Source organism: Fibrobacter sp. UWCM (assembly GCF_900129735.1).
GTDB lineage: Bacteria > Fibrobacterota > Fibrobacteria > Fibrobacterales > Fibrobacteraceae > Fibrobacter.
Window position 1 is genome coordinate 115,344 of the sequence record NZ_FQWR01000005.1, and the last position, 82,158, is coordinate 197,501.

63 protein-coding genes and 1 pseudogene (1 of these 64 cut by a window edge) are annotated in these 82,158 nt (G+C 55.7%); 50 read left to right on the plus strand and 14 right to left on the minus strand.

All coding sequences use genetic code 11. The features are described 5' to 3' along the window. Together BUB22_RS05025 and BUB22_RS05035 are read left to right on the plus strand one after the other, a co-directional pair. Positions 1 to 1,305, plus strand: the 3' portion of a protein-coding gene (locus tag BUB22_RS05025) for a rhamnogalacturonan lyase family protein (RefSeq protein ID WP_083535396.1). Its footprint begins 1,605 nt before the window's first position; 1,305 of the gene's 2,910 nt are visible here — the last part of the coding sequence; its start codon lies off the left edge, out of view; its stop codon occupies positions 1,303 to 1,305. A 151-nt stretch (positions 1,306 to 1,456) separates the two neighbouring features. Next, positions 1,457 to 4,678 carry a T9SS type A sorting domain-containing protein gene (locus tag BUB22_RS05035; RefSeq protein ID WP_175547241.1) on the plus strand — a complete coding sequence of 1,074 codons (3,222 nt, stop codon included), beginning with the start codon at positions 1,457 to 1,459 and terminating at the stop codon, positions 4,676 to 4,678. 159 nt (positions 4,679 to 4,837) lie between these two features. On the opposite strand, the gene BUB22_RS05045 is transcribed toward BUB22_RS05035, so the two are convergent. Both BUB22_RS05045 and BUB22_RS05050 read right to left on the minus strand, forming a co-directional pair. Next, positions 4,838 to 5,638 carry a nucleotidyl transferase AbiEii/AbiGii toxin family protein gene (locus BUB22_RS05045; protein WP_073114181.1) on the minus strand — a complete coding sequence of 267 codons (801 nt, stop codon included), beginning with the start codon at positions 5,636 to 5,638 and terminating at the stop codon, positions 4,838 to 4,840. After that, positions 5,638 to 6,177: a type IV toxin-antitoxin system AbiEi family antitoxin domain-containing protein gene (locus BUB22_RS05050; protein WP_073114182.1), complete on the minus strand. Its 540-nt coding sequence runs from the start codon at positions 6,175 to 6,177 to the stop codon at positions 5,638 to 5,640. The genes BUB22_RS05045 and BUB22_RS05050 overlap by 1 nt, the downstream gene beginning before the upstream one ends. 613 nt (positions 6,178 to 6,790) lie before the next feature. Here BUB22_RS05050 and BUB22_RS05060 point away from each other — a divergent pair. Then, positions 6,791 to 10,012: a type ISP restriction/modification enzyme gene (locus BUB22_RS05060; protein WP_073114184.1), complete on the plus strand. Its 3,222-nt coding sequence runs from the start codon at positions 6,791 to 6,793 to the stop codon at positions 10,010 to 10,012. A 35-nt stretch (positions 10,013 to 10,047) separates the two neighbouring features. Here the strand turns inward: BUB22_RS05060 and BUB22_RS05065 are convergent, their stop codons facing one another. After that, positions 10,048 to 11,100 (minus strand): hypothetical protein, encoded by a 1,053-nt coding sequence (locus tag BUB22_RS05065; RefSeq protein WP_073114185.1) that lies wholly within the window; start codon positions 11,098 to 11,100, stop codon positions 10,048 to 10,050. 271 nt (positions 11,101 to 11,371) lie between these two features. On the opposite strand from BUB22_RS05065, the gene BUB22_RS05070 reads away from it, so the two are divergent. The 14 genes from BUB22_RS05070 (at position 11,372) to BUB22_RS05140 (ending at position 32,498) form a co-directional block, all read left to right on the plus strand. Continuing rightward, positions 11,372 to 13,066, plus strand: a complete 1,695-nt coding sequence (locus tag BUB22_RS05070; RefSeq protein ID WP_254794644.1) for an Ig-like domain-containing protein — start codon at positions 11,372 to 11,374, stop codon at positions 13,064 to 13,066. A 222-nt stretch (positions 13,067 to 13,288) separates the two neighbouring features. Continuing rightward, positions 13,289 to 14,593 (plus strand): adenylosuccinate synthase, encoded by a 1,305-nt coding sequence (locus BUB22_RS05080; protein WP_073114188.1) that lies wholly within the window; start codon positions 13,289 to 13,291, stop codon positions 14,591 to 14,593. Positions 14,594 to 14,614: 21 nt separating this feature from the next. Continuing rightward, a complete protein-coding gene (locus tag BUB22_RS05085; RefSeq protein WP_254794645.1) occupies positions 14,615 to 15,328 on the plus strand; it encodes a Crp/Fnr family transcriptional regulator in 714 nt (237 codons plus the stop codon). 52 nt (positions 15,329 to 15,380) lie between these two features. Next, on the plus strand, positions 15,381 to 16,154 hold the full coding sequence (locus BUB22_RS05090) for a PASTA domain-containing protein (protein ID WP_083535397.1): 774 nt from the start codon (positions 15,381 to 15,383) through the stop codon (positions 16,152 to 16,154). 3 nt (positions 16,155 to 16,157) lie between these two features. After that, a complete protein-coding gene (locus BUB22_RS05095; RefSeq protein ID WP_073114190.1) occupies positions 16,158 to 18,116 on the plus strand; it encodes a tetratricopeptide repeat protein in 1,959 nt (652 codons plus the stop codon). A gap of 5 nt (positions 18,117 to 18,121) precedes the next feature. Further along, positions 18,122 to 18,985, plus strand: a complete 864-nt coding sequence (locus BUB22_RS05100; RefSeq protein ID WP_073114191.1) for a hypothetical protein — start codon at positions 18,122 to 18,124, stop codon at positions 18,983 to 18,985. Positions 18,986 to 19,051: 66 nt separating this feature from the next. Next, positions 19,052 to 22,474, plus strand: coding sequence for a hypothetical protein (locus BUB22_RS05105; protein ID WP_254794646.1), 3,423 nt, complete (start codon positions 19,052 to 19,054; stop codon positions 22,472 to 22,474). After that, a complete protein-coding gene (locus BUB22_RS05110; protein WP_073114193.1) occupies positions 22,471 to 23,382 on the plus strand; it encodes a formylglycine-generating enzyme family protein in 912 nt (303 codons plus the stop codon). Before BUB22_RS05105 ends, BUB22_RS05110 begins: the two co-directional genes overlap by 4 nt. 19 nt (positions 23,383 to 23,401) lie before the next feature. Then, on the plus strand, positions 23,402 to 23,848 hold the full coding sequence (locus BUB22_RS05115) for a copper resistance protein NlpE N-terminal domain-containing protein (RefSeq protein WP_072807740.1): 447 nt from the start codon (positions 23,402 to 23,404) through the stop codon (positions 23,846 to 23,848). Next, positions 23,845 to 24,615, plus strand: coding sequence for a LytR/AlgR family response regulator transcription factor (locus BUB22_RS05120; protein WP_072807741.1), 771 nt, complete (start codon positions 23,845 to 23,847; stop codon positions 24,613 to 24,615). The genes BUB22_RS05115 and BUB22_RS05120 overlap by 4 nt, the downstream gene beginning before the upstream one ends. 6 nt (positions 24,616 to 24,621) lie before the next feature. Then, positions 24,622 to 26,013, plus strand: coding sequence for a signal peptidase I (gene lepB, locus BUB22_RS05125; protein ID WP_073114194.1), 1,392 nt, complete (start codon positions 24,622 to 24,624; stop codon positions 26,011 to 26,013). Positions 26,014 to 26,023: 10 nt separating this feature from the next. Continuing rightward, a complete protein-coding gene (locus tag BUB22_RS05130; protein WP_073114195.1) occupies positions 26,024 to 27,808 on the plus strand; it encodes an Ig-like domain-containing domain in 1,785 nt (594 codons plus the stop codon). Positions 27,809 to 27,823: 15 nt separating this feature from the next. Beyond that, positions 27,824 to 30,544, plus strand: a complete 2,721-nt coding sequence (locus BUB22_RS05135; protein ID WP_254794647.1) for a helicase C-terminal domain-containing protein — start codon at positions 27,824 to 27,826, stop codon at positions 30,542 to 30,544. A 70-nt stretch (positions 30,545 to 30,614) separates the two neighbouring features. Beyond that, on the plus strand, positions 30,615 to 32,498 hold the full coding sequence (locus BUB22_RS05140; protein WP_254794648.1) for a hypothetical protein: 1,884 nt from the start codon (positions 30,615 to 30,617) through the stop codon (positions 32,496 to 32,498). A gap of 165 nt (positions 32,499 to 32,663) precedes the next feature. On the opposite strand, the gene BUB22_RS05145 is transcribed toward BUB22_RS05140, so the two are convergent. Beyond that, positions 32,664 to 33,194: a c-type cytochrome gene (locus BUB22_RS05145; protein ID WP_073114196.1), complete on the minus strand. Its 531-nt coding sequence runs from the start codon at positions 33,192 to 33,194 to the stop codon at positions 32,664 to 32,666. A 131-nt stretch (positions 33,195 to 33,325) separates the two neighbouring features. Here BUB22_RS05145 and BUB22_RS05150 point away from each other — a divergent pair, with 131 nt between their 5' ends. The 11 genes from BUB22_RS05150 (at position 33,326) to BUB22_RS05200 (ending at position 45,662) form a co-directional block, all read left to right on the plus strand. Further along, entirely contained in the window at positions 33,326 to 34,390 is a 1,065-nt protein-coding gene (locus BUB22_RS05150) for an SGNH/GDSL hydrolase family protein (RefSeq protein ID WP_083535399.1), read from the plus strand. A 66-nt stretch (positions 34,391 to 34,456) separates the two neighbouring features. After that, positions 34,457 to 35,788: a GGDEF domain-containing protein gene (locus tag BUB22_RS05155; RefSeq protein ID WP_072807746.1), complete on the plus strand. Its 1,332-nt coding sequence runs from the start codon at positions 34,457 to 34,459 to the stop codon at positions 35,786 to 35,788. Positions 35,789 to 35,791: 3 nt separating this feature from the next. Beyond that, the gene (locus BUB22_RS05160; RefSeq protein WP_072807747.1) at positions 35,792 to 36,169 is read left to right on the plus strand and encodes a hypothetical protein; all 378 of its coding nucleotides are present in this window, start codon (positions 35,792 to 35,794) and stop codon (positions 36,167 to 36,169) included. 102 nt (positions 36,170 to 36,271) lie between these two features. Next, positions 36,272 to 37,108 carry a TIGR02147 family protein gene (locus tag BUB22_RS05165; RefSeq protein ID WP_072807748.1) on the plus strand — a complete coding sequence of 279 codons (837 nt, stop codon included), beginning with the start codon at positions 36,272 to 36,274 and terminating at the stop codon, positions 37,106 to 37,108. Beyond that, positions 37,105 to 38,751, plus strand: coding sequence for a carboxypeptidase-like regulatory domain-containing protein (locus tag BUB22_RS05170; protein WP_073114198.1), 1,647 nt, complete (start codon positions 37,105 to 37,107; stop codon positions 38,749 to 38,751). Before BUB22_RS05165 ends, BUB22_RS05170 begins: the two co-directional genes overlap by 4 nt. Positions 38,752 to 38,956: 205 nt before the next feature. Then, positions 38,957 to 39,703, plus strand: a complete 747-nt coding sequence (locus tag BUB22_RS05175) for a hypothetical protein (RefSeq protein ID WP_073114199.1) — start codon at positions 38,957 to 38,959, stop codon at positions 39,701 to 39,703. An 80-nt stretch (positions 39,704 to 39,783) separates the two neighbouring features. Continuing rightward, positions 39,784 to 40,671, plus strand: coding sequence for a polyprenyl synthetase family protein (locus BUB22_RS05180; RefSeq protein ID WP_073114200.1), 888 nt, complete (start codon positions 39,784 to 39,786; stop codon positions 40,669 to 40,671). After that, the gene (gene dxs / locus BUB22_RS05185; protein WP_073114201.1) at positions 40,671 to 42,539 is read left to right on the plus strand and encodes a 1-deoxy-D-xylulose-5-phosphate synthase; all 1,869 of its coding nucleotides are present in this window, start codon (positions 40,671 to 40,673) and stop codon (positions 42,537 to 42,539) included. Before BUB22_RS05180 ends, dxs begins: the two co-directional genes overlap by 1 nt. Then, positions 42,536 to 43,804: a TrmH family RNA methyltransferase gene (locus tag BUB22_RS05190; protein WP_073114202.1), complete on the plus strand. Its 1,269-nt coding sequence runs from the start codon at positions 42,536 to 42,538 to the stop codon at positions 43,802 to 43,804. Before dxs ends, BUB22_RS05190 begins: the two co-directional genes overlap by 4 nt. Then, positions 43,804 to 44,700: an orotidine-5'-phosphate decarboxylase gene (pyrF, locus tag BUB22_RS05195; protein ID WP_072807754.1), complete on the plus strand. Its 897-nt coding sequence runs from the start codon at positions 43,804 to 43,806 to the stop codon at positions 44,698 to 44,700. The genes BUB22_RS05190 and pyrF overlap by 1 nt, the downstream gene beginning before the upstream one ends. Before the next feature lie 86 nt (positions 44,701 to 44,786). Continuing rightward, positions 44,787 to 45,662: a hypothetical protein gene (locus BUB22_RS05200; protein WP_073114203.1), complete on the plus strand. Its 876-nt coding sequence runs from the start codon at positions 44,787 to 44,789 to the stop codon at positions 45,660 to 45,662. Between the two features lie 3 nt (positions 45,663 to 45,665). Here BUB22_RS05200 and BUB22_RS05205 read toward each other — a convergent pair whose 3' ends face one another. The 3 genes from BUB22_RS05205 to BUB22_RS05220 form a co-directional block, all read right to left on the minus strand. Continuing rightward, on the minus strand, positions 45,666 to 48,509 hold the full coding sequence (locus tag BUB22_RS05205) for a T9SS type A sorting domain-containing protein (protein WP_073114204.1): 2,844 nt from the start codon (positions 48,507 to 48,509) through the stop codon (positions 45,666 to 45,668). A 290-nt stretch (positions 48,510 to 48,799) separates the two neighbouring features. Next, positions 48,800 to 49,570, minus strand: coding sequence for a hypothetical protein (locus BUB22_RS05215; RefSeq protein WP_139258729.1), 771 nt, complete (start codon positions 49,568 to 49,570; stop codon positions 48,800 to 48,802). Next, positions 49,564 to 50,571: an MlaD family protein gene (locus BUB22_RS05220; RefSeq protein WP_073114206.1), complete on the minus strand. Its 1,008-nt coding sequence runs from the start codon at positions 50,569 to 50,571 to the stop codon at positions 49,564 to 49,566. Before BUB22_RS05220 ends, BUB22_RS05215 begins: the two co-directional genes overlap by 7 nt. Positions 50,572 to 50,652: 81 nt before the next feature. Here BUB22_RS05220 and BUB22_RS05225 point away from each other — a divergent pair, with 81 nt between their 5' ends. The 8 genes from BUB22_RS05225 (at position 50,653) to BUB22_RS05260 (ending at position 59,230) form a co-directional block, all read left to right on the plus strand. Next, positions 50,653 to 51,888 carry a M18 family aminopeptidase gene (locus tag BUB22_RS05225; protein WP_073114207.1) on the plus strand — a complete coding sequence of 412 codons (1,236 nt, stop codon included), beginning with the start codon at positions 50,653 to 50,655 and terminating at the stop codon, positions 51,886 to 51,888. A 50-nt stretch (positions 51,889 to 51,938) separates the two neighbouring features. Continuing rightward, entirely contained in the window at positions 51,939 to 53,720 is a 1,782-nt protein-coding gene (locus BUB22_RS05230; RefSeq protein WP_083535403.1) for an NPCBM/NEW2 domain-containing protein, read from the plus strand. Between the two features lies 1 nt (position 53,721). After that, a complete protein-coding gene (locus BUB22_RS05235) occupies positions 53,722 to 55,260 on the plus strand; it encodes an ArnT family glycosyltransferase (protein WP_073114208.1) in 1,539 nt (512 codons plus the stop codon). A 15-nt stretch (positions 55,261 to 55,275) separates the two neighbouring features. Further along, on the plus strand, positions 55,276 to 55,680 hold the full coding sequence (locus tag BUB22_RS05240; protein WP_139258731.1) for a hypothetical protein: 405 nt from the start codon (positions 55,276 to 55,278) through the stop codon (positions 55,678 to 55,680). 6 nt (positions 55,681 to 55,686) lie between these two features. Next, positions 55,687 to 57,057, plus strand: a complete 1,371-nt coding sequence (locus BUB22_RS05245; protein WP_073114210.1) for a PA14 domain-containing protein — start codon at positions 55,687 to 55,689, stop codon at positions 57,055 to 57,057. Positions 57,058 to 57,165: 108 nt separating this feature from the next. Next, positions 57,166 to 57,903, plus strand: a complete 738-nt coding sequence (locus BUB22_RS05250; RefSeq protein ID WP_073114211.1) for a tetratricopeptide repeat protein — start codon at positions 57,166 to 57,168, stop codon at positions 57,901 to 57,903. A 131-nt stretch (positions 57,904 to 58,034) separates the two neighbouring features. After that, positions 58,035 to 58,682, plus strand: coding sequence for a hypothetical protein (locus BUB22_RS16635; protein WP_175547242.1), 648 nt, complete (start codon positions 58,035 to 58,037; stop codon positions 58,680 to 58,682). 83 nt (positions 58,683 to 58,765) lie between these two features. Beyond that, a complete protein-coding gene (locus BUB22_RS05260; RefSeq protein WP_254794649.1) occupies positions 58,766 to 59,230 on the plus strand; it encodes an expansin family protein in 465 nt (154 codons plus the stop codon). 1 nt (position 59,231) lies between these two features. Here BUB22_RS05260 and BUB22_RS05265 read toward each other — a convergent pair whose 3' ends face one another. After that, complete coding sequence (locus tag BUB22_RS05265) at positions 59,232 to 61,484, minus strand: YgiQ family radical SAM protein (RefSeq protein ID WP_083535400.1); 2,253 nt, start codon at positions 61,482 to 61,484, stop codon at positions 59,232 to 59,234. 179 nt (positions 61,485 to 61,663) lie between these two features. On the opposite strand from BUB22_RS05265, the gene BUB22_RS05270 reads away from it, so the two are divergent. Genes BUB22_RS05270 through BUB22_RS05280 form a run of 3 tightly spaced genes read left to right on the plus strand, consistent with a single transcriptional unit; the run spans position 61,664 to position 64,376 of the window. Further along, a complete protein-coding gene (locus BUB22_RS05270; RefSeq protein ID WP_073114213.1) occupies positions 61,664 to 62,503 on the plus strand; it encodes a TIGR02147 family protein in 840 nt (279 codons plus the stop codon). Continuing rightward, positions 62,487 to 63,578 (plus strand): hypothetical protein, encoded by a 1,092-nt coding sequence (locus tag BUB22_RS05275; protein WP_139258735.1) that lies wholly within the window; start codon positions 62,487 to 62,489, stop codon positions 63,576 to 63,578. Before BUB22_RS05270 ends, BUB22_RS05275 begins: the two co-directional genes overlap by 17 nt. 42 nt (positions 63,579 to 63,620) lie before the next feature. Next, on the plus strand, positions 63,621 to 64,376 hold the full coding sequence (locus BUB22_RS05280) for a porin family protein (RefSeq protein ID WP_073114215.1): 756 nt from the start codon (positions 63,621 to 63,623) through the stop codon (positions 64,374 to 64,376). Here BUB22_RS05280 and BUB22_RS05285 read toward each other — a convergent pair. The 3 genes from BUB22_RS05285 to BUB22_RS05295 all read right to left on the minus strand — a co-directional run bounded on the left by BUB22_RS05285 (position 64,373) and on the right by BUB22_RS05295 (position 67,190). Continuing rightward, positions 64,373 to 65,032 (minus strand): epoxyqueuosine reductase QueH, encoded by a 660-nt coding sequence (locus BUB22_RS05285; protein WP_073114216.1) that lies wholly within the window; start codon positions 65,030 to 65,032, stop codon positions 64,373 to 64,375. The two genes, BUB22_RS05280 and BUB22_RS05285, sit on opposite strands and share 4 nt — an antisense overlap. Positions 65,033 to 65,070: 38 nt before the next feature. Then, complete coding sequence (locus BUB22_RS05290; protein WP_073114217.1) at positions 65,071 to 65,460, minus strand: hypothetical protein; 390 nt, start codon at positions 65,458 to 65,460, stop codon at positions 65,071 to 65,073. A 227-nt stretch (positions 65,461 to 65,687) separates the two neighbouring features. Then, the gene (locus tag BUB22_RS05295) at positions 65,688 to 67,190 is read right to left on the minus strand and encodes a hypothetical protein (RefSeq protein WP_073114218.1); all 1,503 of its coding nucleotides are present in this window, start codon (positions 67,188 to 67,190) and stop codon (positions 65,688 to 65,690) included. Positions 67,191 to 67,276: 86 nt separating this feature from the next. Between BUB22_RS05295 and rsmG the strand changes: the two genes are divergently transcribed. Further along, positions 67,277 to 68,062 (plus strand): 16S rRNA (guanine(527)-N(7))-methyltransferase RsmG, encoded by a 786-nt coding sequence (rsmG, locus tag BUB22_RS05300; protein WP_083535401.1) that lies wholly within the window; start codon positions 67,277 to 67,279, stop codon positions 68,060 to 68,062. A 50-nt stretch (positions 68,063 to 68,112) separates the two neighbouring features. Here the strand turns inward: rsmG and BUB22_RS05305 are convergent, their stop codons facing one another. Beyond that, on the minus strand, positions 68,113 to 69,507 hold the full coding sequence (locus BUB22_RS05305; RefSeq protein WP_073114219.1) for an endo-1,4-beta-xylanase: 1,395 nt from the start codon (positions 69,505 to 69,507) through the stop codon (positions 68,113 to 68,115). A 115-nt stretch (positions 69,508 to 69,622) separates the two neighbouring features. Continuing rightward, positions 69,623 to 70,822, minus strand: a complete 1,200-nt coding sequence (locus BUB22_RS05310; protein ID WP_073114220.1) for a GSCFA domain-containing protein — start codon at positions 70,820 to 70,822, stop codon at positions 69,623 to 69,625. Positions 70,823 to 71,031: 209 nt separating this feature from the next. Between BUB22_RS05310 and BUB22_RS05315 the strand changes: the two genes are divergently transcribed. The 10 genes from BUB22_RS05315 (at position 71,032) to BUB22_RS17065 (ending at position 81,888) form a co-directional block, all read left to right on the plus strand. Beyond that, entirely contained in the window at positions 71,032 to 71,868 is an 837-nt protein-coding gene (locus BUB22_RS05315; RefSeq protein WP_073114221.1) for a TIGR02147 family protein, read from the plus strand. Between the two features lie 9 nt (positions 71,869 to 71,877). Next, entirely contained in the window at positions 71,878 to 73,728 is a 1,851-nt protein-coding gene (locus BUB22_RS05320) for an FISUMP domain-containing protein (protein ID WP_073114222.1), read from the plus strand. 242 nt (positions 73,729 to 73,970) lie between these two features. Beyond that, positions 73,971 to 74,804, plus strand: coding sequence for a TIGR02147 family protein (locus BUB22_RS05325; protein ID WP_073114223.1), 834 nt, complete (start codon positions 73,971 to 73,973; stop codon positions 74,802 to 74,804). A gap of 9 nt (positions 74,805 to 74,813) precedes the next feature. Next, positions 74,814 to 76,694, plus strand: coding sequence for an FISUMP domain-containing protein (locus BUB22_RS05330; RefSeq protein WP_073114224.1), 1,881 nt, complete (start codon positions 74,814 to 74,816; stop codon positions 76,692 to 76,694). A gap of 315 nt (positions 76,695 to 77,009) precedes the next feature. Next, the gene (locus BUB22_RS05335; protein WP_175547243.1) at positions 77,010 to 79,178 is read left to right on the plus strand and encodes a glycoside hydrolase family 9 protein; all 2,169 of its coding nucleotides are present in this window, start codon (positions 77,010 to 77,012) and stop codon (positions 79,176 to 79,178) included. Between the two features lie 60 nt (positions 79,179 to 79,238). Next, the gene (locus BUB22_RS05340) at positions 79,239 to 79,994 is read left to right on the plus strand and encodes a phosphoglycerol geranylgeranyltransferase (RefSeq protein ID WP_073114226.1); all 756 of its coding nucleotides are present in this window, start codon (positions 79,239 to 79,241) and stop codon (positions 79,992 to 79,994) included. Between the two features lie 250 nt (positions 79,995 to 80,244). Further along, positions 80,245 to 80,790 carry a hypothetical protein gene (locus BUB22_RS05345; RefSeq protein ID WP_073114227.1) on the plus strand — a complete coding sequence of 182 codons (546 nt, stop codon included), beginning with the start codon at positions 80,245 to 80,247 and terminating at the stop codon, positions 80,788 to 80,790. Then, positions 80,787 to 81,119 carry a hypothetical protein gene (locus BUB22_RS05350; RefSeq protein ID WP_073114228.1) on the plus strand — a complete coding sequence of 111 codons (333 nt, stop codon included), beginning with the start codon at positions 80,787 to 80,789 and terminating at the stop codon, positions 81,117 to 81,119. The genes BUB22_RS05345 and BUB22_RS05350 overlap by 4 nt, the downstream gene beginning before the upstream one ends. A gap of 59 nt (positions 81,120 to 81,178) precedes the next feature. Beyond that, entirely contained in the window at positions 81,179 to 81,376 is a 198-nt protein-coding gene (locus BUB22_RS17060; RefSeq protein WP_073114229.1) for a right-handed parallel beta-helix repeat-containing protein, read from the plus strand. Beyond that, positions 81,373 to 81,888 carry a right-handed parallel beta-helix repeat-containing protein gene (locus BUB22_RS17065; RefSeq protein WP_073114230.1) on the plus strand — a complete coding sequence of 172 codons (516 nt, stop codon included), beginning with the start codon at positions 81,373 to 81,375 and terminating at the stop codon, positions 81,886 to 81,888. The genes BUB22_RS17060 and BUB22_RS17065 overlap by 4 nt, the downstream gene beginning before the upstream one ends. A gap of 12 nt (positions 81,889 to 81,900) precedes the next feature. Here the strand turns inward: BUB22_RS17065 and BUB22_RS05365 are convergent. After that, a pseudogene (locus BUB22_RS05365) lies at positions 81,901 to 82,158 on the minus strand (hypothetical protein); the annotation flags it as partial.

An 82,158-nucleotide genomic window follows, 5' to 3' on the forward strand; every position in this document is an offset into this window, starting at 1 on the left:
GTCATCTTGCACGATGGAGCCTCCAAGCTTTACATTTACACGACGACCACGCCTACCGAACATCGCATGTACACGCTTGCGCACGACCCGGTTTATCGCAATGGCATGAGCTGGCAGAATACCGCCTACAACCAGCCGCCGCATCTGGGTTTTTGGCTGCATGGCAACAAGGGCAAGTTCCCGAAGCCGGACATCGTGCTGATAGGCGACAACACGCCGAAGGCGGCCGCGATAGTCAAGCAGGGCGCAGGTAGTTCGAGCCAGGTGATTGTGAAGGGTGATTCGATTGTCCCGTTCACCTTCGCGATCCAGCATGCGGATGGGGCGAATGTTGACGGGCTCCCGGCAGGCGTGACGGCCGTGTGGAATGCGACGACATCATCGCTCTATTTTAGCGGGACTCCCGTTGTCGAGGGCGAGTTTACCTATACGATTACGACGAAAGGCGGGAATGCTGACTTTGGCGAAGCGACTCGCAACGGAAAATTCACCATCCTGAGTGTCGTGGAATCGGGACCTGCTCCTCTTATGGTTCGGAGCGATATTGAGGCGGCGGTACCGACCGATGCAAAGGGAGCCTTTGCTGACAACCACGAGAATTTCCGCGGCACGGGATTCTACGATTTCGAAAACAGTCTCGATAGCTACGGCATTTACCACCTGGTTTCGCCGAAGGAATACAAGAATGCAACAATGGTGCTGCGCTACGCCCACGGCAAAACGGATACGCGTCGCATTATGGTGAAGATGAATGAAGACCTGGTCGGTTCGCTGACGTTCAAACCCACTGCCGATTGGGATACCTGGGATAGCGTCTCGGTGGGTGTTTCGCTCCAGAAGGGGTTGAATGTGCTTTATCTGAAATCGCTGGAAGAGGCGGGTGCACCGAACATCGATCAGATCGGTTTTGATGTCGAAGGCGTGGTGCTTTTCGAGGATTCAGCGCAACTCTCGGCGATAGACACCTTGAGCGCTGAAGTCGCGGGAGATTCTTCGGGAACGACGGGACTTACCCGTGGCGATTACACCGCAGAAGACGACTTTGCAGGTAACATTCGCATTGCTGCCGGAATACACCTGAATCTTGCAGATGGTACGCTGATTGCCCGCGAATCGGGGTATGCCCAGGTGGATTTCTTTGACATGACTGGCCACCAGGTGGCGCGCCTTGCAAGAAATGTTCCGGCAGGAGCGTCTGACTTGTCCCGCGAAATCAGGGCTCTCCCCGAGGGCGTCTACATGGTCCGTGTCAAGTTCAAAGGTCGCACGATGCAGAATGCGGTGCAGGTAAGAGTAGAACGGTAGTTTCCTAACTAAACGATACGTCCCGGCGGAAGCCGGGGCGTTTTTTTTGCACCGCAGATGCCCGCCGTAGTCCGCGGACAACTGGAAATTTCTTTTACCCTACCCCCGGAGCAAATTCGAGGGTATTTTTGTGGGCAGAAAGGAGTTATGTATGGGATGTTTGAACTCTATTCGCGTATTGGGCCTCTCGGCGGCGCTTGCCTTTGCCGCATCGCCCGTCATCAAGGTCGATTTTGACATGAGCGGCCGCAATTCGAGCGAGGTTACGGAACCGAATTACGTGCCCTGGGTGGTTTCGGGTGTCGCTTCGAAAGATACGACGCTTTCGGGCGTGAAGGTGAATGTCGCCGGAAGCGCGAATCTCAAGGCCAACTGGTACAAGGCCGGGGTGCAGTCCCCGAGCTATGCGCGCCTTGTGTGCGACGGCGTGATGGTCGAAGGCGGCGGGGCGATTACGCTCACCTTCTCGAATCTTGCGGCAGGGACGCACAGCCTCCTTTTGTACCTGAACAATGTCGATGGGACGGCGGTAAGCAACAGCATCGATGTCTATGTGAACAACTCGAAGCAGGCGTCGGTCAAGCCTACGAATCGTGCGCTCTCGACAGGCGAGGCGGCGATTGCCTACGTGACTTTTAATGTAAGCGGTACGGGTGCCTCGACCGCGATAAAGTTGAATACGGGTACGGTTACCCTGAACGGCTTTGAACTGAACGTGCCCAATGCGGCGGCACAGGCGACAGGGCCTTCGCCTGCAGATCTGGATTATCACGCGCCGCACGACAATGGCGCTCTCACACTTTCGTGGACGGCGGCGAAGTCGGCCGTAAAGCATCGCGTCTATTTCGGGACGGATTCGGCGGCTGTGCTTGCGGCAACGCCCTCGAGCACTGCGGTTTACAAGGGTGAACAATCCGGTAGTTCGTATAAGGTGAGCGGTACGACTCCGCTCCAGACCTATTACTGGCGCGTGGATGAAGTTGATGCGAACGGAACGGTCACGGCAGGGAATATCTGGTCGTTCAAGCCGGGCCGCGTCGCGTTCGAGGGTGCCGAAGGTTATGGCCGCAACGCCCTGGGTGGCCGCGGCGGCAAGGTGGTGTACGTGACGAACCTGAACGATGACGGTGCGGGTTCCCTGCGCGAGGCGTGCACGGCAGAAATTGGCCCACGTACCATCGTGTTCAAGGTGTCAGGAATGATCCAGCTGAAATCGCGCCTGGTCTGCAATCAGGATTACGTGACGATTGCGGGGCAGACGGCTCCCGGCAAGGGTATTACCATCAAGAGCGCCCCCATCGGGTTCACGGGCAAGGACATGGTTATCCGTTTCATGCGCGTGCGCTTGGGCTACGGCGCCACCTACGACGGTATGGGGCTCACCGGTGGCGACCACAGCATATTGGACCATGCGAGTATCAGCTGGACGATTGACGAAGCCTTCAGTAGCCGAGGCGGCAAGAACCTTACGCTGCAGCGCACGTTGATTTCGGAGGCGCTGAACATTGCGGACCACCAGAATTACCCCGTCGGGACGGGACACGGGTATGCGGCGACTATCGGCGGCGATATCGGCAGTTTCCACCACAACCTGCTTGCGCATAATGCGGGCCGCAACTGGAGCCTGGGCGGTGGCCTCGACGGGAACGGCTACTACGCGGGTCGCCTCGACATATTCAACAACGTTGTCTATAACTGGGTGAGCCGCGTGACCGATGGCGGTGCGCACGAGGTGAACTTCGTGGGCAATTACTACAAGGAGGGCGCCGCCACCACCTTGCACGGCTATACTTTGCGCGCACAGTTCGAAGGTACGGGCAAGGGCTCGCAGGCGTATTACTACCACAACAACGTTCTCGAGGCTGTGGGTGGCAAGTTCACCTGCGATGGCACCAACGACAATTGCGGTCGCGAGTATTCGCTTTCCGGCGGGCAGGTGCTGGATTGGGAACCCTGGAACAGCAAGCCTTTCTTTGCCTCGTATGCGACTATCCAGAGCGCGAAGGCCGCCTACAAGGATGTGCTGAGCGATGTGGGCCAGCGCATGCCGGTACTTGACAATCACGATACCCGCGTGATAAACGAGACCAAGAACGGAACCTACAGCATGAAGGGTTCCGTGGGCGGCATGGCGGGCATTCCCGACCGCGAAACCGACGTGAAGGATACGGCGAATATCAAGGGCTGGGAACCGTATCCGAGCACAAGCTGGGCAAACGATTACGACTCCGATCTCGATGGTCTCCCGGACTGGTGGGAAAATATGTACGGTTACAATCCGAAATCCAAGAGCGGCGACTTCAGCGATGCGAACAAGGACCGCTTGGGTGACGGCTGGACGGAACTGGAACGCTACCTGGAATGGATGGCTCGCGCCCATTACACCTTCGCGAAGGGTGAAACGCAGACGATTGACCTTGCTCAATTTACCAAGGGCTACGACAACGGAACCTATACCGTCTCTGCCCCCACTGGCGTGACCGCCACCGTGAGCGGTTCCAAGATGACTGTGAAACTCGCTGATAATTTTGGCGGCGTGGGCTACGTGAAGTTTACGCTCAAGGATAACGCAGGCGATACCTTCAGTCGCTACATCGGCGTGACGCAACTGCTAGCTGCAAGTGCTACTACTCCCACAAGTTCTTCTTCCTCCGTGTCCGACACACCGGCGTCTAGTAGTTCTGCGACTCCGACTTCATCTGCCGTAGAAAGTGCCGGCGGTGTTTACCAAGCCGAAGACGGAACGTTTGCAAATGATGCCGCTTTCGAAGACCGCAACACGGGCTTTGCCGGCACAGGCTATGTGAACTTCGCTGCAACTGCGGGCAGTTCCACGACAATCCCGGTGAATGTGAAGACCGCTGGCGAATACAAGGTGACACTCACTTACGCCTTGGGCAAGGATGAAACTCGCAAACTCAATATCAAGGCGGGCGAGGGAGAGGCCGTTCAGGCCGAATTCGCTTCGACGGGAACTTGGACCGACTGGAAAACGGTTGATGTCGTACTAAACCTTGCCGCCGGTGTGAATGAAATCGAAATCGCAACCATTGACGGCGATGGCCCGAACCTGGACCAGATACAGCTTACACTCAAGGAATCGACAACATTGGCCGCGTCTATTGCCTCCATAAAATTCCACGCCACAGTTGCAAACAACATTGTATTTATGGTCGGTCTTCCACTGAATGCGAAAATCACTGTAACTGATCTCAGTGGCAAGAACCAGATGATGCAAAAATCAGTAGTGACCGCAAACGGCTCCGCATCGGTAAGCCTGCAAGACTTTGGCTGCGGAATCTATCTAGTAAATGTCCGCGGCGTCGGTAATGGCGTTAAACTCAACAAGACCATCAAGGTCATGCGCAAGTAAACCGTAAAAGAATACATCATGCACCCTCAAGGCCTAGGCTCAAGCGAGTCTAGGCTTTTTTATTTCAAAAGTTTGTTCTTTCCGATGGTGAACGAATGGCTATCAGCTTCTTTTAAAAAGGGGTCGAATTCAACCCCTTTGAAGTCGGGATTGTTGCGACTAAAGCAATTTGAGAAAGTTCTCGATACTCTTTGTAATGGTCGAAACATTTTCGCCGGTCCAATTCTTGTCGCTAGCGGAGAGCCTTTCGATGTACAGTTTATCGGAAAAAATATCTCGCACTCGCTTTACCACATCATTGACGTTATGCTCTCTCATTTGCTTATCGCCAAAGATGTACAAATCTAGGCAAACATGCAGTTTTTTATGGTCAACATGTTTGCTAAGATAGTAGATGTCGAAAAGATCCTTGTAGCGGGTCGATAAAGCCCCGAATTTCAGTAACGACCGTAATTTTTCGACCAGCATCTGTTCGTTGGAATTGACCAGCAGACTGACACTCCCGTTGTCAAAGGAAATGTCAAAATAATATTCCTCCTGACTTACATCTAACTTGGTATGCACGCCCAGGTCTATTTTGCTTTCTAGTTCGTAACCGCTAGAATCTTGAATTTTTATGCGGATTCGCCTACCTTTGTATTCCTGTTGCTTCAGTTCTTCGATATCCCCAAACCTTTCGATGCGGATTCCGTCTAGACAATTCATCTTTGCTACAAAGTCATCAATAGAGGCATCTGATAAGGGATAGCGTAGAAAATCTATATCCAAGTCTTGGGTTGCACGGCGGATGTTTCCCGTCTTGCTTCTCATGACCACACCGCCCTTGACAGTGATGTTGTGATGCAGAGGTCCCATGGAAATGGCTTTTAAAACAATGTCTTGGCAGACTTTCGCGGGGGCAGTGTTTTCGTTATACCCTTTCTCAATTTCTACATCAACCATGCTTTTGAGGCTAAGCATTATAGCACCTCCGCTTCCAGCACCTTTCTAATCATATCCGCTTTCGGCATTTGCGGCAAGTAATCCTGCACGAACTGCATGTCCAGTTCGTCAACTATCTTTCTATAGTTTAGGATGATTTCTTTATAGTAGTCGAAGGGCAAGTTTGACTTGTTGCGGATCAGTTCGAGCAGCATGCGTTCCCTGTTATACATTGAAACGGTTGCGCCGTTGACTGATTCTTGTACAGCTCCAAGAAACAGGATATCGCTATTCTCGAACTTCAGCACAACACGGTTGTCGGAAATTTTTGCTCCCCGCTCGGTTGCCAGGTAATATTTCTCGGGAATGGTATCGGTCAAACCGTAATGATAAAAAGCGGTATTCATCGTAAAAACCGCCTTAGGATATTTTGCGGAGATTAGCGAAGTTTCGGAAACATCCTTGCTATCGGAATAGAATCCTTTTGCGATGCGGAACAAACGGCCTTCGGCAATGGCCTTTTTTATCAAGTATTTTGAGCCGAACGTTTCAATGCATTGGGCGAGCGTCTGAAGCATATTTTTCCTAAATTCTGTAAAATGTGATTTTTTACAGAATTATAGCAAAAATATACGTTATTTCGACGAAAATTCAAGGTGGTAAGCCTACTTTCACTCATATAATCTCCTTTGACAGACAAGCAGAAACTGCCAAGTAATGAACATTTGTTCACTATAAATATAGTTTCTCAAGGGGAGGATGTCAAGAGATTTTCGGAGAATTTCGCAAATTTCTTTCATCCCGATTTTTTCTGTCATCACCGCGTAGGCGGGCGGACAGCACTTAACAACTTGTTGTTTAGTGCGCATGGCCACCAAGGTGGGGATTTCCCTCTCGCATATTTACTTATATTATCGCTTACATAGCCCCGTACCGAATGGTTCGGAGCGACCGGAAATTTTGAGATTCGTCTCTTATTCTCACTTCTGAAACCTAGACAACTTCAATTGACAGAGAATAAGGCGAACGCTCACGTCCCGATTGGGGCGTGGGTCGTTTGTGCTTATCATGTCAAAAGGCTTATGTCTAGGGCCTCAGAAGTTGGTGAGCACGCAAGAACGACTCCACGCCTTTTTTATTTGTGGAAATTGCAGCGCATTAAGGAACGGTTCTCGCAACGCTGGAGCCGCCATGACCGATTTGGACAAGAGCAAGATTCAAACCGTCGCACAGTACATCGACGAGGTTTCCAAGCAATTTTCTACAGGCAAGGCGACCGAACACAGCTACCGACCGGCACTTGCGAAACTGCTTGGCGACTTGCTCCCCAAATTCACCATCACGAACGAGCCCAGCCGAATCCAGTGCGGAGCGCCGGACTACATTATCGCGAAAGGGAAAGGCGCAACTTCAATTCCGGTTGCGTTTGTAGAGGCAAAGGACATTGGTGATAGCGACCTGGATGGAAACCGTCAGCACAAGGAACAATTCAACCGTTACAAGAACTCCCTAGACCATATCCTTTTCACGGATTATCTTGATTTTCATTCTTATGAAAGCGGGCTGCCGACTCAAAACATCCGCATTGCAGAAATCAAAGGGAACAAGATTGCGCTAATAGACGATAATGTTCCAATGTTTTTGGAAATGGTAGCGCACATTGCGGAATCAACACCGCAGAAGATTACAAGTTCTACAAAGCTGGCGCAGATGATGGCTGCCAAGGCGCGCCTCCTAGCCGAGGTGATTGAAAAGACTCTTGAAACCGATAGTGAAAAGACGAGTGAACTGGCGGGACAATGGAAATCTTTCCAGAAGGTGCTGATTCACGATTTGACGGAACGGCAATTTGCCGATATTTACGCACAGACAATCTGCTATGGAATGTTTGCGGCAAGACTCCACGACGACACTCCCGACACGTTCAGTCGAGAAGAAGCGGCGACACTCATTCCCAAGACAAATCCGTTCTTGCGCAAGGTTTTCCAGAATGTCGCCGCATTCGATGTAGATACAAGCATTGCATGGATTGTAGATGACCTGGCAGAAACATTCCGGGTGACGGACATGCCGAAGGTCATGAAGAATTTTGGAAAGGCTACGGGTCAAGCCGATCCGATGATTCACTTCTACGAAGATTTTCTACGCTATTACGACCCCAAGCAGAAAAAGGCGTGTGGCGTTTATTACACGCCCGAACCCGTTGTACACTTTATCGTCAATGCCGTTGATGAAATTCTGAAATCCCGATTCAATTTGAGTGATGGTCTTGCCGACACGAGCAAGGTGACGATTCGCCAAACTTCAAACCTGTATACGGACAATCGCACCAAAGACCACAAGAGATACGAAACGCGAGAATACCATAAAGTTCAAATTCTTGACCCGGCTACTGGAACGGGAACATTCCTTGCCGAAGTGGTCCGCAAGATATATTCCGGCATGGAAAATCAGAAAGGGGCTTGGCAGAACTATGTGGAAGAACACCTGCTTCCGCGCCTGAACGGTTTTGAATTCATGATGGCGCCATACGCCGTTGCGCATTTGAAATTGGACATGGTGCTGGCGCAGACGGGTTACAAGGCGAAACAGGATAAGCGACTTCGCATATTCCTTACCAATTCCCTCGAAGAATGTGACCATGACACGGGAACATTGTTTGCACAATGGCTTGCACAAGAAGCGAACGAGGCAAATCTTGTCAAACGCGATACACCCGTTATGGTGATGATTGGCAACCCGCCGTATAGTGTAAGCAGTAGTAATAAAAGCGCTTGGATCCAGGAATTATCGGAAACCTATAAGAAAAATTTAAACGAGAAAAATATCCAGCCGCTTTCGGATGATTACATTAAATTCATTCGATTAGGCCACTACTATGTAGAAAAGAATGGCGAGGGAATTCTGGCGTATATTTCGAATAATAGTTTTATAGATGGAATTATTCATCGGCAAATGAGAAAAGCACTGCTGGAAACTTTTGATGAAATCTACATTCTTGATTTGCATGGCGACACTCGTAAAAAGGAAACTGCATTTGATGGCGATAAAGATGAGAATGTCTTTGACATCATGCAAGGCGTAAGCATTAACATTTTTATTAAGAAAAAACAGAGTGTCATCCTGAGCGAAGCCCGTAAGGGCGAAGTCGAAGGATCTTTAGCCCGCGTTTACCATTATGAACTCTTCGGCAAACGCTTTGAAAAATACGCATTTTTAGCAAAGACTTCTTTTAGCGATGTGCCCTGGAAAGAATTGTGTCCGCAAAGGCCTCAGTTCTTTTTTGTTCCAAAGGATTTTTCAATACAAGAAGAATACGAAAAAGGCTTCAAGATTGACGAACTAATGAAAATGAATACAAGTGGGGTTCAATCAGGAAGGGATCTTTTATTTATAGATGAGAACCATTATGATTTAGAAGCAAGAATAGAAAAATTGTTGCAAAAGAAATATGATAGTAATTTTTCAAAATGTTACAATGTTGAAGATTCAAGCGGTTATCCGTTACTAAAAAGAATTGCAGAGTCACAATTTAATCCATCTAAAATACAGAAATATCTATACCGACCTTTTGATCCTAAGATTATTTATTATGACGAGAAATTAATAAAAAGAGCGTTTTTTAAAGTCCATAATAATCTAATTGAAAAAAAAGAGAATTTTGCTTTAATTGCATCGCGACAATGCATAGATAATTGGAAATATGTTTTTTGCACGAACAATGTTTGCGATATGAATTTGATTGCTAGTGCAGGGAAATTAGGTGGTGGAAACGTTTTCCCTCTCTACCTTTACCCTACTGAAGGTGAAGAAAAACTCGGCGAAACACGCAAGCCCAATCTAGACGAAAAAATCTGGCACAAGATCGACGCATGCCTAGATTCTTCGACTCCGTTCCCTTCGGCAAGCTCAGGGAACTACGCTCAGAATGACAATTCGCATATTACAACTCCTGAACAGATTTTTGATTACATCTACGGCGTTCTCCATACACCGTCTTATCGTGAAAAATACAAGGAATTCTTGAAAATTGATTTCCCGCGTATTCCTTATCCCGAAAACAAGGAAGAATTCGGACGCATCGTTTCCATCGGCAACAAGCTCCGCAAATTGCACCTGATGGAAGAAATTCCACCGCAGGCAACATCTTTCGACATCGAAGGCGACAATGCCGTGAGCGAAATTCGTTTTGAAAAGGAAAAGGTCTACATCAACAAGACGCAGTATTTTGCGAATGTTCCTGAACTAGCTTGGAACTTCTACATCGGCGGTTATCAACCCGCCCAAAAGTGGCTTAAGGACCGCAAAAATCGCACCCTTACCTACGACGACATCTCGCACTACCGCAAAATCATCGCCATCCTTATCGAAACTCACAAGCTGATGCAGACTCTTGATGAAATTGCGGGATAAATTCGTCTTATCAAAAAAAGGATGCGGTTCCTTTTCTATTCGCCGTAACTGTACGGGGCGCGCACGGTGATGACCAGGCTGTCGGTCTTGAACGAGCCCTGGTTCCCGAGACGGAACGTTGCTTGCCATATGTTCAAGAAACTAGCGTCGCGGTAGGCTTTGTCGGCTTCGTAGTTGTTCTTGATGCGCGAAGTCGAGAACATGTCGGCGATGGCGACGTCTTGGGGCAGGCCAGTCGCCGTGAAGTGCAGGCAGCCTATGTCCTTCTGCTCCCATCTTCTAGGGAGGATGTAGAGCGTGTCCCCGTTGCATTTCTCGGGCGATTCGGCCATGCGGAAAGAACAGTTGTTGTTCTTGAGGGCCTCGCGCCGGGTAGAATCGTCCATCCAATCGGGGCACGAGACGCATTTGTAGGCTGTGTCGAGATCGTAGTCGTATTCGTAGTCTGCGATAGAACATTTCTCGATGGTCTCGAACTCGGTGCCACTTGGCAGTTGCGACCTGTCGAAGTTCGTGTCGAGCGTGTAGCCCTCTAGCGTGTCAAGCCCCTCGGGGAACGAGAAGTAGGTCGTATCGTGGTCGCCGGCAGAAACCTTATGGTATATATTTGCGTACAAATTAAGGTCTATGTCAAACTTTTTCTCTTCGCCTTTTATGTCGACGAGGGCGAATCGTAAGTGGTTGTCGCTATCGGGGGCAAAGTTTATGCCGTAATTGTAATGCCTGTTGTAGTAATCAAAAGGCGGCATGTTTCTAATAGAATCGCTGTCACCCACCTTGATTTTCGTGACGCATGCGGGGTGTACCGAATCCGCGCTCTCGTTCTCGAGCAGCTTGCAATCGAGCGTTTCCAGGTACACGTTTGTGATGGAGTCTGTTGCGGTGAACGAAATCTGGAGTGTCGTTGGACGGTGCAACATTTCTGCTGCGGGGAGGCAGGTATGGTTATCGCAGTAGTCGTAGACCGGGTCCATTCCCAAAATGCGACCTTCGTCGTCTACGAGGATGAGGTTCCCGTTGGCGTCACAGGCCCCGAGGATGGTAGCGACGATTGCGGTCGCTGAAAATATGGCGATTTTCTTGTGCATATCGGAAAAATAACAAAATAGGGGCTGCACAGATCGCTGTTTCGCAAATAGCCTGACAAGGTGCAAGAATGCAGAGATGGAATGGTTTCCGGGTATGCTGCCGTAGTCCGTAGACAACGTTAATGCGCTTTCGTAGGCCCGTTTCAGGAACTTTTAGTATATATTTATGTACGGCGGATTCCGGTGGTTCGGAATCCTGCCTAGAAAAGGTATGGGAAATATGGGCTTTGGTTTGCATAAGGGATTGCCGGTTTCGGCGCTTTGCCTAACAGTGTTTGGTTTTATCGGGGCGGGTGCCGAGCCGCTGGCTTTTCCGGAGGCGCTTGGTTTTGGTGCGCAGGTCACGGGTGGTCGTGGCGGCAGCGTTTATCACGTGACGAACCTGAACGATGACGGTGCGGGTTCCTTCCGCGATGCGGTGAGCCAGGGCAACCGTATTGTGGTCTTTGACGTGGGTGGCATCATCAACATCAAGACGGCAGTTTCTATCAAGAGCAACATTACCATCGCGGGGCAGACGGCTCCGGGCGAGGGAATTGCCATTCACGGCGGCAAGCTCAGTACCGGCAAGCAGAGCAATATCATCATCCGCTACCTGCGAATCCGTCCGGGCGAAAATACCGCGTCCGAGAAGGATGACGCACTCAACCTTTACGATTCCAAGAACGTAATCGTGGACCACTGCTCGGTGGAACTTGCGCCATGGAACAACTTCGGCGGTTCTTCGGACAATGCAAGTTACCGCGTCACGGGCATTACGGTGCAGAACTCGCTGATTGCAAACCCTATCGGGCAGCAGTTCGGTGCGCATATCGAATCGGTGGATGGCACTTGGGCTTGGTACTACAACGCCTTCGTGAACACGCACAACCGAAACCCGCTTGACAAGATTAACGACGTGTTCGTGAACAACATCCTCTACAACTTCGAGGCGGGCTACACGACGCACACTAGCACGCACTTCAATCACGATATCGTGAACAATTACTTTGTCTATGGCCCGAAGGGGAGTAACCCGTGGTTCCAGGTAGACAAGAACCAGAGTATCTACGCGAGCGGCAACATGATCGACACGGACCGCGACGGAAAACTGAACGGCGGGCCTTCGAGTATTTACTACTATCAGGGCGTGGGTGAGGAACTTGCGAAACCCTGGAGCGAACTTACGACATCGGGCCCGATGCTCAGTGCAGCAAGTGCGTGGCGCTACGTGACGTCGCAGAGCGGCGTGCTTCCGTACGACGACATCGATTCGCTGGTGTGGTACCAGGTGAATACGCTTGGAACGGCCGGTGCGCTCGTGAAGAGCGTGGGCGCGATGGGGCTCAAGACCAATAACGGCTGGGGAGAGGTGATTGCGGGGAAGGCCGCGACCGATTCCGACAAGGATGGCATGCCGGATTACTTCGAAGAGGCTCTTGGTTATGACAAGTCAAAAGATGACGCCATGACCAAGGAAAGCGATGGCTACGTGCGTATCGAGAAGTATATCAACTGGCTGGGCGCCATGCATGCGACGGCTGCGGGCGGGAAGTCCCTCGATTTTGATCTGCGCACGATTACGCGCGGGTTCAAGGATGTATCGCCGACCTACAGCGTCTCTGCTGCGGAGAACGGAAGTGTGGAACTTGCGGGTGACGGCTATACGGCAAGGTTTGCGCCCAAGGCGAATTTCAGCGGGCTTGCTTCGTTCAAGTACACCGTGAAGGGCAACGACAATACCGAATATACGGGCCGCGTCGAGGTGCTTGTGGAAAAATCTGCCGGCGCAGATACTTCGACTGTGCAGCCGCAGGACTCGTCATCTGTTGTCGCGGGCGATTCAACGGCGACGGATTCGACAACCGTGATACGGGATATCCGTCGTGCACGCCCTGCCGACATGCGCGGGGCTACGCATAAGGAATACCGCGACCTGAAGGGACGTCGCTTCGACAGGCAGATCCCTTACAGGGTAATGTTTTAGAAATTCGCTTTTTCTGCCAGATTTGGCGCACGCTGGGCAAAAATCACGCTTTTTTGCGTTGCTGGCGGATTGCCCGGCCCGCGATAACGGCCACTTTTTTATCTTTTGGGCGAAAAAGGGCGCAGGGAAATCCCCCGCGTTGCAATTTCGCGTTTTAAACAAGCAATCGACCCGCGGGCTGCCCGCCAAGGCTTTGCTCCGGGTCACAAAAACGAAGGATATATGGCAAATCGTGTTGTAATCGGCTCCCAGTGGGGCGATGAAGGTAAGGCGAAGGTTGTTGATTTCTTGACGCTCGATGCGGATATCATCGTGCGCTTCCAGGGCGGCGCGAATGCGGGCCACACCGTCGAGGTGGGCGACCAGAAGTTCGTGTTCCACCTGATTCCCTCGGGCATCATGCACCAGGACAAGATTTGCGTCATCGGTAACGGTGTCGTGCTCGACCCCATCCAGACGCTCGCCGAGATTGCCGACCTCCACACGAAGGGAATCAACCCGGAAGGCCGCCTGTTCATTGCGAATAACGCCCACGTGGTGCTCCCGTACCATTCCACGCTCGACAAGGCGAAGGAAAAGAAGGCGGGCAAGGCTGCCATCGGCACGACGGGCCGCGGCATTGGCCCCTGCTACAGCGACAAGGTGAACCGCATCGGCGTCCGCGTGGGTGACCTCATGGACGAACGCGAACTGCGCCCCCGCGTCGAGGCGATGGCGAAGGTCCACAACGAAGAATTTACCGTGATGTACGACGTCCCGGCGATTGACCCCGAAGTGGTCATCAAGGACTACCTCGAACTCGGCCAGAAGATCAAGCCGTTCGTGACCGACGTGAGCGAGATGCTCTACAAGGCCGTGAAGGCCGGCAAGCGCCTTGTGTTCGAAGGTGCCCAGGGCACCATCCTCGACGTGGACCAGGGTACCTACCCGTTCGTGACCTCCAGCAATACGGTCGCGGGTTACGCGAGCTGCGGCGCGGGCGTCGGACCTACGGCCCTGGACGAAGTCTGGGGCGTGGTGAAGGCGTACACGACCCGCGTGGGTAACGGCCCCTTCCCGACGGAACTTCTGGACGAGACGGGTGACACGCTCCGCAAGATCGGTAACGAATATGGCGCCACCACGGGCCGCAACCGCCGTTGCGGCTGGTTCGACGCCCCGGTCGTCCGCAAGGCGGCCGTCGTGAACGGCCTCACGCACCTCGCCATCACCAAGCTCGACGTGCTCGACACCTTCGACACGGTGAAAATCTGCACCCACTACGAATGCGACGGCGAAAAGCTCGACTTTATCCCGAACCAGCTCTCGAAGGTGGGCCGCTGCACTCCGGTGTACGAGGAAATGCCCGGCTGGAAGTGCGACACGACCAAGTGCCGCAGTTACGACGAGCTCCCGGAGAACGCAAAAAAATATTTGCAGAAAATGGCTGAACTTGTTGACGTAAAAATTGGTATGATATCTATTGGCGCTAAGCGCGACCAGAGTATCGTAATCGATAAGGGCCTCGCGAAGGGGTTGGGTCTGTAACTAGAAACAGGAGAATCGCACATGGTGGACTCTACAATTCTTGGACTGCTGAAGGGTGTTGAACTCTTCTCGGAGTTGAGCGAAGAACAGATCGGGATGCTTGCCAATCTGGTGGTGTCCCAGAACTTCAACCGCGACGAGACGGTTGTGCTTGAGGGCGACGATTCGGTGCAGGCGCTCTACCTCATCGCGTCGGGCTCGGTGCAGGTCTACATGACCGGCGTCGATGGTCGCGAAACGATCCTCAGCTTCCTTGAACGCGGTGACTTCTTCGGCGAAATGTCGCTCATCGACGGCGAACCGAGGTCTGCCTCGGTGCGCACCGTGACCGACGCGCAGTTGCTCATCATCCACCGTGAATCCTTCCTGCAACTCATCCGCCAGTCCCCCGAGATTGCGATGGGCCTCCTGAGCGAACTCAGCAAGCGCCTCCGCAAGGCGAACCGCCAGATCGGGTCGCTCTCCACGATGTCTGTTAGCGGGCGCGTGGCCGGCACTCTCCTGAACCTCATGGAAGAACGCGGCGTGCGCATCCACACCGACAACGGCAACATGGTGACGGTCATCCACAACCGCCCGACCCAGCAGCAGCTGGCCGACATGTCGGGTACTACCCGCGAGACCGTGAGCCGCATCTGCTCCCTGTTGGTGAAGACGAACGCGATTGCCATGACCGGCAAGGACATCGTCATCTTCGACGAAAGCGCCTTGCAGGAAAAGGCTACGAAGGGCTAGTGGTTGGCGGCGCGTTGCGGCCGCCTATTGACCTGTGACTAATGACCGCTGTATGAATAAACTAAAATCCATTATAAACAAGTTGTTGACCTGGTTCAAGACGTCGCCTATCGTGAAGGCGGTAATAGTCTGGATTGTGGGCCTGGTTGTGCTCGCCTTTGTTGTCGACAAGATTGCGTTGCCTATATTCTCCGGGCATTTCGCAAAGACGGGCATTGTGCCGAACCTGGAAGGGCTTGAGGCTTCTGCAGTGGAAAAGGCGCTCGATTCCGCCGGATTCAAGTACGAATGGCTCGAGGAGGGCCGCTACAGCGCACAGGTGCCTGCGGGCATGGTGCTCGTGCAGATGCCTGCCGCGGGCCGTACCGCAAAGCTCGGCCGCACGGTAAAGCTCACCAGGAGCCTTGGCGTGCGCGAGGTGGAAATCCCTGACCTGCGCGGCAAGAGCCAGAAACAGGCCGAAATCTCGCTTACCCGTGCCGGCCTCGTGCAGGGCGAAATCGTGAAGGGCGCCCATGCGAGTATCCCCCGCGGGGTAGTTATCCGCACGGAACCGATGGCGGGTAACAAGGTCCGTATGGGCGATACGGTGAAGGTCGTTATTTCTGCGGGTGTAACCACCGGCAAGGTGATGCTTCCTTCGTTCGAAGGCGAAATAATGGATAACGTTTACCCGAAACTCGAAAAGCTCGGGTTCCGCGTGGGCAAGATCAAGCGCGTGAAGGGCGAAAACGGCGAAATGTCGGGCACGGTTCTCGAGACCGCTCCGAAGGAAGGCGACTACCTGAAGCCCGACACGAAAATCGATTTCGTCATTGTGGACTAAACTATGAATTTTTTTGCCAAGCTGCTTGCCGTACTTGCTTGTACTGCGTTCGCCCTTGTGGCGTGCAGCTCGGCTCCCGTGAAAAAAACGGATAGTGATGCTCCGGCGACTCCGGCGGTCGCGGCGCCTGCTGCGGATGCCCCGCAGGAATACAAGGGCAATCTCGATACGGCGCATGCCGCGTTTATTGCCGCGATGGACATGGAACTCCGTGGGCTTGACCGCGAGTCCGATTCGCTGTGGATTCTTGCGTGGCAGTACGACCCCCAGAACCGCTACCTTGCCTTCAAGGTGGCTCAGAAACTGCTTACACACGGCGCGGATTCGCTTGCGGTCGGCATTGCGGTAAAGGCGAATTCCCTGAAGGGGAAGGTGACTGCATCGCAGCTCGAGACGATGGCGCGCGTGTACCTGGTGGCAGGCATTGCCGATTCCGCCCGCAAGTACTTTGTGGCCGCCCTCGATTCCTCGAAGAACCAGGACATGAAGCTGCTGTACGACTACAGCCTCTTTTTGGAAGCGGTGCAGGACAAGGAAGAACTGGTTCGCGTGTACGACCGGCTGCTCCCGCAGGCGAACTACATCCAGTCGCTTTTCAACAGGCAGGTAAAGCTGCTCGCCGAACTGGGGCGGGATTCCGCTGTCGTGGAACTCTTCATGAACGCGTACGACGCTACGGGCGACAGGGAATACCTGGCGAAGGGCATGCATGCGCTGGTGCTGCAGAAGCGTTTTGTCGAGGCGCGCGCGATTGCCGATACCATTACGGGTTCGACCGAATCCGATGCGATGATGATCGAGCTTGCTCTCCTCACTTTTGTCGATGGTCCGCGTGAACCTGTACTCAAGTTCCTCAAGAAGAAGTATTACGACGATGGCGTTCGCGTGCCGGAACTCATTTACCACCTCGGGCTCAACGAGTACATGCTGCACGAGACTGACAGCGCGAAGGTCCATTTGGACAGTGTTCACCTGAAGCTGGTGCGCGACCCTTCTTACGGGGCGCAGGCTTGCAGGACCCTTTCGGCAATCGCTTTTAGTCGCGGGCAGAACAAGGAAGGCGTGCGTTATGCGGAGCAGGCGGATTCCCTGCTGCAGGGCGAAGGGAAGGTGTTCCTTGCGCTTGCGCTCGGGACGGCGAAGGAATACGACAAGGCGTATGCGCTGCTGGACTCGATGCTCGGCGTGTGGAGCAAGTGGACCCCGCTCGAGGCGGTCGTGGATTCCGCGCAACTGAACAAGCTGATGGCCGCCGCGAAGGTAAAGTACCGCAGGTTCCAGAGAGCATATGCCGACGTGCTTATGTTGCAGGCCCGCGACCTCGAAGGCAAGACCGTGTTTACGGATTTCTTCAAAAATCTCAGTCCCCTTGCGGGCAAGCCGAAGGAATCCCTGAAGGATTCCCTGAACCGTGCCGCTGCACGCGAGGCGCGCACGAAGGCGCATCTCTTCTGGGAAAGTATTCTGGCCGAGGAACCCGACGATGCCGCGCTCCGTTTTACGATGGCCCGCAACCTCGAACGTCTCGGCCGCATAGACGAGATGTTTGCGATGTTCGAAGCGATTCTCAAGTCGCCTCAGCTGCAAAAGCTCGACTACCCCGAGGTGGCAAACTACTACGGCTATACGCTCATTAACTTGAACCGCAACAAGGCCGAGGTGGAATACGGCTATTCGCTCGTACTCAAGGCGCTCGACGCGATAAAGGGCGACAAGCCCGATGCGATTATAGATTCCAAGGCCTGGGGGCTCTACCGCTTGGGCCGCTTCCAGGAAGCGCTCGAGGTGATTTTGCAGGTCAATCCCGAAAAGTTCAAGGACGATGACGAGTACTTGGAACATTTGGCCGCGATACAGGATGCCGCAGGCAAGAAGACCGAGGCGGCGGAAACATACCGCAGGCTTTTGAAGCTCAGGCCCAGACACCCGGCGGCGCTCGAATTCCTGAAGGGCAAGAAGTAATATTCATGTGTTCGTTTGTCTTAAATCGCACTGCTTTCGTGAACCGCATTGCGCTCGCTGTGCTTTGTGCCGTGACCGTGTGGATTGCGGGGTGTGCGTCGTCGAAACCCGCAGTGGAACCGACTGCGGCGAAGTGCGTGGCCGGCGCAACAGATGCCGGCGCAACAGATGGCGCGGCAAGTGCGGCAAGTGCGGCAAATGCAGGTGTGGCATGTGCGCCCGAAGCGCCGAAGCCTGATAGCCTCCGCGCGAAGATGGCGATTACCCTCGTGGACCAGAACGGCAAGGAACAGAACCTGGACGCGGTACTGTTCTCGGTACCCGGGAAGCGCTACCGCATGGAACTCACGGGCCCGATGGGGATAGGCGTCGCCTCGCTCCTGTGGCAGGAGGAAGGCTGGACCATGACCTTCCCGACGGAGAAACTCTACATGAAGGGCGCGGGCTACATGGTGGGGCTATTCGGTGAACCCTCTATCCCGACGGTGAATATCCACCAGGTGGCCTCGCTGTTCAAGGGAACGCTCCTGCCCGAGGGCTACGAGGAGGTTGAACCGCCTGGCGACTCCACGCGGGTGGAGGGCGTTACCTATGCCCGCGAGAAGACGGGGCGCTCGTTTACGTTCGCGAAGGAAGGCCAGCATGTGGTGTGGCTCTCGCGTATGGGCGGTGACGGCAAGTCTGAAACCATCCGCTATTTTGACTTCAGGGAGTTCGAGGGCGTGGAGATGCCCGAAAGAATCGTGTTCGAGCGCGGCGGCGCGAAGTATCTCGAAATCCGCGTGAAGAAGGTGGCCCGCGGGAAATCGTTTAGCCCCGGGACCTGGCGCCTTACCGTTCCCAGGAGTTACAAGGCCGTCGGGGAATAATTTTTCAGGCCCTATTTTTTGTAAATTGTAACCATGAAGTTTAATGCGACCCTATTTGCATTGTTTTTGGGTGTACTCGCTTTTGCGCCGAACTCGTTCGCCGTAGATACTCTTGAAGTGTTTGCGCTGCGTATCCAGTTCCAGGAAGAGAAGAACGACAACTCGCTTACGACGGGCACGGGCGTTTTCGATTCCGACAAGAAGGAGAAGGACGCCTACAGCCTCGACCCTCCGGGCCGCAGGGGTACGGCATCGTACTGGCTCAAGCATTTTGAATTTGCGAACAACTACTTCAATGCGGTGAGCGGCGGGAACCTGGTGGTAAAGGCCCGCGTGTTCCCTGACCCCTCCACGGGTTCTACCGTCTATACGCTGGCCAAGCCGATTATCGACTACAACCGCACGAGCAAGAAGAAGGGCGAAAAGACTGCCGAGTACGACGAGGCCCGCAGTCGCGACTACCTCACGTTCATTTACGACGCCATTGCCGCTGCCGCCGCAGATTCCTCGGAGGCGGGGCCGTTCCGCATTCCGGTTTCGGAGAACCCGAACGTGAAGCGTGCCTACATGATTATACATGCGGGCGCGAGCCGCCTGGTGGATGGCGGGAGCATGGGCACGAAGGGTGCGGACACTCCGGGCGACTTTATGGACATCTACATTGCCGGCGACGACTGGCAATACCTGCTGGCTGATTCCGCGAAGAGCAAGGCCGCAGAACCGATTATCGGGCTTACGAGCGTCGGCGATACCGCGACGATGGGCATCCGCATTCCGGGCGGGAAGGTCGATACGCTCCGTTCGGTGATGGTGCTGAGCGAAACCGCCTCGCAGGATGGCCTCAACTGGGGCGTGAACGGGATTCTGGTGAACCAGCTTGCGCGCGAGATCGGACTCCCGAACACCTATGACGTGGTGAAGGGGATAAGCCGCCTCGGCTATTACGACGTGATGGACTTTGCGGGTTACAACGCGGGCAACGGATTCATGCCCTCGATGCCTGCCGCGTGGGAACGCGCCTACATGGGCTGGTCGCAGGTAAAGGAAGTTCGCCCTGTTGCGGGTAAGCCCGTGACGGTGGATATCTCTGCCGCGGGTACGGGCAAGGGGACTGAAATCGTGAAGGTCCCGCTCTCTGCTAGCGAATACCTGCTTATCGAAAATCGCCAGCGCAGCTGGAGCGATGACGGTACGGTGAACGTGATTCTCGGGACGACGGATGACGATGTGGATACCACCTGGCGCACGGTGCCGGTGGATAGCCTGAGCCTCGTGTTCGAGGACAGCGTGTGCGTGAAGAACAAGGACGGCGCCTGCGTGGATGGCAAGTTCACCGTAAACAAGAAGAAGGCGAAGGGCCTTATCGTTGGCCTGAGCAGCTACGATGCGGGGCTGCCGGCGAGCGGCATCGTGGTGTGGCGCGTGAATGACTGGTACCTGCGCGAGACCTTGCAGTACGGCATCGCGAACTTCTGGGGCGGCGACACCCTGCGCGACCACCAGTTCGGAATCGCGATGGTGGAATCCGACGGCGTTCTCTCTATCGGGAAGACATTCAAGAACGCGCTAGGCGAGGATACATACGACTACGGAAGCGGTACGGACCTGTTGCCGCACCTGCGCTACTCCGAAAAGAAGAAATTCGATACGGTGAAGGCGATTGGGCCCTCGGGCTACGCGAACACGATGACCACCATGGGTGGCTATACCGGCGTGAAGATTACGGTGAACGTGCCGAAGGATGCCCGCGAGGAAAAGACCGCGAACGCCTTCATGGGCGACAGCGTGGTGAACTTTGCCGCACAGACAATCAGCGTGACGATAAGCATTGACGACGGGAGTATCGAGGGCGGTAAGTTCCCGCGCGAGATTGGCCTGAATTCGGCGGTGCGCGGCGCGGTGTTCGTGGATGATCCTGAAAATGAGGGCGAGAAGATTCTCGTGGTGGGTGCGGAAGACGGTACGCTGCAGGCGTTCAATGCGATGGGCGATACGCTGTTCGTTGCCGATACCGCGATTGTGCAGAAGTCGCTTGCCCGCAATGGCGCCGAGCGAGAAGTGCCGCTGTACCGCGTGGGTGCAAGCTTTGGCCCGCTGGTGGGCATAGCGAGCGATGGCAAGGATGTTTACAGTCTGCATAAGGAGCACTTCGTGAGAACATCTTTCAAGGGTGGGCTCCCGACCGTCGATGCACAAAGGATGACGGGTACGGTTGCCGGCCCGGTTATTGTGGATGACCGCATTTGGGTACTTCGTGAGGACGCTGTCGATCATGCGGTGCTGTCGGATGGAGAACTCAAATGGCAAGACGCTGCCCCTGCCTGGAAGGAACCTGGATTTGTTTCGGAAGACATGGCGTATTGCCCGCACAAGGATGGCGTGGATTTCCTTGTGGTTGCCGGCTCGGGTGGAGAAATTCTCCGTGTTGCTGTACCCACGGGCATGGCAATGAGCAGGTCCGAAATCGTCTCGAAGCAGAAGGGAGAAACCTTCCGTGTTGCTTGTGCGGACATTGATAGGGATGGTGAGAATGAACCTGTAATTGTGGGCAGCCGCGGGACCGTAGCCGCCTTCAAGATGGAAGACAGAATCAAGACTCTCTGGACCAAGACGTACAAGCGTGGAGCCGCCGGTACGAGCGGCCTGAAGGACGAGACTTCCGGTATTGCGCTGGGTGATATCAACGGCGACGGCTACCCCGAAATCGTGTTCCTGGGCGACAACCTCGTGTATGCGCTCGACCGCTCGGGTCTCCCGATTGCTGGTTTCCCGGTGAAGATATCCCGCGGTACCCCGGTTACGGGATTCATGAGCGACCCGCTCCTTGTGGATGTTACCGGCGACGACATTCCCGAGATTCTTGTCCCGAGCAGCGACGGCCTCGTGTACGCCTATACGGGCAAGGGCACGGAAGTGAAGGACCAGTTCCCGCTTGCCGCAGGAAGTTTTGAATACCAGGATACGCTTGGGACAATCTACCCGATGAGCATATTTGTCGCGGATGCGGTTCCGGGAAAGAAGTCCGCGGGGCCTGAACTTTACGCATTGCACCGCAACAGCCTCTCCGCTTTCCGCCTGCGCAAGGCGAACGGGGCGGCTGCGGAATCGCCTGCGGCATGGGCTCTCCCCGCGGGTGGCAACGAGCGCACGGGTTACTTTGATGCCAGCAGGCTCGGCGACGTGGAGAAGGAATCCGAGAAGGACGAAATAAGCGAGTTCTTCGTATTCCCGAACCCGGTACGCGGAGGTGTCGCGAAGGCGCGTTTCGAGATTGGCGCGCAGGCGAAGGAAGCTACTCTCGAGTTCTACGACATCACGGGCCTTTGCGTGTTCAAGCAGAAGATGGATGAACCTGCGCAGGGCCGCAACCAGTTCGAAAATCTCGACCTGAAGAAGCTCGGTTCCGCCGTCTATACGGTGAAACTCAAGGTGAAGTTCAAGAGCGGGAAGACGAAGCAGAAACTCTACCGCGTGGGTGTAATCAAATGACCTGCGGAAATTTATACAAACTAACGCTTGCAGGCGTGGCTATCTCGTTCCTGCTCACGTTCTCCGCCTGCACGGCAAGCGGCGAACCCGAAGAGATTGCCCCGACGGCCCCGAAGTCCGATTCGGGAACGGCGAGTTCTTCTTCTGGCGCTGAGTCTTCCAGTAGTGAATCCGGGAATGGCGGGGAACGCGATTCTTCTATCTACAATCTTTTGCGTTGGGTTGAATTCCAGGGCGGGAAGGCGAAGGTCAATTCTGTCGAGTTCTCTTTCAGTGCGTATTCCGTTTCGGCGACGGAAGTGACGCAGGCGGCATATGCGGAGGCGATGGGCGGCATGCCTGACCAGCCAAAGGATGCCCCCGAGAACCCCGTGGTGAATGTTTCCTGGTTCGATGCGGTACTCTTTTGCAATGAACTTTCCAAGAGCATGGGGCTCGATACGGCCTACGTCTATTCTTCCGTGGGCGACAAGAACTACCTGCAGGCTCTCGAAATCGATTACGGGGTGGAATCGTTCCGCCTTGCCACAGAAATCGAGTGGGAAATCGCTGCGCATGGCGGTACGAACACGATGTTCTACTGGGGTACGGACAAGGCGTCGGACTACGTGTATTACGGACAAACTTCTGGCCCCACGAGGGTAGGGAGCTATCCGCCGAATCCCTACGGCCTGTACGACATGGCGGGTAACGTCGCCGAATGGGTAAACGACTGGTACGGCGCATTCCCGACGAAGGCCATGGACAATTACACGGGTGCCACTTCGGGTACGGCCCGCGTGGTGCGCGGTGGCGGCTGGAGCGACCCCATCAAGGGCTGCGCTCCGGATGTCCGCGAAAAGAAGGACCCGCTCTATACGGCTCCGACGCTTGGGTTCCGCGTGGTTTATTCCCGCGGACTGCTCTAATTTTGTTAGATTATAGCCCATGAAAAGGATTGTGCTTGCGACCCTTTGTATGGGTCTATTTTTGGCTGGTTGCTCCAAGGAAGAACCGGCTCCGCTCCCCGAATTGCCGAAGGTGGAAATCCCAGAGACTCTCGTGGGCCTCTATTCGGGCAGGCTCCCCTGTGAAAACTGCAAGGCCCGCGGCGTTCGCATGGAACTTGCCGAAGACAGCACGCTGCTCTTTGTGCAGACTCTTATGACCGATACGGTGAAGGTCGATTCGCTCAGGGGCAAGTACTCGTTTGGCGACGGGAAGGTTTCCGTGGTGCTCGATGACGGGCTTCGCCTGAACTTTGCGGTCGACAAGTATGGTGCGCTCTCGATGCTTACCGGTGCCGGTACAGTCTACCTCGACGAGAACGGCATGAAGGCCGACCTTATAAAGATTATTACTGCACCCAAGAAAAAGGAAGGAGAAGTAAAATGAAGGCAAGGACGCTGATTGTTGACGATGAACCGCTCGCCCGCGTGCGCATGCGTTCGCTCCTGGAAAAGTATTCCGAGGACCTCGAGATTATCGACGAGGCCGGTTCGGGCGCCCAGGCGATTTCGAAGATAAACGAGCTCACTCCGGACGTGGTGTTTCTCGATATCCAGATGCCCGACATGGATGCCTTCGAGGTGCTGAAGAACGTGGACGAGGACGTGATGCCGCTCATCGTGTTCACTACCGCGTACGAGAACTTTGCACTCCGCGCCTACGAGGAGAATACGGTGGATTACCTGCTGAAGCCGGTAGATCCCGAACGCCTCGAGGCGACGATGGAAAAGTTGCGCAAGCGCCTGCCCGATATCGAGGCGACGAACCAGATGCCCGCGGATTTCTCGTGGGAAAAGTTCCGCTCCCTCATGGCGATGGGCGACCAGTACCTGCAGCGCATCCAGGTGAAGATCGGTGACCGTATCTTGCTCGTGAACGTGGACGAGATTATCCGCTTCCACAGCGAGGAGAAGTATACGACCGTCTATACGCCGACGAACCAGTACATCATAGACACTCCGCTCGTGGATCTCGAGAAGAAGCTCGACCCGCGCCAGTTTGTGCGTGTGCACCGTGCACATCTCGTAGCCATCGACTACATCGCCGAAATCCGCAAGTCGGACATGAGCCGCCTGAATGTGGTGCTGCGCGACAAGGACCGCACGCAGATTCTGGTGAGCCGCAACTTCGTGAAGTCCGTACGCAATCTCTAGTGAATTATGGAACAGAATCCGAATAAGTTCTCGATAAAGAAATTCCTGAAGTCGCTCGCGCGCGAGATAATCGTGCCCATCGTGCTTGCGCTCGTGGTAATCCAGTACGTGATTCAGGCATTCCAGATCCCGAGCGGGTCCATGGAAGACACCTTGCATACCGGCGACTTTCTGCTGGGGCTCAAGTTTACCTACGGTTCCCCGATTCCGTTTACCAACAAGCACTTTCCCGGGTATGCCGAACCCAAGCCCGGCGACGTGGTGATTTTCCGTTACCCGGGGGAGCCGGAATACCCCGACAACAATCCCGCGCGCTACACGCACCTGTTCAACGCGCTGATGTTCGGGAACTTCTACTGGGACCACGAACCCGAGGCGGGGCAGCCGCACCTGGTACACTTCGCGGACGGCCCGAAGGACTACATCAAGCGTTGCGTCGCCGTGCATGGCGATACCGTTGCCGTACACGAGGGAAGGCTCTACATCAACGGAGTCAAGCAGGATACGATTCCCGGACGCGGCAAGTGGACCGAGACGTACCGCAGCAAGTCCCCGCGTGACGAGCGCGAGACCTTCGTGATTCCGAGTGTGGGTGACGAGTTCGTGCTGGATTCGCTCCCGCTCGAGAAACTCTGGTGGATGCGTTCCATAATCCTGCAGGAAAATCCGGATAGCCACGTGGAACTGGAACTTACGCTGTTGAAGGACGGTGTGGAGGACAACAACTTCGAGTTTACCGACTTCAAGGTGCCGGTGGAAAATGACCGCGGCATGCTCTTGAATGCGATGTTCACGCGCAACAGGACCGTAATCCAGCACAGGCTTACGCAGGGCGATACGGTGAGCGGCGCGATGAGTTTCTCGTATTTCCGCGAGCTGGCCCGCATCGGCTTTTTGCCGCTGTTCGACCCGCACGCGAAGGGCGGGTTTACGCGCCAGGTGAGCTATGTGGGGCTGGAAGGCTCGATACTGCGTGACCTCGAGGGCAATGTCGCGATGTACAGTTCCCCTGCGGTTGTTGTTGCGGATTCCGCTGTGGCACAGGACAGCGCCGGCAGGGATACGCTTGCTTCTGACAGTGTGTTTGCGGAACCGAATACGCTCCCGCGTCTCAAGATTCGCCGCAAGCTCACGATTGACGGGAAGGAGATTGACCGCTATACGGTGAAGACTCCGCTGTTCTTTATGATGGGCGACAACCGCGACAATTCCGCCGATAGCCGTTACTGGGGCTTTGTGAACCTGAGGAATATCCGCGCGAAGGCTTCCGTCATCTACTTCTCCTTCGAGAACGACGACCAGGCGTTCAGCCTGGGGAATCCGTTCACCTGGTGGCGCATTCCCTTCCGTATCCGCTGGTCCCGCATTGGCAAGGTAATCCCGCTTATCGAGCGTTAAGGTATACCCGATGAAGAAGAGCCGCCCCGCATACGTCTACGCCTTTGCACTGGTGCTTGCATGCATCGGCTTTTGGGCGTGCGCGACGCAGGTGGCGCCGGGCGGCGGGCCCGAAGACAAGTTGCCTCCCCGCATTGCGGCGGTGTACCCGGCCCCGAATACGACGAACCATCCCGAAGAACTCTACGTGAAGCTGGAATTCGACGAGTGGGTGAACGCGTCTATCCCGCGCAGCGCCGTATCGATTTCTCCGCCTATCGAGGGAAAGATGAAGTTCGAGGTGAGCGGGAAGACGGTGGTGCTCACTTCGCGTGCCACGCTCGATACGGGAACTACGTACACGGTTACGTTCGCGAGCGGCATCAAGGACCTGCACGGCAACGCGCTTGCAAAGCCGTTCAACGTGGTGTTCTCTACGGGCGACCATATCGACTCGCTCACGCTTTCGGGCCGCGTGCTGGTGAACGATTCCATGACGCGCAAGAAGACTTACCCGAGCATAGGGCTGTTCTTGATGGGCGCGGAACGCGAGGGCCGCAGGTACCTGGAAAAGTACCGCGATACGGCGACGAAGGTGCTCGATACGCTCCCGCTGCTCACGAAGGAGCCCCCGCTGTTCATGACGCGCGCGGATAGCGTGGGCAGCTTTACGCTTACGGGGCTCAAGCCGGGCCGTTACCGCGTGGTGGCGTTCGTGGACGTGAACGGTAACCAGAAAATCGAGCCTGCGCAGGAACTCGCGGGCGTGTGGGTGAAGGACCTCGAACTGACCGAGGAAACGAAGGATACGCTCTGGGTGGCGCTTGCCGACCAGGATACGTCCCTCCTGGAACTGGAATCGGTGAGCCAGCCTTTTGCGCATGTGCTCGAGGCGAACTTCTCGAGGCCGGTGTTCTTTGATTCCGCGTTCGCCGATACCGCGAACTGCACGCTTACTTACCCCGACGGCAGTACGGTGCACCCGAGGTACGTGTATATGGGGGCCTCGAGCAACAAGCCTCAGTTCTACTTCGATTCTATCCCCGCTCCCGAGCTTACGTACAAGTTTGCCTGTAAGTACGCGAAGGATTCCCTTTCCCGTATGCTCGATACCTTGCGTGACGAGGTGGAATGGAACTGGGTGGAGAAGGCGAGCGATACGCTTGACCCTGCAATCTCGAAGACCCAGCTGTATTCGATGACAAAGTCCGCCTTCCCGGGTGATACGCTCGTGGTGGCCTACAACAAGCCGCTCGATTCGCTCAAGGAAACGTTCCATGTGGCGATAAACAAGGATACGGTGAAGGTTGACATGAAACGCCTCGATGCCATCCGGTTCATGGCGGTGCCTGCCGAGCCCTGGCCGACCGATGCCGCAGTGGATTTCTTGATGGGTTACATGGACACGACGCTCGCGAAGGCGGATAGCAACGGCGTGCGCGATACGGTTATAGAACTCAAGTACAAGAAGTTGGTGCGCTTTGAAACCGTTCCGAAGATCAAGCTTGCGTCGCTCAAGGGCACGCTCAAGAATGCGAACCCGGGCGTGACGGTGCGACTCGCCTCTGTCGATACCAAGAAGTATTTCTACACGAAGTGCGACCACGGCGGAAAATTCGCGTTCGACAACCTGATGGAAGGCAAGTACTTTATTGACTACTACTATGCGGAAGAGGGCAGGCTTACGCCCGATGGCGGCTCCCTTTCTCCGTTCCGTTACGGAAAGCCCTGGCGTGCGCCTACCGATACGGTGCATGTGGCGAACGGCGAGAACGATATTGCAAAACTTTTGCCGGACATGCCGGCGCTTCCCTGATTTTGTGAGGCTTAGATGATGGAAAAGATTCCTGCGTTTGTTGCGGTTGACCTGGAAACCACCGGTCTTGAATTCGAGAAGGACGAAATTATCGAGGTGGCGCTTGTCCGCTTCGAGAACGGCGCTCCTGTCGAGAACGTGGATTACCTGGTGCGTCCTTCGTCTGCAAAACTGCGCCCGTTCATCGAGAGCCTCACGGGAATTTCGAACGCGGATGTCGCCGGTGCCGAGGAATTTGCGGGCATCGCCGGAAAGGTTTCCGCCTTCATTGGCGACATGCCGCTCGTGGCGCACAACGCGGCGTTCGATTCCCGTTTTTTGAAGAGTGCGATGGAAAAGGTGGGTATCCCGCTGGATAATCCCGTGTGGGATTCGCTTACCTTGTCTAGAATTGCCTACCAGGATGTTCCCAACCACAGGCTCGATACGCTCACGCAGGTGCTGAACATCGAGCGCAGCCGCGCCCACCGGGCGCTCCCCGATGCGGATGCGTGCGGCAAGCTGTTCGTGATGGCGTACGAGAAAATTTGCGCTCTCGACCCGTGGCTCGTGGGCGCCCTTACCCGCATTGCGGCGCATACCGACTGGGAAAAACTTTTCGGCACGGCTCCCGAGGGTGAACTTGCCGAACCCGCACTTGCACTGCGCGCAGGCGATGCCCCCGCGGGTGCTGTCGTCGCCTCGAAGGCTCCGCGCGTGGACGCCTTCTTCAAGGAGGGCGGGCTCCTCTCGAAGACGGTGGAAAACTTCAAGGCCCGTCCCAACCAGCAGGAATTCGCCTCGTGCGTGGAACGCAACCTGTACAAGGGCGGCATCTGCGTGCTCGAGGCGCCGACGGGTTCGGGCAAGTCGCTTGCATACCTTGTGGCGGCGGCGAACAAGGCTGTCGCGGGTGAACGCGTGGTGCTGAGCACCGCGACGCATGCCCTGCAGGAACAGCTCATCGGGCACGATATCCCGCAGATTGCCCCGCTGTACGATGGCAAGCTGAAGGCGTGCGTGCTCAAGGGCCGCGACAACTACCTGTGCGTGCGCAAGCTGATGGAAATTTTGAACGCCCCCTCGACACTCCTTTCGGCGGAAGAACGCGATTCCTTCATGGCGCTCCTCCCGTGGGCGGTAACTACCGGTAAGGGCGATATCGGGGAATGCAACTCGTTCAGCTGTGCGCGCAATCGCGTGCTGTGGTCCAAGCTTGCGAGCACGGCCGCGTCGTGCCTGGGCGAAAAGTGCAAGTACCATGCGGTATGCCCCGCCCTCAGGGCGAAGCGCGAGGCGGTGGCCTCGAACCTGCTGCTGGTGAACCACTCGCTGTTCCTTGCCGACCTCGCTCTCGATTTTGCGCTGCTCCCCGCGTACGAACACGTGGTATTCGACGAGGCACACCGCCTGCCCGAACTCAGCAACCAGAGCTTTGGCCGTCACGTGTCGTTTTTCCGGTTCAGGAACGTGGCGAAGACGCTTGTGCCCCCGAAGGGCGTGCCCGGCGGGCTCCTTGCCGAAATCGAGAAGCGCATCCCTGCCGAGAACAATGCGGCGCATGCCGAATGCACGCAACTCGCCGCCGATATCGGCGAAGCCGAAAAGGCGCTCCACCGCTTCTTCATGAAGATTGGCAAGAAGCTTTCGAAGCAGAAGGTGGGGAAGGGCGAACTTATCTACAGGAACGGTATCGCGGCGGATTTCGAGGCCGACCCGAAGAACGTGCTCGACCAGTTCGAACTCGCGAAGTCCCGCGCGAATTCCCTCGCGGAAATGCTTGCGGGTGTCGCCGGCCTGGATGGCCTCCTGAGAGATTTCTCGGGCCGCATGGAAGAACTCTCGCGGTTCGCTTCCGATTTCGAGTTCCTCGTGAAGGCGGGTCGCGATGGCTGGGTGTTCTACATGGAAGAACCCTTCAACCCGCACACCATCAAGATTCACGCCGTACCGCTCCGTTCCGGCGATATCTGGAAAGAGAAATTCTACCCGTGGGTAAAGTCCGCGACGTTTACCTCGGCGACGCTTGCCGTGCAGGGTGACCTCTCGTACTACGCCGGGCGCATGGGCATGTCGGAACTCGAGACGAAGCGCCCGTTCCTCAAGGCGTTCGGCGAGGTGTTCGCAAGCGACGAACGCCGCACCGTGCAGGTGGCGCGCTACCTGCCGAAGCCCTCGACCCCCGAATTCGGCGACGCGCTGAACGAGACGCTCGTGCAGGTGCTCCCCGATGTGGAAGAGAACACGATGGTGCTGTTCACGAGCATCTCCGCGATGATGAAGGCGCAGGCGGCGCTCGCTCCCGTGTTTGCCGCGAAGGGCAAGCTCTTGCTGTGCCAGCATGTGGACGGCGCGCTCGACGGCCTCATTGCGATGTTCCGCAAGTCGCGCGGCGCGTGCCTTCTCGGGTGCCAGAGCCTGTGGGAAGGTGTCGACTTCCCGGGCGATGCGCTCAAGTTGCTCGTCGTGACGAAACTCCCGTTCCCGAACCCCTCCGACCCGCTGGTGGCGGGCATTTCTGCCGACTTGAAGGCGAAGGGCGAGAACGTGTTCAAGAGTTACTACATACCCGAGGCGTACATGGAACTGCGTCAGGGACTGGGCAGGCTCCTGCGCACGGAAAACGATAGTGGCAAGGTGCTCATTCTCGACAACCGCGTGGTGACCGAGGCGTACGGCAAGACGTTCGCACGTATATGGAACATGAAGCACGTTACTGCGAACACTGTCGACGACGTGAAGAGGTTTGTTTCTTGACACTTCTCCCGCGTTCGTTTAGACACCCCGGATAAAATTTTTCTAAATTTGCGTCCCCATTGAAGGATGCATGATGTTTGATTTGAAGAGCTTTTTTGACGGCATGTCGAAGCCGCTGCTTCGCGATGTCCACGCTAGGGCCTACGGCAAGAAGGGCCTGTTGAATAATGCACTTATCCAGTCTGAAGTCCTGACCTATTTTTCGGATAGGGACCGTGTTGCCAAACTTTTTGCGCATATGGAACCGTGGCAGAAACGCTGCCTGAACCTTGTGTATCATAGCGCCTCGCGCGGGCTCACCTACAACGAGCTCCGCCTTACCGTACCCGTGGCGAAGAACAAGGAACTTCGCACGTTCCTCTTGCAGATGTGCCGCGAGTTCCTGCTGTGGAGGTCGCAGGCCTCGGGCGTTGCCGTGTACCACGGCTTTACCGATTTTGCGCACAGTTTCGAGATTGAACTGCAGGGCGCTCCCGAATCTTCGAAGCCCTACCAGGAATACGGTAGCCTGCTGGCATGGCATATCTGCCTCGTGCTTTCGCTTGCCAAGCGCGGCGAACTGCGCGTGAACACGAACGGCACGCTGAACCGCCGCAGCTACCAGATGTGCATCGACGCTTTTACCGCCTCGGGGAAGGTTTCCGCGAAGGCGAGCGAGAACGAGCTCACCCTCATTTTCAGTTTCCTCACGCAGAGGGAATGGCTCGAACAGGAAAATTCGTTCCTGTACCCGTCGGAGGCCGCATACGAGTTCCTGCGCACGAGCGGTTTCCGCCTGCACCAGTATGTGCTTACGTGGTGGCTCGAGGTGCGTTTCCGTAACGATGCACTCCACCTGAAGCGCCTGCTGCGCTGCGTTGCCGAACCGCGCTGCGTGTGCGATGCGGCGTACCTGTTCTGGGTCATGGATCCTTCCTGCCGCATTCTCGAGTCGAACAGGCACCTCGCCTGGGAATACCTCCCGCGCCCCATGCGCGAACTCTGGCTCATCGGTCTCCTGAAGTTCCAGTTCGAGTCGGGCAAGGTGTCCGCGATTGCCGTGAGCGAAGTCGGAAGGGAATGGATGGCAAGCTCGGTGCTCCCGCAGAACGAAGGGCAGGTGTCGATGCTCCCGAACTTCGACCTGGTGGTCAGCGCCTCCATGTCGCCGCAGTTGCTGTTTACGGTGGCATGCCTCGCGAAGGTCAAGAACGACGAGGCCTTCCTCTGCTTCAACTTCGAGAAGGAAACCTACATCGCGGGCCTCAAGAGCGACATTCCCGAATCGGACATGGAACAGCTTATCGCCTGGATCAAGCCGCCCGAGAACGTGCTCTCTACCTTCCGCGAGTGGAACGCCTCCTTCTACGGGGCGAAGGTGCGCACGGTGCGCCTCCTCAAGATAGATGACCTCAAGATATTGGGCGAGCTCACGCGCTTCCCGCAGTTCATGGAATGCGTCGAGGAGTATATCCCGGGTTACGGGTTCGTGCTCGACCAGAAGAAGGAACCCGCCGCGCTCAATATCCTAGAAAGTTTCGGGTACTGCCCGTTTGCCGACCGCTCCGCGAAGAAGCGCGACCACGCCCCGACCGACGAGTGGCGCAAGGAATTTGCGATTGCGTGGCCCGCCGAGGGCAACGTGGACTACGAGCTCAAGGACGACGTGGACGAGGCGACGGTGCAGTCGGCCCTCGATTCCACGAAGTACGGCTCCGTTTACCAGAAGCTCGATTCGTTCGACCTGGTGAAGGTGTTACGTTATGCGAAACTCACGGGCACCTACCTCGCGGCGAAGGTCAAGGACCCCGCGAAGCGTGCCGACAAGGTTCGCGAGCTGGTGTTCACCGTGCATGCGCTGCACCTCGCGAAGGCCCCCCTCAACGTGGAAATCCAGGAGAAGGGCGCCGAGGCGGGCATGCCGCTGCAGCTTTCGTTTATCCAAGAAATCAAGGTGATGCAAAAAATTGCGTAATGAGACCGTTCGCGCCTTGCTCAAGTATTAAATTACTCCGGCAGGCGCTCACTCCCACCTAAAGGTGGCCATGTACACTAAGCGCTAAAGCGCAAGTGTCCAAAGGTCGCCTACGACGGTTCGTTAATGCAAGCCGCCTTCTGCTCACGGGAGGCCGTTCGCGCTTTAGGGGAGTGTCTGCGCGTAGCCCGCGATGTCCTTCATCTCGTCGAGCGTAATCTCGTCGTAGTAGGCTTCCATGTTGCGGTCTTCGTCGCCGAAGTTCATCTGGTACCAGAACGTGGGCATGTCCTCGCGTGCGCGCTGCCCTATGTAGATGGGCCTGCCGGAAGGGTTCACGTTTACGCGCATGCCGTCTTCGCCGTGGCAGGGCCTGCAGTTCTGGTAAAAGAGTTTTGCGCCGCGCTTGAGGTTCGCTCCCTTTATCTTGCCGTTCTTGTCGAGCAGCTTGTACACGAGGTAGGCCATGCGCTTGTCCTCGCGGGTGAGCGTGTCTCCCGGCGAACCGGGCTCCGGCGCGTTTACTGCCTGCGTGGCATCTTTAGCGGCGTCTTGTGCCTGCGATTTTGTCGGCGTGGCGTCTTGCGTAGGGCGCGCTACCGGCGCGACTCCCGGGGTATCCCCGGCAGTAACCGCAGCCGCCCCGTAGAGGGCGGCGAGGGTCCCCGCGATAAACGTCACCTTGCGCATCTGCATGCTGAGAATATAAAAAACACGCGGTCCGCGCAGTTTGTATCCTTGCAAAGTGCGGTTCGTATCCTTGCAAAGTGCGGCTCGTAAACCCGCGAGCCTGCTTGCCCGTAAAAGAACTTTCTACTTTATCCCGTATGAATACAAATATGTTCTTGTCGGTCGCCTTCGTGCTCGCCGCCACCGTATATGGAGGTGCTTCCATGCCCATCGATAAAGAGTCCCTCGCCCTGAACGGCCGCTGGTCCGTGCAGGATTCCTGCCTGTGTGCAAGCGCCCCTGCGGTATCGATTTCCTTCAACGCCAAGACGACGGAGGTCACGTTCGACATAGAGGGCGAGGCGCGTTTCCTTTTCGAGATAGACGGCAAGCCGCAGAAGTATGTCACGGTTACCGACCGCAAGAAGCAGAAGTTTTCCACCCCGAAGGATGGCAAGCCGCATACCTACCGCCTTGTCAAGGTGAGCGAGTCCAACCCGGGCAAGTTCTGCATTCACGGTATCGACCTCGGGAAGAAGGGCTCCTTTGCCGAGAAGCCGAAGGCGTCTAGCCGCCGCATCGAGTTTATCGGGGATTCCTTCACGGTCGGGTACGGCGTGGAAGGCAAGGGTCCGGAAGACGGCACTCCCTTCGAGAAGACGAACGCTTCGAAGAGCTATGCCTTTATCCTGTCCGAAAGCCTCAGGGCGGATTACCATGTGAATGCCGTGAGCGGTCGCGGGCTCGTGCGCAACTACGCGAACATCGTCCCGGAATGGACGCTTGAAACTTTGTACGATTACACGATGATGGGCGTGCCCGAGCAGGACGCGAATACCGAGCGCTGGGATTTCGAGAGGTTCCATCCGCAGGTCGTGGTCGTGTTCGTGGGTATAAACGACTTCCAGGGCGAGCCCCCGTATGCGGACGTGGGCAAGTTCAAGCAGGCGTACGTGAAACTCCTGGATAGGCTCCGTGCGCTCCACCCCGGCGTGAAGTTCCTGCTCGTCGCGACGAAGACGTGGCCGAACGATGACCTGGGCGGCGTGGTCGAGGGTATCTACAATGACCAGGTCGCGGCGGGGAAGACCGACATTCTGTATAAGTTTGTTTACACTGAGAACACCGCCCTGCACGGGCATCCGAGCGAAAACTCGCAGAAGGAACTCGCGAACACGCTGCGCCCCCTCGTTGCACGCCTGGGTGGGTGGCTTTCTCGCTAAAGTCTGTGCATTTTTTCACATAATATTTTATCTTTATTCCTAAGGGTTATAGGAAGGAAGAAATTTATGTCCAGGATTATGGAAAAGATATACGCTCTCTTCAGGATGAATATCCTGATCTTCGTGTTGCTGGCGGCAACGGTTATAGCCCTTTTTGCCTACCAGAACGGTCTCGACGATATCGTGTTCCTGAACCTTTCCGACTATCCCTACGTGATAGCCGAGACGGACAGTGCCGACGGTGGCTCCTCGGCGGTGGCGATTTCGCGCACGGATTCCTCCATCATCGTGGACTACGAACTGAAGGAAGGCTATGCCTACCCGTATGCGGGCGTGAAGATTCTGCTTGGCGACGGCAAGACCAAGGGCCGTGACTTCTCCAAGTTCGATAGCATCTTCGTGTGGGTCAAGCCCCGCGGCGAAGGTACGGTGCGTATCTACTTCCGCGGCTACGATGCGGATTTTTACCGAGAAGGCGACGAGGGCTCGCTCAAGTTCAACGAAGTCGAGTTCTTCCCGCTCGAAGAGACTTACCCGGCTGTGTTCGTGCCGCAGGAATTCCGCGTGGCCTCCTGGTGGGTCGCCCAGAACGAGATTAACGTGCACAAGGCGCGCGTAGACCTCTCGAACATCCCGCTCATTGAGATCCAAACGGGCACGAATGCTCCGCTCGGTTACGGCACGCTCGAAATCCGCGGGTTCTGCTTCAAGGGCAAGAAGATTTCGAAGGTGGACCTCGTGACCATCCTGGTGGCGCTCTGGTTCGTGACCTTCCTCATCATCCTCGTCATCCGCTTCTTTGACTACAACCGCGAACGCGCGGCCAACCGCAAGAAGCAGGAAGAACTCGAGAAGTACCTGGCCGCCCTCGAGATTGAGAAGAGCGAGTACGAGAAGTCCAGCCGTACCGACCCGCTCACGGGTTGCCTCAACCGCGCCGGCTTCGGTAGCGTGCTCTTGCGCGAACAGGAAAACCTGACCAAGAATGGCAGTCCGGTCTCGTTCGTGCTCCTGGACATCGACCATTTCAAGGAAGTGAACGACACTTACGGCCACAACGTGGGCGACGAGGTGCTCGTGAACCTCACCAAGCTTATCCAGGGCAAGATCCGCAACAGCGACAGCCTGGTGCGCTGGGGTGGCGAAGAATTCGTCATCTTGTGCGGCGAGACGCCCATCCAGAATGCGCAGTTCCTGGCCGAGAAGCTCCGCGTGGCTATCGAGAACACGCAGCTCATTAGCCAGCAGCGCATTACCTGCTCGTTCGGCATTTCCGAGATGATTGCGGGCGAAGACCCGAAGCGCCTGTTCGAACGTGCGGACAAGGCCCTGTACGCCTCGAAGGAAGGCGGCCGCAACCGCGTGACGAGTGCGACCTACCGGCGCCAGGCCCGCTAGCCTATGCCCCGCATAGCGACATTCCCGTTAGTCCTTGCGCTTGCCGCCCTGTTGCTCGCTTCGTGCGCGCACAAGGAGCCGGAGGTGGATTTCAAGCCCATCCAGCTCAACTGGCATGCCCTTTCGGAGGCCGCGGAGGCCCACCCCGAGAAGGATGCCTGCGTGATATCCGTCACATCGCTCCTGATGCGCGAGAAGGCCGTCCGGGAGTCGAAGTTCGAGTCCCTCGACTACGATGTCGTGTTCGATATCAAGGGCGAAAACCTCGAATTTAAGGGAATTTGCGCGAATTCCGGGGCGGAAGTTGCCACCGAGTGCAGGTTTACTGCCGTTTGCTCCGGTGCCGAAAAAGTCGTTGTAAATTTTCACAACGGAGACTAGTCGCGGCTACTACCTTTCGGGCCGCGATAGTTTTATTTTTAAGGTATTGGCAGACATTGCCTTACCTATTGTATTGTGGGATGTAACGACAAGGATAATTCTGTGAAACCGATTTTCGAATATACAGACTACCGTGAATGGATCCGCGACGCGTTTGATGACTTCAAACAGCGCAAGACCGTTATATCCTGGCGCTACATGGCAATGAAGCTCGGGGCCGACCCGGGCAACCTCCTCCGCGTATCGCAGGGGAAGATCCACCTGACACTCTCGCTCGTGAAGCCGATGGCCGAGTTCTTCGAGCTCGACGAGAAGGAGACTGCCTACTGGACGGAACTCGTGTGTTTTGGGCGCGCGAAGACCGATGCGGAGGCCTTGAACCATTACGAGAAGATGCAGATTCTGAAGGGAATCCCCCTGAAGAGGCTCGCGAAGAAGGAGCTCGAGTTCTACCGTCACTGGTACTGCAATTCTATCCGCTCGATTATCGGCATTTGCCGGTTCAAGGACGACTACGAGGGGCTTGCGGAGTGCTGTACGCCCCCGATTACGGTGGAAGAGGCCAAGAGCGCCGTAAAACTTTTGTATGATTTAAACATGATCTCGAAGGATAGGGACGGCTACTGGAAGGTGAACGACACCTTCGTGAGCACCGGTGGAAACTGGCGCTCCGAGGCCGTGCGTACGTTCCAGAAGGAAACTATCCGCCTCGCGGGCGAATCGCTCGAGCGCCACGCGCCGCCGCTGCGCGACATCAGCACGGTGACCATGACGTTCAACATGGACGATATTGCGCTCATCCGCGAAAAGATCAAGGAATTCCGTAGCGAACTGTTGCGCCTGTCGCAGGAAGGCGATGGCGACGATACGGTGTTCCAGCTGAATGTGCAGTTGTTCCCGATAGGGTTTGCGAAGAAATTGCAGGAGAAGGAAAAATGAAAAAGTTGCTTCTTCTAGTACCGGTTGCGCTTGCTACTTGGTTCTGCTCTTCTGCAACTGACGATATTGCGAAGGGCCCTGGCAGCGAGACCACTAACGGACTTGCGCTCGTTGACGGCAAGCCCGCATCCTACGCGTCTGTCGCATTGCGTAAGGTGGACTTCAAGGCGGCCCAGGCCGTGGAAGAAAATGCGCTTGTCGTGGCCGATGCGTATGCCGACGAGAATGGCCTGTTTGACGTGAAGGTACCGGCCGATGGCAAGTACCGCCTGACCGTGGTTCACGATGGTGTCGCGTTCTCGAAGATTGTTTCTCGTAGCGACTTCGGCGAAAATGGCGCCGTGAACGATACCGTGAACCTGGTGGCGACAGCCCTGATGGCGGGTGTCGTGGATGTGCCCGAGGGCAGTTCCAACGTGTGGGTTGGCGTGCACGGTACCGACGTGCTCGTGAAGAGCGATTCAAATGGCTGGTTCGCACTTCCGTCGCTCCCGGCGAACGATTCTCTGCGCCTGTATTTCGTGGACGGCGACTACAAGGAATCCCTGGGTGAAGAATCCCTGTACCTGAAACCCCGCGAATCCGTGCTGAAGGACTACCGCGCCCCGAACCCTGACGAAGGGAAAATCGTGGTGCTCCAGAAGAATGGTTCCCCTGCCGCATACGCGACGGTCGCCCTCCGTGCTGCCGACGCGAAGGCCGAGAAGTTTGCAGTCCAGAATGCGATGGTGGATTCCGATGTCCGCACCGATGCGAACGGCAGGTTTACCATGGAATGGCCCGAGAAGGGGGAATACCGCCTGACGGTCGTTTCTGACGGGTTTGCGTTCTCGAAGGTGTTCGATGCGGAAGACCTGCCGGATCTCGATACCATATGGATTTCGGCGACCGCGTCTGTTTCGAGTAAAGTAACGCTCCGCACGGTGGATGAGTTCCTCTGGGTGGGTGTCTACGGGCTCGATGTGCTTGTGAAGACGAACGACGTGGGCGCCTACGTGCTTCCGAGCGTGCCTGCGGGCGATTCGCTCCCGATATACTTCGTGACTGCCGACAGCCTGAACAGCCTCTATGCGGAATGGAACACCGTGGCGGAATCCAACAGCACGCAGTTCCTGAACCCGGTGAAGGTGTTGCAGGATTTCGAGAATGGTGGCGAAGGCTGGTACCTGAATACGGATAGCCTCAAGAAGGGTACCGAAATCAAGCCTGCGAACAGCGTGAAGGAAGGAATCGTGTACGATTCGACCCGCAAGTCGAAGGTGTTCCACGGCACGTACAAGCTCGCCAACGACGATTACGCCTGGGCGCTTGTGGGTACCGCGTTTGAGCACAACATGAAGTTCTCCGAAATCGATTCCGTGGTGTTCTACGCGAAGGGCAACGGCAACATAAGGCTTTCGCTCGAGAACTACATCGACCAGAGCAAGAACCTGAAGGCCGCCACCGAATGGATCCCGCTTTCCAAGGACTGGCAGCGCATCAGCGTGAACCCGGCGGAACTCTGCGTGGGTGCCGCGACGACGGAATCTTGCTTCACCTCGTGGAGCGGAGTCAAGAGCTGGGTCAAGCAGTTCCACATCTTTGTGCAGGACGGCTCCGAGTTCTACATCGACGACGTGATCCTCTACGGCGCACTGTTCTAATACTCAATTGTCATTGCGGGCCTCGTAGAGGCGCGGCAACCGCGAACCTGTATTGTCATCCCCGCGCAGGCGGGGATCTTTTTTATAACCATTTCAAGCCCTTTACCATTGTTTTTATGCCATTTTTAGGCTGTCTTTTAGGAAAAATGTTCCACACTTAGCTCAGAAGAGCCAAAAAGGAGTATATTTAATTAAAGGAGGCCCTATGAAAAAGATAACACTCATTCTTGCATCATTCCCTCTACTGCTGTGCTGTGCCTGCTCTGACGATTCGTCGAATGGTGCGACTGCGGAGATGGAAAATAGTGACAAGGCTTCCGCCTTGTCTACCAAAAGAGGGGCAAATGATTCCCTTGATTCTGCGGTGTTTTATGGAATAGTTCCTGTCGATACGGCGAAAAAATGCAACCCTCCTGCATCGACAGAATTGACGGACGATTACAATTGTATTGAGCCGTTGTCAAAGACGGAATATATTTTTAGGACAGAAGCTACGCCTCTGTACACGCCCTCGGTGGGCGAGAAGGTTCTTGGCTATATTAGTGCCTTCTATGAAGAAAACGGAATCCAGTATTCAGGGCGTGACGGTACGGGCGCCTACGGCGTTTATTATCGCTTGTTAGAAAAGGATGCGCAAAGGTATGTGGTGTGGCTTTGGAGCAATACGATGTACCAGGCGGAAGAAGCGTGCGTAAAGGATTTGATGTTCTTCCAGGAAAAATGTTCGCAAAACGTGGGCGAATTTGCAGATTATATCAAGGATGATTGTGCCGCAAAAACCCTGTCGCTGTCGTGTGTGATGCCCACGAATTCTGAACTAGGCGATAAGGACGTTCTTGATTCTATTGCCGCTGATTTGGATTCTTTTGTGCTTGAAAATTGGTCCACTCCGGTCAAGTCAAGGTTTGATGGGGATGAGTCTGCCGAAAGTGCTAGTTCGGCGTCACCGTAAATTGAAAATAATCATCTTTTTCCCATTATTCAAAGGCCCGCCCTGTTGTTTGGCGGGCCTTTTTTAAGTATCTTTGGGCTATGGAAAATCTTGAAAAGGAATCTGCCGTCGCGCAGGAATATCTCGCACGCGTTGCGAAAGAAGCGGAAGCGAAGTTTGATGAGCATCTTCCGCCCGAAAATGAGACTCCGTGCCGTTTGCACGAGGCTATGCGCTATTCGATGTTTGCTGGCGGCAAGCGCCTGCGCCCCGCCCTGGTCAAGGCGACCTTCGACATGTTCGGTGGCAAGGGCGACAAGGTGTGGCTCGCGACATCTGCACTCGAGATGCTCCACACGTTCAGTCTTATCCACGACGACCTCCCTTGCATTGATAACGACGATTACCGCCGTGGCAAGCTTACGAACCACAAGAAGTTTGGCGAATCGACTGCCGTGATGGCGGGCGATGCCCTCTGCGTACTCGCCTTTGAACTGATGGGCCGTGCGGGCGATGCCCGTGCAATCGAGGTGCTGGCCCACCTGCTGGGTACCTACGGCATGATCGGTGGCGAGATGACCGATATCGAGTGCGAGGGCAAGACGGTTGACCTCGAGACGGTCGACTACATCCACTACCACAAGACGGCGGCCCTCATCGAGGCGGCTCTCCAGGTGGGCGCGATGCTCGCCGGTGCCGACGACAAGTCCATTACAGCCATCCGCAACTACGGGCGTTCCATCGGGCTTGCGTTCCAGATTGTGGACGACATCCTGGATATTGTCTCCACGACGGAGGAACTGGGCAAGGACGCCGGTTCCGATATCGAGAAGGGCAAGGCGACTTACCCCTCCATCGTCGGGCTCGAGAAATCCCGCGAACGCGCCCACGAACTCTACGAGGAATCGCTCAAGGCGCTTGAAGGCCTCGAGGGCGATACCTCCATCCTCCGCTCTATTGCCGCATTCATCATTACCCGGGTCAAGTAATGGAACTTAAGGACGTAAAGTCTCCCCAGGACATTAAGCACTGTTCCGTCGAGGAACTGAACTGCCTTGCGAAGCAGGTGCGCGATACGATTATCGGGCAGGTTTCCAAGCACGGCGGTCACCTGGCTTCGAGCCTGGGGGTGGTGGAACTCACGCTTGCGCTGCACTACGTGTTCAACGCTCCCGAAGACAAGATTGTCTGGGACGTGGGTCACCAGGCGTACGTGCACAAGCTATTGACGGGCCGTTACGACCGGTTCGAGACGCTCCGCCAGCAGGGCGGCATCTCGGGCTTTTTGAAGCGTAACGAGAGCGAGTACGACTGCTTTGGCGCGGGTCATGCGACTACGTCCATCTCTGCGGCTCTCGGCTTTGCAGTAGCGCGTAACCACTTTAACCGCAAGAACAACGTGGTGGCTGTCATCGGTGACGGTTCCATGACCGGCGGTATGGCTTTCGAGGCCCTGAACAACGCGGGCATCTCGAAGCAGAACATGACTATCATCCTGAACGACAACAGGATGAGCATCGCCCCGAACGTGGGCGGGTTCAGCAAGTACCTGAATCGCGTAATTTCGGACCCGGTCTACAACAAGATGCGTTCGGACCTGGACCGCCTGATGAAACGTGTGCCCGGTATTCTCGGTCGCCGTTTCCGCGACCTCTTCTTGCAGGTGGAATCTGCCGCGAAGAATGCGGTGAAGCCGGGCGCCTTCTTTGAGGACCTGGGCATCCGCTACTTCGGCCCCATCGACGGTCACGACATCAACGAGCTTATCATGATTCTCGAGCGAGTGAAGTCGCAGCCCGGCCCGTGCATTGTGCATGTGCTTACCGAGAAGGGCCGCGGTCTCGATGCCGCCGAGAAGAACCCGACCAAGTTCCACGGTACGGGGCCGTTCGACCCCGAGAGCGGGCTTCCGCTTTCTCCGGGCAGCCCGAACCCCTCGCTCACGAGCGTGTTCGGCAAGACGCTCCTGGAACTTGCGAAGAAGGACAACCGCATCATGGGCATTACTGCCGCGATGCCTACGGGCTGCGGCATGGACATTGTCGCGAAGGAACTGCCCGACCGCGTGATAGACGTGGGCATTGCGGAAGAGCATGCGGTGACGTTTGCCGCGGGCCTTGCCTGCGATGGCGTCGTGCCCGTGGTTGCAATCTACTCGAGCTTCATGCAGCGCGCCTACGACCAGATTATGCACGATATCGCGCTCCAGAACCTGCATGTGGTGCTGGTGCTCGACCGCGCTGGCCTTGTGGGTGCCGACGGCCCTACGCACCATGGTGCATACGACCTTTCGTTCCTGCGCACCGTGCCCGGGCTTACGCTCATGGCGCCCAGTAACGAGAACGAACTTAGGGATATGATAACTGCCTCCATCGACATGGAAGGCCCTGTCGCTATCCGCTATCCCCGCGGGACGGCTCTTGCCGAAACGCTCAATCCCCCTGCAGGCCCCTTCGACGCGAAACTCCCGAAGGTGCTTGAACAGGGCAAGGATATCCTGCTCCTCGGGGCAGGCTTCATGACACACGAACTCAAGAAGACTGCGAAGGTCCTTAAAGAAAACGGCTACAATCCCACGCTTGTGGATGCACGAATCATAAAGCCGCTCGATACGGAAACCTACCGCAGCCTGTTCGAAACCCACAAGGTCATTGTCACTCTGGAAGACAATACCCTTATCGGCGGATATGGTTCCGCCGTGATGGAACTCATGGCCGATCTCGGAATTACGGACAAGAAGTTGTTCCGCTTCGGGCTGCCGGACCGTTTTGTGGAACAGGGCGAAATCCAGAACCTGTACAAACTCTTGAAAATTGACGGTGAATCCGTCGCCAAGCAATTGATGGAAAGACTATGAGCGAAGAAAACAAGCGCACAGTGAGATCGACTCTTACCCGCAAGTTCGGGGTGAGCGAGAAGAAGGACGAACGCCGCCCGCGCAAGGACGACGGTGAAGGCAAGAAGTTCGGTGACCGTCCTACCTTTGGTGGCCGTAGCGATGGTGAACGCGCCGGGTTCCGTTCGGACCGCCCGCGTGGCCTGCGTGAAGACGGCAGCAAGCGCGAGGAATTTGGCAGGCGTGGCGAAGGCGATGGACGCTTTGACCGTGAACGCCGCCCGCGCCGCTTTGGCGACCGCCCCTTCGGCCGTCGCGAAGGTGGACGTTTCGGGGACCGTTTTGGCAAGCGTGGCGACCGCCCGTTCCGCAGTTTTGACGGTGCGGAGAACGCTCCGGTTTACCGCCAGCGCCCCGAGCAGAAAGAGGCCGTTGTTGACGAGAATATCGACGAGGCCGCACTCGAAGCCCGCGCCGCCCAGGCAGAAACAGCTCCGGAAAGCGCCGGCAACCCGCCCTGGTTCCGCAAGCTCCTCGCCATCACGACCGAGAAGGGCCGTGAACGCGAAGGCCGATTCCTGGGCGAAGGCGTGCACGTTGTAGACGAACTTGTCACCAAGCACAGGGAAATCGTCATTGCCATCTACGTGGCCGAGGACTTCGAGAACGAAGCCCTCATCGAGAAGATTAACGATGCCGACATTACCATCCACGTGCTGGAAGCCGACAAGATGAAGCAGATTTCCTCCACGGTCACAACGCAGGGAATCATTGCGCATTGCCGCATCGCGAACACGAAGCCCGTTTACGAGGCGAGCCGCAGCGTGATTACGCTCGTGGATGCAGTGCAGGATCCGGGTAACCTCGGTACGCTCTTCCGCACGAGCCTCGGGTTCGGTTCCGACGGCATGGTGCTTGGCCGCGGTACGGTGAGCCCGTTCAACCCGAAGGTGGTGCGCGGTTCCTCGGGAACGTTCCTGCGCGTGCCCTTCGAGTTCGATATCGACCTCATCGACCATATCAACTTCCTGCGCAGCAAGGGCTACACGATTATCGCGACCGATCTGCATGCAAAGCAGACGCTCCGCGATATTCCCGCACGCAAGCTCCGCAAGATGGCATTCCTCGTGGGTAACGAGGGCGCGGGCACCAACCCGTACTTCATCGAGATTGCCGACGAGACGGTGAAGATCCCGATGAGCAGCGAGCTCGAATCCCTCAACGTTTCCGTGGCTCACGGCATCCTCAGTTACGAGGCCGCCCAGATCCAGGAGGAACTCAAGTAATGGCGAATTTCCATACACGTCTCGAGCAGCGCATTGCGCAGTGCGGCAACCCGGTGTGCCTCGGCATGGACCCGGTGCTCAAGCTTATCGACCCGTGCTGCCCGCAGGGTAGTGCCGAAGAGAAAATCAAGCGCTTCTATTCCGAAATTCTGGAAGAGGCGCTCCGGCGTGGCGTTACGCCCGCGGTGGTGAAGCCGAACAGCGCTTACTACGAATGCGTGAGCGTGCAGGCGATGCTTGTGCTGCAGCAGTTGATTGCCGACTACAGGAGTGCGGGCATTCCCGTGGTTCTCGACGCGAAGCGCGGCGATATCGGCAAGTCTAGTGCGGCATACGCGAACGCGGCCTACGATGTGTATGGTGCAGACGCGGTTACGGTTTCGCCCTGGATGGGGTCCGATTCCGTTGGCCCGTTCATTCGCGAGAATTCCGAGAACGGTGCGTACGTGCTGCTCCGTACGAGCAACAAGGGTGCGCACGATTTCCAGGACATGACCGTTGTCCGTAGCGATGACCCGCGCGACAATGCGCAGGCGTTCTACTCCGTTGCCGACAAGATTATGGAATGGGACGGCAGTCTCGGTTACCTGGGTGCGGTCGTGGGCGCGACTCACCCCGAGGAACTCGAGCAGATTACCGCCTACACGGTCGCGAAGAAGCACGAAATTCCGTTCCTGATTCCGGGCGTGTCTATCCCCGGTGTCCCCGGTGGGCAGGGTGGCGATGCGAAGACGGTACTTACCGCAATCGCGAACGGTGGCGGCAAGCGCAAGTTCCACGTGCTCAACAGTTCCAGCGGTCTCAACTTTGCATGGCAGCGTAGCGGCAAGCCCGAAAACTTCGCGGTCGACTGCATCGATGCACTCGAAAAACTCGCTGAGGCCTGCAATTTTTAGAATGTGTAATGTGGAATGAGGGATGTGTAATGATTGATTTTCCATTTCACACTTCACATTTCACATTGTTTTATCTCTGAGTATTTATGCGGTTCCTTGTTCCCATAGTTCTTGCGGTTGCGCTTATTGCGGTGGCCTTCAATTTTGCGAAGCCGCTCCCCGATAAGTTTACCGAGGATTCCTTCTTGCCGAAGGCGTCTTCGGTGAAGTATCTCGCGGCCGGGAATGATGCCTCCTTTGCGGGGCTCCTGTGGATCAAGGGACTCACCTCGCTGGGCGAGAGCTTCCTTTCGGGCAAGGAGTACAACCACCTGAGCCATGTGGCGAACCTCTGCACCGAACTCGATAGCCTGTTCTACACGCCTTATTACTTTGTCGGTAGCATTACCCCGATAGATACGCAGGACACTACGGACTTTATCGTGATGCGCCGTGCCCTCAGGAATTTCCCGGACCACTGGCGCCTTGCCGTTGGGTTTGCGCTCCGCCTGTCGAAGGGGCCGTACCCCGACCCGCATGCCGCTGCCGACGTGATGCGCCCGTACTTCGACAGTCCCGATACGACGATCCCGCAGCACATTCGCCTGATGTACCGCACGTTCGAGCTTGACGCCGAACAGACGGAGACTGCGCTCGAGATGATCATGAACGACGTGATGCAGCCCCGCTTCAAAAAGTTCCGCGAAAGCTTCTACAACAAGACGTTCCGCGTGCTGGGCTACAGGGGCATTGGTTCCAAGGCGGGTTCCGATTCTACGGTGTACAACGACGTGAAGAACACCATCGATGCTTTTGCCGATGGCAAGGTTCATCCGCGCTATGCATTCGCGCACCTGCTCTCGCTGAAGAAGGTCGAGAAGAAGGAAGAGGAAACTGCCGCAGTAGAACCCGCCGCAGAAAATGCAAAAGAAAAACCCGTGGACGGTGCCACGGGTAATGCAGCGGAAACTCCTGCCAATTAATCCTTATCGTGTTATTGCAATGCGGGTGCTGAACAGCATCTTGCCGTTGCTTGTCGCCCTCACGTAGTATGTGCCCTTCGATTTCGCGAGGCTCCTTACGGGTACGCTGCCCGACTTTGCGAAGGTTTTGTCGTACACGTTTTTCCCGCGCATGTCGAATACGGTCAGGCGCATGCTTGCGTTGCTCAGCACGAATTCCAGGTTGCCGTTCCTGTAGTTCACGCTCCCGAATCCTTCGGGCTTTGCCTTCCGGGCAATCGCTGTCGTTCCGCCGGATTCGCTCGAGCCCATGTTCCAGTCGCTCGGGACGCGTGCCGCGATTCCCCTGCCCGCCGTGCTCATGTAGACGACTCCGTAGGTATTCATGTCGCCCATCACGAACTCGCCGTTCGCAAGCCCGCCGTATTCGTGCCCGTCGTCGTTCACGCGGGTCCATGTCTTGCCTGCATCGTCGCTCCCGAACACGCCTACGGTTTCACCCACCTTGCCGAACGCATAGATCGCGGGGTAGCCGCCTGCTGCCTTAGGCTTCCCGTAGCCTACGGCCTCGCAGTAGCCTATGCCCTCTGCGGGTGTCCAGCTCTTGCCGCCGTCGGTGGAGTGGAGCAGCTTGCCTGTCACGGGGTCGCCGGTCTCGTTCCTTTCGGCGATAGGGAGCCAGAGGTCGCCTTCGTATCCCGGGATGGCGCGGAACTTCTTGTTGTTGCTCTTGCCGGGTTCGCTCACCTTCGTGAAAGTGCCGCCCTTGTCTTCGCTCCTGAAGAATTCTCCCGTTGTTCGGTTGTATGCATAGAACACGCTTGCGTTTTCGGGGTCGCCCACGACGAATGACGCGTTGTCGATTCCCGATACGGTTTCCCATCCGGAATTTACCTGGCGGAAAACGGTGGTGGTTCCGTTACCCGGTACCCAGACGATGGTGCTCCCGTCGGTAGAAATTGCGACCGTGCCTTCCTTGTAGTTCTTGTCGAGGCTCCCGTAGGTGGCCACGCTCCAGGTGCGCCCGGAATCCTTCGAGACCTGCACCGGGTCGATGGGCACGTCGTTGTACTGCCCTTCGTAGGCGCGGGTGGCGCTCACCTTCACGAGCGTTCCCGATTTCGGGGCGTAGGCGAGTGCCCACGTGGAACCGAGGGAGGTGTTGGTGCCCGAGACGGAGGTGAGGTGCCTGTGGGCGGGAAACTTCGAGATGTCCTCGTGCCTGAATCCGTCATAGTCGGCGATGACGGAAACTAGCGGGCCTCCGGGAATGCTTACCACCTCGTAGGGGACGGTCTCCTCGATGCCGTGTGCGTTGAAGTGCCATACCTGGCCCTGGACCGCCTCGTCGCTCGAATAGTAGTAGTTTGTCGTGGAATCGAACGTTCCCGCAGGTATCACCTCGTAGTCGTCCATGTTGTCGCAGCGGAAGATGCCGTTGCCGGAACTCACGAATACGCGCTTGGGGTTGAACGGGTCGATTGCCGCGCTGCCCGACCAGTGGATGGAACCTCCCTGCATCCAGCCGATTCCGTTCTCGTCCATCTGCTTGACGGTGGGGTAGTAGCCGCCTTCCATCCAGTAGTACTTGAAGCTTGCGACCCATGTCTTGCCGCCGTCCGTAGTGCGGAAGATGTTGGAACCCCACTGGTCGCTCCACTTGCCGTCTTCGCCGTCGGTGGCGATGTACCAGAATTGCGGGCCGCGGTAGCCTTCTGTGGTGACGACCATCTCGTTCGGGTCTTCCGGATTGATGGATATGCCGCCGTAGGGTGCAATGTAGGTGTAGTTTTCCATGTCGGCGTAGTCGGCGTTGTCGTATTCCGATGCGCCCGTGTTGCCGTCGTCGATGTAGTCTTCCGGCGATACGTCGGTCCAGGTGAGCGTCGCGATATCGCACTGCAGTACCGCACCGCGGCCGAACCCGTCGTATATCATGCCCCAGCCTTCGTCCCAGCCCATGGAATGCGGGCCCGCGCCGTCGGCGAACGTGACGGTGAGCGTGCCGCCGTCCTTCGAGACTACCGCGCGCTGCGGCATCAGGCGGACTTTCGCGCCACCCGCGGTTGTGCGGAGCGCGTCGGGAATCGGGAGCGGTTTCCATGTCTTGCCCGCGTCTGTTGAGGTGAACACGTTCTCGAACGTGGATTTTGCCGTGCTCCCTTCGCGCAGGAATCCGGCGTAGAGCGTGCTGGAACTGCCCGGCGCGAACTGCACGAAGCTGAACCCGGAGCCGTTCCAGGTGGTGTCGCTCCCGGCGGCCGCGGTCCAGGAATCCACGTGGCTCCAGGTGGAACCGTTGTCGCTTGATTTCCAGAGTCCGGACCTTCTCGAACCGTAGAACATGATGTCAGTATTGTTCAGGTCGATGGCGAGCGCTTCGCCGTTCCCGCGGCCCATGCCGTTGCCGTGAACGCCGAAATCCATCACCACGCCGCCCTTCGCGCCCGTGGAATCCCAGGTGTAGTGCACTTCCCAGCTCTTGCCGTAGTCCGTAGAACGCAGGAGGGCGCTGCGGGCGTTGCTGAAGTAGCTCGTGCCCGCCATCATGTACACCTTGCCTTCGTCCTTCGGGTCAACCGCGATGGCCTCGATCCCGAGCAGGCCGAGTTCGCTCACGTCGACCCAGTCCATCATGGATTCCCAGCGCTTGGTTTCCTCGTTCCAGCGGTATGCGCCGCCCACGTCGGTGCGCGCGTAGAACACGTTCTTTTCGACGGGCGAGGCGATAACGGCGCTAACGAACCCGCCGCCGCCCATGCTCACGTTGCTCCAGCTGAAATCGCCCTCGCCGGTCGCTGCGTGGACAGCAAGAAATGCACCCGCGATGGCGAGAAATGCGCCTGCGGGCCTGAAAAAGTTACCCATAATCACCTCACATAAACGGGACGGAAAGCCCTGTAGTGAGGAATATATATTATGTCTCCTGGAACTGTATCGCCCGCGCACCCCTGCACGAAAAAGCCGTTGTGCAGTTTTCTACGATACTAAACATCCCGAAATAAACATCTTGCAACCCGCGATAAACATCCCGCGCCCCGCAATAAACGTCTTGCGCCCCGTGATAAACATCCCGCGCCCCGCAATAAACGTCTTGAAACCCGAATAACTAATGACCAATGACCAATAACCAATGACCAACGACCAATGACTAAAAATCATTCCCCGCAGCGCTTCGCGTTGTTCGGGAGCCCCATCAGTTCGAACGCGTTCTTGCAGCGGAGTTTCAGGTCGGCCGCTTCGTCTGCCGGAGTGCTCTTGAGCTGCGAACGGAGATAGAGGATTGTCGCCGTCATGTACGGCACGTTACCTTGTATGGACTTCTTCTCGGCTTCACGGTAAAGCGAATCCGCTTCGCCCCTGCCCGAGACGTCTGCCATACGGGCTGCGGTATAGGCATAAAAACCGCCCTTCTTGTCCGAGCGCTTCCCGACCATCTTCAGCGATTCGTCGGCATCGTCGGTCCTGCGTTTTGCCGCCTGGGCGATCGCGCATTCCGAGAAGAATGCCGCCTGCAACGGCTTGTCTGCCTTCTTAATGGAATCGGCATCCGCCGAGGCGCACATCTTGGCGGTCTCGTCGAACTTTTCCTGCGCGTTTGCAAGCGCGGCCTTGCCCTGGAGGAGCATCAGGTTGGTGTTCTTGTCGAGAATTTCCTCGCGGACCTGTGCGAGCAGCGAGTCGGCGAACGCGAAGTCCAGACTCATGGTGCGTATCTGTGCCATCGCCATGAGCACGCGTGCCTCGGAACGCAGGTCCGATTCCTTGCGGCTAGCAAGCAGCGCGCGTTCCAGCTGGCCGTAACTCTTCGCAATCTTGCCCGCGTCGAGCGAACGCTGGGCGCGGTACGAAAGCACACCCGATTCCGATGCGCTTGCGATGGTTGCGAGCGAGAGAAGTACCGCCATGCCGAACTTGCGCATTACCATAGCGTCTCCACCATGAAGGGCACGGAATCCTTGCTAGGCATGGACCTGCGGATAATCCACATGTTCGAGATGCCGGTCATCAGGTCGTCGGCGTTCTGCAAAGTCTGTTCGGTCGATTCCATGAAGTCCGAAAGTCCGGAGGTCACCTGGCCCACTTCCTTCAGGAGTCCGTCGACCTTGCCCATTGTCCCGTCGATCTTGCCCATCATGCCTTCTACGTTGCCCATCAGGTTGTCGACCTTGCCGGGCAGCGGCTTGAGTTCGGTCATCATGCCGGAAACATCGTCCGTGATGCCGTCGACCTTGTGCAACAGGCCGGGCACGCTGCTGTGGAGCGTGTCGAGGAGGTTGGATGTCTTGAACAGGGCGCTCTTGCCTGCGAGTGTAATGTCGTTGAGTCGGCGCAACTGCGTGTTCAGGTTGTCGTACAGTGCGCGCGATCCGAACAGGGCGCCTACTGTCGTTCCCGTATCCATCGCCATGGCGACAAGCGTATCGGCTGCGTCGATAAGCAGGTTCACGCGCCCGAGCAGCTCGTTGGCCGTTTCAAGCACGGTCTCGATATCTTGTGCCCTTCCCGGAGGCAGGAAGTCGCCGTCCTCGAGGATGCGGCCCACGCCCTTGCGGGCTTCGATGGTCACCACGCGGGCCGAAATCAGGTTCTGGTCGCGGATGGCGTAAACTGTCGCGCTGTCGGTAATCCAGCTCTGGAACTGCTTGCGGAGGGTGAACTCCATGTACACGCCGTTGTCCTTGATTTCCATGTCCGTAATTTGGCCAACGTCGACACCGCTAATCTGGACGCGGGTACCGGGCCTGAGGCCGAGCGCCTTTTCAAAAGTACTGTGCAGGTGGTATTCCTCCACGCCGATCATGCCACTCGTGAACAGCTTGGTGTAGAGGACTAGTGCAAAAACCATGATAGCGACCGTAAAGAATACGCCTACCAGGAGGCCGGAAACCTCCATCCAGTTGATTTGCTTTACGGGTTTGAATTTCATGTCGATAAATATATAAATATTCGTTTATTGTGTATACGGTAAAATTTTTGTTTTGTATTTTGAGGAAAAAAAGAGGATTTTATGGATTTTTTTGAATTCTTGGACAATTCGGTCACCCCTTCGCATACGGTCGCGGGTCTGGTTTCCGCCTTTCGGGCGGCCGGGTTCCGCCTCTACGAACCCATGATGCCGGCAAGGATTGAACCCGGCAAGGGCTACTGCATTGTGCGGGATTCGTCCCTGATTGCCGTCCGTGTCCCCAAGAGCGTGAGCCAGTTCCCCGGGTTCCGCATTGCGCTTGCCCATACGGATTTCCCGACCCTGAAGATTACGCCCCATCCCGACCGGGTTTCCTGTGGCGTGCAGGCGCTCCACCCCGAAATATACGGCAGCCCGATTTTCACGAGCTGGCTGGACCGCGACCTGGGATACGCGGGCGTTCTCGCCTATGCGGAAGGCGGCGAGGTGCGACTCAAGACTTTCCGTGGCGACAAGCTGTTCCGCATACCGCAGTTGGCAGTCCACCTGAACCGTGGCGTGAACCAGGACGGCCTGAAGGTCAATCCCCAGACGGACCTTGATGCCCTGTGGAGCGTGGTTACGGGCGAAAAGTTCGAGGACACCCTGCGGGCGGAAATCCCGGAAGGCGCGAAGTTGCTCGATTTTGACGTGCAGCTGTTCGATGCGCAGAAGGCGGCCCGTGGCGGGTTCCACGACGAGTGGATTTATTCGGGAAGGCTCGACAACCTCTCGAGCTGCCACGCGATTGCCGAGGCGTTTATCGCTTCGGAACCGCTCGAAAACGACTTTGCCGTTGCCTGCTTCTTCAATAACGAGGAAGTCGGTTCCACGACCCGCGAAGGTGCGGGCGGGAACTTCCTGAAGAGCGTGCTGGATTCTATCGTCCCGAACCTTGATGCAGCCTTGGCGTCTAGCCTTGCGCTTTCCATCGACATGGCGCATGCGGTGCACCCGAACTTCCCGCAGAAGCACGAGCAGAACCATGCCCCGATTCTGGGTGGCGGAATCGTATTGAAGACAAATTCGCAAAAGCGCTACGCGAGCGACGTGTATTCCAATGCGCGTCTCAAACTGCTTTGCGAACAAGCGAACATCAACTGCCAGACCTTCGTGATGCGTAACGACATGCCCTGCGGCTCCACTGTCGGGCCTACGGTATCTGCGGCTCTCGGAATTCCGACGGTCGATATCGGCGAGCCCATGCTCAGCATGCACAGCATCCGCGAGATGACTGCGGCGAAGGACCATGCCGATATGATCAGTCTTCTGAAGGAGTTCTACCGCGAAAAAGCTTGAAGTCTTCCTGATTATATTACATTTACTCCAAGGAGTTGATGTACGTATTTATGAAGGGTTTCATTAAATTTTTAAGGTCTATCGAGGTTCCGCAGGCGAGGTGGAACCGGGCTACGCTGGCCTTCTTGATATGGGGAAGCCTTTGCCTTTTGGCAAACCTGTTCTGCACGAACGCGAACGCCTTTGGCGGCGATCAGGGCTACTGGGCGGACTGGGTCAAGAAACTTGCCGAAGGCGGCTTCGAGAGGTTCAACGGCAACTATCCGCCGCTCTACGTTTTTTGGCTGTGGGTCGTGTCGAAGGTCTACGTGCTTTTCGACATTCCTATCGACAAGACGTTCATGCTCAAGTTCCTGTGCCTGTGGCCGGTATACTTTGCGCACCTTGCCCTTGTGGATATAGCAAGCAGGCTTGTCTCGAAAATAAAGCTTGAACCCGCGAAGGCGAATCTCGTGCTGGCGTTCGTGGCGCTCAACCCGGCGCTGTTGCTCGACGGCCCCATCTGGGGGCAGGTCGACATGTTCCCGTGCATATTCGGCATTGCCGCGCTCTACTGCGTCAATTTCAGGAGCAAGATGAAGTATGCGGCTCTGTTCTTTGCGCTTGCGCTCCTCGCGAAGTTCCAGATGATTCTCCTGCTGCCTATCTTCGGTGGCATATTCATCCGCAAGTACAAGATTTCTTGGCGCGGGCTCCCGGCGATGGCGGTTGCAATCGTGCTCGTGCTGTTGCCGTTCTTCATTGCGGGCAACCTTTCGGGCATGCTCTCGCGCGCATACGTGAACACCACGAGCCAGTACCCGTATGCGACATACAATGCGGCGAACCTCTGGATGCTTACGGTAGGGAACCTGAGCGCCGATGCGACGCCGTTCTTCAACCTGCCCAAGGAGGGAATCTGGTCCCTGCTTTCGCCGGCGTGGATAGGCAAGATTCTGTTCGTGATTGTCTCGCTTTATATTCTCAAGTGCTCGCTGTTCGCGCGGAACCTGCGCACGACTTTCAAGCTTGCGACCTTCAGCTCGTTCGCTTTCTTCTTGCTGTTGCCCGGCATGCATGAACGCTACCTGATATACGCGATTCCGTTTGCGTGCATGTGGCTCGTGCTCGACCTGCGCAAGTCCTGGTTCTGGGTTGCCTGCATTACGCTCCTTTGCGCGATGAACATCGAGATGGTCAACGGGCTCAAGGGCGGCGATCTCTGGCCCTGGATTTCTGCGTTTGGCGTGATTGTCTTTGCCGTCGCCTCGGTGCACGCGCTGTTCCCGAAGTTCTTCCCGCTGCTCGCGTATGCGATAAGCCGGCTGTCGCTCCCGCGGTTTACGCCCTACGTGGTTCTCGCGCTCATCCTTGTCGTGGAACTTTCCTGCGAGGTGCGCGAATCCCGGCCCATCGAGGTGGAACTCCTGCCCAACCAGATGTATCTCACCGACTTGAAGATAGACCACTACACGCAGGAATACGGCTCGCCCCGCATCAACCGGAGCGTGGAAGGCAAGACCCTGATGGTGAAGAACCGCCAGTTTGAACACGGTATCGGCTCGCACGCATCGTCGAGCTTGCACTTCACGTTGCCCGCAAATGCGGAATATCTGGATTTCTATGTGGGCGTGGACGATGAAGTGTCCGGCGGCGGCTCGGTAAGGTTTATCGTGAAGTCGGACGAGGGCGAACTCTGGTCCAGCGGGCTTGTTCGCGGGAACAACGCCCCGGTGCCGGGCCGCGCGAAGGTTGCGGGCCTCGACCACATCGTGCTCGTTATCGATGCGGATGGCGACAACGCCTACGATCACGCGGATTGGCTCAGCCTGATTTTGACATTGAAGAAGTAGCATGGTTCGCGTCGACAAGATTCGTGTCTGTTTCTGGCTAATCCTTGCCCTTGGCATCTTCGCGCGGGTATTCCTGTTCGGCGACGTTCCGGGCGATATTAACCAGGACGAGGCCTTTGCGGGCTACAACGCCTTCACGCTCATGCACAGCGCGGCGGATTCCTACGGGTACCGCCTGCCGGTGTACCTCACGGCGTGGGGCTCCGGCATGAACGCACTCGAATCGTACCTGATGATTCCCTTTGTCGCTATCTTCGGGCTCAAGGTGTGGGTAATTCGCCTCCCGATGCTCATCGTGGGCATACTCTCGCTTGTCGCCGTCTATCACCTGGTAAGGCGCTTTTCTTCGGGCAAGCTCGCGCTGGCCGCCATGTTCCTTGTGGCGATTTCGCCCTGGCACATCATGCTTTCGCGCTGGGCGCTGGAATCGAATCTCGCCCCCGGGTTTGTACTGTTCGGGATTCTCTTCTTCGTGAAGGGTCTCGAGAAGCCCAAGCTATTGGTGGCATCGGCGCTGTGCTTCGGGCTTTCGCTCTATGCGTACGCGACGGTATGGTCGGTGGTGCCGTTTATCGTTATTGCGTGTGTGGCCTACGCGCTCTGGGCACGCTCGCTCCGGCATACGCGCTACGTGTGGATTTCGCTCGGCGTGCTGGTGGCGCTTGCCTGCCCGCTGGTGCTTTTCCTGCTCGTGAACAAGGGCGTGATTCCTGAAATTAAACTGCCCTTCCTCAGCATCCCGAAGCTTGTGTACTTCCGCGACAGCGAGATTTCCTTTGCCCATATTCCGCGCAATCTTGCAAACCTGGCGAACATTCTCGTAAAGCAGAATGATTACCTCCCATGGAATTCCTTCGGGCGTCACGGGCTCTACTACCCGGCGACGCTCGCGTTCTTCCTCGTGGGCTTTTGCGTGTTTGTCTGGAACGCTATCCAGGATATTCGCAGGCGCAGGCTCGGGCTTTCTACGTTCGTGCTGGTGTGGCTTTTTGCGGGCCTTGCCATCGGGGCGCTCATCCAGGTGAACGTGAACCGCGTGAATCTCCTCTTTTTGCCGCTCCTTATCGTTTCGGCGTTCGGGATTGTTTTTGCGTTCGAGCGTATCCACGTGCGTGCACTTGTGGTTCCGCTGTTCGCCTACCTCATTTGCTTCGCCACCTTCGAGAAGGAATACTTTACCACCTACCGCGACCGTATCGGAAACTACTTCTGCGAGGGCATCGAAGATGCGATGAACCTTGTACTCTCGAAATCGGCCGGCAAGAGCGTTGTCGTGGACCCAGACGTGAGTTACCCGCGCGTGCTTTTCTACGGAAAGGTTCCGCTTGATTCGTACCTCTCGACGGTCAAGTACACGAATTTCCCGAGCGCGTTCTTGTACGTGCGCTCGTTTGACAAGTATATCTTTACCGACAGGATAATTCCCGAGCATAGGCAGGATTTTGTTTACCTGCTCGAAAACAGCGGGGCGCGCATGAAGACCCTGCAGGATTTGGGCTACAACGTGGAATGCTTCGGGAAGTATGTCGTGGGTTACTAAAAAAAGGAGGATAAAATGAATGGGTTACGGATTCGTTTGATTTGCCTGCTGGTAGGGTTTCTCCTGTCGGTATGCTGCAATGCGGATGTCATGATTGTCGTTGAGGAAAAACTCTACGAGGATTCGCAGGTAAAGGACGCTGTCGCGCTCTACGCGAAGGATATCGGGGACGCGCGAGGCGTGAAAGTTGCGATAAAGACCTTCGCTTCGCCGAAGAACGGCGGGACTGCGGAGGCGCTCAAGGAACTCCTGGTGAAAAACCGCGAGGGCTTGCAGGGCGCGATATTCGTGGGCGATCTGCCGCGTGCCCTGTTCGAGTTCCCGCAGTGGAACATCGACGGTTTCAGGTACCAGCGCTGGGCCTCGGATTTCTATTTCATGGATATGGACGGCGTGTGGCTCGATACGGCATCGGGCTAGTTCGGCATGACCGATGGCAAGATTACGGAAGAGGTTGTCCTTAAGCCGGCATTCAGTATTGGTTCGGCTTCGCCTCTTCCGGGAACCGTCCCTGTGGATAGTTTCTCTATCCGGTATGAGGGCTTTATCAAGCCGCCCCAGACAGGGCTTTGCTCGCTTGAGGTGATTAGCGATAACGGGCGCAGGGTGTTCATTGGCGATACGCTGGTGGTGGATGCCTGGCTTCCCGATTGGAGTAGATCCTACTATGGTGCTGTAAACCTGGTCAAGGATAGTTTGTACGCATTTAGGTTGGAGTACGAGGAAGAATATGGCAGTGCTAACTTGTCCCTGTACTGGAAATGGGAAAGCGGCTCATGGGAAGAAGTTCCCAAGGACGTTTGGTTTCACGGTAATCCCGTAGAATCCGGGCTACTGGCGACTTTCTATGGAAACATTGGCCTGAAGGATTCTGTCGAGCATCCGGGTGAACCTACGGGCTGGAAGAGTGGTGCCGGCAACGGTGTCTACGATGCGCATTATTCTACAAGGCGCGATTCTGTTTCGGATTCCCTTGAAATCTGGGTTTCGCGCATAGACCCCAATACGGCAGGCCTGCTCGGAAGCCCGAAGGATCTGCTGCTGAAGTGGTTCGATAAGGTGCACGCTAGTTACGGGAAGAAAACATTCTCGAACAAGGCGGCGTATTTCATGGTGCCGGGGACGGACCTGACGGTGGAATCCAACTACAAGTTTGTGCGCGGCCTCTCCGCCCTCTATGGCGAAAGCGCGGTGGATATCATCGAGTCGGATTCGCTCAGGTATGTGCAGAGCATCGCGCAGGATTACGACTGGTCTATCTATGTGGGCCATAGCAACCATCTGGGGCTGGGCCTCGGGTTCAATGCACGCGATGTGCGCTACCCGATGGATGTGGGACCGAGAATCTTCCACTTCGCGTCGTGTGGCCCCCTGCTTGCCTATGACGATGTCTATGGCAATACGTACAGCGTTTCTGTCGCATCTGCGCACCTGTTCGGAACGCGCGGCGGCGGCCTCGTGAGTGTCGGTTCCACCAAGACGAGTGGCGATAACCAGCTGGACGACCTGATGTACGAATATGCTGCCGAAGGGGTGTGGATTGGCGAGGCGTTCCGTCGCTGGCTTAACGAACGTATCAAGCGCAACAGGTACTGGCCGCGCGAAAACATATACGACTGGTTCTATGGCGAATCGATGGTTGGCGACCCGATGCAGGTCTTTGGAACGCATGCGACGGATGCGCTCCCCCGCAAGAAGGCATGGCGTGCTCCGCTCAAGAAACACCGTTCCTACGACGCCTCGGGAAGGCTTGTCCAGGGCCGTTTCCTCGAATACAAGGTGCGGTTCTTCCGGTAACGATGCGAACCACCCTCCGGGGTGGTTTTTGCATGCCCAGTTTTGTATATTATAGTCGATTCCGGAGCGACCGCAGGGAGCGATAGAATCTATAGAAGAGATTAGTATATGCGTTTATTTGTGTTGTTCGTATGCTTGCTGTCGGTAGCGCTTTTTGCGCGGCCAATAAACGACGGCAATAAACTGTTCAAGAACGGCGACTATGCCGGCGCCCTTGAAAAATATATGAAGGCCCGCGAGGCCGAACCCGCGAACCCGCTTTTGTTCTACAATATCGGAACGTGCCAGTACAGGCTCGGCAATTACGAAGAGGCCAAGAAGGAACTCGAGAGCGCCATGCGCATGCCGGATAAAAAGATGGCCGCGAAGGCGGCGTACAACCTCGCGAACACGCATTTCCGCATGGGCGAGAAGGCCGCCGAAGGCAGCGAACGCATTGCGGCCTGGCGCGAATCCGTCGCCTACCTCAAGAAGGCAATCGACCTCGACAACAATTTCGAGAACGCGAAGAAGAACGTGGAAATTGTCCAGCGCAAGCTGAAGGAAGAACTCGACAAGCAGAAAGAGAACAAGGACCAGAATCAGGACCAGAACAACGACCAGAAACAGCCGCCGCTTTCCGACAAGGCGAAGGAAGTCCTGGCGCGCGCATTGCAACTTTGCAAGGACGGCAAGTACGCCGAGGCGAAGGAGATGCTTGAGAACCTGATTGCCGAGGACGAGACTGCGGGCCAGCTGAGCGGCCACGTGCAGCGCATTGACGACGTCATCGAAATCAAGGCCGGCCGCAAGCCCAAGGCGAAGATTGACGCGAGCAACACCGACAACGACCTGGAGGTGATCTGATGCGTTTGATTAGAAGAGAGACCAGTGTCATCCTGAGCTATACGAAACTAAGAACTTTAGTTCTCAAGTTGAGTTATGCCCTTTGGGTAGGAGCCGATAGGCGGAGTCGAAGGATCTCCATTGCATTGTACTTGGTATTGATTTTTGCTGCCGCAGCCTTTGCCGCCCCGAAGTCGGCGAGCGCCTACTACAGCGATGCGGCCTTCCAGTACATCGAAAACCGCCTGCCTTCTGCCGAAATCACCTGCAACGAGGGCCTGCAATACTACCCGAACGACCAGAAGTTGCAAATGCTCCTTGACCGCATCAAGGAAGCCAAGGACGAGCAGAAGAACGAGAACAAGAAGAACGACAAGAACCAGGATAACAACCAGGACCAGAATCAGGATCAGAACCAAGATCAGAATCAGGATCAGAATAAGGATCAGCAGAACCAGGACCAGAACGGCGATGGCAATTCCAGCGGGTCCGAGAGTTCTTCGAGCCAGGGCGATGACCAAAACCAGAATCAGAATGGCGGTGGCCAGTCCAGCAGCAGCCAGGGCGGTGAAAGTTCCGACAGCAATGGCGGGCAACAGCCTGAACAGCAACCCGAGCAGCCGCAGGAAAATTCCAGCGACAGCCAGGGTGGCGAGGAGCCTCAGGAACAGCCCGTGCAGATGGGCGAGATGAGCCCCGAAGAGGCGGCACAGCTCCTGAAGGACTTTGACGAACAGAACGGCGAACGCAAACCCTGGAAACCTATCCGCGGCCAGGCTAGACCGGCGAAGGATTGGTAAGGTCAACCGAAATCAACCTCAGTATGTCATCCCCGACCTGGTCGGGGATCTTTTTATATTGTTCTGTATGAGATTCCGTTCACTTGTTTTTTTGTGTGCGCATTACGGACCGCTGTCCCGACGCAAATTGTGGTGTAGACTTGGGTGGTGCCCCTGCGGCCGATATCATGGGCAATCGCGTGGGCCGCTACTACGGTGAATGGGAATTCGTGAGCTGCGAAGGCGTCGATGGCGTCTGGGGCGATTCGACATCGATTTGGGTCAAGGAAGGCGCGAGCGAATTCTGGAGCATTATCCAGGTGCGCAACCCGAAGGACATGGTCAAGGGTGTCGCCATTTACGGTATAGATACCCGCGACTTCTACGAGCTCGAGATGGTCGTGGGTACCGAGAACTTCTGGACGGTACCGAAGAACGTTCTGCAGACCGACAACCGCTACCGTGTGGTGGTGAAGTACCGCACCGGTACCGACGACGAATGGAAAATAAAGGGCTCCGACCTCGCTGTTCCCGAGGCCAACCTGTACCTATACGAACATAGGGAATAGTTTATCGCCCGCGACGGCGAGAACTGAATTGCACGGGGGAGTCGTTTCGCCTCTTGTCTCCGGAGGGGCGGTTGTTTCCTCCGTTTCCGCGCGGGTTGTTGCCGCGGTTCCTGCCAAAGTCGCGATTGTCTCGGTTATCGCGGTTGCTGTGGAATTCGCGGCGGCCTTCTTCGCGATGCTCGTTTCGATTTTCGCGACGGTCTTCGCGGCGCATCTCGTTGCCCGAAAAACCCTTGCCCGCGTTTCCGCTGTTCGCGTTCCCGAACTGCGCGGCGCGCCTTTCCCTGCGGGCGGAATTTTCCCAGCGGCCCTTCTCGCCTGACTTTTTCGGCACGATTGTGGTGGAGCGCGCTTCCCGCTTTTGCAGTTCGCGTTCGCGGTATTCCGCATTGCTTTCGCGTTCCTTGCTCGGGAAAAACTCCTTGCCTTCTGCCTTCGCGCTGCGGCTCAATAGCAGTCGCCCGATCTTCCCGAGTTTTAAACGCTCCAGCGTCGCGCGGATTTGCGGGCGGTTCTCCGGAATGTACCAGAAGAAGAACTGTCTCTGGCTCTTCTTCTGCTCGGGTGTCTTTGCCACATAAAGCGGCTTGCCATCGGGCGTCATCTCGGAATAGAACATCTCTGTCGCGATTGTCATCGGCGTGGGGGTAAAGTCCTGCACCTGTTCCAGCTGGAATCCGAGCTGCTTTGTCTCGAGGGCGAGTTCCGCCATGTCGGCCTCGGTACATCCGGGGTGACTGCTGATAAAGTAAGGTATAATCTGCTGGCGCTTGCCGATGCGCTTGCATTCGTCGTCGAAGAATTCCTTGAACTTGTGGAACAGCGTAAAGCTTGGCTTGCGCATAAGCTTCAGCACTTCGTCGCTCGTGTGTTCCGGTGCCACCTTCAGGCGTCCGCTCACGTGGTAGTCAATGAGCTCGCGGGCGTATTCCTCGTGGTCGCGGCGCAGTTCTTCGTCATCCGTTTCTTGCAACAGCATGTCGTAACGCACGCCGCTCCCGATAAACAGGTGCTTTACCTTCGGGTGGTTGCGCACTTCGCGGTAAAGGCTCAGAATCTCGGCATGGTGCGTGTCCATGTTGTCGCAAATCTTGGGCGTGAGGCAACTCGGTCGTGCGCATTTCTGGCATCGGCTCTGGTCGCGTCCGCGCATGTTGTACATGTTCGCGCTCGGGCCGCCCAAATCGGTGATGGTGCCTGCAAAGCCGTCCATATTCGTAATCAAATCCACTTCGCGCAGAATGCTTTCGCGGCTACGGCTCGCGATGAACTTTCCCTGGTGCGCGTTGATGGCGCAAAAACTGCAACCGCCAAAGCATCCGCGGTGCGTGTTGATGCTGAACTTTATCATGTCGAATGCGGGCACGTTGCCGCGCTTCTTGTAACGCGGGTGCGGTTCGCGCGCGTACGGGTATTCAAAGCTCTCGTCTAACTCGCCGTATTCGAGCGGCGGGTATGCGGGGTTTATTACCACAGTCTGTTCCGCGACATCCTGCAATATGCGGCGCTGGAACCACTTGTTGCATTCGATATCCACCTTGCGGCAGTTCTCTATCTGGTTCCGCTTGCTCTCGAGGCATTCCTCGTAGCTGGCGAGCCGCAGGTCTTCCCACTGGTTGCTCTTCGGCACATTTCCTTTGGGCGCCAAGTATGCGGTTTGCGGTATGGAATGCAGGCTCGAGAACGGCACGCCTTTTTTCAAGAGTCGCACCATCTCCTTCAGTGGCTTTTCGCCCATGCCGTAAACGAGAAGGTCCGCCTGCGTATCGAACAGGATGCTCGGTTTGAGCCTGTCGCTCCAGTAGTCGTAATGCGTCACGCGGCGCAGGCTCGATTCCAGCCCGCCAATCATCAGCGGCACGTCGGGGTAGAGCTGCTTTAAAATCTTTGCGTAGGTGTACGTCGCGTAATCCGGGCGGAAACCCGCCTTGTTGCCCGGCGTGAAAGCGTCGTCGCTCCTCAGGCGTTTTGCGGCAGTATAGTGATTCACCATGCTGTCCATGCCGCTGCTGATTGCGAAGAACATTCGCGGGCGCCCGAGTTTCTTGAAATCGCGCAGGTCATCGCGCCAGTTGGGCTGCGGCAAAATTGCAACGCGCAAGCCCTCGTGCTCGAAAAGCCTTGCCACCACGGCATGCCCGAAGCACGGGTGGTCCACGTAGGCATCTGCGCTGATGATAATCACGTCCACGTAATCCCAGCCGAGTTCGTCTAGGTCTTCCTTGCAGATGGGGAGGAATCGCGGATCGTACATGGGGCAAAAGATAGTTAATCTTGCGCCGTGGGCAAGGGCGTTACCCCCCCCCCCCATATGAAACACTGCGTTTCATAAAACTGTAAAATAACCAAAAATCAAACAAAAAATATGCTAATTTCTTGAAAAATTCATTGATTTTGTTTCATCAATAGGGTAGATTTGTAACAGGGTAAGCCATGAGACCGATAACAGAGTATTCAGACTACCGTAAGTATATGCGGGATTATTACGAGGAACGCAAGAAGGGTTCCTATTTCTCGTGGCGCGAGTTCGCGAAACTTGCGGGGTTCACGTCGTCGGGGTACCTCAAGCTGGTGTGCGACGGCAAGACTCGTCTGAGCCGCGGAGGGGCGGCGAAGGTTGCCGGTGCCATGGGCCTTACCGGGTTCGGTGCGCAGTATTTCTGCCTGCTGGTGGAATACTGCGATGCTCCGGACGCAAACGTTCGTCTCGAGATTTTCTCCCGGATGCGCGCCCTGATGGAGGAGAACGGGGTCCGCATCCTGGGAGCCGAGGCGTTCGACTACTTCAAGTCGTGGATAAACCCGGTGGTGCGCGAGCTGGCGCCTATCATGCCGGGCGCGAAGCCTTCCGAAATTGCAAAGATGTGCGTGCCCGAGGTGACTGCGGGCGATGTGCGCAATGCGCTTACGCTCATGGTGCAGGCGGGCCTTTTGCAGTTGAGGCCGGACGGCTCTTACGTACAGACTAACAAGGGGCTTTCGGGCGACCCCGCGCTTGTCGCGGGAGCGATGCACGCCATGCAGAAACAGTTGACGCTGCTTGCCGCCGATGCACTCGATGGCGTCGCCCGTGAAGACCGCAACATTTCTGGCCTTACCTTCGGTGTGGACGAGAAGACTCTGTGGCACCTTTCCGAGGAACTGGACCTTTTTCGCCAGAAAGTCAAGGATATTCCTTCTAAAGTTGAAAACTATGACCGCGTATATAGATTAAATTTGCATTTATTCCCGCTGAGCAAGGCAAAGGAAGGCAAAGATGAAAATCAGGGCTAGTTTTGTACAAAGTATCGTTACGCCGTGTGTGGCCTTGCTCGCTTTGCTTTCGGGCTGTGCCGGCTTTACCGAGGACGTGGCCGGGAATGCGATGGCAGACTCCGAAAACGCTGCACCCGATGCTGGAACGAAGGATGGTAATGGCTTGCCGGATATAAGTGCACCGCAGGGTACATCTGACCCTGTCGAACCAACTCCGACTGAGACTGTCAATTATGAGGTTGACAAAAGTGTCGCTGCAAGGTTCGAGTCGGCGAAAATTCGGAGCACGGGCAAGCTCTTGCGGAGTGCTGTCGGTGACTCGATAACCATCGTTCTCGAAATAAACGGCGGTTGCGTCAAGGAAGGCGAATCTTTCGCATACGACCAGAACTTCTTCTTCGCGGATTCGAATACTTTCGCCTACAGTTTCCGTGGCGATACGCTATTGCTCTCGAAAATCTCTGAACCCGACCCGTATGAAGCGGACCAGCAGAAATACGAGGAATCGTTTATCTTCGTGGGCGGTACGTCGGGCAAGCTTGATGGAATCTGGAAACATTCGCAGTGCCGCTATCGCGAAGACAAGATGTACTGCATGAATGACGGTTACGATCAGTATTTCAAGTTCGATGGCGATAAGGTGGAATACCGCATTACGGACCGCGAAGGTTACGACTACATGCAGACGGTATTCGTGGACCAGCTGTTCGATTTCCTCGGCAGCGGAGGTTCCATTCAGCTTGAAACTCCCTACTACTATTCAAGCACGGAATTCGGGCAGGAACGCTCCGGCATCGTCATTCTGGAAAAGACGAATACTTCGGTGAAGTTTACCCAGGCGGAAAGGACGTTCGACCTGAGCGTGGATTACGCCCGCTATAAAGACAGCCTGCACGTTACGCTCAAGTCGGGCGACGTGAGCTGTGTGGGAACAGTGCGCGAAATGGAAGATGTCGTGACCGAGATGTGCGTGACCGACAATGCGGATTACCTGCACAAGTCAAGTTCGGGCGCGTTCACGTACAGGCGGATGAATTCCCGCGAATTCGAAGCCTGCATCGATGGCATTCTCGGGCGCGAGCAGAACGATTGACGCACTGCGCGCTAGGCGCAAAGGAAACTGTTAGGAGAAATTATGGTCTGGAGAAAAATTGCAGGAGGCGTGGTGGCGTTGGCCCTTTGCCTGCCTCTGCTCGTACATGCTGCCGGAAAGCCGGATGGCAAATTGTTCGGAGTTCGCCTGGGAGCGCAGATTGCGAATCTCATTACCGATGCGCATTGGGGGCCGTATCCCGATATCTCGGGACCGGGCGGAGTGCTTTCGGTTGATTTCTCGCATGGGTTTACGGATAACTTTTACCTGCATACGGCACTTGGGCTGGATTTTCGTGCATACTATACGCATGTCGAGATGGGCATCGCCTGCGATGGTGATTGCGGCGGGGCGTGGGACGGCGACGAAATATATTCATACCTCTACCTGGAGGTCCCCGTCATGGCGCAGTGGCGCACGTCGGTACTGTTTTTTGAGGCGGGGCCGGTTGTAGACGTGATGTTGCTCTCCGACAAGGAGTATGTTATACCCGAGAGGTATCGCGGCCAGAGCGACGGTTGTTACGATGATAAGCGCTTCGGTGCGGGTGTCGTCGCGGGAGTCGGACACGTATTCGATTTCGGGCTTTCGATAGATGCGCGCGTGCTGTTCCAGTTCACGGATGTAGTTGATGGCGGCAAAAAATGCCTCACGTCGCATTCCGAGGAAGTTGAGATGCGCTTTGACCCCGAGACGGAAGAGACAACAACTAGGGTTCTCTGGGAATCCGACGAGTACATGGGCGGTAGCTACTACAAGCTGCTGAAATACCAGATTGGTATTGGCTACTGGTTCTAGGGTGTAGCGCCTTCGCTTTTCTTGGCTTCGCGCTCTTCAGCTTCGTGTTTTGAATACGCACACCCGCAGTAGTTTTGACGGTAGAGGTTGTATTCGGCAGAGAGCTCGATGGAACGCTTGTTGCCGCCCTTGCGCTTGAAGTCGCTGGGAAGCGCCTTGACGCCGTAGATTTCGCCCTGTTCCTTGGCGACCACGTTCAGTACCTGCTCGTCCTTCTTGGGGCTGATGGTGAGCGTGGTGGTAAAATAGTCGAATCCCATTTCCTTCGCGAGCCTTGCCGTTTCGCCGAGACGCAGCTCAAAACACTTGCGGCAACGCTTGCCGCCTTCCTTCTCGTCTTCGAGCCCGCGAGCAATCTCGTAGAATTTCTTGGGGTTGTACTCCCCCTCGATAAATTCCACCGGATACTTTGTCTTGAATGTGGAAACGAACCGCTTGATTTCGGCGACGCGGTGGGCGTATTCTTCGGCGGGGGCGATATTCGGGTTGTAGTAGAAAATCGTTATCTTGAAGAACTGCGAGAGGTACTCGATGCAGTAGGTACTGCAGGGTCCGCAGCAGGCGTGCATCAGGAGCGTGGGCACGTTGCCCTTGCGCTGGTTCCACCGGATGATGTAACTCAGATCTCGCTGGTAGTTGTGATACGCTTCAGGCATTCTGCAAACCTTAGATTCTTTCGTCTATCGTCTTTCGTCTAAAAATCGAGTGTGCCGAACGCGGTTATCCAGAAGCAGATGGTTGCCCCGATGGCAAAGAGCCCCATGACGGTCTTTTCCTTGTGGCTCGTGCTGAAGAGCACCGTGGCGGTATAGAACGTGAGGTAGACCGCAAAGAAGAACGCGAGGATGCGCATAATCTCGAACGGGAAAAGCATCGGGAGAACTTTGCCCGCGCTGAGCAGCGTGTACATCGCGATTAGCTGCATGCAGATGGGGATGATGAACGCCTTGCGCACTTCCTTGGGCACCACCCTGTTGCGGCCGTTCATGGCGTACATGCCGAGCGGGGCACCGAACGCGAGAGCGATATTCAGTGCGATGGACGGCAGAAAGAGAACTGCCCCGATGACGGTCGCGATAATCATGCCGTAAAGATAAAAAAAGGACCCCTTCAGGTAAAGGAGGTAACCTAAAGGGGTCAGGGAGTGTTTGGGTATCTATAAGATACCTAATTGCAGGGGGGATTTACCAAAAAATCGGAGCATTCTTGTTTACACACGTGAACATGGGAAATGGTGAAAAATGCCTTTTTTGATCGAAAATCGCCATTTTTAGGTGTGTACAGGGCGGTTACGGGCTGGTTGCGGCGTGTCTAGAAAAGAATTTTTGAAGAAATTTGGGCGTGGGCGGGCCGGATTTTGGCCCCGTCGCTTTTCTTGAAGGTGGCGATGAGCGAGAACTCCAGGAAGTCGCAGGTGAGGCGCGTCTCGCTCCGGATTTGGAGGTTTTCGCGGGGGCTTGCGTCGGGTGCGACGAGGGTGACCTTGAACATGTCCTCGCGGCCGCCGGATTTTTTCTCGGAAACGGATGCGCCGATTTCGATTCGGGGCCTGCTCCAGGAATTTCCTGTGCGGTCGTGCTGCGTGTGTGCACTGCCCGTAAGCATTGCCGAGAGCGTGCTGAATTCGCGGGTTGTGCCCGCGGTTCCCTGGAAAATAGTTTGTCTGCAATTTTCGGAGGCCTCGACGCATGTGAACTTTGCGCCCATGCGGAGTGCGGGCGGCCCGCCGGAAATATCGAGTGCGAGCCTCCCCGAAACGCTGTCGGAGTGGAGCGGCGAGAGTATGCGGGCGCTTGCCGATACCCGCGTGTCGAAAAAGTCCTTTGCGCGGTACGTGATGTTCTGTGTGGTCCAGAACCTGCGCTTCGCGATGCTCGGGCTGAGCCTTGCCGGCGGGGGGAGGGAATCGCCGTGTATGTAGCCGGTCGTTCGCCACGAGAAGGCGGAGGAATCCCTGCCGTGCAGGCGGAAGTGTATGAGCGGGGTACGCTCCCCGAATTGCTGCCAGTATGCGACTTGCCCGAAGGGGAAGGCGGCCTGCGCCATGAAGGAATACGTGTCGGCGGTTTTCCACAGCGATGCGCCTGCCGTGAAAACCTTGCCACGGTTGTAGCTGGCGTGCGCCCGCAATGTCCCGGAGGTGTCGATGAGCCCGGCGAGCCCGAGTGCACCGAAGGAATATGCGAGTGCGGTTCCCCAGAGAGTGTCGACGGGAATGGTGCTCTTGAGTTCGCGTGTGGAAATCTGCCCGAAGTGCGCCTCGCCCCGCTTGCCCTTGTACGTGAGCAGTTCCTGCGTGCCGAGCCGGAGCGTTGCCCTGTGGAAAATGAACAGCAGTTCCTCGCGATGCGCCGTAACGTGGCCCGCGGAATCGTACCGCACTTTTGCTGCGAGGTGCCCGCTGTAGTGACGGGAAGGCTTTTTGACCCGCGACTTGCCCGCGGTTTTATTGCCCGCGCGCTTCTTGCCTGCGGGCGTATCGCCTGCGGTCCTGTTGCCTGCGAACTCGTCGTCTGCGAAAACTGCCTGCTCCTCCGTTCCGCAGGGTTCGTTCGCGTAGATTTCTGCAAGTGCGCACACCTCCTCCATCTTGCCCTCGTCGATAAGCGAGAGCATCTCGTTTGCCTCCTCCGCTTCGATGGTGCCGTCGTCCCACCACTCGAATACCTGCGCTTCCGTGACATCCGCCGCCTGCGCCTCCGCGATTTCCGCGGAATGTATCGCGAGCGGGGCGAGCAACGTTCCGGTTAGCGCTGTGGCAAGCGTGAAAAGTATGCTTATCGCGGAATTTGGCCAAATTTTTCCCGTATTCATAGAAATCCTCTACCCATATAAACGGTTTCGCGCAAAAAATGAGCCAAATCGCCACTTTTTTTCTAGGAGGTTTTTAAATTTGGGCTATGGCAAGCGATTCCTGGCATAAGAGCCCCAAGAAATGGTCCGGTCGTACTCCCGCCCGCGCGGGCAGTACCGCCGGCCGCGATTTCGTGCCGCACCTCAAGGCTCCGCGCACCGAATTCCCGCTGTTTAACGGGAAGCGTGTAAAGCCCTCGATTGAGGGGCTCGACAAGCTGTTGCATTACTACGGTGTGGAACTCGAACCGGCGACGCTCACACAGTTCTGGGAATTCCACCAGTTGCTGCGCGCGAACAACGAAGATCAGGACTTGACGCGCCTTAACGCATTCGAGACGATGGTGGAACGCCATTACGCCGACTGCACCCTCATCAACGCATACGTTCCCGAATGGCCCGCCCGCATGATCGATGTCGGGAGCGGTGCCGGATTCCCTGGAATTCCGCTCAAGCTCGTGAACCCGCATATCCGTCTCACGCTCTGCGAGCCGCGTCCGAACCGCATCAACTTCCTCAACATGGTCATCGAGAAGATGGGCCTGAAGGGTATCGACGTGTTCGGCCACAAGGTGACGAGCCGGAGCATGACCCTCCCGGTCGACGGAGTCATCAGCCGCGCATTCGAATGGATGGAAAAGACCCTCCCGCGCCTCGCGAATTCCCTCAAGGTAGGGGGCCGCGTGTACTTCATGAAAGGTCCGGGCGTTGCCGACGAGCTGAAGGTCTTCCACCCCGAAGACTTTGGGTACAAACTAATCGCGAAGCATTTCTACACCATTCCGAATAGCACGCAAGACCGCGCGCTCGTTATCCTCGAACGTGTAGAATAAAAATTGCCACCCATTTCTGGGTGGCATGTCAATTTACTTTATGTGTAACGCTACTTTATGACGATTTTCTGCACGAGATTCGCTGACCCGCTGCGCACGCGAACCATGTAGAGCCCGTCCGCAATGCCGTTCAGTTCAACGGAGCCCTTCTCGCACTTGGTGCTGAACACTGGGCGTCCCTGCATATCGAACAGTTCAACATTTGCGGACTGCGTGCCTGCGATAAACAGCGTGCGGCCTGCAGCGTGCATGGTGACGCTGCCCGGGCCTGCAGTTTGCCGAATCACTATGGTGCTGTCCAGACCAGTCGAGTCGGTGACGGTCGTGTCGTTTGCGGTCGTGTCCGCAGCGACGGTATCCTGCGGTGGCTCGAAGTTTTGGAGCCTCACCAAAATGCTATCGAATGCCGGTTTCGGTTTCAGGTTATCGTCGTAGATAAGGCCCTTCTGCCTGTTGAGCCCTCCAAGCCAGCTCCATTTATCGGATACGCCCCAGATCAGGTACGTGTCCGCATTCGGTTCTTCGAGGATAATGTCCAGGTATTCACGGAAGGTCTTTCCCTGGCGTTCGAGATCGCTCTTGCTCACGTTGATGCCGCTCTTGAATCCGATATCGAGCTCGGTGATTTTCAGCTTGATGTTGAGCTTTGCAAGTTCCCTGGCAAGCGAACGGAGGCTGTCCGGCGAACCGATAAAGTGCTTGTCGGTGGTGGTGTCCTCGACGTGCGTCTGTGAACCCACGCAATGGATAGGAATGCCGTTTGCGACCCAGCGCTTCACCTGTTCCAGCAAGAATCCTGCCTTGGCTTTCGGGTTGACTCCCTGTTCGAGGTTGTAGTCGTTGTAGCAGAGTTCCGCATCTGGGTCGGCGGCGTGTGCCCACACGAAGGCGGAGTCGATGAACTCGGGGCCGATACCCTGGTACCATACGGAGTAACCGCGCCACTGGGGTTCGTTGTTGCTGATAGCTTCGTTTACCACATCCCATTCGTCCACCTGGCCTTTCCAGTGGCCGACCACGTTGTCGATGTGGTTCTTGAGAACGGAGAGCAGTTTTTTCTTGTCGTTCTTGTAGTTGTTTACCCAGTTCGGGACCTGGCTATGCCAAGCCAAAGCGTGGCCACGGACGCGCATGCCGTTCTGCTTTGCGTACCTGACCATCTTGTCGCCGTTGTTGTAGTTGAACCTGTTTTCGCTAGGTTCGGTCGCGTCGAACTTCATCTCGTTTTCGGCAACGACGATGTTGAACTGCGTCTTGTGAACTTGTTCGTACTGCGAGGGAAGGCCGCCGCCAAACCACTGCGAGTTCAAGATGGCACCGATGTAGATGCCGTTCTTTTCTGCGTATGATCTGAGGGTTTCGTCTGCGGCGAAGGTACTTACGAATCCTGCGCCAATCAGGGCTACGCTGAGCACAAGCCCAGACACGGGAAAAAGGTTTCTCATTGTTACTCCTTGTTTTTCCCTAATACCTATGCACCCATATATAAAATAAACAAAAAACGGGTAGGTAGGTGTAAATTAACCGAAACAAGAAGTTCCGATTTTTTTAGGAGTGACTTTACGGATTTCCTGAAATTTTACTGAATTTCGTGATTTCTTCGCTTAGGTCGAGCCCCGAGATGGAGGATTCCAGAGACTTTGCCTGGGCAAGAATTTTCCCGGCGAAGGCGTGCGTGGCGGGCGATTCCGGGTCGGCAATCCTGTGATTCGCGCCCTTCATGAACTTTTCCACCTGGACGATCTCTGCGCGGGTCTTTTCGCTGCAGTAGGTTTCGGTCATGCGCTCGAAGATGTACTCTTCTGCGGTTTGGGACAAGTGAATCATATCGTCGGCATAGAAGCGATAGTCGCGCAGTTCGTCCATCACGATTTCGTAACTCGGGAAGTAGCTGACCGGCAAGGTCCCTGAGCTAGCCGAAGGGGCTGTGGTGACTTTGTTTATTACGTTATTTACAGCGAGTTGCAACGTCGCCTTCGAAAGCGTGTTGTTGTGTGCGCCGTCGCCCATGTGCCGCAGTGGCGACACGGTGAAAACGATATGGAACTTCCTGTCGTCATCGCGAACACCAGTGCTAGCGCCATCGCGAATAGTGATGTTTGCTTCGTCATCGCGAGCCGCAGGCGTGGCGATCCAGTCTTGATTCTTGATACGGCAAATGCTTTCGACGATCTCCCGAAGCGCCTGTGCCGCCTCATCTACGGTAATCATCCTGCGTTCAAAAAGTGCGGGGTCTTGCCGGTGGCAGTTCGCAACCGCGCGGCCGTGCGCATCCCCGTTGCCCGCCATGGCGGAAGCGTCCTTGAGGTAGTACACGAACGCAGTCCCGAGCGTGATGAACACGATATCGGCCTGCTGCAGGAATTCCCGCGTGCGTTTTGCGGCCTCGTTCAGTTTTTTGATGCATTCCTCGCGCGTCGCACCCGAGAGCGAACCGTGCGCATCCCAGCTGTACCAGGGCCCGCGGGCATCTTGATTCCCTCTGGCGTCCTGTTTCCCGCTAACATCCTGAAGCCCGCGGGCATCTTGAAAAACGTCGCTCTCCCCGAAAACTTTCCCGTCGGCAATCGCCCTAATCTGCCTTGCGATAGATACCGGGTTGTACACCGTCCCGAACGGGTTCGCGAGCACGCCAAACTTGCGTGCAGCAAACTGTGCCGATATGTTGTCTGCAAAGCACGACCCGAAAAACGCGATGCGGCTCGTGTAATCGATGCGAATGCTCGATGCGGGAATGTCGATTTTGGTGAAAAGTTCCATGCCGTAAATATAGGTAAAGGCGGACTCCTTGAAAATAAGCGCGGCTTTGCATTATAGAAAAATGCAAATTTTTTATGAATTTTTAAATTACTGTCGAAATTTAAGTAAAAACGCAATTTTTGTATTGCAAAATAAGTTGACTTTTGCGAAATAAGAGGTATATTTGGTAACGTGAAGCCCTCGGAAGCGGGGCTTTGTCAGGAGGAAAAATGAAAGATATCTTTGAATATACGGGCTACCGCCAGTACATCGCGGATTTTTACGCCGAAAGGAAGGTAAAGTCTGCGTTTACCTGGCGGGAGTTTGCAAGGATGGCGGGGTTCTCCTCGTCGGTCCATTTGAAGTATGTGAGCGAGGGGCGTTTTAACCTTGGCGAAGATGCCGTCGAGCGTGTGGCAAAGGCCATGGGGTTAAGCGGGAACCGGTTGGAATATTTCCGCGCGATGGTGGAGTTCGACCATGCCGTTACGGACAACATAAAGAAGGAAATCTTTGACAGGATGCTCTCCATTGCAAAGCAGAGCAATGCCAAGGTTATCGAGGGCGATGCGTTCCGTTATTTCGACAGCTGGAAAAATCCGGTGCTTCGCGAACTTGCTCCCGCCATGCCGGGCGCAAAGCCCTTGGCGCTGGCAAAAGCGTGCCGCCCGAAGGTCACTGCCGCTGAAGTCAGTGAATCGTTGAACTTTCTTGTCAAGGCGAATCTGCTCTTGAAAGATGCTAATGGCAACTACGTGCAGACCGACAAGTTCGTGACGACCGGCCCGATGGAGGCTGCACCCGTCGCCATTCGCGGGCTTCACCGCCAGATGGGTGAAATCGCGCTCGATGCAATCGAGGGCGTTCCACAAAACGAACGCCACTTTTCGGGCGTGACGCTGGGTATTACGCGCAACGCCTACGACAAGATTGTCGCGGAACTGGATGCGTGCCGCAGGAAGATTATCGAAATTGCCACCGCGGAAGACGAGACGGACGAAGTGTACCGCCTGAATCTCCAGTTTTTCCCGATGACGAACAAACAGAGCTTAAATAAAAAAGGTTAGGAGGAAACCATGAGTTACTTAAAAATGAGCAGTAAAATTTTCTGCACACTGGCGATGCCGTTCGCCATGATGTTCGCGGCATTCCAGGCAAGTGTACTTGTCGCGTGCTCCGACGACAAGTCTGTTGCGGGTGGCGCTTCCGAAGAGACGAGGATTATTGCCGGCCTTGAGAATATCTCGATTCATGGGCGTGCCCGCATGGTGGTGCCTTGGAAAAACGACGATAAGATCAAGCATATTGACGTGGTCGGACTCGAGGCGGGTACGAACGTTTCTCTTTATGAGTTGGATGCGAAAACATTTGCGAAGACGGGTGTCGTGTATGCGGGAGTCGTCGGCGATAGCGGAAATTTTGCCTTTGAAAAAGTGACGTTGAAAAGTCCTTACGTCCTCATCGAAGCGGAACGCCTGCCTCCTCAGAACGCCTATGTTTATAGCGTGTTTACGGATGTCCGCGATACGGGTGAAATCAGCATGGATGTGATGACTCGTCTGGAGGCCTTGCGTGCAGTTCGTCTTGCGGAGTCGGGAGAGTCGTATGCGGAGGCGAAAGAGCGGGCGAAAGCAGAAGTCCTTGAAGCATTCGGCATATATGACGCGCCCGATGGTATCGGCGAAGCTGACGAAGTGGAGTACACGGCAATTATATCTGCCATCTCAAGCACGCTGCCCACGAGCACCTCTAGCATATACCCCATTTCTTTACCTCTTGAAAATCGGACCATTAACAAGTTGTTCGCCTTCACTGCAGAAAAGGGATACTTCCTGGGTACGGATTCTCTGCTGGACAAGAGCTTTGTCGATATAGTCCTTTCAAATTTCGAAGGCTTGAAAAGGGCGTTTAGTGTTCCTTTTGAAGCGTACCATAAACTGGGAGACGCCTGGACCCGTGACTATCAGATAAATGAACTCATGCTCAAGTACTATGCAGGAATGTTGTCTGTTGCATATAACGTGGAGCGCTGTACCCAGGATAAAGAGGGGAAGGTCTCCAATATACAGGTAAGCGATTATTACGAAACGCGGGTGACTGCTGTTCGCCTGGTCTGCCACTCCGGAAATTGGCATCTGTCGGTGCCCGAGGTAGAGCACACGATGGGTACGATGACCGATGCTCGTGACGGAAGAGAATACAAGACGGTGACGATTGACGTTGGTGGAACTCCGCAGACCTGGATGGCGGAAAACCTGAGGTATGAATTGCAGGAAGGTGCGTCGTGCGACGAAGAGTGGGGTTTTGTTGATGGCTGCTATTATTCGCAACTTGCGGCGATGAATCTCGATAGTTCTTACCTTGTGTTTGATTATCCGTACGAATCCCTGGAAGCCTGCAAGGCGTATTGGGAAAGCGAGAATAGCGTTCCTTATGGCGGTATCGATGCTTTTTGCGAAGAATCGATGGATGCCGGGACTCATTCAAAACTAGACTATGAAAAAATTGATGTGAGCGATTCTGCGAAATACCAGGGCGTGTGTCCCGATGGGTGGCGGCTCCCCAGGCCTCAGGAATGGATTGACCTGTTGTCGGCGGTTCAGGCGTATTCCGGCGAGGACGAAAAACCGGAAACTCTCAACCTCTTTGACCTTTCTCCGTTAGGCAATCCTGCGGGATTCGGGTTGCATGCGCACTATTCGATAATGTGGTTGGGCCAGACTCCGGATTTTGTCCCAGACCCGTCATCGGGACTGCTGACAGTCGATGGTGCAGTGCTTGCGACGGCTCCTGCCAAAGTCATGTTGAAGGACGATTTCGGCTATGACATGTTTATGGCGATAGCAAATCAAGTTTGGATTGGCTTCACCAAAATGGATTTTTCTGAAAGCTTTACACGAATTGCGGTCCGCTGCGTCAAGAACTAATATGTCGCACTTCTGTTAGGAGGGAAAGCAGGAGGAGAAAGGGGAAGGAGGAAAGAGGAGGAGAACAGGAAGGCAGGCGAAAGCCCGCCTTCTTTTATATTCTGAATTTATCGTGTAAATATGGCGATTTTTAAAATAAATAGAAAAAACCGCAAAATTTAAGCAAAAATTTTAATTTTTTATTGTAAAACTATTGACTTTTGAAAAAAATGGAGTTATATTTGTTCTTGTTAGGAGGAAAAATGAAGGATATACTTGAATACACAGACTACCGCCAGTATATCGCGGACTATTATGCCGAGAGAAAGGCAAAATCCGCGTTCACCTGGCCGGAATTTGCGAATGCGGCGGGGTTCACTTCGCCGGTCTACCTGAAGTACGTAAGCGAGGGGCGTTACAACCTGAGTGGCGAGGCGGCAGTTCGCGTTGCGCAGGCAATGAAACTTGCGGGTTTCGAACAGGAGTATTTCTGCGAAATGGTCAAGTTCGACCATGCGAAGAAGGATGCCGAGAAGAAGGCGGCGTTCAGCAGGATGCTTGCGATTGCCGATGCGCACAAGGCGAAGGTCCTGGAGGGGGACTCCTTCCGGTTCTTCAGTGACTGGAAAAATCCGGTGATTCGCGAACTTGCTCCCGCCATGCCGGGCGCAAAACCGCTCGCGCTTGCGCATGCTTGCCGCCCGAAGGTGAGTGCCGCCGAGGTGAGCGAGGCGCTCAAGTTCCTCGTGAATGCGGACTTGCTCAAGAAAGACGAAGACGGCAATTACCAGCAGACGGAAAAATCGGTGACGACCGGCCCGATGAATGCGACTCCGGTCGCGGTGCGTGGGCTTCACCGCCAGATGGGCGAAATCGCTCTCGAAACAATTGAGGGCGTGCCGCAGGATGAAAGGAATTTTTCGGGCCTTACGCTCGGTGTCACGCGCGATGCCTACGAGGAGATTGTGCGGGAGATTGCTGAGTTCCGCAAGCGCGTCATTGCGATTGCTACACGGGAAGATAAAACGGATGAAGTCTATCGCATGAACATTCAGTTCTTCCCGATGACGAACAAGAATACAAATAAGAAGGGTTAGGAGGATATCATGAAGTACCTTGAAATGAGCAGGAAGTTTATCTGCAGTGTGGCGATGCCGCTCGCCCTGATGTTCGCGGCGTGTTCTGACGACAAGTCTGTTGCGGGCGGTTCTGCCGAAGAGACGGGCGTGTATGCAGACCTTGAAAATATTACGGTTGCCGGTCGCGCCTTGAACCTGTACGTGACAGCACGGGAGGTTGGTTCGGGCGACGAGAAGACGGTTGCGGTTGTCTCGGGGTCTGCCTATGCCGATGGTGCCCAGGTAAAGATTTTCGGAGTCGATACCGCGACGTTCGAGATTTCCGAAGAACCGTTTATCCAGGCAATATCGGATAGGGATGGAAATTTTGAGGTGAAGGATGTTTCTCCTAACAGTCCGTACGCCGTTGTCGAGGTTTCCGGAAAGATAGCTTTCGCTGCGAAGAACCCGTATGCCAGAAGGGACGGTTCCGATATCCCCGCGGACTCGATGGCGACTTATAGGGCTGCTGTAGACTTGCGAGAAACAAAAGATGTGAAGGTCAATATCCTTACGACTCTTGCGTCGGCTCGTACCTTGGCTCTTGCAAAATCGGGTCTTCCCTTTGCGGAGGCGAAGGCCATGGCCGAAAAGGATGTGCTGCTTGCGCTCGGGATACGCGATTCCCTGGATGCGTTTGACAAGGTGTCCTATTCGCAGAAAACGAGTTCCATTTTCCCCGTGTTTATCATGGCCAGCTACCTGTTCAAGGGTGTCCCCGATGCAGTTGATCGAGCTGCGGCAGATATCGGCGAGAATGGGGGCTGGAGATCGATCGTTTATGACCGTTACCTGGACAGTAAGGGAGTGGAATACCGTTACCACTTGCTTCGCGAGCCGGAGTTCCTTGTCCTGTTGGGGTTAGATTCGGGCGATGCCCGTATTGCGGAATTGGCCGAAATGTATTTGTTCAATGTGGTCGAGGTGCTTGCTGAGAGAAAGGGTCTTTGCACCGACGATAGGGAAAGCGAAAAGAATGAGTTCGGCCTTTACAGTGACTTTGTCTGTGAATCTGGCTATTGGGTGCTGCACGATAAGGAATTGGCCTACCAGAAAAAGTTCGGGACAATGACGGACGAACGCGACGGCAAGAAGTACAAGACATTTACTGTTGAATACAAGGGCGAGTCCAGAACTTGGCTGGCGGAAAACCTGAATTATGTCGTCGACAATTCCTGGTGCTATAAAGACGATTCAGCCAATTGCGAAAAATACGGACGCCTGTATTCGATGTGGTCCACGTTTGACATTCCTCGTGATACCCAGTACATCGCTGCTATGTGGGCGCGGGATTCTATCTGGAAGTATCAGGAAGAGAATGACGTGGAGGAGTACGAAGGGTATGAACAGGTTTACCAGGAGGCAAGAGAGCGCCTGTTGGGAGTTCTGGATTCGATTGATGGTCGGGGCGTTTGCCCTGAAGGGTGGCGGATTCCGACTCCGGATGATTGGGGGCACTTGTTCAGCGCCATCTATGAGGTCGACGAGAATGCCGACATTGTCGCTGCCTTGAAATCTAAAACCTGGACGAAGGGGATTGACGGGCGGGATATCATCGGGTTCAATATGTTGCCCGCGGGTGTTGCTGACCGTCGGACATACCCGAGCTGGATTGACAACGAGTACTTCCTTGAAGAGGGGGTGACGGCGGATGATTTCCTGTTTGTGAACGGATTCATGGACTATGACATGGGAAATGCGGCCAGCTATATCTTCTTAGGCGAGCATGGCGAAGCGGAAATAGTGACATCGCGTTCCATTTATTCGGTGGGCGGGGAGGCGGCCTTCTTTAGGGTACGCAGTGACCGTCAAACGGTGGGCCCCTCGGATCCGGAAGAAGGCAATCCTGTCCGCTGCGTCAAGAACTAATATGTCGCACTTCTGTTAGGAGGGAAAGCAGGAGGAGAAAGGGGAAGGAAGAAAGAGGTGGAGAACAGGAAGGCGGGCTTATGCCCGCCTTTTTAAGACCGCTCGTTCGACATATAGGGTATAAAACCTCCGGTTTCTCACGAGCTCTCCCCTACGACGGCTTGTTGATACGAGTCGTCTCCGGGTCGCGATGACCGCTCGTTCGTGTTTCTGTGAAGTGCGTCACGCGCGGGTGTCGTTTTGGGGCGAAACGCGTTCCAAGTTGGAATAAAAATGGGGTCGCAATCGGGTCTGCCCTATACTATATTGAATAAGATGTTCCCATTGTTTCTACTAGTCGCATTCCTCGTGCCTGCCGCCTTCGCGCAGGACGTGTTCATTACCGTCGACCAGTTCGGGTACCGCCCCGACGCTAAGAAGGTCGCCGTGCTGCGTAGCCCCGAGATGGGTTACGACGCTTCGCTCTCGTACACTCCGGGCGATGTGATGGAAGTCGTGGACAGCGCGACCGCGAAGGTCGTATTTTCCGGAGCACCGGTCGCCTTCCAGGAAGGTGCGATCGATACCGCGTCGGGCGATAAAATCTGGTGGTTCGATTTCTCTTCGGTGAATACGCCGGGCACTTACTTTATCCGTGACAAGGCAGATAACCTGAAGCAGTCGTTCTACTTCCGCATTCGGGACGATATTTACAATGACATCTTGAAGGCGGCGATGCGCATGATGTTCTTCCAGCGTGTAGGCATGGCGAAAGAGGAAAAGTATGCGGGCAAGGACTGGGCCGATGATGTGAACCACGCGCAGGACAAGACCGCCCGCCTGTTTACGGACAGCACGAATGCCGCGACGGAACGTGACGTGAGCGGTGGGTGGTTCGATGCGGGCGACTTCAACAAGTACACCATCTGGAACGGCAACTACATCGAGACGCTCCTGCGCGCCTATATGGACGTGCCCCGTGCATTTACCGACGACTACAACATTCCCGAATCGGGTAACGGGATTCCCGATATTCTCGACGAGGTGAAGTGGGGGATGGATCACTTGCTCCGCATGCAGAATGCTGATGGCTCGGTGCTCTCGGTGGTCGACGAGGACCATGTATCGCCTCCTTCGGCGGCGACGGGCCGCAGTTACTACGGCGCACCCAACGCGATGTCCGCCTACTCTGCGGCGAAGGCATTCGCGCTCGGTTCCATAGTTGCACAAAAGCGCGGGAACACCGAATACGCGGCGACGCTCAAGGATGCCGCCCAGCGTGCCTACAAGTGGGCCGAGGCGCACCCCGATTCCATGTTCTACAACAACAAGGCGGAATATGGCACCAAGGACCTTGCGGCAGGCCAGCAGGAAATCGATACCAGCTACACGACGGGTGCGCGCTTCGCAGTGAAGGTTGCATCTGACTTCGCGATGTACGAACTCACCGGCGACGCGAAATACCTCGGACGTTTCGAGACGACTCCCGATAGCCTGCCCCTGATGCGGCAGTACGGCAGCTGGGCGCTCGACCAGTACCGCGTTGCGCACGACCTGCTCTATCTGCAGTACCTGGGCTACAAGGATGCGGATGCCGACGTGAAGGGAATCGTGCAGGAACGCTTCGTCTCGATTTTTGGACAAAGTAAGTATATTGCGGCGGGCCTGGGGCATGACGGCTACCGTTCCTACATCCGCGATTACAACTGGGGTTCCAATTCGGCGAAGGCTTCGAGCGGGCTCCTGTTCGACCTGATGGCGGGTAGCGGCGGAGCGACCTCTGCGGAGGCGGGCGCGTGGCACGAAGCCGCGGAAGATTACCTGCACTACCTGCACGGCGTGAACCCGTTCGGCATGGTGTATCTCTCGAACATGGGTGGCTACGGTGCAGGCAAGAGCGTCACCAAGTTCTATCACGGATGGTTTACGGGCGACAATCCCGCTCCGGGCTACGTGACGGGCGGCGCGAACTCCCGCTATGCGTGGGCGGCCTGTTGCAAGCAGTACGATGCCGACAATTCTGCGAAGGGTTGCGGGAGTGCCGCGAACAACGCGCTCTGCTATGCGGTATCGCTCCCGGTCGGGGAACCGCACGCGAAGATGTACGCGAACATCAACGAGGGCTGGCCCATTGATTCCTGGGAACTCACGGAACCCTCTCTCGGGTACCAGACGGCGTATATCCGGCTCATTTCGCGATTCGTGAAGCAGAAGGGCGTGGATATCGGGGAAAAGTTCGGGCGCGACTCGACGGATGCCGTGATGCCTGTCGCCGCGCCGGTGCCGAACCTGAATGTAGCGCTTGCGGGCAATACCCTTGAGGTCGTGAGTTCGGGCGACATTCGCGAAATCCGCCTGTTCGACGTGAACAATCGCGAAACCCTGCGCTGGAACGGCGATGCCCGCCGCGTTTCGCTGGATATTTCCACGCTGAAGCCGGGAGTGTATGCCGTGAGGGCGGTTTCGGGCGCAAAAACGGTGACTCGCCTGGTGCTCAGGCGGTAGCCGCACTGAAATATTGTATCTTTAAGGGACATGTTCCGCTTGTGAACGAAGGAATTGATTATGAAACCTGGTAAGACCGAACTTCGCCTGAACGCTGAAATCGAGAAACGCGGTGCGCTTTTTGCCGTGCTGCTCGACCCCGATACATCCGACGAGGCCGCGTTCGTGAAGGCGGGCGCGATGGCCGCGGAGAACGGTGCCGACCTGCTCCTGGTGGGCGGTTCTTACCTGGGCAACTTCACGCTCCCGAAACAGGTGGCTGCCCTTAAGGCGAATGTGGACTTGCCGGTGGTGCTGTTCCCGGGTGGAGCGTCTCAGGTGGTGCCCGGTTTCGACGCGATGCTTTTCATGACCCTCGTGAGTGGCCGCAACCCGAACTACCTGATTGACGAGCAGGTGCGCGGTGGCGCGCTCGTGCGTGCGCTCAACATGGAAGCCATCCCGACGGCCTACCAGCTCATCAACAGCGGCAAGCGCACGACGGTGGAATATATCAGCGGTACCATGCCCGTACCCGCGAACAAGCCTAAGCTCAGCATGGTGAACTCCATCGCGGCAGAACTCATGGGCATGCGTTACGTGTACCTGGAAGCCGGTAGCGGAGCCGAGGAGCCCGTACCCGTGGAACACATCGCCTACACCCGCAAGGCGACCGAGATGACCATCATCACCGGCGGTGGAATCAAGGACCCGCAGACGGCCGCCGTCCGCGTGGCCGCAGGCGCGAACATCATCGTGACCGGCACGCTGTGGGAAAAGGTCGAAGACCCGGCTCTCTTGAAAGAATTTGCCGCCGCCATCCACGTGAAAGGCTGAAAAGCTTCGTAATACTTCGTTGCCCCCGACCTCACGTACGCTTAGTACGCTACGGTCGGTAAGGCGCCTCGTCTTACTCGCTTTTGAGCCTTTCAGAAAAACTCATCATTTTACTTCGTTGCCCCCAACTTTAAATGCTGTCATCCTCGGAGCATAGCGGAGGGGATCCATACATTTCTATACCCTCACTTTTTCTCCCTAGCGCGGGCTGTGCAAACTCGACCCGGATTTTGTATATTCTATCTGTTGTATGCAAATATCGGAAAAAATATTTAAAGCGGTCGAGTTTTTTAAAAAGAAGGATTTGTGGGCGAAAATCGCCTTTACCATAATCTTTCTTTCGTATTTGTTTTTGATTCGCTCATGCCATAATCCGGTTGAGGGGGATACGTTTCCTATTTATGAGTATGGAGATAAAAATCTAAAGCAGTGCGAATTGGATGGCAAGAAACTTTTCCTAGAACGGGAGAATCTGAACGATTCCTTTTGGTATGACTTTTTTGTTGGTTCTGAACATCTTTATGTTTGGCATCTCCAATACCAGGACGATGATAACATTAAGAAAAATATTTTGACTTACAAATTTGCGCCCCGTGGAGGTATTGGGGCTGTTGTTCAGGGGACGAGTATTGGGATAGATGAACGGCAAGATTCTATCGTAATTATTTATGGTGCAGAACCACTAGAAGGCTTTACAATAGAGCCTGGCCCGTTTAGCGATAAAGTTGTAATCCAGGATGCGCACCACCCTCGGGGAGTTGACACGGCACACTGTTTTATGAGGTGGTCCAATTGATCCAGAAATTGATAGATAAGTTCTTTACTTTGACTGCATTTGTTTCTGCGGCGTGCTTGACCGTTCATTATACGCCGTCAGCCTTTATAAAAGGGACCTATAGCTTTTGGTCGGACGACGTTCTGCTGTTGCTATTCCCTTTAATGACGTTGATTTCGGCTATTTTGTTGTTGCTTGATTTGTTCTCGCTGAAAATAGAGATTGTCCAAAGAAAGGTTTGGATGATTTTTGCGGCAGTTGGTGTTATTCCGATTATGCCTTTTGCCTTGTTTGGATTCTGCGCTTTTATATTAGACTTAGGTTATTCTTTTATACTCCGCTTGTTTTAGAAAGGGTATCTTTTTTCCAAAAAATAGAGTATATATAAAAGCATATACTCGAGGTGTTTATGGACAAAAGGTTCACTTTCGCGTTTGCGCTTGCCTTCGCGGCAGTGCAGTCGTTCGGTGCCGTGTATTACGTGGCAACCGACGGAAGCGACAGTGCGGCGGGCACAAAGGACAAGCCCTTTGCGACGCTCAACAAGGCAAACAAGGTGGTGGCCGCGGGCGATACCGTCTGGATTCGCGGCGGCATCTCTTTTTGAACTGCGACTCCCACGACAATTACGACCCTACAGGACGCCAGGGCGATGGCGAGAACGCCGACGGATTCGGGGTGCATTACCAGTTCGATGGCGACACGACCAAGTTCTACGGATGCCGCGCTTGGTGGAATAGCGACGACGGCTTTGACGTACTTGCCCAGGAATTCCCCGTGGTCGTTGAAAACAGTTACGCCATGGGGAACGGCTATATCCATTACGGGACAAGCAAGCCGCCTAGTTTCTTGAAACTCAAGAAGGGGAGCCGCGCCATTGACAAGGGCGAAGATCTCGGTTTCCCGTTTGTGGGCGAGGCGCCTGACTTGGGTGCATTCGAATACGGTCTTTCGAGCAGTTCTGTGGCGTCATCTGGTTCTGTTGCTGAATCATCTTCTGGAACGGCCCGAATCATGCCGCAAAGGACGCCTGACGGCGAAACGCCCGCCCGCAAGGGTTACCGCGACCTCAAAGGCCGCCACTACGAAAAGCTGATCCGCTATCGCGTGATGTTCTAGCGGTTTTGTTTGCTACAACTTGCGAATCTCTTCTTCGGAAAGGCCAGTATACCGAGAAATTTTATCAATCGGTTCCTTATCCGCGAGCATTTCCCTTGCCATTTTGCGTTCACGTTCGGAGACACTCTCGGCAACCTTCGCGTTGATCTCGTCCGCGAATTCTTCAAAGATGCCGTCGACCATGGCGTTGTGGTCCCATTCCTTGTGATACACTTTCTGGTAGGCCTCGAATTCTTTCTTGGAAAACTTAGACACTTTTGAACTTTCCGT

Coding starts and splice junctions, on each gene's coding strand:
- BUB22_RS05035 (WP_175547241.1), top strand. CDS start 1,457: ATGGGATGTTTGAACTCTATTCGCGTATTGGGCCTCTCGGCGGCGCTT.
- BUB22_RS05045 (WP_073114181.1), bottom strand. CDS start 5,638: ATGCTTAGCCTCAAAAGCATGGTTGATGTAGAAATTGAGAAAGGGTAT.
- BUB22_RS05050 (WP_073114182.1), bottom strand. CDS start 6,177: ATGCTTCAGACGCTCGCCCAATGCATTGAAACGTTCGGCTCAAAATAC.
- BUB22_RS05060 (WP_073114184.1), top strand. CDS start 6,791: ATGACCGATTTGGACAAGAGCAAGATTCAAACCGTCGCACAGTACATC.
- BUB22_RS05065 (WP_073114185.1), bottom strand. CDS start 11,100: ATGCACAAGAAAATCGCCATATTTTCAGCGACCGCAATCGTCGCTACC.
- BUB22_RS05080 (WP_073114188.1), top strand. CDS start 13,289: ATGGCAAATCGTGTTGTAATCGGCTCCCAGTGGGGCGATGAAGGTAAG.
- BUB22_RS05085 (WP_254794645.1), top strand. CDS start 14,615: ATGGTGGACTCTACAATTCTTGGACTGCTGAAGGGTGTTGAACTCTTC.
- BUB22_RS05090 (WP_083535397.1), top strand. CDS start 15,381: ATGAATAAACTAAAATCCATTATAAACAAGTTGTTGACCTGGTTCAAG.
- BUB22_RS05095 (WP_073114190.1), top strand. CDS start 16,158: ATGAATTTTTTTGCCAAGCTGCTTGCCGTACTTGCTTGTACTGCGTTC.
- BUB22_RS05100 (WP_073114191.1), top strand. CDS start 18,122: ATGTGTTCGTTTGTCTTAAATCGCACTGCTTTCGTGAACCGCATTGCG.
- BUB22_RS05110 (WP_073114193.1), top strand. CDS start 22,471: ATGACCTGCGGAAATTTATACAAACTAACGCTTGCAGGCGTGGCTATC.
- BUB22_RS05115 (WP_072807740.1), top strand. CDS start 23,402: ATGAAAAGGATTGTGCTTGCGACCCTTTGTATGGGTCTATTTTTGGCT.
- BUB22_RS05120 (WP_072807741.1), top strand. CDS start 23,845: ATGAAGGCAAGGACGCTGATTGTTGACGATGAACCGCTCGCCCGCGTG.
- lepB (WP_073114194.1), top strand. CDS start 24,622: ATGGAACAGAATCCGAATAAGTTCTCGATAAAGAAATTCCTGAAGTCG.
- BUB22_RS05130 (WP_073114195.1), top strand. CDS start 26,024: ATGAAGAAGAGCCGCCCCGCATACGTCTACGCCTTTGCACTGGTGCTT.
- BUB22_RS05135 (WP_254794647.1), top strand. CDS start 27,824: ATGATGGAAAAGATTCCTGCGTTTGTTGCGGTTGACCTGGAAACCACC.
- BUB22_RS05140 (WP_254794648.1), top strand. CDS start 30,615: ATGATGTTTGATTTGAAGAGCTTTTTTGACGGCATGTCGAAGCCGCTG.
- BUB22_RS05145 (WP_073114196.1), bottom strand. CDS start 33,194: ATGCAGATGCGCAAGGTGACGTTTATCGCGGGGACCCTCGCCGCCCTC.
- BUB22_RS05150 (WP_083535399.1), top strand. CDS start 33,326: ATGAATACAAATATGTTCTTGTCGGTCGCCTTCGTGCTCGCCGCCACC.
- BUB22_RS05155 (WP_072807746.1), top strand. CDS start 34,457: ATGTCCAGGATTATGGAAAAGATATACGCTCTCTTCAGGATGAATATC.
- BUB22_RS05160 (WP_072807747.1), top strand. CDS start 35,792: ATGCCCCGCATAGCGACATTCCCGTTAGTCCTTGCGCTTGCCGCCCTG.
- BUB22_RS05170 (WP_073114198.1), top strand. CDS start 37,105: ATGAAAAAGTTGCTTCTTCTAGTACCGGTTGCGCTTGCTACTTGGTTC.
- BUB22_RS05175 (WP_073114199.1), top strand. CDS start 38,957: ATGAAAAAGATAACACTCATTCTTGCATCATTCCCTCTACTGCTGTGC.
- BUB22_RS05180 (WP_073114200.1), top strand. CDS start 39,784: ATGGAAAATCTTGAAAAGGAATCTGCCGTCGCGCAGGAATATCTCGCA.
- dxs (WP_073114201.1), top strand. CDS start 40,671: ATGGAACTTAAGGACGTAAAGTCTCCCCAGGACATTAAGCACTGTTCC.
- BUB22_RS05190 (WP_073114202.1), top strand. CDS start 42,536: ATGAGCGAAGAAAACAAGCGCACAGTGAGATCGACTCTTACCCGCAAG.
- pyrF (WP_072807754.1), top strand. CDS start 43,804: ATGGCGAATTTCCATACACGTCTCGAGCAGCGCATTGCGCAGTGCGGC.
- BUB22_RS05200 (WP_073114203.1), top strand. CDS start 44,787: ATGCGGTTCCTTGTTCCCATAGTTCTTGCGGTTGCGCTTATTGCGGTG.
- BUB22_RS05205 (WP_073114204.1), bottom strand. CDS start 48,509: ATGGGTAACTTTTTCAGGCCCGCAGGCGCATTTCTCGCCATCGCGGGT.
- BUB22_RS05215 (WP_139258729.1), bottom strand. CDS start 49,570: ATGGTAATGCGCAAGTTCGGCATGGCGGTACTTCTCTCGCTCGCAACC.
- BUB22_RS05220 (WP_073114206.1), bottom strand. CDS start 50,571: ATGAAATTCAAACCCGTAAAGCAAATCAACTGGATGGAGGTTTCCGGC.
- BUB22_RS05225 (WP_073114207.1), top strand. CDS start 50,653: ATGGATTTTTTTGAATTCTTGGACAATTCGGTCACCCCTTCGCATACG.
- BUB22_RS05230 (WP_083535403.1), top strand. CDS start 51,939: ATGAAGGGTTTCATTAAATTTTTAAGGTCTATCGAGGTTCCGCAGGCG.
- BUB22_RS05235 (WP_073114208.1), top strand. CDS start 53,722: ATGGTTCGCGTCGACAAGATTCGTGTCTGTTTCTGGCTAATCCTTGCC.
- BUB22_RS05240 (WP_139258731.1), top strand. CDS start 55,276: ATGAATGGGTTACGGATTCGTTTGATTTGCCTGCTGGTAGGGTTTCTC.
- BUB22_RS05245 (WP_073114210.1), top strand. CDS start 55,687: ATGACCGATGGCAAGATTACGGAAGAGGTTGTCCTTAAGCCGGCATTC.
- BUB22_RS05250 (WP_073114211.1), top strand. CDS start 57,166: ATGCGTTTATTTGTGTTGTTCGTATGCTTGCTGTCGGTAGCGCTTTTT.
- BUB22_RS05265 (WP_083535400.1), bottom strand. CDS start 61,484: ATGTACGATCCGCGATTCCTCCCCATCTGCAAGGAAGACCTAGACGAA.
- BUB22_RS05270 (WP_073114213.1), top strand. CDS start 61,664: ATGAGACCGATAACAGAGTATTCAGACTACCGTAAGTATATGCGGGAT.
- BUB22_RS05275 (WP_139258735.1), top strand. CDS start 62,487: ATGAAAATCAGGGCTAGTTTTGTACAAAGTATCGTTACGCCGTGTGTG.
- BUB22_RS05280 (WP_073114215.1), top strand. CDS start 63,621: ATGGTCTGGAGAAAAATTGCAGGAGGCGTGGTGGCGTTGGCCCTTTGC.
- BUB22_RS05285 (WP_073114216.1), bottom strand. CDS start 65,032: ATGCCTGAAGCGTATCACAACTACCAGCGAGATCTGAGTTACATCATC.
- BUB22_RS05290 (WP_073114217.1), bottom strand. CDS start 65,460: ATGATTATCGCGACCGTCATCGGGGCAGTTCTCTTTCTGCCGTCCATC.
- BUB22_RS05295 (WP_073114218.1), bottom strand. CDS start 67,190: ATGAATACGGGAAAAATTTGGCCAAATTCCGCGATAAGCATACTTTTC.
- rsmG (WP_083535401.1), top strand. CDS start 67,277: ATGGCAAGCGATTCCTGGCATAAGAGCCCCAAGAAATGGTCCGGTCGT.
- BUB22_RS05305 (WP_073114219.1), bottom strand. CDS start 69,507: ATGAGAAACCTTTTTCCCGTGTCTGGGCTTGTGCTCAGCGTAGCCCTG.
- BUB22_RS05310 (WP_073114220.1), bottom strand. CDS start 70,822: ATGGAACTTTTCACCAAAATCGACATTCCCGCATCGAGCATTCGCATC.
- BUB22_RS05315 (WP_073114221.1), top strand. CDS start 71,032: ATGAAAGATATCTTTGAATATACGGGCTACCGCCAGTACATCGCGGAT.
- BUB22_RS05320 (WP_073114222.1), top strand. CDS start 71,878: ATGAGTTACTTAAAAATGAGCAGTAAAATTTTCTGCACACTGGCGATG.
- BUB22_RS05325 (WP_073114223.1), top strand. CDS start 73,971: ATGAAGGATATACTTGAATACACAGACTACCGCCAGTATATCGCGGAC.
- BUB22_RS05330 (WP_073114224.1), top strand. CDS start 74,814: ATGAAGTACCTTGAAATGAGCAGGAAGTTTATCTGCAGTGTGGCGATG.
- BUB22_RS05335 (WP_175547243.1), top strand. CDS start 77,010: ATGTTCCCATTGTTTCTACTAGTCGCATTCCTCGTGCCTGCCGCCTTC.
- BUB22_RS05340 (WP_073114226.1), top strand. CDS start 79,239: ATGAAACCTGGTAAGACCGAACTTCGCCTGAACGCTGAAATCGAGAAA.
- BUB22_RS05345 (WP_073114227.1), top strand. CDS start 80,245: ATGCAAATATCGGAAAAAATATTTAAAGCGGTCGAGTTTTTTAAAAAG.
- BUB22_RS17060 (WP_073114229.1), top strand. CDS start 81,179: ATGGACAAAAGGTTCACTTTCGCGTTTGCGCTTGCCTTCGCGGCAGTG.